The organism is Stenotrophomonas sp. CFBP 13718, assembly GCF_014842145.1.
Taxonomy (GTDB): Bacteria; Pseudomonadota; Gammaproteobacteria; order Xanthomonadales; family Xanthomonadaceae; genus Stenotrophomonas.
In genome coordinates, this window is sequence record NZ_JACYVC010000004.1 from 1 (window position 1) to 112,917 (window position 112,917).

Sequence of the window (112,917 nt, forward strand, 5' to 3'; positions counted from 1 at the left end):
TCCGTAGCGCCGACCCATGGTCGGCGGAATGTTCCCGCCAACGGCCCGCTCCGCTCGCCGACCATGGGTCGGCGCTACCGCTTTTCTTTTTTTATTACGCGGGCTGGCGGCCACGGAACCTGTCAGGGGGCGGGCGGGGGGGCTGGGGCGGGGGCGTTGAGCGCCATGGATGGCGCGAAACGAGCGCTACATGGACGTACTTGTGCGCGTCCCCCGACCAGCCCCACCGCCCGGCCCCAAGCTCGTAGGCTGGCCGTCAGAGCCAACCGCGAGGGGGTCACCCGTTCGACCGACTCACTGCGCGGGACGCGCGACCACCGGTGCCGCTGGCTCCACCGACGTATCCACTTTCGCTATCACCGACATCCCCGGCCGCAGGCGCACCGCCAGCGGTTGATCGGCGTCGATCGCGATCCGCACCGGCAGACGCTGCACCACCTTGGTGAAGTTGCCGCTGGCGTTGTCCGGCCGCAGCACGCTGAACTCCGAACCGGTCGCCGGGGCGATTTCTTCGATATGGCCGCGCAGCACCTCGCCCTGGAACGCATCCACCGCGAAGGTGGCCGGCTGGCCGATGCGCATCGGCCAGGTCTGGCCTTCCTTGAAATTGGCCACCACCCACAACGTGTCCGGCACCAGGAACAGCAGCTGTGAACCGGCTGCAACGTATTGCCCGGCGCGCGCGCTGGCCTCGCTGACTTGTCCGTTGCGCGGTGCGTGGATGACCGTGTTGGCCAGGTCGATGCGCGCCAGTTCCAGGGCAGCCTCGGCGCTTTCCACCTGCGCTTCCAGTCCCTTGCGCGCCACCCGGGTGGAGACCAGGGTCTCTTCGGCGATCTGGATCTGTGCCTGCGACTGCTGCACACCGGCCTGCGCCGAGGCTTGGCTGGTGCGGAACTTGTCGCGGTCGTTCAGGGCGACGAGCCGCTGCGCGGCGAGCTGCTCATACCGGGCCAGTTCCGCACGCGAACGCTGCAGCTCGGATTGTCCGGCCGACAGCGTGGCTTTGGCCGAGGCGATCTGCGCGCGGTTCTGTGCCTGCGACTGATCGGAGTTGGCCAAGGCCGCCTTCGCACTGTCCAACGCGGCTTCCGCCTGGGCGACACGCTGGTGGTAGATGCGGTCGTCGATGCGCAGCAGCACCTCCCCCTGTTTCACATGCTGGAAGTCCTTGACCAGCACCTCGGTGATGTAGCCGTTGACCTGCGGGGCCAGCACCGTCACCTGTCCGCGCACGTAGGCGTTGTCGGTGGTCGCGATGGCCGTGGTGAACGGCCACAGCTGCCATGCACGCAGGATCAACGCGATGCCGATCAGGGCGATCACCACCGCCAGGATCACCGCGCGGTTGCTGGGCGTAAGGTACTTCGGCGCACCGTCGCCGGTGGCCGTGCGGGTCACCGGTGGCGGTGGCGCGGGTGCAGGCGCGGCATCGGTAGGCGGCGGCGGGTTGACGTTGTCCGCTGCTTCGTCATCGCGGGGAGGCTGTTGTGGGGACATGGAATCGACTCAGCGTGGTGCAGCGGCCGGAGGCGGCGCCACAGGAGGGAAAGAAGAGGAACGGCGCTTGCGCCACTGCTTCATCAGCGCGGTCCACGTGGACAGCAGCAACAGCCATCCAAGGAACCCCAGCGCGATCCAGCCGGTGACCGTGAATACATCGTTGAAGCCGCGCACGTTGGCCTCGCGTCGGGCGATCTGCGCCAGTTGCGCTGTGCCTTGTGCGCTGCGCAGCATCGGATCGGTGATCTGTGCGGCGTAGATCTGCTGCTGCAGCCGCAGCCGCTGCGCCACCACCGGATCGGCGGGGTCGAGCTGGCTGACCAGGGCGCTGGAATAGATCTGTTCGCGGTGCAGCTGCACGGTGCCCAGTACGGCCGACCCGGCCAGTCCGCCGAGGGTCTGGGTGATCGACAGGGTGACCAGGAAGGTGATCATGTGGTCCACGCCCTGTTTCAGCACGGCGGTGATGCCGAGCATGATCAGCGGGCCCATGAACATGCCCGATCCCACGGCGGCCAGGAACTGGCTGGCGAAGAAATCATGCGGGCGGTCCAGGCTGGTGCGGTGCTGGTCCAGCAGCGCGGCGCTGCCGAGCAGCAGGATGGCCATCAGCAACTGGGGGATCAGCCGCTTCGGCCCGAAAGTGAGCGAGCTGGCGGCGATGCCGGTGACCACGCCGGCCAGGATCACCGCGAACAACGGCCGCATCTGGTCCGGCCCCATGCCGAGGATGCGCATCAGCCCGACCACGCCGTAGGACTGCTCGGTGGTCAGGAAACGCAGCAGGAACGCGCCGACGATGAAATGCATCACAGGCAGGCTGAAAAGCCAGCGCGTCTGCAGCAGCGGATTGCGCCGATGGTGTTCGATGACGAACGCAGTGGTGGCCAGCGCGATCGAGGCCACCAGGGCCCAGCCCAGCCACGGCGTATCCAGCCACCAGCGCACATAGCCCTGCGCCAGCACCACGACCAGCAGGCCGACGGCCGGTGCCATCAGGGCGAAGGTGAGGAAGTCCATCGGCTCGAAGGCTTTGATCTGCACGCCCGGCGGCAGCTTCAACAGGACCACCGCCGCGAACGCGCACAGGGCAAGGCCGGCTTCGAAGAAGTACAGCAGGTGCCATTGGCCGGTGCCGACCAGACTGGGGGAAATCACCCACGCCAAGGGCACCGCCAACTGCGAAAGCCCCACCCCGATGACCAGCAGGTTGCCGGTATAGCGGCGCGGCAGCGACTGCAGCATGTACAGCGTGCCGAGCGTCGAACAGGCGGCACCGGCAAAGCCACTGGCCGCGCGCAGCAGCACCGTGGTTTCGAACGTGCCGACCACCAGGTGCAGCAGCGCAAGTGCGGCGTACAGGCCGAGCCCGATCTCCGCGAACAGGCGGATGCCATATTGCTGGCGGAACTTGAACGCCAGCAGGTTGGCGGTGACGTTGACCATCACGTAGGACGCCACCAGCCAGCTGCCCTGGGCCGGGGTCAGGCCCAGCTGACCCTGCAGGAAGGGCAGGTTGGCAGTGACCAGCGCGGTGCCGAGACCGCCGGTGATTGCCACCAGCACCGATACCATCGCATAGGCCATGCGCCGGTGCGGCGGGTGCCACGGCATTGAAGCGGACCCGGGCAGGGTCGGCTTTTCGTGTTCTTCCCAGTCCGGGATGGGCTTGAGGTACTGCGACATCAGGCCTCCGCGGCGTCGGTTCCCTGCAGGCCCGCGCGCAGCAGCTGCAGCGCACGTCGTGCCAGTTCAGTGCGCTCGGCGCGGTCTTTGCCGCGCAGCGCGGCCCCCAGCATGCCTGAAATCAGTGAAATGTCCGTGGAGGTCAGGTCGGGCCGGCACAGGCCCGCCGCGATGGCGCGCTGTATCGGCGCTTCCATCAGGGTGCGGACGGTTTCGCGGGCGATGGTGACGGTCGGATCGTCCGGATGCACCGCGCGCCAGTAATCGGCCAATGCGGGCGAGTCGACGATACGGCGACCCATGCCGTCCAGGAGTTCGAACAGCGCATCATCCCGATCACCCAGTTCGACCACCTGTCGCCGGATACGCTCGACGGTGCGTTGCAGCAGTGCCTCGATCAACGCCGCGCGGTCCGGGAAGTTGCGGTACAGCGTGGCCCGCCCAACCTGCGCGCGCTCGACGACCAGGTCCAAGGGCGCGGTGACGCCGTGGTTGCCGAACACATGGTCGGCGGCATCCAGGATCTGTGCGCGGCGTGCTGCCGCGTCGGCACGTAAAGAGGTCATGACGCTATTTTCGGACAAAAGTGTCCGAAATGCGATGGCCGTTTGCGTCATCGGGCGCCCGCGTTGGCGTCCGGTGGGCTTCGTGAGAGGGCAGTGATCCCGAGAGAAACAGGCGGGGCCCGGCTGCATGCCGGACCCCGCCTTGTCACGCGTGCATCAGAAGTAGGCGCGGATGCCGAACGCCACGCCGCGTCCCGGCAGCGGCGAGTAATCGCGGAGCAGGGACGTGTGCGGGCGTACTTCGCGGTTGGTCAGGTTGTTGCCGTCCAGGAACACCTCGTAGCTGTTGCTGTCGCTGCGGTCCCAGCGGTAGGCCACGTGCGCGTCGACCAGGGTATAGCCGTCGCTGGCCTGTTCGTTCTGCGCGGTGTCCTTCTGGCTGCTGTAGCGCACGGCGCCCAGCGATGCACGCCAGCCGTCCTTTGCCCAGCGCAGGTCCGCACCCACGCGTGCCGGCGAAATGCGCGGCAGGTAACCGCCGTTGGCCAGTTCCACGGTGTAGTTGTGGTTGTGGTCGCCATGCGGCACCGCGATATCCACGTTGCGGCTGCCGCTGCCATCCAGCTCGGCCTTGACGTAGTCACCGAACACCCGCAGGTCCCAATCGCCGGCGCCGCCTTCGAACAGATGGACCAGTGCCTCCGCTTCGGCGCCCTTGAAGGTGGCGTCCTGCTGCGCCCACAGACGTACCGGCAGGTCTTCCACCACGCCGGTGTCGGCCAGATAGATGAAGTCCTTGAACTTCGTCTGGTACACCGAAGCCGAGAAGTCCACGCGTTCGCTGTGCGTATGGATACCCAGTTCGATGCGCTGGCCGCGCTCGGTCTTCATGTCAGGGTTGCCCAGCTCGATGGAGCGCGTGGCGATATGCGCGCCGGCGGCGTAGAGCTCTTCATTGGTCGGGGCGCGCTCGGAGCTGTCCACGCCGAAGCGCAGGTCCACTGCGTCGGTGAGCTTCCAGATACCGGCGGCAGACAGATTGGTGGCATCGAATTTGCGCTGCTGGTAATCGCCGGTGGGGTCCAGCTTGACCTGATCGTGGCGTGCGCCCAGCTCCAGCTTGAACGGGCCGAACTGCTTTTCCTGCAGCACGAACAGGCCGGCGTTTTCGGTGCGGGTATCCGGCACGAATGCTTCTTCGCCCTTCGCGCCGAAATCGCTGTTGCCGAACTGCAGGCCGAAGGCGCCGTTCCAACCGGCGATTTCATTCTGCACCGCTTCCAAGCGACCTTCGATGCCCTGGTTGGTGAAGCGGGTGGCCGGGGTACCGGCTTCCAGTTCGACGTGTTCGTAGTCAGTGAACGCGGTGCGCAGGGTGACGCTCTTCAGGAACGAGGTCGGGTTGTACAGGCCGCCTTTGAACTCGAAGCGGTTCTGCACCATGTCGATGCGCACGTCGTGCTCGTCCCCTTCTTCTTCCTCGCTGCCATGATCGTGGTCGTGGTCGTGATCGTGGTCATCGCCGTCGGCATGCACGTGCGCGCCGTTGGGAATGCCGTAGTTGGTGCGGTAGGTGCTGGCAGACAGGCCGAAGAAGCCACCGTCGCCCAGCCACGTCGCGCCCACGCCGCCGGCGCGGGTACGGATGGAGCTGTTGTCCAGCGTGCCGCGCCGCGGCTCGGCGGCGTCGCCATCGTCATGCGCATGGTCGTGTTCTTCCAATGCATCGACCACGGCGTAGCCGGGGATGCGGTAATCGTCGCCATTGCGTACCAGGCCGTCCACGTGCAGCACCCAGTTGCCGTTGACGCCGTCCAGCCGGAACATGCCGCTGCGCTCGTCATTGACGCTGTTGCCACGTACTTCGGCGCGGCCACTCAGCGGGCGATCCGGGATCTCCCTGGCGATGCGGCCATCGACGACGTTCACCGCACCACCGATCGCGCCACTGCCGAACAGCAGGGTGGCCGGGCCCTTCAGTACTTCGATCTGATCGGCCAGGAACGGCTCGATGCTGGTGGCATGGTCGGCGCTGACCGTGGAGGCATCCATGTTACCCATGCCGTTGGACAGCACGGCCACGCGCGGTCCTTCCTGGCCGCGGATGATCGGGCGGCCGACGCCTGGGCCGAAGAAGGTGCTCTGCACGCCGGGCAGCTTGGCGACGGTGTCACCCAGGGTGCCGGCCTTGGCGTCGTCCAGGCGCTCGCCGGACAGCACCTCGACCGGACGCGCCAGTGATTCGGCGTCGCCCTGCAGTGGGGAGGCGGTGACCTTCACTTCGGACAGTTCGGTCAGGTGGCGATCGCGATCAGCGGGCGCGTCGGCCGCCATCGCCAACGCGGGAACAAGGGCAGCGGCCAGCGCCAACGCGAGGGCATGCGGGCGGGGCCGGGAACGCAGAGCAGTCATGGGGCTATCCAATGAAGTATTATAACGTATCAACAAGGGGGCGCACGAATCCCGTCGGGTGCAGCGGGAGAGAGAGACGCTGACGCAAACGGGCCGTGCGGGTTCAGAAGGGATGTTATATTATTCCATAACGCTTCGCCGACCCTGCTGGAAGTCATGCCCCTCATCCAACGCCTTCGCCATCTGCTCGACCGCTTCGGTGCCACCGGCTCGCTGCTGTGCGCCGTGCACTGTGCGGTGATTCCCATCGTGCTGGCCGCGGCGCCTTCGCTGGGCCTGTCGGTGTGGCTGGGTGACGGCGTGGAAGCGGCGCTGGTGGTGTTCGTGACGCTGCTGGGGCTGTTCAGCCTGGTGTGGGGTTATCGCCGCCATCGCGCATTGCGCGCGCTGGGGTTCCTGTTGCCTGGTCTGGTCGCGTTGTGGGCGGGATTGTTGTATTCCCCGCTGCACCACGACCCTGTTCCGCACGCGGTGGTGATGACCTTGGGCGGCCTGCTGGTAGGGGTGGCGCACCTGGTGAACCTGCGGCTGAACCACGGCCATGTGCATGACGCGAGCTGCGCGCACTGAGGCCGTCGTGGTAGGCTTTCCGATCGTGCGCGGGGGCGTCCAGCAAGACGGCCCCGCCAAACCCGTGTCAGCACGGGGTAATCAGAATCAACATAGCCAGGAGTTCAAGACATGGGTAAGGGTGACCGCAAGACCGCCAAGGGTAAGCGTTTCAACGCCAGCTACGGCAACGCCCGTTTGCACATCGTGAGCAAGGCCGCCGTCGGCGCCGCTGCTCCGGTAGCCAAGAAGACCGTGGCCAAGGCCCCGGCAAAGAAGGCCGTTGCCAAGAAGGCCGTCGCCAAGGCCAGCTGATCGCTGACCGGCAGAACACGAAAAAACGCGGCGCCCAGCGCCGCGTTTTTTTTATGCCTCACATTTCCTGCTCGGCGGTGTCGCTCGCGGCGTGCTGCCGTACACGCATCAGTCCCTGAGCAGGACTGTGCTCACACCACCGGCTCGCGCAATGCCGGATTGTCCCAGCCCGGTCGCGGCGAGAAACGATCGCCATGGCGCTGCTGCAGTACCTTCAGCCGCTCCACCAGCACGTCCGCGCCGGTGGCCCGGATGTACTGCACCGGACCGCCACGGAACGGGGCAAAGCCGGTGCCGAAGATCACGCCCGCATCCAACAGGTCTGCATCGGCCACCACGCCGTCGTGCAGGCAGGCCACCGCTTCGTTGAGCAACGGCAGGATCAGGCGATCCTCCAGGTCACCCGGTGCCTGGTAGTCCTTGGCCACTTCAGGCTTCTTGGCGCGGCCGTTTTCCCAGGTGTAGATCCCCTGGCCATCCTTCTTGCCGCGCTTGCCCTGTTCCACCGTCTGCAGCGCCGCAGGAATCTGCAGCCCCAGGAACGGGGCCAGTTCTTCGCCCACACCCGCGGCCACGTCCAGACCCACCGTATCGAGCAGCTCGATCGGACCCATCGGCATGCCGAACTTCACTGCGGCCTTGTCGATCACCGGGCCCGGGATGCCTTCGGCATAGGCGGTCGCCGCTTCCAGCATGTACGGGAACAGCACGCGGTTGACCAGGAAGCCGGGGGTGCCGGCCACCGGTACCGGGAACTTGCCCAGCGCCTTGCAGAATGCCGCCAGGCGGCGCTCGGTCTCCGGCGCCATGCCATCGTGATGGATGATCTCCACCAACGGCATCTGCGCCACCGGGTTGAAGTAGTGCAGGCCGGCAAACTGCGCCGGGCGCTGGATATGGTCGCGCAGTTCAATCAGGGGGATGGACGAGGTGTTGGTCGTCAACAGCGCGTCGGCCTTCATGTTCGGCTCCAGCGTCTGGTACAGGTCACGCTTGGCCTGCGGATTCTCGATGATCGCCTCGATCACCAGATCCGCCTGTGCGGCGCCGGCACCGGCCAGGTCGGCCTGCAGGCGTGCGGCCACGGCGGGGCGCTTGCTCTCGTCACGGACCTTCTTTTCGAACAGCGTCTGCGCACGCTGCATGGCCGGGTCGATGAAGCGCTGCTCGCGGTCCTGCAGGGTCACGTTGAAGCCCTTGTACGCTGACCAGGCGGCGATGTCGCCGCCCATCACCCCGGCGCCGACCACATGCACATGGTGGATGCCGTGGTCGCCGCCACCGAGGGCCTTCAGCCGCTCGGTCAGGAAGAAGATGCGGATCAGGTTGCGCGCGGTCGGCGTGCTGGCCAGCTTGACCACTGCGCGGCGCTCTGCATCCAAGCGGGCCTGCACCGGCTTGCCGCCGGTCCGTTCCCACGTGCTGATCAGCGCATACGGCGCGGGATAATGTTCCTTGCGGGCCTTGCGCGCGACCTGCTTGGCCATCTGCGGGGCCAACAGCTTGCGCGCCGGCCAGGTGTTGGTCGCCCACGCGGTGGCGCGCTGCTTGAACGGGCGCGTCGTGCCTTTCAGCGCCAACGCAACCGCGGTGTCGAGCAGCAGCGCCGGGGCCACGACCTTGTCGACCAGACCGATGTTGCGCGCTGCTGATGCCGACAGCGTGCGGCCGGTGAGCATCATGTCCATCGCCGCCGGTGCGCCGACCAGCTGCGGCAGGCGCGCGCTGCCACCCCAGCCGGGGAAGATGCCCAACTGGGTCTCCGGCAGGCCGATGCGGGTGCTGCTGTCGCTGGACGCCACGCGGTAACGGCAGGCCAGGGCCAGCTCGGTGCCGCCGCCCAGGCAGTGGCCGTGGATGGCCGCGACGGTGGGGCAGGGCAGCTCGGCCAGCTTCTGGTAGGTGACCTGGCCACGACGGATCGCATCGTTCACGGTGCCACGGCGGTCGAACTCCTGGAATTCCTTGAGGTCGGCCCCGGCAATGAAGCCGGCCTTCTTCACCGACTGGATCACCACGCCCTTGGGCGGATCGATCGCAATGCGTTCAATCAGGTCGCCCAGCTCGAGCAGGACGTCCTGGGACATCGCGTTGACGTTGGCGTCCTGGCGGTCGAGATTGAGCACCACGACACCGTCGTCGCGGATCTCCGGGTGCCAGTGCGCGAGGCGAAGCCCATCGAAGCCTGAGAGCATGGACGTTCCATCCGGTTGTGTATGGAGAAGGGGCTATGATCCAGAGGTTGTTTCCGTTCCGTCAAATCCCAATCAATTACGTGGGATATGGCAGGCTGGTTCATATCGTGAACGCATACGTTAACGGAACGTTGGTTAAAAGCTGGTGCGGTGCCCGCATGCGCGGCGCTGAACTTTTTCCGGGATTGGCAGTCTCATTGCCTGACGTCGGTTGGGCTGACAGGAGTGCGGTCCCGAATGGCCGAGGTTGAAACACCACAGGAGCTGGACCTGGAACTGGTCCGGCGCGTGCAGCGCGGCGAGAGCGCGGCATTCGATGTGCTGGTGCGCAAGCATCAACACCGTGTCGTGTCGCTCGTGGGGCGCTACATCGCCGACTGGAGTGAATGCCAGGACGTCGCCCAGGACACGTTCATCCGCGCCTACCGCGCGATCAACAGTTTTCGTGGCGATGCCCAATTCTCGACCTGGTTACACAGGATTGCCGTGAATACAGCCAAGAACCACTTAGCCGCAAGCAACCGCCGTCCGCCCACCGATGACATCGAAATCGGGGATGCCGAACAGTTCGACTCGGGCACCCGCCTGCGCGATAACGACACGCCCGAGCGCCAGCTGATGCGTCAGGAGCTGGAGAACACGGTCATGAAGGCGGTGTCCGGATTGCCGGAAGAACTGCGCCTGGCCATCACCCTGCGTGAGGTGGAGGGCCTGAGCTATGAAGACATCGCGCTGAAGATGGGGTGCCCGATCGGCACCGTACGTTCGCGGATATTCCGCGCCCGCGACGCCATCGATATCCAGCTCCGGCCGTTGCTGGACGTTGGCAGCGCCACACGGGAGAAAAGCCGCGCATGAACACGCATCAGCAACCGGTCGACAAGATCGACATGCATAACCGGCAGCAGTTGTCTGCGCTGGTGGACGGCGAGCTGTCCTCCGACGAGGCGCGTTTCCTGCTGCGCCGCCTGCAGCACGATCCGGAGCTGCAGGCCTGCCAGGAGCGCTGGGCGCTGCTGGGCGATGCGCTGCGGGGACAGGCCGTTGCGCCGGCACCTGCTGATTTCGCCGCACGGGTCAGTGCGGCGCTGGCCGCCGAGCCGGCACCGCAGGCCGAACCACGACGTGAGCTGCCGCGCAGCTGGATGCGCTGGGGTGGCGGTGCCGCACTGGCTGCCTCGGTGGCGGCCGTGGCGTTGTTCATGGGACGGCAGTCGCTGGATGCGCCGGAACCCCCCGTCGATGCGCCGACCCAGGTGATCGCCAGCCAGGCCGAGCTTGCACCGCCCGTGCAGGCGCCGTCGGGCGGCGATGCGACCGGTACGGGCAGCGAGGCCGCCGCGCTGGGGGCCAGCGTGCCGGTTGCCGCTGTCGCCGCAGCAAGCCGGCGCCAGGACGCGGCCGCCCGCCGCGCCAGTGCGACCCGCAGCCAGCAGGTCGCCCGTGCCGCGCAACGCGGCGACGTGCCGCAGACCGCCGTCGCCTCCCGCGAGCCGGCGTCGCTGCCGTCGTTGGCCGCAGCCAACCATCGCGACCTGCCCTTCGGCAATGTCGGGGCGTTGCAGGCACGGCCCTGGCCGCGCTCCAGCGTGGGCCCGGCAGCCGGTGGCGCACTCAATGCCAGCTACCCGGGCACCGCGCCCGGTGCCACCTTCTACCCCTTCGAACCGCGCCTGCAGGAAGAGCTGCAGGTGCCGGGACGGCGTGACTGATCGCGCCGTCCCCCTCGCGCCTGCCACCTCGGCAGGTGCGTTTCCCCGTATTCCGTTGATCTGACCGGAGGTTTTAATCCGATGATGCCGCTCACCCGTTCGTTCCGTACCCAGGCACTGGGCCTGTTGGCCATGACCCTGCCGCTGGCCGCCTGCGCGCAGTCGCCGTCGCCGCTGGCGCAGGAGGCCGCTGCGCAGACTGCCGCCGCCGCGCCGCGCGCACCGGCGCAGCCGCTGGTGACCGGACTGCCTGACTTCACCAACCTGGTGGAGCAGGTCGGGCCGGGTGTGGTCAACATCGAAACCACCATCGTGCGCAGCAACCGCCAGGCCCGTGGCGGCGGTGCCGGCCCGAGCCAGGACGAAATTCCGGAAATCTTCCGCCGCTTCTTCGGGCCGGAGTTCGGCATGCCCGGTCCGGGCGGCCCCGGTGGTGATCAGGACGGCGGTCCCAGCATCAAGGGCCGCGGCATGGGTTCGGGCTTCATCATTTCCGCTGACGGCTACGTGCTGACCAACCATCACGTGGTGGCCGATGCGGCCGAGGTGAAGGTCAAGCTGGGCGACAGCCGTGAGTTCACCGCCAAGGTGGTGGGCAGCGACCAGCAGTACGACGTGGCCTTGCTGAAGATCGACGCCAAGGGCCTGCCCACGGTGCGTGTGGGTGATTCCAATTCGCTCAAGCCCGGACAGTGGGTGGTCGCGATCGGCTCGCCGTTTGGTCTGGATCACTCGGTCACCGCCGGCGTGGTCAGCGCGGTCGGTCGCAGCACCGGCGGCGCCGAACAGCGCTACGTGCCGTTCATCCAGACCGATGTCGCGATCAACCAGGGTAATTCGGGCGGCCCTCTGCTCAATACCCGTGGCGAGGTCGTCGGCATCAACTCGCAGATCTTCTCCGCCTCCGGCGGCTACATGGGCATCAGCTTCGCGATCCCGATCGACCTGGCCATGGGGGCCGTCGAGCAGATCAAGAAGACCGGCCGGGTCAGCCGCGGTCAGCTGGGTGCGGTGGTACAGCAGATCGATTCGTTGAATGCGCAGGCCTTGGGGTTGCCGGACAGCCGGGGCGCGCTGGTCAACGAGATCGTGGTCGGCAGCGCAGCGGCCAAGGCCGGTGTCCAGGTCGGTGACGTGATCCGCTCGGTGAATGGCAGTGCCGTCAACTCGTTCAGTGACCTGCCGCCGCTGATCGGTGCGCTGCCCCCGGGCAGCAAGGTACGCATCGGGCTGGTCCGCGATGGCAAGGAGCGTGAGCTCAGTGCCACCCTGACCGAGCTGGCGGAAGATGCGCAGGCGGCGGCCGATCGGCCGTCTGCCGCCAATGACGCCGCCGCACCGCAGGCCGGTGCCAATGCCCTGCTGGGCCTGGACGTGGCCGACCTGACCGCCCCGCAGCGCACGCAGTTGGGCCTGGAAGCAGGCGAGGGCGTGCGCGTGACCCGGGTCAACGGGCAGGCAGCGCGCGATGCGCGGCTGTCGCCGGGGATGGTGATCCTGCAGGTCGGGCGCACCTCGGTGGGCAGTGTGGATGCCTTGAACCGCGCGCTGGCGGGGTACAAGAAAGGTGACGTGGTCATGCTGCTGGTGCGCAGCGGCGGCAACAGCGCCTTCGTGGCCGTGAAGACCGGCAGCTGACCCGCTCACGGGTCACAAGTGCTGGGTAGCGCCGAGCCATGCTCGGCGAGCGCAGCGGCATGACGCGTCACGCACCACGGGCGGTCACCATCCACCGGGGACCCCCTTCCCGTGCGATAATCCAACGTTACCCTGACGACGCCCGGCGCCGCCGCCACCTCTATGTCCTCTGATTCGATGCGGAACATCCGCAATTTCTCCATCATCGCCCACGTCGACCATGGCAAGTCCACGCTGGCGGACCGCATCATCCAGCTGTGTGGCGGCCTGCAGGCCCGCGAGATGGAAGCGCAGGTGCTCGATTCGAATCCGATCGAGCGCGAGCGCGGCATCACCATCAAGGCGCAATCGGTATCCTTGCCGTACGTAGCCGTGGATGGACAGACCTACCATCTGAACTTCATCGATACGCCCGGGCACGTGGACTTCTCCTATGAAGTCAGCCGTTCGCTGGCGGCATGCGAAGGCGCGTTGCTGGTCGTGGATGCGGCCCAGGGCGTGGAAGCACAGTCCGTCGCCAACTGCTACACCGCGGTGGAGCAGGGCCTGGAAGTGGTGCCGGTGATCAACAAGATCGACCTGCCCACCGCAGACATCGAGCGCGCCAAGGCCGAAATCGAAGCGGTGATCGGCATCGACGCGGAAGACGCCGTGGCGGTCAGCGCCAAGACCGGGTTGAACGTGCGCGACGTGCTGGAGGCGATCGTCAAGCGCATTCCGCCGCCGGTGCCGCGCGATACCGACAAGCTGCAGGCGCTGATCATCGATTCCTGGTTCGACAACTACCTGGGCGTGGTATCGCTGGTACGCGTCATGCAGGGCGAGATCAAAGCCGGTGACAAGCTGCAGGTGATGTCCACCGGCCGTAACCACCAGGTCGACAACGTCGGCGTGTTCACCCCCAAGCGCAAAGTGCTGGCCAAGCTCGGCGCGGGCGAAGTGGGCTGGGTAACGGCGAGCATCAAGGACGTGCACGGTGCACCGGTGGGTGACACCCTGACGCTGGCGTCGGATCCGGCGGCCAAACCGCTGCCAGGCTTCCAGGAAATGCAGCCGCGCGTGTTCGCCGGCCTGTTCCCGGTGGATGCCGAAGATTATCCGGACCTGCGCGAAGCGCTGGACAAGCTGCGCCTGAACGATGCCGCGCTGCGCTTCGAGCCGGAAAGCTCCGAAGCCATGGGCTTCGGCTTCCGCTGCGGCTTCCTCGGCATGCTGCACATGGAAATCGTGCAGGAGCGCCTGGAGCGCGAATACAACCTGGACCTGATCAGCACCGCGCCGACCGTGGTGTACGAAGTCCTGAAGACCGATGGCAGCATCGTCAACATGGACAATCCGGCAAAGCTGCCGCCGGTGAACCAGGTGATGGAAGTGCGCGAGCCGATCATCCGCGCGAACATCCTCACCCCCGAGGAATACATCGGCAGCATCATCAAGCTGTGCGAAGAAAAGCGCGGCAGCCAGTTGGGCATCAATTACCTCGGCAGCCAGGTGCAGATCAGCTATGAGCTGCCGATGGCCGAAGTGGTGCTGGACTTCTTCGACAAGTTGAAATCCGTCAGCCGTGGCTACGCGTCGCTGGACTATGCCTTCGTGCGCTTCGACGCCGGCCCGTTCGTGCGCGTGGATGTGTTGATCAACGGCGACAAGGTCGATGCCCTGTCGCTTATCGTCCACCGGTCGCACTCCGATCGCCGTGGCCGCGAACTGTGCGACAAGATGAAAGAGCTGATTCCCCGGCAGATGTTCGACGTGGCCATCCAGGCCGCGATCGGCGCGCAGGTGATTGCCCGCACCACCGTCAAGGCCATGCGCAAGAACGTTCTTGCCAAGTGCTACGGCGGTGACGTGTCGCGCAAGAAGAAGCTGCTGGAGAAGCAGAAGGAAGGCAAGAAGCGCATGAAGCAGGTCGGCCGCGTGGAGATTCCGCAGGAAGCCTTCCTCGCCGTGCTGCAGATGGACAAGTAAGGTAGCGTTCGGCCCCCCCTGGCCCGGGGTAGGGCCGCCCTGCCTTCGATACGTTGCTAAGGACCCTGAATGAAAGCGTTTGAGTTCCTCCTGGTTGCCCTGACCCTGGCCTCCGGCTTGATCCTGCTGGCTGACAAGCTGTACTTCGCCCGTCGTCGCGCCCGTCGCGCCGGCCTGCTGGACAGCGAGCCGGCGCTGGTGGACTACTCGCGGGCCTTCTTCCCGGTGCTGGCCATCGTGCTGGTGGTGCGCAGCTTCATCGCCGAGCCGTACAAGATCCCGTCCAGCTCGATGATGCCCAACCTGCTGATCGGCGATTTCATCCTGGTCAACAAATTCGCCTATGGCCTGCGCCTGCCGCTGACCAACACCAAGTTCATCCCGGTGGGTGAGCCGTCGCGCGGTGATGTCGTGGTGTTCCATTTCCCCGGCCACAACGACCAGGATCCGGCGAAGGGCGAGAACTTCATCAAGCGTGTCATCGGTGTTCCGGGCGACGAAATCCGCTTCGAAGGCAACGCGCTGACCCTCAATGGCCAGCCGGTGAAGTACGAAGACAAGGGCCTGTACGCCGGCCATCGCGGCCACGGCGAAGGCGCCAGCCTGCTGGTGGAAGAGTTGCCGGGCCGCACCCATACCGTGCTGGAGACGGCGTATCCTGCCGGGCAGGGGGAATGGACCGTTCCGGCGGGCCAGTACCTGGTGATGGGCGACAACCGTGACAACAGTGACGACGGCCGCTTCTGGGGCCTGCTGCCTGAGCAGAACCTGCGCGGCAAGGCATTCCTGATCTGGCTGAACTGCTCGGGCTGGTTCTGCAAGGACGGTTTCGAGCCGTCGCGGATCGGTTCGGGCGTCAATTGATTCATCCACGCGTATCTGGGGAGAACGCAATGAACAACATGAAAGCGCAGCGCGGCCTGACCTTGACCTCCTTCCTGGTGGTCCTGATCGTGGTGGGGTTCTTCTTGTACGTGGGGATGAAGCTGTTCCCGATGTACCAGGAAAACTATGCCGTGCGCTCGGCGATGAAGAGCCTGGCCAAGGAGCCGGGCATCGGGACGATGCAGCCGGCCAACATCCAGTCGCTGTTCTTCAAGCGCCTGTACATCAATTACTCCGACAACGTGAAGCCCGCCAACGTGAAGTTCGACCGCAAGAACAACGGTTGGACCCTGCGTGTGAACTATGAAGTGCGGCGCCCGTTGATCGGCAACCTCGACGTCGTCGGCAAGTTCGACGCCAGCCAGGACCTTACCCGTAGCGGTGTCGAATAAAACTTTCCAACGCGGTGATCTGATCGGTCACCCTTTTGCCACGCCGGACCTGCTCGTGCAGGCCCTGCGGCACCGCTCTGCGGGTGTGCCACACAACGAACGGCTGGAGTTCCTCGGCGACAGCATCGTCAACATGCTGGTGGCCCAGGCCCTGTACGAACGCTGGCCGAAGGCCGACGAAGGGGCGCTGACACGCGGCCGTGCCGAGCTGGTGCGCGAAGGCGCGCTGGCCGAACGCGCGCGCGAACTGATGCTGGGCGACCGGCTGACGCTGGGCGCCGGCGAAATGAAGACCGGTGGTCATCGCCGGGATTCGATCCTTGCCGATGCGTTTGAAGCCGTGGTGGCCGCGATTTACCTGGATGCCGGCTTCGACGCCTGCCGTGCCCGCGTGCTGCCCTGGTTCGACGCCGCCATGGATGCGCTGCCGGCGACCGGAAAGCCCGGCAAAGATCCCAAGACCCGCCTGCAGGAATGGCTGCAGGGCCGACAGAAGGCGCTGCCGCAGTACGAACTGGTGTCAGAATCCGGTGACGACCACGCCAAGACCTTCCAGGTACGCTGCATCTTGACCGAACCAACCGTCAGCACCGAGGGCGAAGGCTCCTCGCGGCGATTGGCAGAACAACAGGCGGCCGCGGCCGCGTTAGACCTATTGGTGGATTCAAAGTGAGCGAACAAACGCCCCATCGTTGCGGCAGCGTTGCCGTCATCGGCCGCCCCAACGTGGGCAAATCGACCCTGACCAATGCGTTGGTCGGGGCCAAGGTGAGTATCGTCTCGAACCGGCCGCAGACCACGCGGCACCGGCTGCTGGGCATCGCCACGTATCCGCAGGGCCAGCTGGTGCTGGTGGATACCCCCGGCCTGCACAAGGTGCAGAAGCGGGCGATGAACCGGGTCATGAACCGTGCCGCGCGCGGTTCGCTGGAGGGCGTGGACGCCGGGCTGCTGGTGATCGAAGCCGGTCGCTGGGACGAAGAAGACGCCATGGCCTTCAAGGTGCTGCGTGATTCGGGCATCCCGGTGGTGCTGGTGGTGAACAAGGTCGACCGCCTGAAGGAAAAGGCGGCGCTGCTGCCGTTCCTGCAGCAGGTGACCGAGGGGCGCGAGTTTTCCTCCGTCCATCCGATTTCCGCGCAGAAGCGCAACGGGCTGGAAGCGCTGGTGCACGACGTGCTCGCGCTGATGCCGGAAGCCCCGCCGATGTTTGGCGAGGATGAAATCACCGACCGCAGCCAGCGCTTCCTGGCCGGCGAACTGGTGCGTGAGCAGCTGATGCGCCAGCTGGGCGAAGAGCTGCCCTATGCCACCACGGTGGAAATCGAACGCTTCACCGAAGACGGCAACCTGCTGCGCATCGGTGCGGTGATCTGGGTCGAGCGCGAAGGCCAGAAGGCCATCGTGATCGGCAAGGGCGGTACCCGCCTGAAAGAGATCGGTGCCAAGTCGCGCCTGCAGATGGAGCGCTTGTTCGGTGCCAAGGTATTCCTGGAGACCTGGGTACGCGTGCGCGAGGGCTGGTCGGACGACGAGGCCGCGTTGAAGGCCTTCGGTTACGAGTAAGCGGCGGAGCGCCCGGGTCGATGCTCATCGCAGCCGAGCCGGGCTTTGTCCTGCATGCGCGGGCTTACCGCGAGACCAGCCTGCTGGTGGATGTACTGACCGTCACGCATGGTCGGCTGGGGCTGTTGGCACGTGGCGTGTCGAGTGCGAAAGGGCAGGTGCTGCGCGCCGCCCTGCAGCCGCTGCAGTGGATACGCTTCGATGCCGTGCAACGGGGTGAGCTGGCGCAGCTGCGCGCAGCGGAAGCGCTGGATGCCGCACCTCGCCTGGCCGGGCACACCATGCTGGCCGGCTTCTATGTGAGTGAACTGGTGATGCGGCTGGCGCCCCGCAACGATGCCGTGCCCGATCTGTACCGGGCCTACGGCGAAGTGCGGGCGAGACTCGGATTGGAGCTCTCGCTGGCATGGAGCCTGCGCCGGTTCGAGCGTGATCTGCTGGAGTCGTTGGGTGTTGGATTCGACCTGGCCTGCGCGGACGACGGTGTCGCGCTGGATCCTGCGGCGCGCTATGAGCTGGATCCGCAGGACGGGCCGCGTCGGCTGCTCAGCGAGCGCGACGGGCAGGGGCGGCGGGGTACCGCGACCGGAGCGGCGCTGCTGGCGCTGGGCCACGACAAAGAACCCGCGGCTGACGACCTGGCCAGCCTGCGGCTGCCGATGCGCACCGTGCTGGCCCACCACCTGGGCGGTCGCGGGCTGAAATCCTGGGAGATGCTGGACGACCTGGCGCGCCGGCGCTAGGCCCCCCGTTCAGTGCAGCAATGCCGCGACCGCGTCGCGGAACCCCGCCTGCGCCTGGTGCGAGGCCGGCATCTGGTGCAGGGTGCGTACCGCACGGCTCAGCCGCGCCGCGCCGACAAAGCCGCAGCTGGCCTGCAGACGATGCAGCTGATTGCGCAGCGCCGGCTCGTCATGACGGTCCACGGCCATGTCCACCGCATCGCGCACACTGGGAAGTTCGGCCAGGAACAGCTCGCGCAGGGCAACCAGATGGGTCCGCTGGCCGTTCAGCGCGGCCAGAGCCGTGATTTCATCCCAGTCCTGCGCCTCGTTGAGCACCAGGCCCGTCGACACCATCGGTGTCGTTCGATACGCGGCGCCGCGCCCCAGGCTGCGGCGCACCACCTTCAGCAGGTCTTCGCGACCCAGCGGCTTGACCAGCACCTCGCTGAAGCCCGCTTCGCGCAGGCGCACATGCAGGCGGGAGTCACGGTCTGCGGTGTGGGCCAGCGCCGGTGTATCGGGGTGCAGCGGATGCAGGCGCTGCAGCAGCTCGCTGCCGTGCCCATCGGGCAGGTTGGCATCGATCAGCCACAGGTCATACCGGCATTGCTGCACGCAGGCCGTCGCCGCGCGCAGCGAATCGGCGGTGTCCACGTCGGCCGGCAGGGTTTCCAATGCGGCTTTCAGGAACCCGCAGGTAATGATGTCGTCCTCGACCAGCAGGAAACGGGGGCGCGGTGACCGCGACGGGCTCGTCTGCATAAGTGCTGCCTCCATGTCAGCTATGCGCATATTAAACGCCGCGGGCCACCATGCAAGCGCGAAGAGGCGGTTGCGTGCCCTATCTGAGACAATACGCGCCCTTTTTCTCACGCAGCCCTCCGCCACGTGGCCCGTCACCGTTCCCGCATCGACCGTACCCCTTTCGAAACCGACATCCTCGACCTCAGCCACGATGGCCGCGGCGTTGCCCGCCGTGAAGGCGAGGGCGGCAAGGTCACCTTCATCACCGGCGCCCTGCCCGGCGAGGTGGTGAAAGCCGAGCCGACCGCGCGCAGCAAGCATTTCGACCAGGCACGCACGGTCGAGGTCGTGCAGGCGTCGCCGCTGCGCGTGCAGCCGAAATGCCCGCATTTCGGGGTGTGCTCCGGCTGCGTGCTGCAGCACCTGGAGGAAAGCGAGCAGATCGTGGCCAAGCAGCGTGTGCTGATGGACAACCTGCAGCGCATCGGCCATGTGCAGCCGCAACAGGTGCTGCCGCCGCTGGTCGGTGAGAGCTGGGGCTACCGCCGCAAGGGCCGGTTCTCGGTGCGTCGCGTAGAGAAGAAAGACAAGACGCTGGTCGGTTTCCGCGAGCTGGATCCACGGTTCGTGGCGGACCTGTCGCAGTGCCTGACGGTGATCCCGGAGATCGGTCTGAAGGTCTCGGTGATCTCGGCGTTCGTCGAGTCGCTGGACGGCAAGCGCGACATCCCACAGATCGAATTCATCGCAGGTGACGACGCCATCGTACTCACCATCCGCCACATGCAGCCACTCAGCGCAGCCGATCGTGCAGCGTGGATCGCGTTCGGGCAGGAGCACGGGTTTGCGATCTTCCTGCAGCCTGATGGCGTGGATTCGGTCCATCCGCTGTGGCCGCAGGAAGTGCCGCTGTCGTTCCGGCTGGCGCCGTGGGACATCGAGCTGGCGTTCCGCCCGCTGGACTTCATCCAGGTCAATGCAAACCTGAATGTGAAGATGATCGAGCATGCGTTGGCATTGCTGGACGCCGGTCCGGATGAGCGGGTCCTGGACCTGTTCTGCGGCCTGGGCAACTTCACCCTGCCGCTGGCGCGCGGGGTGCGCGAAGTGGTGGGGGTGGAGGGCGATGCCGGGTTGGTGGCGCGGGCGAAGGACAATGCACAGCGCAACGGGCTGGGCAACGCCAGCTTCCACGCCGCCGACCTCACCCAGGACCAGACCCAGGCGCCATGGATGCTGGAAGGCTTCGACAAACTGCTGCTGGATCCGCCGCGCTCCGGCGCGATCGAAGTCCTGCAGCAGCTGCCGCTCGAGCAGTTCAAGCGCATCGTCTACGTCAGCTGCCACCCGGGTTCGCTGGCGCGCGATGCCGGCTATCTGGTCAAGGAGCGCGGCTTCACCCTGGTCAGTGCGGGGGCGATGGACATGTTCCCGCACACCGCGCACGTGGAAAGCATCGCGGTGTTCGAACGCCGGTGACCGGGCAGGGGCGTGACGCGCATCTGTCGTCACGCCGTTGCTTCATAATCGCCGCATGGGCATTGAAATCGAACGCAAATTCCTGGTGACCGGTGAGGGCTGGCGCGCTGCCGCGCACGCCGTCATCCCGATGGCGCAGGGCTACATCAACGACATGGGCGCGCTGGATCGCGGTGACCAGAACGCGTCGGTGCGGGTGCGCATCGAAGGCGATGTTGCCGCGCTCAACCTGAAATCCCGCACGCTGGGCCGCAGCCGGCAGGAGTTCGAGTACCCGATCCCCCTCGACGACGCACGGGCGCTGCTGGCGCTGTGCGTGGGTGGCCTGATCGACAAGCGCCGCCATCTGGTTCACCACGAAGGCCTGTTGTGGGAAGTGGATGAGTTCCTGGGCGACAACGCCGGCCTGGTGGTTGCCGAAGTCGAACTCGACGATCCCGACCAGCCCGTACCGCTGCCCCCCTGGGCCGGCAAAGACGTGACCGACCAGGCCCGCTACTACAACGTCGCCCTGGCCTCCCACCCCTACACCCGATGGCAAAAAGGGGACGGAGGGGATTAAGTCGTTTCTGGCTGTCGGACCGCGGGCGGGGTGAATGCGACTTAATCCCCTCCGTCCCCTTTTTTGAGTGGCTCTGAGACAATGCGGCGCCCGGAGTGGAGACCTGACCATGCTGCTGATCGGCGTTGCCGGAACTGAACTGACTGCGCAGGAGCGTGACTGGCTGCAGCACGATGCGGTGGCCGGCGTGGTGTTGTTCAAGCGGAATTTCCAGGACCGGCAGCAGGTGGCAGCGTTATCCGCTGCGATCCGTGACGCTGCGCCGCGCCCGCAGTTGATCTGCGTGGACCAGGAGGGGGGGCGCGTGCAGCGCTTCCGCGAGGGCTACAGTGCGCTGCCGCCGCTGCAGCAGCTCGGCGCCGGTTATGCGGACGATCCGCAGGCGGCGCTGGCCCGGGCCGAACAGCACGCCTGGCTGATGGCCAGCGAGATACGTGCCAGTGGCGTGGACCTCAGCTTTGCACCCGTCGTGGACCTCGGCCATGGCAACCGTGCGATCGGCGATCGTGCCTTCAGCGATGATCCGCAGACCGTCGCGGCGTTCACCGCGGCGTATGTCCGTGGCATGCACAGCGCCGGCATGGCCGCCACGCTCAAGCATTTCCCGGGACACGGCACGGTCATCGAGGACACCCACGTGGACACCGCGATCGATCCCCGTGGGCTGGACGAACTGCGCGCGCGCGACCTGGTCCCCTTCGTCGCGGGCATCGACGCGGGCGCCGATGCGGTGATGATGGCGCATGTGGTCTACCCCCGTGTCGCGCCCGAGCCGGCAGGCTACTCGCGGCGCTGGATCGAGGAGATCCTCCGCGGCGAAATGGGCTTCCGTGGCGTCGTGTTCTCCGACGACATCGGCATGGCGGCTTCGTTCAGCGCCGGTGGAGTGAAGGCGCGCGTGGACGCGCACCTCGACGCGGGGTGCGATGTCGTGCTGGTATGCCATCCTGAACTGGTGGAAGAATCCCTGCGTGCGGTGGAACACCGCACCTGCAACACCGCCGCGCTGCTGGGCCTGATCGGCCGCGGCGCGCTTGGCTGGGACGGCCTGTTGGCCGACGCCCGCCATGGCGATACACGAACCCATCTGCTTGAACTTTCTGGAAGAACCGTCTGATGCCCAACCTCACCATCTCCCAGGCGCTGGAACAGGCCGACCTGCTGGTCGACCGCGCCACCATCGACCAGGCCATCGGCCGCATTGCCGACGCCATCGCGGCGGACTACAAGGGCGAAGTGCCGCTGTTCCTGTCGATCATGCACGGTGCGCTGCCGTTCGCCGGCCAGCTCGCACTGGAGCTGGGTGCCCGTGGCCAGGACGTGCAGTTCGATTACCTGCATGCCACGCGCTACCGGGGTGAAACCACTGGCGGCGACCTGGTGTGGAAGCACAAGCCGGCCACCGCACTGTTCGGTCGGCGGGTGCTGCTCGTCGATGACATCCTCGATGAGGGCTATACCCTGCAGGGCGTGCGCACGTGGTGCCTGGAACAGGGCGCCACCGACGTGCGCATCGCCGCGCTGACGGTCAAGCAGCACGACCGCGCGCTGCCGGACGTGCACGCCGATTACGCGGGCGTGGACCTGCCGGACCGCTATGTGTTCGGCTTCGGCATGGACGTGAACGAGACGCTGCGCTGCCTGCCGGCCATCTATGCGATGAAGGAAGGCTGATGCAGCAGATCGCATTGGCGGTCATCGGCGGGACGGGCGTGTATTCGCTCGCCCAGCTGGACGACGTGCAGACGCACCAGGTCGATACCCGCTACGGCACCCCTTCCGGCCCGATCCGCGTCGGCACGCTGCTGGGCCATCGCGTGGCGTTCCTCGCCCGGCACGGCGAGGGGCACTCGCTGCCGCCGCACAAGATCAATTACCGGGCCAACCTGGCGGCCCTGCAGCAGATCGGCGCGCAGCGCGTGCTGGCGCTGAATACGGTCGGCGGCATCGGCGATGCCTTCGGTCCGCGCGTGCTGGCCTGTCCGGACCAGCTGATCGACTACACGTGGGGGCGTATTTCCACCCTGTGTGAAGAACCGGGCAGCGAGGTGCTGCACGTGGATTTCGGCCACCCCTACACGCCGATGCTGCGGAGCAAAATTCTTGCCGCCGCAAAAGTGACTGGTGTCACAGTCCACGACGGCGGCTGTTACGGCGCGACCCAGGGTCCACGACTGGAAACCAGCGCGGAAATCGCGCGCATGCGGCGGGATGGGTGCGATCTGGTCGGCATGACCGGAATGCCCGAAGCAGCCCTCGCCCGCGAGCTCGGACTGGACTATGCCTGCCTCGCGATTGTGGCCAATTGGGCCGCTGGGTGTGGGTCCGGAGAGGAAATCACCATGGCCGAAGTGCTCGCCAATGTGCAGGCTGCGTCCAACGGATTGCCCGAATTGATTGGTGAATTGGCACGGGGGTGATTGTCATCCTCGGGCAAGGTTTGCATACTCGCCCGGTGCGCAGGGTTTTTGCGCACACCACCCATTCATTGCAAAGGTCTCGCATCAACATGGCAACAGGTACCGTTAAGTGGTTCAACGACGCCAAAGGATTTGGCTTTATTACTCCGGACGACGGCGGCGCTGATCTGTTCGCGCACTTCTCCGCCATCTCTGGCAGCGGCTTCAAGTCCCTGCAGGAAGGCCAGAAAGTGACCTTCGAAAAGACCCAGGGCCCGAAGGGCGACCAGGCTTCCAACATCCAGGCTGCCTGATTTCCGCGTCTGCGTGTTGAAAAACCCCGCCTCGGCGGGGTTTTTTTTGCCCGCTGCGCAGATCAGGCACACTCTCCGAATGGACTCCCGCATGCGCATCGCCGTCATCGGCTACGGAACCGCCGGCCAGGCATTGGCCATCCTGCTGGGGCGTGACGACCATCACGTCGATATCTTCGAACGGGCACCCGCGCCCGGCCCGGTGGGCGCCGGGTTCCTGCTCCAGCCCAGTGGCCTGCAGGTGCTGTGGCGCATGGGGCTGCTGGATGCGGTGCGCGCGCACGCGGCCCCGGTGCACCGCCTGCACGGCGACACGCCCTGCGGGCGGGCGGTGATGGACATGGGCTACGACGGGCTGGATCCACGCCTGCACGGGCTGGGCATGCAGCGCGGCGCGCTGTTCCAGCTGCTGGACCAGGCGCGTGAAGGCACCGGTGTCCTGCACGCGGGAACCGCCATTACCGCGGTGGACAGCGAACGCGGCCTGCTGCGTGACGCGCAGGGGCGGCAGCATGGCCCCTATGACCTGGTCATCGCCGCCGACGGCTCCGCCTCGGCGCTGCGCGCGCAGGTGGGCGGCACCACCCTGGACCGGGTGTATCCCTGGGGCGCCCTGTGGTGCCTGCTGCCTGCCGAAGACTGGCCCCACGTGAATGAGCTCAGGCAGCGCTACGTCGCCGCGCGCAAGATGATCGGGCTGCTGCCGGTGGGCACCCGGCCCGGCGATGACACGCCGCGGCTGAGCTTCTTCTGGAGCCTGCCGTGCCACGACTTCGCGCGCTGGGAGCAGGACGGCCTGCAGCCGTGGCTGGATGAACTCCACGCGTTGTGGCCCGAAGCGGGGGCCCGCTTTGCCCACCTGCAGGACGCCGGCCAGCTTGCCCGCGCCAGTTACCGCGATGCCGTGGTGCACCGCTGGCACACGGGGCGGCTGGTGCTGGCCGGCGATGCAGCGCATTCGATGAGCCCGCAATTGGGGCAGGGGGTCAACATGGCCCTGATGGATGCGCTGGTGCTGCGTGACGCGCTGCGGGTGCACGGGCGCGGCGAGGCGGCCTTGCAGGCCTATCAGGCCCAGCGGCGTGCCCACGTGGCCGTGTACCAGCGCTGGAGCCGCTGGCTGACGCCGCTGTTCCAGTCTGACCGCGATGCCTGGGCAAAGGCCCGTGACGTCCTGCTGGGGCCGATGGGGCGCATGCCGGGAGGGCGCGGCCACATGCTGCGCGTGCTCAGCGGCACCCAGCAGGGGTGGCTGGGTACGTTGCCGTTGGAGGCCGCATTCATCGATGCGCTGGAAAGGCGCCCTGCGGCGTCTGTGAACACGCCCCTGCCGCCTGATGTTAATGCCGCACTGCAATAAGTTGACAGCCGGCTCACCTGCCTCGTGGCACAAGTAGGGGGTACGCACACGCGTGTGGCCCCTGTGATACGTGATCCTGCATCGCGCACCGCCTGCGGCCCGGCGCTGCTGCCCCAGTTGGCTCGGGTGAGCCGAATGCAAAGGAGTCTGTCATGTTGTTCTCGGCCGAAGCGCTGGAATCGGAAATCTGCAAGCTGCGCGGACTGTTGCAGATGCTGCACGAAGACCAGCCGGACGTGCTCGAAGACGTGTTCGAGTTCCATGTCGGTAGTCTGATCAGCCATTCTTCGCCAGAGCACCACGGGTATGTCCGTACCTGCGCGCAGGAGATGCTCGCGACCATCCGCGCATTGCCCCGGCGGGTAGAAGGGCGTGACGTGGATTTTCGGTTGATGCCTGAGATGCTCGCCGTCGCCTGAAGCACCACGCCCCACCGGTAGGATCCCGTGAGCGATGCGCGCGGGGTCCCACCCCGGGCGCAGGACCTGCTAAACGCGCTTTGGCAGCAGAAACACCGCCCCATCCCCACAGGCCGCCATCTGCTCGCCCGTCTGCAGGCGCGGCACTACGCCAGCGGTGAAGGCCGAGAAGGCCGGCAGCACCGTCATGTGTCCACGCAGCCAGAATGCCGGTAGTCGTCGCGGCAGGCCAGGCAGCGCAGCCTGCGGGTGCAGGTGGCCCGCAATCACATGCGCGCCGTCCTCGGCCGGTTCCGGCTCATGCTGCAGCACGAAAGGCCCGAGCATCGCCTGGCGCTCATGCACGTCCACCGCCAGCGTCGCCTTGGACAGGGCGCGATCGTGATTGCCACGCACCACATGGACCTGCAGGCGGGGCTGCTGCTCGCGCCAGCCCAGCCATTGCGCATGCCATGGGGCGCGATGCACCGGGCCGTGCAGCACGTCCCCCAGGATCCAAAGCTGACTGCAGTCAGTGCGCTCTACCAGCTGCTGCAGACGCTGCAGGTCGCTGTGGGTGCCGCCCACCGGCAAGGCAATGCCGGCGCGGCGGAAGATGTCCGCCTTGCCCAGGTGCAGGTCGGCGATCAGCACCGCGCCGCGCTGGGGAAGCCACAGCGCACGCTCGCCCAACAGCACCGCTTCTTCGTCCCCCAGCTGTACGCGTACGTCATCGTCCATGCCGCTTCTCCAGTTGCTGCGACGCACGCAGCACCCGCGTGCGCCAGTCTTCGTTGCTCAGCTGGCCGCGCAGGCGCTCGGCCCACAGCGGGAAGCCCAGTGGCGTGAGTGAGGTCGGCGCACGCAGGCACAGGGCCCGGGCACCCAGCCACTGCAACGTCGCGTGCAGTCCTTCGATGTCCAGGCTGTCATGCAGCACTTCGTGCTCGGCCAATCGCAGCAGCATGTGATCGGGGTCGTGCTCGCGCAGCACGTCATACAGCAGGCCTGACGATGCCTGCAGTTGGCGCAGCGAACGCGGCATGCCACCGGGCAGGCTGGGTACCAGCAGGCCGGCGACGCGCGCAATGCCGCGGAACTGGCGGCGTGCCAGTTCGCCCAGGTTGACCGCCGCGCGCAGGTCATCCAACAGGCCGTCGGCGGACAGCAGGGCGCGCCACTGCAGTTCGTCGAGCGCCTGCGGCAGCGCCGGGGCCAGCACCAGGCCATGGTCGTTCACCGCGTAGCCGATGCTGTTGCGCTGCAGCCGCGTGCAGCGCAATGCCAACAGGGCCGCCAGGGCCTCGTGCACATGGCGACCGGCAAAGGGATACAGGAACAGGAACTGGCCCTCGCGCCGACGCACGTCTTCGATCAGCACATGGGCCGGCGACGGACGCGCCGACAGCCGTTCCTGCAGGCCCAGCAGCGGGTGCAGCCACTGCGACTCGGGGCTGTCGTCGGCGCCGCCGAGCACGGCCTCCAGCTCGCGCCCCAGCGATGGGGACAGCGCCAACTGGCCACCCTGCCAGCGCGGTACCGCCCCCTCGCCGCCACGGGCAAGGCGCACATAGGCGGTCATGTCCTGCAGCTTCACCAGTTCCAGCAGTCGGCCCGCGAACTGGAAGCGGTCGCCGCGGCGCAGGCGGCTGGCGAACTGTTCCTCCACGGCGCCCAACCCGCCGCCGCGCATGAACTGCACGCGGACGCTGCCGTCACTGCTGATGGTGCCGATCGACAGCCGATGGCGCAGCGCCTGGCGGCGGTCATGCACGCGGTACTGGCCATCGTCGTCGCGCACTACCTTGTGAAAGTCGGGGTACTGCGACAACGCGCGACCGCCCTGCACGATGAACTCGAGTACGGCCTGCCAGTGCGCATCGGTCACCTCGGCGAAGGCATGGGTGCGGCGCACCTGCGCCAACAGCGCGTCGGCCTCGAAGCCGCCGGCCAGGGCGCGGCTGATGCAGTGTTGCGCCAGCACGTCCAGCGACAACTGCAACGGCCGCCGCGCTTCCACCACGCCGTCGTCCAGCGCGCGGCGGACGGCGGCATATTCGGCAAGCTCCAACGCGTGGCTGGGAATGCACACGATCTCGCCACTGGCACCGGGGCGGTGGCGGGCGCGACCGGCGCGTTGCCGCAGGCGCGCCACGCCCTTCGGGCTGCCCAGTTGCAGCACCTGATCGACTTCGGGAAAGTCCACGCCCAGGTCAAGGCTGGAGGTGGCCACCACGCAGCGCAGCGTGCCGCTACGCAGGCCATCTTCCACCTGCTGGCGCAGGGCCGGGTCCAGCGAGCCGTGGTGCAGGGCCAGGGTGTGCAGGTCTTCCGGCCACACGGCAGCCAATGCCTGATGCCACAGCTCGGCCTGCGCTCGGGTGTTGGTGAACAGCAGGCTGCTGCGTGCAGCCATCACCGTCTGCAGCACACGCGGCAGCTGGCGCAGCCCGAGATGGCCGGCCCAGGGAAAGCGTTCGCCGGGTTCGGGCAGCAGGCTGCGCACGCGTACCGGGCGCGGCCGCGCGCCTTCCACGCTCAGGGCATCGTGACGATCAGGCAGCAGCACCGCACGGGCCTGATCAAGGTTGCCGAGGGTGGCCGACAGCCCCCAAAGCTGCACCGCGGGAGCTGCATCGCGCAGCAGTGCCAGGTTGAGCTGCAGCAGCACACCGCGTTTGCTGCCCAGCAGCTCGTGCCATTCGTCGACGACGATGCAGCGCAGCTGGCGCATGCGGGCCAGCGTATCGGGGTAGCTCAGCAACAGCGCCAGCGATTCCGGCGTGGTCACCAGCACGTCCAGCCGTCCTTCGCGCGCCAGGCGTTTGTCACGGCTGCTGGCGTCGCCGCTGCGCAGGCCTACCTGCCAGTCGAGGCCGATGGCCTTCAGCGGCTCCTGGAGCGCGCGTGCGGTGTCGGTGGCCAGCGCGCGCAGGGGCGTCACCCACAGCACCTGCAACGGCCGTACGGCGCTGCGACGGGCTGGTGTGGGCAATGGGTCCAGCAGGGCCTGCAGCAGCGGTCCGCCGAACATCGCCAGCGTCTTGCCGCTGCCGGTGGGCGTGTGCAGCAGGCCGGAGGCGCCGTCCAGGTAGTGCCGCCACATCGTGCGCTGGAACGGCAGTGGGCGCCATCCACGTTCGCTGAAGAATCCCGTCAAGCGGGCCAGCGCCTCGCTTCGGGTCATCGAGCGAGGGCCTGCAGCTGTGCCAGCTGGTCGGCTTCGCTGGCCGGCTTGTCGTGGCGCCAGCGCAGGATGCGCGGGAAGCGCACGGCGATGCCGGACTTGTGCCGCTTGCTGATGTTCACTGCTTCAAAGCCCAGTTCGAACACCTGTTCGGCGCGGACGCTGCGCACTGGCCCGAAGCGTTCGCGGGTGTTGGCCCGTATCCAGCGGTCGAGGGCGAGGATTTCCTTGTCGTCCAGGCCGGAGTAGGCCTTGGCCACCGGTACCAGTTCTTCGCCGTGCCAGACGCCAAAGGTGTAATCGGTGTACAGCGTGCTGCGCCGGCCATGGCCGGCCTGTGCATACAGCAGCACCGCATCGATGGTCAGCGGGTCGACCTTCCATTTCCACCAGTCACCGCGTCGGCGCCCGGCCTGATACACCGAGTCGCGCCGTTTCAGCATCAGGCCTTCCACGCCGCGCACGCGGGCCTCTTCGCGCAGCGTGGCCGCCTGCTGCCAGTCGTCGGCCTGCACCTGCGGGGACAGCTGGATGCGCGGGTCGGCCAAGCGCTCCAGCAGCGCGGCCAGACGCTCGCGTCGCTGCTGCAGGGGCACGCCGCGCAGGTCTTCGCCGTCCTGTTCCAGCAGGTCATAGGCCAGCACCCGCACGGGCGTGCTGCGCAGGGTGGCCGGCCCCGGTTTGCGCCGCTGGATACGGGTCTGCAGGGCGGTGAAGGCGCGCGGCAGGTCGTCGTCGGCGTCCCACGCCAGCAGTTCGCCGTCGATCACGCAGCCATCGGGCAGGGCGGCGGCGGCCTGTTCTATCTCCGGGAAGCGCCCGTCCAGCCGTTCTTCGCCGCGCGACCACAGGGCGACTTCGCCTTTGCGGCGCAGCAGCTGCAGGCGGATGCCATCCCATTTCCATTCCAGCACCCAGTCCTGCACCGGGCCCAGCGTCTGCGCCTCGGCTTCCAGCGGCGAGGCCAGGTAGAACGGATAGGGCTGCTGCCGATCCAAGGGCAGTTCTTCGTGCGTCAGCAGGGTGCCCAGCAGATCCGGTGAGGGCACCCACTCACCCAGCATGCGCTGGGCGATGCGCGCGATATCCAGCCCCGACAGTTCCGCCAGGGCCTGTTGCACCAGGCGCTGCGAAACACCGACCCGCAGCGCCCCGGTCAGCAGTTTGTTGAAGACCAGTCGCTGCGGTGCCGGCAGCGACTGCCAGCCGAGTTCGACGGCCGCGCGGCGCACGCTTTCATCCCTGTTCGCCACGGCGAGCAGGTGGCCTTCGATCCACTCCACCAGTGAGCGGTCCGCCGCGGCCTGCGCGGGTTCATCGATCAGCAGGGTAAGTGTCTCGGCAAGATCGCCCACCTGTTCGTAGCTGTCCTCCACCAGCCAGGCGGGCAGGCCAGTGGCTTCGACCAACCACGCGCGCAGCTCGCCACTGGCGGCGATCTTCCTGCGTGCACCGCCCACCTTGCCGCCGCTGAGCAGGTACAGCGCCCAGGCCGCATCGTGTGGCGGGGCGGCACGGAAATAGTCGACCAGCGCGGCGCGCTTGTCGCCGGTCGCGGTGCTGCGGTCAAGGCGCTGGTAGAGCGCGGCGAAGGCCTTCATTCTTCGCTCCCGTAATCGGTACGGAAGGCCTCGGCAGCGGTGCCGTTCTCGCGCAGGTAGCGGATCAGCGCATCGGTGTTGCCATGGGTGGCGATGATGCGCGACGCGCCGGTCTGCGCGATGGTCTGCAGCAGCGCCGGCCAATCGGCGTGGTCGGACACCACGAAGCCGCGGTCGACGTTGCGGCGGCGCCGGTTGCCACGCAGGTGCATCCAGCCGGAGGCGAAGGCCAGTTGATGGCGACCGAAACGCCGCACCCACGGCGTGCCGGCCGCCGACGGCGGTGCCAGTACCAGGCGACCCGCGGAGTCCGGCTGGCGTCCCTGTTCGGCGACGGCTTCGGTGGCCAGCATCGGGATGCCGGCCTGCCGATAGACCTGCACGCCGTTGTCGATGGCGCCGTGCAACCAGGCAGGCTGATCGTCGAGTGGCAGCAGTTCGCCCAGTAACCGTTGCGCCTTGCCCAGCGAGTAACAGAGCAGGATCGCCGCCTCGCCGCGCTCACCGCATTCGCGGCGCCACGCCACGATGTCGGCGGCCACCTCGGTGGTATCGGGCCAGCGGTAGATCGGCGAGGCGAAGGTCGCTTCGGTGATGAAGGTATCGCAGGGCACGACCTCGAAGGGGTCGCAGGTAGGATCGGGCTGCCGCTTGTAATCGCCCGAGGCCACCCAGACCTGCTCGCCGTCGTCGATGCGTACTTGGGCCGAGCCCAGCACGTGGCCGGCCGAATGCAGCGACACCTCGACCGCGCCCATGCGGAAGGGCACGCCCCAGCCGTGGGTGTGGATGCGGACATCACCCAGTCGCCAGCGCAGGATCGCCGCGCTGGACAGGCTGCAGAAGTACTCGCCCATGCCGCCCCGGGCGTGGTCGCCATGGCCGTGGGTGATCACCGCGCGCGGCACCGGCCGCCAAGGGTCGATGTGGAAGTCGCCAGCGGGGCAATACAGTCCTTCGGGCCGCAGTACCACCAGATCGTCGCGTCTGCTCATGCCCGCACTGTGCCGATGCATTCGTGCAGGAGGTGAGAATCCGCCTGAACAGCAGCGACCACGGCAGTGCGGCAGAATCGTGCTTTGCTGCTGCCAAGGAGGCCTCCGCCATGCGCACCGATCCTGCCGCGTTCCAGACCCACGGGGTTCAGAACCAGCCCCCACCCTTTGCCGGGCGGCATCTGTGGTCGGACGACGCAGCACTGGTGGAGGCGGTGGATCGTGCCGGCGCGTCGTCGTTCGTGCCGCGGCTGGCGGCGTACGGCGTGTTGGCCGGTGACACGCTGTATCGGTTGGGCTTCGAAGCGAATCGTGACCGGCCACGGCTGCGCACCCACGATGCACAGGGCCATCGCATCGACACCGTCGAGTTCACGCCGGCCTACCACCAGTTGCTGCAACTGGGAAAGGAACATGGCGTTGCCGGCCTGTCCTGGCATGAGCCACGGCCGGGGGCGCACGTGGCGCGCGCGGCCTTGAGCTATCTGCACCACCAGGCAGAGGCCGGCACCAGCTGCCCCTTGACCATGACCCACGCGGCGGTCGCCGTACTGGCCGACCACCCGGTGCTGTCCGACTGGGCGCGCAAGGCGGCCGCGCCGGTATACGACCCGCGCGATGTGCCGGTGGCCGACAAAGCCGGCATCACGCTGGGCATGGGCATGACGGAGAAGCAGGGCGGCTCGGACGTACGTGCCAACCAGACCCATGCCGAGCCCTGCGCGGATGGCAGCTATCGGCTCGTCGGGCATAAATGGTTTTTCTCTGCGCCGATGTCCGATGGCTTCCTGGTACTCGCGCAGGCACCGGCGGGCCTGACCTGCCTGCTGATGCCGCGGCGGCTCGCCGATGGCGATCGCAATGCGTTCCAGTTGATGCGGTTGAAAGACAAGCTGGGTGACTGGGCGAACGCATCCAGCGAAGTGGAGTTCACCGGCGCCCAGGCGTGGCGCGTGGGCGAAGAAGGGCGCGGTGTAGCGACCATCATCCACATGGTGATGATGACCCGGCTGGACTGCATGCTCGGTGCGGCGGCAGAGATGCGCATGGCGCTGGCCCAGGCCCTGCACCACGCGCGCCATCGCCGCACCTTCGGTGAGCGCCTGTGCGACCACCCGCTGATGGCCAACGTGCTGGCCGATCTGGCGCTGGAGTCCGAGGCCGCTACGGCGCTGGCCCTGCACGTCGCCGCGGCGGTGGATGCTGCATCGCGCGATCCGCAGCGCGCGCTGGTGGCCCGGGTGGGCACGGCACTGGGCAAGTACTGGGTCTGCAAGCGCGCCGCGGTGTTCGTCAACGAGGCGCAGGAATGCCTGGGCGGGGCAGGCTACGTGGAAGAGTCGATGCTGCCCCGGCTGTACCGGCAGGCGCCGCTCAACTCGATATGGGAAGGCAGCGGCAACATCCAATGCCTGGACCTGCTGCGTACGCTGCAGCGCGAGCCGCAGGCGCGCCAGGCCCTGTACGAGGAACTGCTGTCCGCCACGGGCCTGGACAGCCACTTCGACGAGGCGCTCTCACGGTGCTGGCACGACGTGCCGGTCGCACCGGTCATGGCGCGCCTGCATTGCGAGCGGCTTGCGCTGCTGTTGCAGGCTGCGATCCTGCTGCGCGCGGGTAGTCCGTTCGCGGCGGCCTTCGTGCGCAGCCGTCTATGCGCGCAGCACGGCCTGGCGTTCGGTACCTTGCCCGCCGATCTCGATTTCGGCGCGATGTTGGCGCGCGCGCTGCCCTGAGCGGCGGCATGAAAAAGGCGCCGGATGCCTCCGGCGCCTGCCACGTGGAAGGGCTGCGTGATTCAGTGCTTGCCGTGGTCGGCGGTGTCCTTGGCATCGTCGGCGACATCGCGTGCTTTGTCGGCCACGTTCTGCGCGGCGGTGGCGGTCGCTTCGCTGGCATGGGCGGCAGCATCCTTGGCGGCGACCTTGGCTTCTGCTGCTGCATTGGCCGTGGCATCCGCCGCGCGGTCCAGCGCCTGCTGGGTATCGGCAGCGGCCGTCGCCGAGGCAGCGGAGGCATCATCGGCGGCGTTGCGGGTAGCGGCAGCGGCGCGGTCAACGGCATCGCGCGCGGCCACGCCGGCGCTGTCGGCGGCCTGTGCGGCGTCCTGGCGCGCCTGCTCGGCTTCCGGGCCCTTGCAGGCAGCAAGGCCGAAGACGAGGGAAGCGGCCAGCAGGGAGGTGGTGAGGGTGCGGATGGTCATGGCGCGCTCCAGGTCAGGGTTTCAGTGAGCGCCAGCCTATTCATGTGCGGGTCGATGGCGGGTGAAGTCTGTTTGCGCGTGCGCGCGGCTTGAAGGCAAGAGCAAGGGCAACGGCAACGGCAACGGCTGCAGGGCCGCGTGATGGCGGGGCGGGGTGGGTTGGCGGGGGACGGCAGAAGCCGCTCCTGCGTGCCTTGTTTCGCGCCATCCATGGCGCTCAACACCCCCGCCAACCCACCCCGCCCCACCTTCGACAGGTCCATGGCGGCCCTCGAATCGGTAGCGCCGACCCATGGTCGGCGGATTCGTGGGGAATGGGGTTTGATGGATTCCGCCGACCATGGGTCGGCGCTACCGCTTTTCTTTTTTTCATACGCGGCGGGCGGGCACGGGACCTGTCAGGGGGGCCGGGCGGTGGGGCGGGGCGGGGGCGTTGAGCGCAGGGGCTCCCTCCACCCGACGGGTCAACGAGGCTTGCGGTAGCGCCGAGCCGTGCTCGGCGGAATGTTTCCGCCAACGGCCCGCTGCGCTCGCCGACCATGGGTCGGCGCTACCGCTTTTCTTTTTTTTCATACGCGGCGGGCGGCCACGGAACCTGTCAGGGGGCCGGGCGGTGGGGCGGGGCGGGGGCGTTGAGTGCCATGGATGGCGGGTCCACGTCATCGCATTCGCGCTGCCGCTCCCACGCTTTGCTTCGCAAACCGCGGGCCCCGTCTCACCAGCACCCACACCCCGCCGCTTCGCGGCCGCCCCTGACTCAGGGGCTCCTCCACCCGACGGATTATCGCAATCTGTAGCGCCGAGCCGTGCTCGGCGGAATGTTCCCGCCAACGGCCCGCTGCGCCCGCCGACCATGGGTCGGCGCTACCGCTTTTATTTTTTTTCCATGCGCGGCGGGCGGCCACGGAACCTGTCAGGGGCCGGGCGGTGGGGCTGGGCGGGGGCGTTGAGCGCCATGGATGGCGCGAAACGAGGCACGCATGGACGCAGTTTTTGCCGTCCCCCGACCAGCCCCACCGCCCGGCCTATCCCACGTACTGCTTCACCGCAGACAGCCGCGAGGGGGTCTCACCCGTTCGATCACCCGAACGACGGGCAAAGAAAAAGCCGCTGGCGAACCAGCGGCTTCTTCAGAACAGCGTGAAGAAAGAAGTTATTACTTCTTGGCTTCTTCAGCAGCGTCCTTGGCCTGCTCGGCGGTGCCTTCGGCAGCCTTGGCAGCGTCGGCAGCGGCGTCAGCAGCAGCGTCGGTGGCAGCGCCAGCAGCCTGACCAGCAGCGTCGGCCGAAGCGTCAGCAGCGGTAGCGGCGGTGTCAGCAGCCTGCTGAGCAGCGTCAGCGGTCTGCGAGCCAGCAGCAGCAGCCTGGTCAGCAGCGGCCTGCGCTTCGGTGGCAGCTTCGTTGGCCGAAGCGGCGGCGTCCTGGGCAGCTTCCTGCTTCGAGCAGGCAGCCAGGGCCAGGGCCAGGGACATAGCAACCAGCAGCTTGTTGATGCTCATTTGGTGAATCCTCGTCGTCGTTAGATAGGCAACGCGCAGTTGCGCGCCGTCAACATGATGACAAGCCAAGATTGGCTGTCAAGCGATCCCGCATTCAGTTTTGCGAAACGGGCGTTAAACTCAATCAAATCAATTCGATGGCAATGGCCGTTGCTTCGCCACCGCCGATGCACAGCGTAGCGATGCCGCGCTTGCCACCGCGGCTGCGCAATGCGTGCACCAAGGTGACCACCAGTCGCGCGCCCGAGGCACCGATCGGATGGCCCAGTGCGCAGGCGCCGCCGTTGACGTTCAACTTGTCGTGGGCGATGCCCAGTTCGCGCATCGGCGCCATGGCCACCACGGCGAACGCTTCGTTGATTTCGAACAGGTCCACATCCTCCAGCGCCCAGCCCGCTTTTTCAAGCAGCGTATGGATCGCACCGATCGGCGCGGTGGTGAACCACTCCGGTTCCTGCGAGTGGGTAGCGTGGGCCACGATGCGCGCCAGCGGCTGCAGGCCGCGCGCCTTGGCATCGTCTTCCGACAGCAGCACGACCGCAGCCGCACCGTCGGAGATGCTGGACGAGCTGGCGGCCGTGACCGTCCCGTCCTTCTTGAACGCCGGACGCAGGGTCGGGATCTTGCCGATGTCGGCGCGTGTCGGCTGTTCGTCGAGGGAAATCTCGACGTCGCCCTTGCGGGTGGTGACCTTCACCGCGACGATCTCGTCAGCGAATGCGCCGTTGGCCTGCGCGGCCTGCGCGCGCTTTACCGACTCGATCGCGTAGGCGTCCTGTTCCTCGCGGGTGAACTGGTACTTGTCCACCGTACATTCGGCGAACTCCCCCATTGCCTTGCCGTCGTAGGCGTTGACCAGACCATCGTGGGCCATGTGGTCGACAGCCTGGAAGTTGCCAAAGCGGTTGCCGGTGCGCGAATTGGGCAGCAGGTGCGGCGCATTGGTCATCGATTCCATGCCACCGGCCACCACGATGCGGGCCGAGCCGGCCTTGATCAGATCGTGCCCCAGCATGATCGCCTTCATGCCCGAACCGCAGACTTTGTTGAGCGTGGTGGCGCCGGTGGACAGCGGCAGTCCGCCGGCGATGGCCGCCTGGCGGGCAGGGGCTTGGCCCAGGTTGGCCGGCAGCACGCAGCCCATGATGACTTCGGAAACATCCGCAGCAGGGACACCGGACTGTTCCAGCGCGGCGGCGATGGCCGCTGCGCCGAGGGTCGGGGTGGGCACGCCGGTGAACTGGCCGAGGAAGGAACCGATGGCGGTGCGCTTGGCGGCGGCGATGACGATGTTGGACATGGCAATCTCGTTGTTGCGTGAGCAAATTCGGAAAAGGAGACGCGAGGCGTTGGATAGCGACGCAAATCCCGGCAGACTGCGTGGGGGACGCCCAGTATAGGCGGTGCCCCTGACCGCTGCTGTCCACGTAGGCTCACACGTAGCGGCGACGGCACTACTCGACACCATCGACGGGGATGCAGGGATGACGCACGTTCACGAGTCGTATCGCGGGGCCGTCCGGTCCGCACTGGCCGTTGCACTGGTGGCTGCATTGACGGCCTGTGGCGGAGGTGGCGGGGGCGGCAATGTCCGCGTGGATCCCCCTGTGCCGCCGCCGGTCACACCGCCTGTCACGCCGCCGCCGACCACGCCGCCGCCGGTGACGCCTGATCCACCGCCGCCGCCGCAACCCAGCCTGCAACGCCACCTGACGGCGGTGAATGCGCTCGGCACCGGCTTGACCGGCCAGGGCGTGCGCATTGGTGTCGTCGACTCCGGGGTCAATCGCAGCCATCCCGCGCTGGCGGGACGTGTCGCGGCCAGTTACAGCTACGTCGACCCACGGGCCAACGACCTGACGCGTGACGATGTGGTCGGGCACGGCACCACCGTTGCCATGCTGGCCGCCGGTGGCTCTTACGCCGGTGCGCAGGTGGGCGTGGCGCCCGGCGCCGAGGTGGTGTCGGCACGGATCATCGCCGACACGCGGCCGGTGGATGATGGGTCAGGCTCCGGTAACCAGGTCGACGGCCCGATCGGCTTGGCCGGTGTTCACCGCGACCTGATCGCGGCCGGTGTGAAAGTGATGAACAACTCCTGGGGCGGCCTGTACTGGACCAGCCCCGCGACCACCGCGCAGATCGCCGACGAGTACCGGTCCTTCATCATCGGCAACGATGGGCTGGTGGTGTTCGCCACCGGCAACGACGGCAGGAACACGCCCTCCAACATGGCGGCCCTGCCCAGCCGCCCCGGCAGCGGCGGCACGTTGCCCGCTGCGGATCTGGCACGCGGCTGGCTGGCGGTGACCGCCGTGGACACGGTGAATCCGACCGAGCTGGCGAACTACGCCAATGCGTGCGGCGAGGCGGCCAGCTACTGCCTGGCCGCGCCTGGCACGGCGGTATATCCGGATCCGCAGGCGACCACGCAGGCCGCTACGTTTTATTACGGCTGGGGCACGTCGTATGCCGCCCCGCTGGTCTCCGGCGCAGCCGCACTGGTCTGGCAGCGCTTTCCTTATTTCAGCAACGACCTGGTCCGGCAGACCCTGCTCGGCACTGCCACCGATCTCGGCGCGGCCGGCGTCGATCCGGTGTTCGGCAATGGGCTGCTCAACGTCGGCAAGGCGGTGGACGGTCCCGGCCGCCTCGACTGGGGCGACGTCACCGTCAACGTCGATCGGCTCGGACTGGATTCGGTGTGGCGCAACGATATGAGTGGCACGGGTGGCCTGATCAAACAGGGTGCAGGCGCGCTGGGGCTGGCGGGACGCAATACCTATTCCGGCAGCACGCGCATCGAGCAGGGCACGCTGGCCCTGCGGGATGGGGCCTCGATCAGTTCCAGCGTCAGCATCCTGCCGCAGTCCGGCAATGCCAGTGGCGCGGGGCTGCAGTTCATGAACGGCAGTACCCGTGTGATCGGCAACGTGGACAACGGGGCCAGCGTGATCCTGACCAGTGCGAACGCCGACGCCACGATCGAGGGCAATTACGTGCAGCGTGACGGGGCCCAGCTGATGGTGGCGCTGGGCGTGAATCCACTGCAGGTGACCGGCACGGCCACGCTGCAGGGCGGGGGGGTGCTGGTCAACGGCGTCATCGCCGGTTACGTCCCGGCCGATGGCCGCCGGCAGGCGCTGCTGCGCGCACAGGGGGGACTGTCCGGGCAGTTCAACACGGCCGCGAGTGGGCAGAACGGGGTTTCGCTTCTGGAATCGCGCTACGGCTATGACAGTACGTCGGCATGGCTGGAGCTGACGCGGGTGAGCGTGGTGGCGGCCGCAGGCGCGGCGTCATTGGACGCGCAGGCGATGGCTTCCGCGCAGCGGGTGGAGCGGGCTTTTGAGCAGCTCGATGGTAATGGCGCTGCGCAGGCCAGTGCGTTTGCCGGTGCGGCTGCCGACCTGCAGCGCGTGAACGGCGGCGCTAGCGGGCTGGCGCAGAGCCTGGACAGCCTGTCCGGCAAGGCGCACGCGGTGGCGGCCCAGGCGACGTTCGACAGCATCGACATGAGCCGGCGCGCGATCGCCAGCCGCTTCGGCCAGGTGCAGGCCGCGCCTGCGGTGCGCGGTGCGTGGCAGAGCGCGTTGGGTGAAGCGGGGCAGGGCCACTTCGCCGGCAACGCGACGCAGAGTGATGGCTGGATGGTCGGCCAGGAAACGGCGCTGGCAGGCAACGGTGTGCTGGGCGTGGCCTTCGGCGAACTACGCAGTGCGGCCGGTGGCACGGACAACGGCGGCACCGGGCGTGATCGGCAGGCGCAGGGGCAGCTCTACGCAGGATGGACGGCGGGACGCGGCTATGCCCTGGCGCAACTGGGGGTCGGCCAGTTCCAGCGGCAGGTGGATCGGCAGCTGCTGCTGGGCAGTACGGCGTTGGCGGCGGGTGCGCGCTACGGCGGCCGTTTCGGCAGCGCGAGCGTCGAATCCGGCCTGCGGTTCGGCACCGCGCGTGCTGCGCTGACCCCTTATCTTGCGGCAAGCGTGGTGCAGGTCCGCTCGGACGGTTTCAGCGAGCAGGGCGGTCTGGGCTTCGGCCTGCGCACGCAGGACAATACGGCCCGTCGCAGCCTGGCGATGCTGGGCCTGCGTGCAGAGCGCCAGTGGCATGCATGGACGCTGCGCGGTTATACCGAATGGCAGCAGGAATTGTCCCGCGATGGATTCGATCCGCAGGCCAGCTTTACCGGCATTGATGCGTTCGCGCCGTTGACGGCGGGTGGCTTGCCGCGCGCATCCGGGTTGGCAGGCATTGCGCTGGAAACCTGGCTCGGTCGCCAGGGGCGGCTGACCTTTGGGTATGACCAGCGCTTTGGCGGCGGGTTGGATGTATCGCAGGTGGCCATGCGCTACGCCGCCGGGTTCTGACCGGCGACAAGCGGGTAGAGCCGACTTCAATCGGCTGCACCTGCCACGGCGACAACAAACGCCAGCCGACGGGTAGAGCCGACTTCAGTCGGCTGCACCTGCCGCGGCGACAACAAACGGCAGCCGACGGGTAGAGCCGACTTCAGTCGGCTGCACCTGCCGCGGCGACAACAAACGACAGCCGACTGAAGTCGGCTCTACCGGTCGGTTTTAGCTGCCGGGGTGGCGGCGAAGGGCAGCCGACTGAAGTCGGCTCTACCGGTCGGCTCTACCGTCGGCGTCACCGGCGCGGGAGGCTCAGCCGGCGCGCAGGTCACCCAGGCGCGGCGTGGCGCGGCCCAGCGGCATCTTGAGCTTGCCGATGGACTGGATGCGCGCTTCTGCGATGCGATCAGCGGCGCGCGGTGGGGCGATGTTCTCGCGCTGCGACAGCTCGAAGACGCGCCCGAGGTTGTGGTAGATGCTGCGGATGAGGCGCATGGCGCGCTCGCGGTTGTAGCCGTCGATTTCCAGCGAGACGTTCATGACGCCGCCGGCATTCACGGCGTAGTCGGGTGCGTACAGGATGCCGCGCGCATGCAGTTCGTCGCCCACGTCGGGGCTGGCCAGCTGGCTGTTGGCGGTGCCACAGATGATGCGGGCCTTGAGACGCGGCAGCACATCCAGGCTGATCGCGCCTTCCAGCGCACACGGTGCGAACACGTCCGCGTTCACCTCGTGGATTTCATCGGGTTTGACCGCCTCCGCGCCGTACTCGGTCACGGCGCGCTCGACCAGCGCAGGGTTGAGATCGGTGACGAACAGCTTCGCCCCCCGGTCACGCAGCAGCTTCACGAACTCCATGCCGATGTGGCCCAGGCCCTGCACGGCGATGCTGGTCTTGCCCACTTCTTCATGGCCCAGCTTGGTCTGCAGCGAGGCCATCAGGGCCTGCAGCGCGCCGTAGGCCGTGAACGGCGCCGGATCACCGGATCCGCCGTGCACCTGGTGCACGCCGGTGACGAACTGGCTTTCCAGGTAGATGTTTTCCATGTCGTTGACATCGGTGCCGACGTCTTCGGCGGTGATGTAACGACCGCCCAGCGCATCGACCTGGCGGCCGAACGCGCGCAGCAGCACTTCGGTCTTGTCCGTGCGCGGGTCGCCGATGATCACCGCCTTGCCGCCACCGACATTGAGGCCGGCCAGCGCGTTCTTGTACGTCATCGTCCGGCTGAGCCGCAGCACGTCGGCCAGCGCCTCGTCGGTGCTGGCGTACGGGCGCATGCGCACACCGCCCAGGGCGGGGCCCAGCGTGGTGTTGTGCAGGGCGATGATGGCCCGCAGACCGGCGTCCGGGTTGTGGCAGAACACCACCTGTTCATGACCGGTGGTTGCGAGGGTTTCGAATAACATGGCGACTCCGTTGACGTGATCAGCGGCGAACCACTTCGAACACGCCGGCAACGATGAGGGTGCAGAAACAAAAAAAGCGACTTCGTCAGTTCTGGAGACGGGTCGCGCGGCGCCATTCTAGTCCATTCCCTGCCGCCCCGCTGTTCACATCCCGGCGCTGGCACGTGCCGGCCTAAAGAAGCCGCCCGTGGGGCCGATGCTGGAGACACGGCGATGTCCGCCATGCGAAAGGATGGGTGCAGTGGCAGGTGTGGTGACCAATATGGGGTGGGTCGGCTGCTGCGGCACGGAACGCGTCCGCCTGCTACCCGGCGGGGCCGGTCGATGACGGGGTTTGCGCGCTGGTGGTGGGCCCTGTTCGGGCGCCCGCCCGGGCGGACCTCATCGCGGCTGCATCAGCGCGCTGACTATGCAGAGCAGGTCCAGCGCGTCGCCGACTCCCTTGCACCGGTCGCGCAGGACGATGCGGAGGCGCGACTGCATGCGGGCCTGTACGCGCTGGCCCTGCACCCGGCGCTCGACGGCGGCTGCCCGCCGAACCAGGCCCTGCTGGAGGCGACACGGCAGGCCCTGCAGCGCAGTGACTGGAATGCCCGCCAGCTGCCGCGACGGCCGCAACTGCTGCCGCAGCTGATCCAGACGGTCAACGATCCGGATGGTTCGGCGCGTGCCACGGCCGCCATCATCGGCCAGGATCCGGTGTTGACCGGCAACCTGCTGCGGATCGCCAACAGTCCCGCGTTCCGCATGCAGGAGCGACCGGTCGACAGCCTGCAGCGCGCGATCACCCTGGTAGGCACCGAAGGCATCCGGCAGATCATCAGCGCGGTGCTGGTACAGCCGGTGATGCACATCCAGTGCCAGGCGTTTCCGCAGTTCAGCACCATCATCTGGGAGCACGCGCTGCTGTCATCGCGCGCGGCCGCTGACCATGCCCGTACGGTCAGCCAGTGCGATCCGTTTGCGGCCCAGTGGTTGGGGCTGACCCAAGGGCTGGGCGCGGCGCTGGTCATGAAGGCGCTGGTGCAGGAAGCGGAGACGCTGCAGGTGGCCGTGGACTATCCCAGTGCAGAAGCACTGCTGCGCCAATGGACGTTGCCGGTGGCGCAGCGTATCGCCGCCGCCTGGGAGCTGCCCCTGCCGGTGCACCAGGCGCTGGAACCCGAGCATGCCGGCAGTGGCCTGGCACAGAGCCTGCGCTTCGCACGGGCGGCGGCAGCGGCCAGCCTGTTGGCACGACATGGGCATATGGGTCAGAGCCAGGGCCTGGCCTGGCTGGAGCAACTGCCGGGTACCCCGGCGCATGCCCTGTTGTGGATCTGGCGCCGCCTGCATGGACGATCAGTGGAAACCCTGGCGGACGAGCACGCCGACGCCTGACACATCCGCCGAGCACGGCTCGGCGCTACAGGCACTCCGCACGGCCGCAGCGACGCACCGTCCGGCCCGGTAGCGCCGAGCCACGCTCGGCGAGCGCAGCGGCAGCCCGCCCGGCCCGGTAGCGCCGAGCCACGCTCGGCGAGCGCAGCGGCGCGCCGCGGTCTAGAGCTGCGACTCCAGCGGCAACCAACTGATCACGCGCGCACTCGCGCGCATGCGCGGGCTGCTGTCCGGCTCGGTGGTGACCCAGTGCGGCGACTTGTCGCGTTCCAGCCAGCGCACGTCGCCGGCCGGATCCAGGCCCAGCCACCAGCTCTGCTGCGGGCTGGACAGGCGCAGGTACTCCTGCGTCAGCTGCGCGGCCAACACCGGGTCATCGAAGATCACGCCCATTTCCGTATTGAGGTAGGCCGATCGGGGATCCAGGTTGAACGAGCCCACGAAACCATGCCGGTCATCGAGCACGAAGGCCTTGGTGTGCAGGCTGGCGCCACTGCTGCCAAACAGGCCCGAGCTGGTTGCCTTGCCATGCGCTTTCAGTTCGTAAAGCTGCACGCCGGCCTGCAGCAGCGGTACCCGGTAGGTCATGTATCCCCCGTGCACGGCCACTACGTCATTGGCCGCCAGCGAGTTGGTGACCACGCCCACCTGTGCGCCGCGCTCGCTCATCATCGACAGGCCGTCCAGCCCCTCGTTGCCGGGCACGAAATAGGGCGAGATCAGCAGCGCCTTGTGCTGGGCGCTTGTCATCATGCGCACCAGATCGGTGACCAGCCAGTTGTGCTGGTCGTCGCGCTTGTGCTTCATCGGCGGATCGGACGCGATGCGGACGTTGGCACTCCAGTGCAGCGGTGCCGCACTGGCGCGGACACGCTGCCGCGATGCGGCCACTTCCTTCAGGTAGGGCGTGGCGGCATCCCGCTTGGCCTCGTTGTCGGACTCGCGCAGCAGCAGGCGCAGCTCGGCCGGCGTGTGGAAGGCCAGCGCGCCGATCGGCACGGCGGCCTCGCTGTTCCAGTAGTCGTCGAACACCCGGTTGGCGCCGTCCACGGCCTCGCCGGCGACCAGTAGATCCAGATCACGGAAATTGACGTCCGGACGCGCGCTGAAATACTCCTCACCGATGTTGCGGCCGCCGACGATGGCCACGCGGCCATCTGCGATCCAGCTCTTGTTGTGCATGCGATGGTTCACCGAGAAAAACCGCTGCACCATTTCGACCAGCCGCCACAGCCCGGCGCGGTTGCGGAACGGGTTGTACAGGCGGATCTCGATATTGGGATGCCGGTCGAGCGCCATCATCAGCGCGTCCTTGTCCTGCGCGTTCATGTCGTCAAGCAGGATGCGCACGCGCACGCCGCGCGCGGCGGCATCGTGCAGGGCACGCGCCATCAGGTGGCCGATCAGGTCGTCCTGCCAGATGTAGTACTGCAGGTCCAGGCTGCGCTCGGCGCGCTCGGTGATGACCGCTCGGGCCGCGAAGGCATCCAGGCCATCGGACAGGAACGCCACACCGGACTGGCCCGGATGGGCAGCCTGCAGTGCACTGATTTCGCGATCGATGCGGGTCTGCGCCGGTTGCACCGGCAGCACGCTCGACGGTGTGCCACGGGCCTGCGGTGTCAGCCGGTCCGCCAGCAGCAGGCCCGACAGCACCAGCAGCACCAACAGGCAGATCAGGATGGCCACTACACGCAGCAGCCGGCGCCACAGGGGCAAGGGTTCAGTCATCCCCTGACTGTAACCGGCACCGCAGTGCAGAGGGAGTGCAGCCGTCAGAAGCGCTCGTCAGAGCCGAGATAGCGCCACTGGCCCGGTGCCAGCTTGCCCAGTGATACGCGGCCGATGCGCAGCCGGCGGATCGCAACCACCTCCATCGAGGCGATGGCGCAGGCTTCGCGCAGCATGCGCGGATGCAGACCCTTGCCGGCGAAGCGCAGGCGCTGTTCGCTCTGCCAGCTGATCTTGCAGCCAGGAATCGTTCGGCCGTTTTCCTTCAGCCCGGTCTGCAGGCGCGCCACGTCCCACATGGCCCGCTCGCCCTGCACATCGACCAGGAACTCCTGTTCGGTGCGGGACAGCTGCTGCTGCAGGTGGGTGATGATCAAGGGATCCTGGCTGACGACCACCAGCCCGCTGTCCGACGCCGGCAGCGAGGCCGCCAACTGCAGGCCGTGGAAGTGCCGCTGCAGCGGGCGGATGCTGCCCAGGTCCAGCGGACTCTGCGATTCGGGCGTGATCAGCGCGCTCAGCGTGTGCGCAGCCGCATCGATCGGCTTGGCGAGCAGCATCGTCACGCGCTCGGATTTCTCGTCGCGCGCAGCCGGATCCAGCTCCACCGTTTCCGTGGTCACCTGCGCCTGCGGCTGCTCGACCACCTGCCCATCCACGCGCACCCAGCCGCCTTCGATGTAGCGGCGGGCTTCGCCACGGGGGCAACCGAGCAGTTCAGCGAGGCGTTTGTCCAGACGGGTCGGGAGCATGGGGCAGGGATCTCCAAGGGGCGCGCAGTGTACCTGTCGCGGCGCGCGGCTGCTTCAGCCGCGGCGGTTGACGAGTTCGGTGAGGTACAGCCGGGTATCGAATTCCAGCTGCAGGTAATCCGGTTCCATGTGTTGGCACAGCTGGTAGAACGCCTTGTTGTGGTCGGCCTCCTTCAGGTGGGCCAGCTCGTGCACCACGATCATGCGCAGGAACGCCGCCGGTGCCTCCCGGAACACGCTGGCCACGCGGATCTCCCGGCTGGCCTTGAGGCGCCCGCCATGTACGCGCGAGATCGCGGTGTGGGTACCGAGGGCATGCTTCACCACCTCCAGCTTGCTGTCGTAGCAGACCTTGTTGAGGTGCACCGATTTGCGCAGGTAGCGGTCTTTCAGCTCCTGGGTGTAGTCGTACAGCTGGCGGTCGTTGCGCACCTCGTGCAGCTCCGGATAGCGGCGCTGCAGCACGGCACCCAGCTTGTCTTCGGCCAACAGGGTGCGGACCTGGTCGAGCAGGGCATCGGGGTAGCCGGTCAGGTATTTCAGCGAAGGCATGGGGCCGCCGGGGCTCCGGTATCATGGGGGCCTCCTACGATAGAACAGTTGCAGGCACGATCATGGCAAAGCCCAACGCGCTGCAGGAACAATTGCTCAAGGCCGGGCTGGCGAAGAAGTCGCAGGCCAGTGCCGCCGCCCGTGACCAGGCCAAGGCCCGGCAGGGCAAGGCACCGGATGCATCGGCCGAGGTCCAGCGTGAGGCCGAGCGGGTCCGGCTGGAGAAGGTCGAGCGTGACCGCGCCATCGCCGCCGAGCGCAACGCGCAGCTGCGGGCGACCGAGCAGAAGGCGCAGGCACGGCAGATCGTGAAGACCCACGCGGTGCCGCATGCAGGCGAGAGCGAGTATCGCTTCAGCGACGGCGATGCGATCCGCACCTTGTGGATCGATGCCAAGCTGCGCAAGGCGCTTTCCGCCGGTGCGCTGGTCATCGTGGCCAACGGTGAGGGCCATGCCCTGCTGCCGCGCGCTGCGGCGGAGAAGGTGCGCGAGCGTGCGCCGGAGCTGGTGGTGGTCGATCATGGCCAGGCCGGCCAGAGCACGGTGGCTTCGACCGGCAACGCCGAAGATGACGCCTACTACGCGCAGTTCCAGATTCCCGACGACCTCGTCTGGTAACCGCCGCCGGGGCCGCCCTCAGCGCAGCTGGCTGTCCTTGCTGCCCCGCCGGTTGTAACCGGACTGGGCATGCTCGTCTTCATCGTGTGCCTGCTGGCAGGACACGCACAGGCGCACGCCGGGCACTGCCTGGCGCCTGGCCAGCGGAATCGGTGCATCACATGCTTCGCAGTGTTCCAGCCCAGGCCCTTGCTTGAGCTGGCTGCGCGCGCGTGCGATGGCGTCATCGACGGTGGCGTCGATCTGGTCCTGTACTGCGCCGTCCTGTGCCCATCCGGTGGCCATGGCCTGTCCTCCACGTGTTTGCCAGCAGACAGCGTAGGCCTGGGAAGGTGTAGGGCAGGTTGAGGTAGGGCGGCTCGGGGGCGGACGGGCTCAGCCGTCGCCCTGGATGCCGCCAGGCGCGGTGGACGGATCCCGCCAACGCCGTACCGTACGCTGGAAGAACAGATTGTTGGGCAGCTGCAGCACCGTGCCCTCATGGCCGTCTCCGGTTTCCTGCAGCGTGGTGTAGATCAGGTTGACGTCGATCACGCGCCCCTTCAGGCCCGGCTTCTCGCCGTTCTCCAGGACTTCGATGTAGTCATGCAGGCGGAATGGTCGCGTGGTGAAGATCAGCAGGGTGCAGAATATGTTCGACAGCACGCTCCACGCGGCGAAGAAGGCCACCGCGCCGACCGCTGCAAAGCCGGTGAAGGCGGTCCACAGCACGGACGCCGACGTGCCCAGGATGTGCAGGATGACCAGCAGCGCGCCGAAGTAGACGATGAAGCTGGTCAAGCGCCGCGCGCCCATCACCATTTCCAGCGGCAGCGTGTAATGGGCGGCGAAGCGGCGGATCAGCCGCCGGGCGATGAAGCGCAGCAGCCACGCCGCCAGCAGGGTCAACAGGACCATGCCGATCAGCTCGGCCTGTTCAAGCCAGGCATGGGTCCACGGCGGCAGGTACTTCTCCATGCAACAACATCCAATCAGACACGGGGGGAGCACGATGTTACGCGCGCACAGCCCGTGATTCGACCTTCGGCCACGTTGCGGGTAGGCCGGTGCAGGCCAGCGTGTCGGCGCCACGCAGCAGGCAGGCCTGCTGCGCCTGCAGGCTGATCCGCAGATGCAGGGGATTGCCCTGCAGCAGCGCGCAGACGAGGATGGCCAGCAGGCCACTGACTGCAGGGGTGGACATCATGTCGCTCCGTGGCCATGGCGGGCCGGTGGGGTGTACGGCTTGGATGCCCTGACCGGCAGAAAGGTTTGAATCCGGCGGCTTTAAACCTTTTCTTTCGTGGCGGCATCCAAGGGTCATGTTCGATACGCTGACGCCAGAACGCGACACCGCTTCCCCCGCCGCCTACGACGAGCACGCCGTGGTACGCGCGGCGGTTGCCGGCGATGTGGCGGCCTACGAGCAGCTGTATCGCCAGCATGCCCCGCGTCTGTTCGCGGTGCTGTGGCGACTGTGCGGTGGGCAGCAGGCGCGCGCCGAAGATGCGCTGCAGGAGGCCTTCCTGCAGGCGTGGAAAGCACTGCCCGCGTTCCGCATGGAGAGCAGCCTGGGCACCTGGTTGCATCGGCTCGGCGTCAATGCCGCCCTGATGGACCTGCGTGCGCAGGGGCGCCACGACCATGACAGCCTGGAGGACAGGGACCGGGAGCTGCCCGGGATGGGCGTCGATGATCCCTGCGCCGGTACCGAACGTGACCTGGAACGTGCCCTGGCCCACTTGCCACCACGTGCACGTGCGGTGCTGGTGCTGCATGACATCGAGGGCTGGAAACACCACGAGATCGCCGAACAGCTGCAGATGGCGGTGGGTACTTCAAAAGCGCAGCTGCACCGTGCGCGCGGCCTGCTGCGTGCGCGACTGGGAGACATGACATGACGCACCACGATGACCTTGACCACGCGCGGGACACGGCGCTGCTACGTCAACTGCGGGACCTGCCGCGCGAGATGCGCGTGCCTGCCGACGGTTGGACCCGCTTGCAGGCCGTGCTGCCGGTGCGCGCTGCGGAGGAACAGCCCGGGGCGAAGGTGATTCCGTTGCGGCGCCTGCGCCATGCACGCTGGTCGCTGCCCGCAGGCGCTGCGCTGGCCGCCAGCCTGGCGCTGTACTGGGTGTTGCCCTTGCCACTGCAACCCGCCGCGCCGCCGGCGCCCACGGTGTTGCAGCAGCAGGCGGCCGTCATGACCGACGCGTACCGCCAGGCCATGGCGGCCCTGCCGCCGGTGGATGCGCCGGAGTGGCGGCCGGCGCTGGTGGAACTCGACCACGGCGCCGACCAGATCCGCGACGCGTTGCAGCAGAGCCCGCGCTCGCGCCATCTTCTTGAACAGCTGCAGCGCACCTACGCACTGCGGTTGGAACTGACCCGGCAGGCAACACGCGCTGCCTCCGGCCTGCCCACCTGATCCTGTTTCCCGAGGTAACGACCATGCGCCCTTTTCTCCTGTTGTCTGCGTTCGCGCTGCTTGCTTCACCGGCATGGGCCGATACGCGTGTCGATGAGCGCCATGCCATCGCGCCCGGCGGACGGATCGAAATCAGCAACATCGCCGGCAAGGTCACCGTGCGCGGCTGGGATCGCCGCGACGTGCAGCTGACCGGCACGTTGTCCGACGGGCTGACGCTGAAGCCGGAAAAGAGTGCCAGCCGCGTGCGTTGGGAAGTGGTCTACCCCCGCCGCAGCAACAGCGGTGGGGCCACGCTCGAGGTCTTCGTGCCGCGCGGGGTAGAGCTGCAGCTGGGGACGGTCAGCGCGGATATCGATATCGCCGGCATCGATGTCAAGCGGGTGCAGGCCAACACGGTCAGTGGCGATGTGCGAGCGGCCGGACGCAGTGCGGAAGGCACCCTCAACTCTGTCAGCGGTGACGTGGACACCGAGTTGCAGACCACTCGCATGGAGGCGCGTACGGTCAGCGGCAGCATCCGTGCCGGTGGCGGACTGTCGGGGGAGATCGGCGCGACCACGGTGTCGGGTCAGGTCGGCGTAGAGGCGGGCCGCACGCAGCGGCTGGTGGTGGAAACGGTGTCCGGCCGCATCGATCTGTCAGCGGCAGCGCTGGCGCCGGGCGGACGGATCAGCGCGCAATCGGTCAGTGCGCCCATATCCCTGCGGGTGCCGGCCACCGTGTCGGCCCAGCTGTCGATCGACAGCTTCAGTGGGAACATCCAGAGTGATGCCGGAAACGTGGAGCGGCCCCGGCATGGTCCCGGCAGCACGCTGGACACGCGGCTGGGGAGCGGCGACGGCGATATCAGCCTGCAGTCACATTCGGGCGGGGTACGCGTGCGCCTGGACCGCTGAGCGGCAGGGCATGCAGGCCGGCCGCGGCGGTGCAGCCGCCGCGGTCGCCGACACGGTCAGCTGGCTTTCTTCAGCGACCAGGTGTTGCCAAGTACTTCGATCTTGCCACCCGCTTTGCGGAACGCGGCCAGGTCGGCGGCGATGCTGTTGCTGCTGGGCGTAGAGCTGGACGAACCGCTCTTGCGCTCATTGCGGATGGTGTTGCTGGCCTTCGCGGGGGTCTTTGCCTTGCGGGGCATGGTTGCTCCTGTCAGGGTGAAGGGTGGGGGGAGGTCCAGGCATCTGCCTGGTGCTGGTAATCCTGCCGTTCGCGCTGGCAGTCATCGCCGCCCATCTTGAACTGGCGACAGATCGCGGGGCGCTGCGTATAGATGCTGCAACGCAGGTGGTACGGGTCGATGGCTGCGCACCAGCCTTCTTCGTTCTGCGCCATGCGACGGCCGCCCCGGCCGTCACTTTCCACGAACCAGATGGGGACGTCATCGCCCGGCATCAACCACACCGGCAGCCGGCAACAGACGGCATCGCATCGACGGCAGTCGATGGGGGCGGGCGCCTGCTCAGGTTGTACGGCCTCGTGGGCCTTCGTAATGCCCAAGGATGGTCTCGATCGCGGCTCGGAAGCGTGGCCATGGCAGAGCCAGGAGCCATGGCCGGAAGGCCCGCGGACGGGCCGTTGCACGCAGTGACACATCGCGCACGCAGGTAGAACGTGCGCCGACGGAATATGCGGATGGTTGTCAAGCCGGTCGAGTTTAACGCGGATCGCTTCGGGATATGTTAAGGGGTGCCGGCTGCCGCCAATGCCAGCCCCTGCACCACGCCGAACGAGGCATCGCCGTGGACCTGCCGGGCATCCGGGAAGGCCGCTGCCGCGACCTGCCGCAGATACCCAGCGCGGGACATGCCCCCGGTCAGGAAAACCGCATCCGGGTCATGCCCGATGTCCTGCCGGACCTGGGCCAGCAGCGCCTGCAGCTGCCCCAGGTAGGCATGTGCGGCCTGTCCCAGGCCGTCGGCCGAGGTGTCAGCCTGCAGCCCCTTTTCGATGAACGGCAGCGGACTGGCATGGGCGGGCGTGCTGCTCAGGCTGATCTTGGCCCGCTCCACTTCACGGTACAGCCGTGCGGTATTGCCGGTGTCCTGCAGGGCCTGCAGGCGGCTGCCGTACGGGTTTTCAACGTGATCGTAGGCGTGCTGGCGGAAGTCGCGCTGGCGCGTCATGTCCTGCACCGTGGCCGCCTCCACATAGTGGTGGGTTGGCACGCGGGTGATGCCGCGGCCGAACAACGGCATGTACGCCGCCAGGCTCAGCGCCAGATCGATATCGGTGCCGCCGCGGGCGATGCCCCAGGCCCGGTGGATGCGCGGGGCTTCACCGCCGCCCACCCGCGCATGGGCGATGTCGGTGGTGCCGCCGCCGATGTCCACGATCACGGCGTCATGGGCATCGCTGCTGGTGGCGTGGTAATGCATTGCCGCCGCTGCGGGTTCTTCCAGGAAGTCGACCTGGTCGAAGCCGGCCGCGACCGCTGCCTCGCGCAGGATGTCCAGCGCCTGGTCGTTGCCGGCATCGCCGATCGAGCTGCGGAACTGCACCGGGCGGCCCAGCAGCGCCTCGCGCACGGGCACGCCAAGTTGGGCGCTGGCGGTGAGCCGGATGTGCTCGAGGATGTGCGTGGCGATGCCGGTGATGGTCTGGCGAGCACGCGGATGCAGGTTGTAGCCCAGCATCGACTTCGGGCTCTGCACCAGGTTGCCCTCGTTCTCTTCGAAGTAGGCTTCCAGCGCCTCATCGCCATACACCGCGTTCTGCAGCAGTTGGCTGGAGCTGCGTGGTTCGGCCATGCGGCGCTCCATCCACCGCCGGCGCAGGGTGCGCAGGGCCTCGCGACGGAGGGCTTCCAGCGGACGCGGATGGCCGGCGGCACGGGCTTCGCGCGCGGCGGTGTCGATCAGCTCCTGCAGCTCATGCTCCTGCCCTGGCTCAAGGGTGAACTCACCGGGGTCCTGCATGATGCCGGGAAAGTACACCGTGGTCCGGAACTGGTCGGCGTCGCCGAAGCGGATCGGCTCCACCCGCCCATCGCGGACGATGGCCGCGGCGGAGTTGCTGGTGCCGAAGTCGATGCCCAGGCGCATGTTGGGGCTTCCGTGATTGCAAGGGCCGCGCACTGTAGCGCGCCGGCCGGCGCAGCGGTAGGGCAGGGCGCGGGGGCCGCCCGGTTACAATGGGGGCTGTCGAAATTCTGCAAGGTCCCGCCCGATGTCCGCCACCCCTCCCTGCCCGCAATGCACCCTGGAAAACACCTACGCCGATGGCGCGCTGATGATCTGCGCCGACTGTGGCTTCGAGTGGACGGCTGAAGAGAGTGTCGGCTCCAGCGTGGTGGTGCGGGACAGCAACGGCAACGTGCTGGCGGCCGGGGACACGGTCACCGTGATCAAGGACCTGAAGGTCAAGGGCTCGTCGATTCCGCTGAAGCAGGGCACGGTGATCCGCAACATCCGCCTGGTGGAAGACGATGCCGAACACATCGAAGGCAACTCGGAGAAGATCAAGGGCCTGGTGCTGAAGGTCTGCTTCCTCAAGAAAGCCTGATGCGCGCGCCGCCGGGCAGGGCTCGGCGCTACAACGCCGCATGGGCGGCCTGCTGGTGCCGCCAGCGCTGCAGGCTGTCCAGTTTGCTCTGGTAACGCGACTGTTGCGCTGCTCCACCCAGCTGCTGCGCGCGCTGCAGTTCGCGCCCCGCGCGCGGCAGGTCACCGGCCATCACGTAGACACGTGCCAGCGCGAAGTGGAACTGGTGGGCGCTGTCGTACAGCCGCAACGCCCTGCGATAGAAATGGATGGCGCGATCACTGTCGCCCGCGCGTTCGGCTTGCGTCCCCAGCAGGTACTGCACGAAGGGATCACGTTGCCGCACGTGCTGCAGGCGCTGCTGCAGGCGCGCTGCTCCCGCGCGGTCGCCCATGCGGGCCAACAGGCTGCTCGCGTTGATCAGGCTGGGGGTGTGGCGGGGCGAAATGCGCAGCGCTTCCATGTAATGCGCTCGCGCCAACGGCAGGTTTCCCTGGCGGCCTTCCAGCACGGCGAGGTTGTTCAGGGCTGCACTGAAGCCTGCCGATTGCCGCAGGGCAGCGTCGAACCATGCGCGCGCGGCGACCACGTTGCCCGCCTCCAGCTGCACTGCGCCGCGATTGTTGTAGAAATGGGCGAGGGCCCGCGCATCGTCGATCGGGCGCGGTCCCTTTCGGTCATAAAGGACGTTGCGGTCAAGGTCCACTGTGCCGCTTCGTCCGTTGACCTCGATCCCCGCGTTGACGTGGCCGACGTTGTAGATCACGCCTTCTTCCTGATACCACGACACCACCTGGTCCACTTCCTGCACGCGGGCCTGGATGCCAGCGCTGCGCGCGAGGGCAACGAACAACAGGGTGAAGGACAGGCAGTTCGCGCGTCGCTGCTGCCAGGTCTCGCTGACGGTGAGCGTTGCAGCGGCGTCGTACTGAAGATCCATGCCGTCGCGGGCGAAGATCATCTCGACCAGTTGCTGCAGGCGCGCTTCGCGGTCGGGTCCGGCGGAGATCACCCGTTGCCGCAGCAGCGCTTGCAGGCCGGGCGGCACCGCGACGATCTGCGACGCCGATGGTGGGGTGTCCGCAGCCAACGCCTGCACCGGAGCGCCCTGCGTCACGGGCAGCGCGAAGGCGGACACGCTGAAGAAAGCGAGCAGCAGCACCGGCCAGCGCGTCATGGCGGTTCTCCGTGGGCACGCGGGTGCCTCTTCGGGCGAGTCTAGCGCCGGCGCGTGCCCCCGCAAGACCGCCCGTCGGCCGGTTGCGCTTCATCCACAGCGGGTGTGGACGAGCACTCGATAAAGCTGTGCATAAGTGCTCCCGCCCCAAGCGCAGCAAGCATCGTGAAGGGTGGTGAAAAACTAGCCAGCGCTTGCGTGCGCAGGGACTGGCGGGCCATGCTGCGGTCATGGAATTCCAGCCTATCGTTCTGCCTGCCGCGCAATGGACCGAGCTCGAAGCGTGTTACGCCTCGCCGCCGCGTGCGTATCACCATTTCGGCCATGTGCGCGCGCTGCTGCAGCACTGCCAGTGGGTTGCCGATGGCCCCGGCTGGGCACAGCCACGCGAGGTGTATCTCGCCGTGCTGTACCACGATGCCGTCTATGAAAGCGGTCGCAAGGACAACGAGGCGCGCTCTGCCGCCCTGGCGGTGGAGGCGATCACCCGCTGGTTGCCGGACGAAGGTATCGACGCGGGCAGAGTGAGCGAGCTCATCCTGCTGACGGCGCAGCATGGTGGGCTGCAGCCGGCCGATGTGGATGCGGACGCCGCGCTCTTCCTGGACTGCGACATGGCCATCCTCGGCGCGCCCGCCGAGGTCTTCGATGCCTATGATCGGGGCGTGGCGGAGGAATATGCCGGGACGGTTCCCGGCTTCCTGTACCGGGCGGGACGGCGGCGCTTCCTGCGCGGCGTGCTGCGGCAGCCGCGCATTTTCCTCAGTGACACCTTCCACCAGCGTTTCGATGCGCCTGCGCGGGACAACCTGCAGCGGGTGGCGGGCCGCTGAATCGGCTCGTTACACTGACCGCCCCTTTGTTGTCGGCGTGCCTGCGTGGCTGATCCTGATTCCGATCCGCGTCCTGTTCCCCCAGAAGCGCCCGGCCCGAACGAGTGCTGCGGGAGCGGCTGCCCCCTGTGCGTGCTGGATCTGTATAGCGACGAACTGCAGCGTTACCGGCAGGCCTTGGCCGAGTGGCAGGCGCGGCACCCTGAGGATGCCGCCAGGTGAGTCGCCAGGATGGGCTGCGCACGGCGAGCGGGGTTGCACTGTTCGCTTTGGCGGGTTTCATCGCCATTGCACTGTCCACGCAGTTTCTTCGTGATGACCTGGATTGGATGCAGGCGACGTTGAGCCTCTACCTGCGTGGGCCATGGGGGCTCTTGTTGCGGCTGGCCTATGCGCTGCTGGCGCTGGCGCTCGTGCTGCTCGGCACCGCCCTGTTCCGGTATGCCCGCGGTCCTCGCCGCAGTGGGGCGGCGGCGCTGCTGTTCGCCATGGCGGCCCTGGGACTGGTCGGCGTGGCGGTCGGGGACAGTTGGCTGCCCACCCATGCGCCGCTGGTGTGGCCCTTGGCCCACGGCGTGGCGGCCAACACCGCGTTCCTGTGCGCCAGCGTGGCGATGCTGCTGCAGGCGTGGTATCTGCGTTGCGAACCCGGCTGGGAACGCAGAGCCGCCCGGTTGTGGTGGTGGGCCTGGCTGGCCTTCGGGCTGCTGTGGATGCACGTCCTGTGGCGTGCACCGCCCCGCGGTGCGGGACAGAAGCTGGTGATCGCGGTCATCGTCGCGTGGCTGGTGGCAGTGGCATGGGCCGGGTGGCGGCGCGGGGCCCTGCCGGTGGATGACCACGACAGGATCGGCATCGCCTAGCGCACGCGCGCAGGCGTATCGTTGCGGCATTGTCCGATGTCGGGAGCAGTGCATGCGGTTTGCGGGGACGTGCAGCGGGATGCTGCTGATGTTGACGATGCTGGGGGCGCTGCCGGCCGATGCCGGCACGTTGCAGGTCAGCCATGGCCGCTTCCAGCAGGTGCCGGTGCAGCAGCCGGAAACGGCGCCGCAGCGGGTGGTGATCTGGTTCCATGCAGCCGGCAAAGCGGCGCTTGCGCAGCGGGAACGTGCTGCGCTCGCCGACGATGGTGCGCTGGTGGTGGCGGTCGACCTGGGCCAGTTGCAGGCCGCACTGCGCCGAGAGCACGCGGGCGACTGTGCGTTCGGCTCTGGTGATGTCGAGAATTTTTCCCGCTGGCTGCAGGCCTACCTGCGGCTGCCCGGTTATCGGCTGCCCCTGCTGGCGGGTGACGGCGAGGGCGCGGCCTTCGCGTATGCGCTGGCGGCCCAGGCCGATGCGGGCGTGTTCGCCGGACTGCTGACCACGCAGCTACCGGAGGCGCCTGTAGGGCAGCGGATGACCTGCGGCGCCGGTACTGCAGCAGGACGTCTGCAGGCCAGCGCTTTGTCGCTGCCCTGGTTGGACGCACGCGATGCGCAAGGACACGCAGAGCACGCACTGCTGCGCGACGTGGCACGTGCCCGGTCCTTCCGGCGAACCGCGGACGGTGACGCGGTGCCGGGGCTGCGTGCCGCAGCGCGGGTGATCGGTGCGGCACCGGGGGTCAGCGTTGCGCCGCCACCGGCCGGGCTCGACGACCTGCCGGTGGTGGAAGTGCCTGCGGTGGGCGCAGGTGACACGATGGCGATCTTCGTCTCCGGCGATGGGGGCTGGGCCGGGCTGGACAAGGACGTTGCCGCCGCACTGGCCGCGCGCGGGGTCGCCGTAGCCGGGGTGGACTCACTGCGCTATTTCTGGAGTGCACGTACACCGGCGGGATTCGCTGCTGATCTTGCCCGCATCGCGACACACTATCAGCAGCGCTGGCAGCGCCCCAATCTGCTGCTGGTCGGCTTCTCGCAAGGCGCGGATGTACTGCCCGCGAGCATCAACAAGTTGGACCCGGCGCTGCGGGCACGGGTCGATCTGATTGCGCTGATGTCAGTGGGGCGCACGGCGGACTTCGAGTTCCACGTAAGCAACTGGCTGGGCAGCAACGACGATGGCCTGCCGATTGCCCCCGAAGTGGCGAAGCTGCCTGCTGCGAAAACGCTGTGCATCTATGGGGCCAAGGATACGGATGCCCTCTGCCCCGACCTGCCGCCGGGCAGCGTGCGGGTGCTGCAGCTACCGGGTGATCATCATTTCAACGGCGACCACGACCGTCTGGCCGCCGAGATCCTGAAAGCGGCAGGCCGCTGATCGTCAACCCCAACGTGAAGCACAAGCAGCCGCCGGTAGTGCCGACTTCAGTCGGCACCGCGAAGCAGGAGCAGCCGACTGAAGTCGGCTCTACCCGTGATGGTGCACGCGATGCAGCAGCCGCCCGCTAGTGCCGACTTCAGTCGGCACCGTGAAGCAGGAGCAGCCGACTGAAGTCGGCTCTACCCGTGACGGTGCACGCGATGCAGCCGCCGCCCGGTAGTGCCGACTTCAGTCGGCACCGTGGTGCAGGAGCAGCCGACTGAAGTCGGCTCTACCCGTGATGGTGCACGCGACGCAGCAGCCGCCAGGTAGTGCCGACTTCAGTCGGCACCGCGAAGCAGGAGCAGCCGACTGAAGTCGGCTCTACCGTCGCGGTTCCAGCGAGATCAATCGGGTGGCATCCAGCAGGGCAGCGGGTAGATGGACGCCACCCGGTGCGGCCAGGTAGCGCGGTCGCCACTGCGGCGCGAACTTGGACTTGAAACGGCGCAGCCCGCTGAACCCGTAGAAGCGTTCACCATGGCGCGCCACCAGCGAAGCGACGCGGTTCCACCGGCCCGCAAGGCGATGGGTGGCCAGCCCGGACAAGGGCGCCATGCCCAGCGAGAACCGTGTATCGCCCTGTGCGCGGGCCCACAGGAACAGCTCGATGAAAAGAAAGTCCATCGTGCCTTTCGGTGCATCGGGCAAATGGCGCATCAGATCAACCGACAGCTCATGCCCCGCTGGTGCGTGCCATAGGTTGGCGAACGCCACGATGCGCCCCTCTGCCTCGACCAGCGCGATCGGAAAGCGGGCCAAGTAGGTGGGATCGAAACTGCCCAGCGAAAAGCCTTTCTCTTCGCCCGCCTTGTCGTCCAGCCACGCGGTGGAGATCAGCGAGAGCGCCGGAATCAATGCAGGAACTTCGTCGGCGGCGGCGACGCGGAACGTCAGTCCACTGCGCTTGCCCCGGTTCCAGGCCTGCCGCAGATCAGCACGGTCGCGGCCCTCCAGGGTGAAATCCTGCAACGGCACCATGGCTTCCTCGCCCAGCTTCACCAGCCCAAGGCCCAGATCCAGGTAGGTCTGCCAGTACGCTTCGCCGACCTGGTAGAACACCGGCCGCAGCCCCAGCCGGTCCGCTTCTTCGCGGAACTGCCAGATCAGGGCGCGCGCGATGTCCGGCGGGCCCACCGGATCCCCCATGGCGATCAACGAGCCGCCATGGCGCTGCATCATCACGAAGCCCAGGCCCTGCGCATCGCGCAGTACCGCTTTGTCCGCGGTGAGAACCAGACAGGCCTGGGTATCCATCGCCTGTGCCAGCACCGGCGCGAGCGCCTGCAGTGTCGCGTCGTCTGCCGGGGGCAACGGGCCCCGCGTGCTGTGCAGCAGCCGGCCCAGGCCGAAGATGGCCACGGCCATCGCCACCACCAGCAGCGCACGCAGCGCGCGGGGGGCGTTGCCGGACAGGGCGAACTGCCACCAGAGTTCATTCTGGTACTCGACGTGGCTGTAGACGAAGAACAGCAGCCACACTACCGCGACCAGCACCAGACCCAGGTTGCGGATCCACGGCCACGACCACGCCTGGTCAAGCAACGCGCCCTCGCGGTAGAACTCGCGTCGCGCGCTCCACAGCGCCACCGCGACCACCAGTGCGGCCAGCGCGATCAGTACCTGGCCGCCGCGCAGCCAGATCGGGAGCGGCGACGCGACGCAGATCGCCACTGCCAACATCCAGGCGGCATGGCTGCGTCGCGCCAAGCCTTGGGCGATCAATAACAGGACCACGCCCGCCAGGCTGCCCAGCAGGTGCGAGGTCTCCAGCAGCGGCAGCGACGCGGTACGCAGGTAGCGATGTGTGGCCGGCAGGGTGCCGTCCACGATCAATGCCGCACCCACGCTGAAAACCGCCAGCGCGATGATGTTCGGTAGCCAGGGGCGCAGGGTCTTCCAGCCTGCGCGGGTCACGCCGGCGCTGGCACGCAAGGGACGACGCAACGTGGGCGCTGCGGCCAGCACGGTGGCCAGCAGCAGCGGCAGCACGTAGTAGGTGATGCGATAGACCAGGGCGGCGGCCAGTACCGCGCCGGGGGCAACCTGCGGCAGCAGTTTCAGCAGGCTCCACTCGAACACGCCGAGCCCGGCGGGTACCGTGGATACCAGGCCCGCCAGCACGGCGACCAGGTACAGGCCGACGAAGCCGGGCAGGCCGGTCGGTGCGGAGTCGGGCAACAGGACATAGAACGCCGCAGCGGCCAGGACCAGTTCCACGATGCTGAGCGCGGTGACGGCCAGCATCGTGCGGCGGTCCGGTAGCCACAGGCCGTGGCCGAGCAGCGAGAAGGTGCGCCCCTGACGGCCGACCAGCAACGCCGCGCTGGCATACGCCAACAGCAGCAGCACGCCGAGTGCCTGCAGCGCGCCGCTGTGCAGGGGAAGCGCCAGCGCGGCCGCGGCCGGTTCCAGGCTCAGGGCGACACCGAGCAGCACCCAGGCACCAAAGACGAAACCGAGCGTGCTCATCAGCACCACCTGGCCGATCTGTGCCAGGTCCAGGCCAGCGCTGCGGTAGCCCCGCAGGCGAACGGCGCCGCCGGTCAACGCGGCGAATCCCACGGTCTGGCCAAGCGCATGGGCGAGGAACGCGGTAATGCCGATGCGCGCGGGGTGCACGCGGACGCCACTGCGATGCAGACCGATCGCATCGAAGCCGATCAGGCAGGCATAGCTGGCCAGACCCAACAGCACGGCCAGCAGCAGTTGGCCTGCACTGAAATCGTGGAAGGCCTGGCGCACGGCACGGTACCCATGCGCATCGAAGGCGCCTGCCAGCCCATGCAGGGCCAAGGCCAGCACCGCAAGCGGAAACAGCACGGCGAACACACGTTTGACGCGCAGTGACGTCGTGGAAGAAGGCGCGGTCGTGTCGGTCATGGGGGGAAGGTGGGCCAAGGATGGCGACGGAGGCGTCAATGCGTCGAAGCTGCGCACTTTGCGCCGGGTTGGATGATTTTGCCAGCGGAATGGCGTGCAGAGGATGAGCGCACGTTGATGTCCATGTACTGCCCACAGTCGCGCCGTGGTGGAGGACAATGGGGGTCCGTTTCGTCCAAAGAGGAGCCACGCCCATGTTGGAGCGTTTCGATGTTGGTCCGCGCATGTCCGAGATGACCGTGCACAACAAGGTCGCTTACCTGTCCGGACAGATTCCCGAGGACACCAGCCAAGACATCACCGGGCAGACCCGCCAGGTGCTGGAAGAGATCGACAAGTTGCTCGGTCAGGCGGCCAGTGACAAGCAGCACGTGCTGCGCGCGGAGATTTTCCTCGCCGACATGGCGGATTTCGATGGCATGAACGCGGCGTGGGACGAATGGGTCGTGGCAGGGATGACGCCCGCCCGTGCGACCGTGGAAGCCAAGCTGGCGCACGCCGAGTGGAAGGTCGAGATCGTGGTGACGGCCGCCGTCCCGTAAGGGCGGTTGCCCGGGCCCCGCTGTCAACGCGAGGGCCGGAGCTGCAGGGCTGCCTGCAGGTGGGGCGGGGTGGGTTGGCGGCGGGCATGCGCTGACCTGTCGCGCCGACCCATGGTCGGCGGCATGTCCACGCCAAGGGCCCGTTGCGCTCGCCGACCATGGGTCGGCGCTACCGTCCTGCGGCGACTGGAAATGGGGGGCGTCGCAGGGGTTCAGTCCCTTCGACCGGGCACCAGCACGATGCAGTCCACCGGGCACGGGGGAATGCACAGCTCGCAGCCGGTGCACAGGTCGGCAATCACCGTGTGCATGTACTTGGCGCCACCGACAATGGCATCCACCGGACAGGCCTGGATGCACTTGGTGCAGCCGATGCAGTCTGCTTCCACCACCAGCGCGACCTGCGCTGGCTTGTGCGCGCCGCGGGTGCGATCGAAGGGCACGGCCGGCACGCCCAGCACCTGCGCCAGTGCGCGCGCGCCGGCGTCGCCACCGGGCGGGCAGCGCTCCACGCCAGCGACGCGGCGGGCCATCGCATCGGCGTACGGGCGGCAGCCCTCGAAGCCGCACTGGCCGCACTGGGTCTGCGGCAACAGGCGGTCAAGGCGCTCGACCAATGGAGGAAGCATCGTGCTCATGCGGGGCGAAGGCTGCGCAGGGGACTCATGGGGTCAGGGGTTTTCCGCGGTACCAGCGGTCATGGGCGAGGGCCAGCATCGGCCGGTCTTCGCTGCTGTCACCGTAGGCGTGGATGCGTGCGTAGCGGTCCAGGTCGAACCGTTGACGGATCTGCTGCGCCTTGCGTGGGCCACAATCCGTGCCGGCGTAGCAGCCGGTCAGACGACCATCGCGGCTTTCCAGCCGGTTGCAGATCAACTGCAGGCCCAGCGCCGTGCACCAGGGCTGAAGGTACAGGTCCACCGACGCCGACACCACGGCCACGGTATGCCCCTGCGACTGGTGCCATCGGATCTGCTCCAGCATCTCCGGCCGCACCATGTCCGGCAGCAGGTCGCGCGCATAGCCGGCGGCCAGCGCGGCGATATCGTCTGCGTGGCGGTCCCGCATCACCAGCGCGGTGACCCGTGCGCGGATACGCGCGGCAGAGATCAGCCGTAGCCGGTACGCGGCCAGCCACGGGCCCACCGTCCACCACGCGCGTGCGCGCTGTTCCGGCGTCGCGACACGGCGCAGGAAACGGCTGTAGGTATCGCGCGTGGTGATGGTGTGGTCGAAGTCGAACAGCGCCAGTTCCATCGCACCCTCCGTGGCGACCATGCCGGGCTTCAGCGGACCGGCATGCCCGGCAGCGCGGCACTGTCGGCGTCCAGCAGGGCCAGGGCACCGCCGTCGAAACCGGCCGAGAGGATCATGCCTTCGCTCAGGCCGAAGCGCATCTTGCGCGGTGCCAGGTTGGCGATGAACACCACGCTGCGGCCAACCAGCTTTTCCGGCTCGCCGTAGCTGGCGCGGATGCCGGAGAAGATCTGCCGCGTGCCCAGCTCGCCGGCATCCAGTTCAAAGCGCAGCAGCTTGTCCGAGCCTTCCACGAATTCGCACGCGACGACCTTGCCGATGCGCAGGTCGAGCTTGGCGAAATCATCGATGCCGATGTAGGCCGGCGCGCCGTCGTCCTTCGTCGGCGTGGGGGCAGCGGCAACTGCGGCAGCCGGCTTGGCTACGGCATTCGCAGCAGCAGCGGGCGCGGCCGGGGTCGGCTGCAGGGTGTCTTTGGAGGCGTCGGTCATGGCGTCGATTTTCTTCGGGTCGATACGGGTGAAAAGCGGAACGTACTCGTTGATGCGGTGGGCCAGCAGCGGCTGCGACAGCGCGGTCCAATCGGTCACCGGCGCGGCGAGGAAGGCTTCGGCTTGTGCCGAGGTGGCCGGCAACACAGGCTTCAGCGCGGTCACCAGCACCCGGAACAGGTTCAAGCCCTGGCTGCACACCGACTGCAACTGCGCGTCGGCGCCTTCCTGCTTGGCGATCACCCACGGTTTGACGTCGTCGATGTAGCGGTTGGCTTCGTCCGCCAGTGCCATGGTCTGCCGGATCGCCGCCGCCGGGTCGTTGCGCTCGTAGGCTTCGCGGATCGGCGCGAGCGCTTCGACGAAGCGTTCGTACTGCGCCGGGTCAGGCAGCTGCGCGGCCAGTTGGCCATCGAAGCGCTTGGCGATGAAGCCGGCGCAGCGGCTGGCCAGGTTGACGAACTTGCCGACCAGGTCGGCGTTGACGCGGGCGATGAAGTCGCCGAGGTTCAGATCCAGGTCGTCCACGCCGCCAGAGGACTTCGCAGCGTAGTAGTAACGCAGCGCCTCCGGTTCCAACCCGGCATCGAGGAACGTGCGCGCCATGATGAAGGTGCCGCGCGACTTGCTCATCTTCGCCCCGTCCACCGTCAGGTAGCCGTTGACGTGCAGGCGGGTCGGCGCGCGGTGGCCGGTGCCATGCAGCACCGCCGGCCAGAACAGGCCATGGAAATTGACGATGTCCTTGCCGATGAAGTGATGCAGCTCGGTCGACGTGCCGGCGCGCAGGTGTGATTCGAAATCCACGCCGGTCTTCGCACACAGCGTCTGGAAGCTGGACAGGTAGCCGATCGGCGCGTCCAGCCACACGTAGAAATACTTGCCCGGGTGGCCGGGGATCTGGAAGCCGAAATACGGCGCGTCGCGCGAGATGTCCCACGCACGCAGGCCACCGTCGGCATCCAGCCATTCCATCAGCTTGGCCTTGACGCCGGGCAGGGCGACATCGCCGGACAGCCACTCGCGCAGGAAGCCCTCGAAACGGCCGACTTCAAAGAAGAAATGCTCCGAATCGCGGATTTCCGGCGTCGCTCCGGAGATCACCGACTTCGGTTCCTTCAGGTCCGTCGGGCTGTACGTCGCGCCGCAGACTTCGCAGTTGTCACCGTACTGGTCAGCGCTGCCGCAGTTCGGGCAGATCCCCTTGATGTAGCGGTCCGGCAGGAACATGCCTTTGGCAGGGTCATAGAACTGCGCCACCGAGCGACGGCCGATGTGGCCCTGCGCTTCGAGCTTCAGATAGAAAGCTTCGGTCAGCGCCCGGTTGGCATCGGAATTGGTCGAATCGTAGTGATCGAAGGCGACGTCGAACGCGGCGAAGTCGCGTTCGTGGCTGGCCTGCACGTTGGCGATGAAGGCCTCCGGGGTGACCCCGGCTTTCTCGGCCGCCAGCATGATCGGCGTGCCATGGGTGTCGTCGGCGCAGACGAACCAGGCGGTCCCGCCACTCATTCGTCGCGCGCGCACCCAGATGTCAGCCTGGATGTAGCCCACCAGATGGCCCAGGTGAAGGGGGCCGTTGGCATAGGGCAGGGCGGTGGTGACAAGCGCGGTACGGGTCATGGTCACGGGGTGCAGCGAGGGGAAGCGACGATTATCGCATGGCCCCCACGGATGGGGGTCGGATCCCGCTCGCAACGCGAACCCGATCCGACCCCGTCGGCCCCGTCGGGCTTATTCGCGCTGCCAGGTCTGCGCGCGGCAGATGAAGGCGACACAGCCGGACACATCCAGCTTGGTGCCGCCGGTCTGCAGCTTCATCTTGGATTTGTAGGTCTTCCCGTTGGCCGGGTCCAGGATGGTGCCGCCGGACCAGCTGCCCGCGCCATCGGACTTCAGGTTCCACAGGATCGTCATGCCCTTGACCGGTTTGTCCTTGTTGGCACCGCTGCAGTCGCTGCAGACCGGATTGGGGCCCTTGTCGGAATGCAGGATGTCCACCACCTTGCCGCTCAGCGTGCCATTGCTGGCCTGGGCGATTTCCACGATCGACTTCACCTTGCCGGTCTTGTCGTCGATGGTTTTCCAGCGGCCCACCGCAGAGTCGGCGGCGTTCGCCGACAGCGCAGCCAGGCAAAGCGGCAGCGCCAGCAGCAGGGTCTTGAAGGTCTTGCGCATGGTCCCCTCCCAGGGCATTGATTCGAGATCGGCATGGGTGCCGACGTGTGCTGACTGTATACCCATCCGGGTGGGTATGGTGCAAGGCTTCCCCTCATCGACCACACGCCCGCCTCAGGCTTCGTAGAGTTCCAGCGGAAGGTGATCCGGGTCGGCGAAGAACGTGAAGCGCCTGCCGGTGTACTCGTCCACGCGGATCGGCTCGCAGGCCACGCCGTGGTGGGCCAGATGGGCAATGAACGGCTCCAGTGCGTCCACTCGGAAGGCCAGGTGGCGCAGTCCCTGGGCCTCCGGGCGACTGGGGCGGGGCGGCGGCGTGGGGAAGGAGAACAGTTCCAGTTGGCCGCCGTCGGGCAGTGCCAGGTCCAGCTTCCAGGAGTCGCGTGCGGCACGGTGATGTTCGCCGAGGACGGTCAGTCCGAGCACGTCGACATAGAACGCGCGTGAGCGGGCGTAGTCGCTGCAGATGAGGGCGACATGGTGAATGCCTTGCAGACCGTGGGCCATGGGCGTGCACTGAGTAAGGGCGTGCCATGTTCGCAGAACAGGGCGTAGCGCGGGGCGATTGGCCAGTGTGCAAGGACGAAATGCGAAAGTACGCGCAGCGCGTCGCGGGCAGTCTGAGGCTTCCTCAATCCGCAAACGAGTAGCCCCGTGACAGCCACCGCGACACCCAACGCCGAACCGTTGTTCAGGCACACCGCCGCGTTCCTTGCCGGGCAAGTGACGATCAAGCCCACTGCGCCGCCGCCGTCGCCGCCGAGCGCGCTGATATCAGTTGCCAACCAGCCCTCGCCTGGCAGGGTGACGAGCCCTTCAGCCGCCCCCACCTGTGGCGGGGTGGCACTCCTCCCACCCCCGCGTGGCGGGTCAGACGCACCGCTCGTTACCGACCGCGGTGAATGGAGATGCTTCGTGGAGCATCTGCAGCGGCGAGGCGAAGTTCCCGGTGCCAGCGGCCATGATCCCGAGCGGGGTGTGGTCTCACCGCGCGCTGTCAGTGTCAGGCAGATGCTCGCGTTCCTTCGCACCCCGGCGCCCGTTGATCCGGCCTGCAGTGCGACGCCTGCGTCACTGCCCATGGCCGCACGCGTTGCACCGCCCAGCGATGGCGGCGGGACTGACGATCCGAAATCAGCGGGCCCCGTCGATGCTCCGCCGGAGCCGGCCACCCTGCTGCGACGGGTGGCGCAGCCGGAGATGCAGGACATCGCGTTCGACGTTGAAGGAAGCCCGCTGGACGAGGAGCTCGAACAGCGGGCCGAGATCTACCAGACCAACGATCAACCATCGGCCGCGTCGCATGAGGACGAGGATGAGGACGACGAGCCACACCAGTGCTTTGGGACGATGCCGCGGTTCGAGTTGGCGAAGTACCGGGCTGACCGCGTCAGGCAGGCCAACGCGGCGCTCCGACAGGATGCAGCCGAACGCCGCCGTCTCGGGTTCCACCTGCACGAAACCGTCCGCGCCTATGACCCGGACGACGCGCCTGGCGAGGTGGCGACTGCGCCCGATCAACGCGTTCGGACCAAGGACTTCGACGGAGCGTCACTGCCGGAGCAGGGGCCAAGTGTTGCTTCCCCGGACGTAGAGCGACGTGCCGGGAGCGGTTCAACGGCAGCAGACGCGCCCGGCCGGGGTGGCGATGGCATGGACGGCCCGGAACCGGAGCCCGCCCACCAGACGTCGCTGCCGCGTCAGAGTTCATGGCTGCATGGCGCGAACGCTCCACAGCGCGATGCCCGAAGCAGCGAGGCGTCCTCTCGCCACGACGACGCGAACGCACTCCTTGTGCATTCGCCGTCCCACCGGAACCGCCAAGACGAGGCCCCGCCGCACGCGGACGTTGCCGAAGGCAGCACGCTCTGGACCGACCTTGGGCGGGACGACGAGTGGCCCGTCCTGCACACTCGGTCAGACGAAACGGATGTCTCGCCGATGCAGGACCCGCAGATCCTGGATCACAGCGACCCCGCCGCCCGCGCCCTTCGCTGCGAACAGGAATTGGAGCGCGTGATGCAGGAGGTGGAGCAACTTGAGGACGAGATGAAGGCGCAGCTCCTCCTCAACCTTGGCGGGGAGGAAGGCACCGCACGCACCCTTCGCCGCCAGCAGGAACTGGAGCACCTGCTGCAGAAGGTGCAGCACCTGGAGGACGAGTGGAATGCGTGCGTCTTGCCCGACCAGGCCGAGGAGGACGACGTCGGCGTCTACTTCTGAGCCAAGCAGCGGTCAGGTCCCTTCCCCGGCAGGGAAGGGACCTGGTCCGTTCACCGCGCGGGCTGTCCCATCCAGCGGATCATCCGCTGTTCCAGGATGTCCAGCGGCATTGAACCATCCTTGAGCAGTTCGGCATGGAACGCGCGGATATCGAAGGCCGCTCCCTGCGCTTGCCGCGCACGATCGCGCAGTTCGACGATCTTCGCCTCACCCAGTACGTTCGACAAGGCCTGGCCCGGCTGCGCCATCATCCGCTCGACCTCGGCATTGGCGTCTTCGGTGGTCATCGCCGTGTTTTTTTCCAGATACTCCACGGCCTGCCTCTTGCTCCAGCCCTGCGCGTGGATGCCGGTATCGGCGACGACGCGCGCCGCGCGCGTCAGTGCCGCGTGCAGGTAGCCGATGTGGTCGTACGGATCGGTGTACAGGCCCAAGGGCTCGCCCAGCGACTCGGCATACAGCCCCCAGCCTTCAATGAAGGCCAGATCACCACCGAGGCGGCGAAACCGCGGCAGTTTTTCGATTTCCTGCTGCAGCCCCAGCTGCACGTGATGGCCGGGGACTGCCTCGTGCAGATACAGCATCGGCACGCTCCAGCGGCGTCGCGTGGGCAGGCTGCTGGTGTTCACGTACAACACGGCAGGGCGCGCACCGGGCACACCCTGCTGGTAAAAGGCGGCCGCTGCGGTGGCGGCACGTTCCTGCTCCACCGGCTGGATCTCCAGCGTCGCTTTGGGCAGGGTCTGCAGCACCGTAGGCAGTTTACCGGTGACCTGCTGCTGCACCTGGCGATAGCGGCCCAGCAACGCATTGGCGTCGTTGTACTGGAACTGTTTGTCGCTGCGCATGCTGCGCAACAGTTTGGCCTCGTTGCCACGCAGCTTGTTGTCTTTCATCACCGTGGCGATCTGCGCATGCAGGGCCTGCACCCGCTGCTCGCCCCAGGCATGCAGCTGCGCCGGATCCTGTGCCGTGGCGGTTGCTTGGCGCAGCGTGCCGGCATACCACGCCGCACCGTTGGGCAGTGCGCCGATACCGGCGCTGGCGCGGCAGGCGGGCAGGTATTCGGTGGCGATGAAACCGCGCAGCGCGCGATACGCCGGCATGATCCGGTACTCGATCATGCGCTTGTACTCCGCGCTGATACGGGCTTTTTCGTCGGCCGGAATGCTGTCGGGCATGGTCCGCACCGGCGTCCAGAAGATGCTCTCTTCGGCCGTGGGCTTGATCACTGCATCGAGCTGGGGCAGGACTTTTTCCATCAACTCGCGCGGCTGCACCACGCCGGCGGCCATGCCTTGGCGCATGTTGGCGATGGCCTGGTCGAACAGCTCGGGAATGCCGAGCGAGCGCTTGGACCAGTCATCGTAGTCTTTGACTGTGTTGAACGGCTGCGCGCCGGCACCGGCGCCCAGGATCGCCATGATGCTGCCGAGGTTGTAGTACTGGCTGATCGGCAGCATCCACGACGGGTACTGTTCGGCGGCCAGTGAGGCGCGTGCGTCGCGCACGAAGATGTCGTAGCTGAGCAGGTCCTGGCCCTGCAGGCCGGCGCTGCCGATCTTCTCCACCTTGCCCAACCATTGGGTGGTGAAGTCATGCGACTGCTGGCGCCAGGTGGCTGACAGGATGTTGGGCAGCTCGGCGTTGTAGCGCGTTTCGCCCTGGAAGGTCGCCTGCAGCGGATTGAACCGCATCGACGCATCCCAGTATTCCTCGTACAACCGCTCCAGCTGGGCGGCCTTGCTGGCTTGCGCGGCCGGTTGCCGGGCGGCAGCGGCAGCGGCGGGACGCGCACGCGGCTTTGCCTTGGGTTTTGCGGCCTGCCGCGTCTGCGCGGCAGCGGGGCGGGTGGCTTTCTTCTTCGCGGCATCGGCCGGCGGCGCAGCGCTGAACAACATCAGCGAGGCAAGAGCGACCGCCAGGGCGCGGGCAAGCTGGGGCATCGGTCATTTCCGTGGAACACAGATCGTGGAGCTTGCACGATCCAGACGCATACGGCCAGCGTTGAGAGCGCAGTCAGGAAGAGCCGTGTTGTCGCTCAGTCAGCTGCCGCGTCGGCCCGCAGCTGTTCCGCGCGCGCTGCGCCAAGGTACTGCGTGATTGCATGCCGTGCCAGGTACAGCAAGGGGATCAGCGCAATGGCGAAGCCCATTTTGTAGACATAATTCACGGTACTCACGGCCAAGAACAGCGAGGTCGGCCACTGTTGCGGCCCCAGCACGAAGGCGATCCAGACGACCACGAAGCTGTCGATCAGCTGGGACACTGCGGTCGATCCGGTGGCCCGCAGCCACACATGACGTTCGCCGGTGGCGCGGCGGATGCGGTGGAACACCGCCACGTCGATCAGCTGGCCGACCAGGAACGCGACCAGCGAGCCGGCGATGGTCCACATGCCCTGGCCGAACACCACGGCAAACGCGGCCTGGTAGTCCGGCACGCCCTGCGCGTTCATCGAGCCGATCCACCAACTGGCCGGTGCCAGCGAGATCGCCGCATAGGCGAACAAGAAGCCGTAGCAGATCAGGACTGCCGCCAGCCACGAAATGAAGCGCACGCCGCGCTTGCCGAAGAACTCGTTGATGATGTCGGTCATCACGAACACCACCGGCCACAGCAGGGTGCCGGCGGTGAAGCTGAGCGAGCCGGTCTGGCCGAACAGGTTCCAGTTCAGCGGTGCGATGCCGAGTGTGTCTTCCAGGGCGAAGATCTTCACCCCGATCAGCTCGGCCAGCACCGCATTGGCACAGAAGAACGCGGCCAGCCCGATGAAGAGCAGGACTGCACGGTCCTGTAGCGGCCGCACGCTCATCATCCGCGTTCGCCCGCGCGGGTGAACGGCACGGTGTCCGGTGCTACCGCGCCACCGGAGATGATGAAGCTCATGGCCTGGTCCACGGTCCAATCGGTTGGTGTGAGCAGTTCCACCGGCACGATCTCCAAATAACCGGAGGTCGGATTCGGCGTGGTTGGCACATACACGGCGGCCAGTTCGCGGCCCGTGCCCTGTTCGCGGATGACCCGCGTCACCAGCCCCACCGCCTTCATGTCACGGTGCGGAAAATCGATCAGCACTACGCGCTGGGTGGTGCCCGGCTCGGTCTGCAGCATATCGAGCAGCTTCTTGGCACTTTCATAGATGATGCTGGCCAGGGGAATGCGCTTGATCACCGCGCCGACCCAGCGCAGCAGGCGCTGTCCCACTACGCGGCGGCTCAGCACACCTACCGCCAGAATCACCAGCAGCGTGGCGACAAGGGCGACCACGTTCTGGATCCACTCGGCGTGCACCCAGCCCAGTGAATTGGGGAACCACGTAGCGATGCGCTCGGACATCGGCACCACCAGGGGGCTGGAAATCCCCGACAACAGCACGAAGACGAACTTCACCACGACCCACGTGAGCCAGATCGGCAGCAGGGTCAACAGGCCGGTCAGGAACAGGCGCTGCAGGGAAGGGCGGGGGACAAGTTCGGGGGCAGGGAGTGACATCGGCTTATTGTAGCGGTCGCTGCTGATTGGTCACGCGGTCTTGGTCGAACGACATCCAGCTGCTCAGGGGCTGTCGTGCCAACCGTGACGGTGACGTGGACGGCGCTGCGATGACGTCGCAGCACCCCGCAGTGTGCGTCAGATACCGGCCTAGCCGCTGGCCAGCACCACGGTCCATTCGCCGATCAGCGGAGCCGGGGCACCGGCAACGGCGTGACGCAGGTCCAAGGTGACCGTGTCCCGTTCTGCAGGTGTCAGCGCCTGATAGAGCCGGTCCGTATCGTTGAGTGGCTCGCCGGCGAAGTAGATCTGGGTCACCAGCCGATCGTGCTGGCCGCGGATGTCGAAGTGGATATGCCGCGTGCGCAGCCAGGGAGATTCGGGGTCGGGGACCGGATAGGCGCCCGGTATCACCGTCAGGAACCGGAAGCGGCCCTCCGTGTCGGTGCGTTGTCGCGCGAAGCCCTGGAATGCGGGGTCCAGCGGGGCCGTGACGTTCGTATCGCTGGCATGGGCATAGCGGCCATGCGTGTTGGCCTGCCACACTTCAATGCGGGCACCGGCGACGGGGTGACCCAGGGTATCGAGAACCCTGCCGCGCAGGTCCAGCACGCGTCCCTGTGCAACGCCGGGCTGGCCGGCCACGCGGGTGAGATCGGCATCCTCGTCCAGTGGGCGCACGATGGGGTAGAACGGCCCCATGATGTCGGCCACCGTGGGGCGGCGTTGCTGCTGTGCACGTGCGGAAGCGGAAGCGGTCAGCAGTGCAGCCGCCGCACAGGCTGCCGCTTTCAGCGCACCGCGCCGGGTTGTCATCGAGTCGGACATGCGGGATCTCCTTGATGTGTCGCCGGCCGCGCCGAAAAGTGCGACTCGTGGACATCATCACCGGCAAGGAAATGCGCGGTTGTGCGTTGCTTCCCGATATGCGAAAAGCCAATGTGGATCGGGAATTCGACTCAGCCCGCCCGCCTTGCCTGCGGCTTGAGCCGGATGTAGACCTGCTTGCGCACGCGTGCGACCACGTCGCCGTTGGCGTCGATCACATCGTTGCTGTACCAGCGCAACTGCTTGCTGCCATCGGCGGCGGCCTGGCGGATCTCGGCAAGCATGGCCTCGTCGATGTGGAACGTTGCGCTGACCGTGCCGCGGCCGGGTTTGAGGAACTCGATTGCGCCCGCGCGATCCCATACGTAGTAGTCGCGACCCAGGTTGTTCATCAGCCCCAGCATCCAGAACGGATCGGTCATCGCGAACAGGCTGCCGCCAAAATGGGTGCCGACATAATTACGGTTCCACGGGCGCATGCGCAGCTCGACGGTGATGTCGCGGTAATCGGCCGCAATGTGACGCACATGGATGCCGGCGAACAGGAAGGGGGGCCACAGGTTGATGCCGTGGCGGAACAGGCTGGCTTTCATCGAGACGCACACCGGGGCGGGGGGCGTCCAGTCTAACCATGCGCATGCGTATGGAAAAGGCCTGCCTGTCATCAGGGCTGCGGCGGGTGCGGCAGGCGCCAGGTGTACGTTCCGTTCTGCTGGGGGATCGCCTCCCCTTTGTCGGTGATCGCGTCCTGTATGAAGAAGCCCGCCGTGCCGCTGTCCTGGACGAAGGTGAGTTGATGGAACGCGGTGCGGTGTCCCCAGTCCGGAGAGGGCAATGAGATGTAGCGGACGGTGAACGTCTGGTCGTCGAACGCGCCCTGCAGCACGTAGACGCCCCAGTGGTCTTCACCCTCGGAGGTGATGCGGTACATGCCGTTGTCGTAATGGACGAGGCGTGCGTCCGGAAACGGCTTTTCCTCGTAGAGCTTGCGGTAATGCAGTTGGTGTATCGCGATCGCATGGCCTGGTTGGAGCGGATCCGCGGTGGGCAGAGAGACTGCGGAAGGGCTGGTGGCCTGCATCAACGCAAGGGTCAGCGGAAGACTGGAAAACGTCATGGGCAGCTCGCGGCGTCGGGGTGAGCCTCGACCGTCGGCATTTTCCCGCTGAGCGACAAGAGGCAGTCACGTCATCAGACGGTGCGTGGACGGACTCAGCCGGTGCTGGAGATGGCGCTGGGAAGGCGCGGATCCGCCTTGGCCTGCTGGAGTGCGTTCTGGGCGTCGGCGAGGACAGCGGGGGCGACCCCTTCCGCGCTGGGCACCCGGCAGTGGATGCCGATACGGACGATGCGCGACGCAGGGGTCATGCCGTGCTCGGGCTGCACGCCGTGCAGATCGCTGAGAAGTGCTTCCGCGACCTGCGTGGCGCCGCTGCAGGGCGTATCCGGCAGGATCAGGGCGAACGTGCCGGCGCCGAGGCGGGCGGCCGTGTCGCGCGGGCGCCGCGCATGGGCGCTGATGCCCCTCGCCAGGCACTCCAATTGGCGATCATTGGGCGGGTCGTCGACGCCTGCGACCTCCACCAGCATGAGCGAGAGCGGGCGCTGGGCGGCATGCGCCGCTGCGCAGGCGTGTCCCAGCGCCTGGTCGAATCGCGATCTTCCGGCGAGGCCGGTCGCCGGGTCCATGCCCGACGGGTGCCGCGCCACGATCCGCCACGCTGCCCATGCCACCCCTGCGACCGAGATGCACGCCAGCGCGGTCGCCGGTGCCCACCAGACGTGAGCTGCACGCAGCATCGCCGCTGCGATCAGCAGGGGTACCAGCGGCCCGGCTACCGCTGCCGTGCGGGCGATGGCACCGCCACTGGCCAAGGCGAGCACGCTGACCGCCACCAACAAGGCCGTCGCGGCACCATGCCAGCGCCTTGGCGGCACGAGCACGGTCTGCTGCTGCAGCAGCGCCGAAGCGAGGTTGCCCTGGAACTCGATCTCGCTCATGGCCGGTGGCAGTGGGCTGTGCATGCCTGGCCCGGCGGCCAGGGGCGGCGTTGTCAGTCCGATCAGTATCCTGCGGCCCTGCAGACGAGAGGGCGCGATGCGGCCGCTGAGCACATCATCATAGGAGACGCGTGCCAATGTGCCGGGCGGACCCACCAGTCGGGGGCGGACCGTGGCGGCATGCCGGTCGATGACACGGGGGTCCGGAGCGACCAGTGCCACGCCAAGCGCTGGCCAGTACGGTGCGCCGACGCCCTGCTGCAGTGACACATCACGCACTACGCTGTCGCGATCGGGGTGCGCCATGGCGTGGCCCAACGCCGCGGCGCCGGCGCTGAACACCGGAATCGGCCACTGATCTTCGCGCAGCGCGGCCGTATGGGGCCACGTGGTCAGTACCGGCAGTACGACATGGCCATTGCGCCGGATCGCGGCCGCAAGGTCGGCATCGGCACCCGGCTGCGGATCGGGCTCCTGCAGCGGCAGGTCAAGGACGATGCGACGTGCACCCGCGTCGGTAAGCCGGTCCAACAGCCGCGCGTGGACGGTCCGCGGCCATGGCCACGGACCGATCTTCCGCAGGCTGGCGGGATCGATCGCGATGAGCAGGACGCTCGCGTCCGCGCTGGCGCGCCAGTGGCGCGTCAGCCGGTCGTAGATCGCCGTGTCCAGTGGCTGCAACCAGGGACCGTAGCTTGCCGCCCCAGCCAGCAGTCCGGCCAGCACGACCAGCAGCAGGCGCAACGGCCACCGCAGCGCAGCCCGGTGGGCGACATCCGGTGCATCAGGTGCTTGGCCATCGACAGGTGCCACGCGATCCTCCCCCCGGAAGATCGGCGGAGCCGCCGCACGACCCGATGGTCGGTGGTCGTTCCCGCCGTGATCGCTGGCGTGCAGTCACCCCAGCGTCCGCAGTATCGCGCTACGTCCTGCGTCAGATTCTTAACGCATTCAGCATTAGAACAGCAGCGCCGCCATCTTCCGGCGGTACTGGCTGACCAGAGCGGGGTCTTCAATGACATTGAACGCGTCGATCAATGCCTTGCGCGGCAGTCCGTCATCGTAGGTACGATCGAGGCGCAGCATGGCCAGGAACTGGTCCAGCGCGGCCTGGTCCTCACCGGCCAACAGATGCTGCACGCCGCGCAGATGCCGCGCCGCCAGATCTGCATCGTCCGCGGCGATCCGCGCATCAAGTGTCTCGGCGGCGGGGGCGTCCTTCAGCGCGGTGGCGAATGTCAGGCGCGCGCGGGCGCGCACGGCACGGTCATCGGTAGCCAGGTTGGCGGGCAGGCCATCGATCAGGCCGCGTGCTTCGTCCACGCCGCCGATCTGCAGCAGGGCCACGGCAAGGTCCAGCTTCAGCGCTTCATTGCCGGGTTCAGCGGCAATCTGCGCGCGCAGCACATCGACCTGTGCCTGCGGATCCAGAGGTTCCGGCTCCGTTTCGGGCACGGGCTCGGCCGGGCTGATGCCATGCTGGGCCAGGAATTCGCGCAGCTGGCCTTCGGGCACCGCACCCGGGAAACCGTCAACCAGTTGCCCGCCCTTGACCAGGAAGACGGTCGGTACCGAGCGGATCTGGAACGCCGCTGCGATCTGCTGCTCCTTGTCCACGTCCACCTTGGCCAGCTGGAAGGCGCCGTTGTATTCGGCGGCCAGCTTCTCCAGCAGCGGGCCCAGCGTCTTGCAGGGTTCGCACCACGGTGCCCAGAAGTCGACCAGCACCGGCGTCTGCAGCGATTTCTGCAGTACTTCGGTTTCGAAGGTTTCGGTGATGGCGTCGAATACGTTCGGCAGTTCGCTCATGGAAGCTCTGGATCTACGGCGGGAAAACGATTCTATGGTGACGCCCCACGCCTGACGCAACCCGCCTGCGCCGCAATGGCCCACAATTGCGCATTGTCTTCTGGAGCCTGCATCAATGCCCCTGCACTCGCCGCGACGTATCGAAAACCCGCTGGGCGCCATCGCCGCCGCGATCTTCATCCTCGCCGTGGTCGGCTTCGGCGCAGCGCTGGACGGGTATGTGCAGGCCCGCCATCCGGTGGCCTTGCTCGGCGCTGGGGGAATGCCCCATGCACTGGCCTTCAACGTGCTTGGCTGGGCGGTGCCGGGCTTGCTGGCGGTGGCCGTAGCGGTTTACCTGCTGCTGCGTCTGCCGGTGGGCAGCCACTGGGTGCAGCGGGTTGCGGGCCAACTGCTGGTGCTGGCCGGCATGGCGTTTACCGGCATGGGCCTGCTGCCGCTGGATGTGGCGGACCTGGATGGACCGGCGAGCCAGGCCCATGCCAGTGCGTGGATGGTCTGGGCGCTGGCTTTCATCGCCGGCACGCTGATGCTGGGCATCGGCAGCTGGAAGACCCTGCCGCCGCTGGCGCGGCTGGCCCTGTCATGCGGCCTGGTCGCCGGTGTGAGTGCGTTTGCCCTGCAGGGCCTGGTGCCGGCGCCGATCGCACAACGCGTCACCTTCCTCGCTTGGGCGATATGGCTGGGCCTGGCCCTCCCGATGATGGGCAGGTCGTCGCCCCACCGATGAAGCGGTTGCTCGCCGCAGACGCGGATTTTCGTACTTGTCTGATGTCGTGAATGGGCCTGGGTGGCCATCCTGCCTGCATCACCGCAGGAGGGCGACCCATGAAGTTCCGTCATTCACTGCAGTTGCTGGTCATGGCCGTGGCCATCCCGCAACTGGTCCAGGTGGCCCATGCGGAGGCCTTCGTCTGCAGGGCCAACATCACCACCGGCGACGGGCGCCACAAAGCGGTCTCCGGCTGGATGCACGCTGACTCCGCCGCGCTGGCCGACCAGGCCTGGCGGGAGCGGGTGCATGGCCAGCACCGTCCGCGCCAGATCGCCTCCACCCGCTGCACCCCGGTCGCCGCACCCCCCCGCCGCTGAAGGCTTCCCGGGCAGGCGGCGGAGGCGCTGCGCCGCTGATTGGAGGCTTTTGCCGCACTGCGGTACCCTGTGCCGCTTTGCCGCCGCACTTGTGTGTTCCATGACCAGCGTCGAACCAAACGCCTACGATCCGCAGCAGGTTGAATCCGCCGCCCAGCAGTACTGGGACGGCACCCGTGCCTTCGAAGTCAACGAGACCTCGGAGAAGCCGAAGTACTTCTGCCTGTCTATGCTGCCGTACCCGTCCGGGGCGCTGCACATGGGCCATGTGCGCAACTACACCATCGGTGACGTGATCAGCCGCTACAAGCGGATGACCGGGCACAACGTGTTGCAGCCGATGGGCTGGGACGCTTTCGGCCTGCCGGCCGAGAACGCCGCGATCAAGAACAAGACCGCACCGGCCAAGTGGACCTACAAGAACATCGATCACATGCGCACCCAGCTGAAATCGCTGGGCTATGCGATCGACTGGTCGCGCGAGTTCGCCACCTGCCGCCCGGAGTACTACGTCCACGAGCAGCGCATGTTCACCCGCCTGATGCGCAAGGGCCTGGCGTACCGTCGCAACGCGGTGGTGAACTGGGATCCGGTGGATCACACCGTGCTGGCCAACGAGCAGGTCATCGATGGGCGCGGCTGGCGTTCCGGCGCGCTGGTTGAAAAGCGCGAGATCCCCCAGTGGTTCCTGCGCATCACCGATTACGCCCAGGAGCTGCTGGACGGCCTGGACGAGCTGCCGGGCTGGCCGGAATCGGTCAAGACCATGCAGCGCAACTGGATCGGCCGGTCCGAAGGTCTGGAAATCCAGTTCGCGGTGCGCGATGTGGACGGCAGCACGCTGGACCCGCTGCGGGTGTTCACCACCCGTCCGGACACGGTGATGGGCGTGACCTTTGTGTCGATCGCCGCCGAGCATCCGCTGGCCCTGCACGCGGCGAAGACCAATCCGGCGCTGGCCGAGCTGCTGGGCGGCCTGAAGCAGGGCGGTGTGTCCGAAGCGGAGCTGGAAACCCAGGAAAAGCGGGGCATGGACACGGGCCTGAAGGCTGTCCATCCGGTCACCGGTGAAGAGGTCCCGGTGTGGGTCGCCAACTTCGTGCTGATGGGCTACGGCACCGGTGCGGTGATGGCCGTCCCCGGCCATGACCAGCGCGACAATGAGTTCGCCAACAAGTACGCGCTGCCGATCCGCCAGGTCATCGCGCTGAAGGCACCGCGCAAGGACGAGGGCGCCTACGATTCCGCCCGCTGGCAGGACTGGTACAGCGACAAGACCCGTGAGACCGAGCTGGTCAACTCCGCCGAGTTCGATGGCCTGGATTTCCAGGGCGCGTTCGAGGCACTGGCCGAGCGTTTCGAGCGCAAGGCGCAGGGCCAGCGTCGGGTCAACTACCGCCTGCGCGACTGGGGCGTGAGCCGCCAGCGCTACTGGGGCTGCCCGATTCCGGTGATCTACTGCGAAAAGTGCGGTGCGGTACCGGTGCCGGAAGAACAGCTGCCGGTCGTGCTGCCTGAAAACGTCGCCTTCGCCGGCACCGGTTCGCCGATCAAGACCGATCCGGAATGGCGCAAGACCACCTGCCCGGAGTGCGGCGCCGCCGCCGAGCGCGAGACCGATACCTTCGATACCTTCATGGAATCGAGCTGGTACTACGCGCGTTACACCTCGCCCGGCGCGCGCGACGCGGTCGACAAGCGTGGCAATTACTGGTTGCCGGTGGACCAGTACATCGGCGGCATCGAGCACGCGATCCTGCACCTGATGTATTTCCGCTTCTATCACAAGCTGTTGCGTGACGCGCGGATGGTGGACAGCAACGAGCCGGCGCAGAACCTGCTGTGCCAGGGCATGGTCATCGCCGAGACCTACTTCCGCCCGAACCCGGACGGCAGCAAGGACTGGATCAACCCGGCGGACGTGGCGGTGGTGCGCGACGACCGCGGCCGCATCACCGGCGCCACGCTGATCGCCGACGGCTTGCCGGTGGAGATCGGCGGCACCGAAAAGATGTCCAAGTCGAAGAACAACGGCGTGGACCCGCAGACCATGGTCGGCAAGTACGGCGCCGATACGGTGCGTCTGTTCTCCATGTTCGCCGCGCCGCCGGAACAGTCGCTGGAGTGGAACGAGGCCGGCGTGGATGGCATGGCCCGCTTCCTGCGCCGTCTGTGGGTACAGGTGCACAAGCATGCCGGCGAAGGCGCTGCGGCCGCGCTGGACGTGGCGGCGCTGGACGCCGGGCAGAAAGCGCTGCGTCGCAAGACCCACGAGACCATCGGCAAGGTCGGTGACGACTACGGGCGCCGCCACAGCTTCAACACCGCGATTGCGGCGGTGATGGAGCTGATGAACGCCCTGGCGAAGTTCGACGACAGCAGCGTGCAGGGCCGTGCGGTACGCCACGAGGCGCTGCAGGCCATCGTGCTGATGCTCAATCCGATCACCCCGCATGCCAGCCATGCGCTGTGGCAGGTGCTGGGCCACGGTGAGACGCTGCTGGAAGACCAGGTCTTCCCGCAGGCCGATCCGGCGGCGCTGGTCCGCGACGCGCTGACCCTGGCGGTGCAGGTGAACGGCAAGCTGCGTGGCACGATCGAGGTGGCCGCCGAGGCGGCGCGTGAGCAGATCGAGGCACTGGCACTGGCCGAACCGAACGCGGCCAAGTTCATGGACGGCTTTACCGTGCGCAAGATCATCATCGTGCCCGGCAAGATCGTGAACATCGTGGTCGGCTGATCGCGGGACGGGCGGTGGCGGCCCTGGGTCGTCACCGCGCGTTCCGACGGCAGAATATCAATCCCCATTCACGCATCATCGGGCAGGCTATGTTGCCGCAACTGCCCGGCTACTACAGACTGTGCCCATGACCCGAATCCTGCTCGCGCTTCTCTTTGCCCTCGGCCTGGCCGGTTGCGGTTTCCACATGCGCAACAAGCTGATGCTGCCGGCCGATACGGCGGCGGTGAAGGTCGTCTCCAGCGCGCCCTACAGCGAACTGGCCAAGCTGCTGCGCCGCAGCCTGCTGGCATCGGGCGCCGAGCTGGCCGACGAGGATTCCAAGGCACCGGCTGCACAGCTGCAGGTCCTGTCCGAGCGCTGGGGCGACCTGCCCATCGCGATCGACGCGCAGGGCCGTGCCCAGGAGTACAGCCTGCGCTACGCGGTGATCTTCATCTTCCGCCGCGAAGATGGCAGCGAACTGGTGCCGCAGCAGGTGATCGAATTGTCGCGGGACTACGTGTCGCCGCCAACCGACGCCACCGGTACCACGACCGAGCGTGAGATCCTGGCTGACGAACTGCGCCGCGAGATGTCGGCGTCGATCATCCGCCGCATCGACAGCGTGGTGCGTAATGAACTGCGCGAAGGCCGCAGCCTGTCCGCGCCGGTGGATGGCGTGGTGGTTCCGGCCGGTCCCGCGTCGGCGGGCGTGCCGGCCATCCAGACCACCGTGCCGACGGCCAAGCCCGCACCCGAACCGGCCACCCGGCCGGTGCAGGACTGAGCCGGCCCCGGCATGGAACTGCGCCCGGAGCAGTTGGCCAGTGCCGCTGGCGGGCAGCCGCTGGCGCCGGTCTACCTGGTCGCCGGGCCGGAGACCCTGCGCGTGCTGGAAGCCGCCGACGCCGTACGCAGCCGCGCACGGGCCGAGGGCATCAGCGAACGTGAAGTGTTCGACGCCGATGGCCGCGATTTCGATTGGGGCAGGCTGGAGGCGGGCTTCAATGCGCCCAGCCTGTTCAGTGCGAGAAGGTTGATCGAAGTGCGCTTGCCCAACGGCAAGCCGGGCAAGGAGGGCGGGCAGGTCATCAGTGATTTCTGCGCGTCCCCACCGCCGGACGTGGTGCTGTTGATCACCACCAACGAGTGGAGCAAATCCCACCAGGGCAAGTGGGCCGATGCCGTGGGCCGTGCCGGGGTGATTTCCGTGGCATGGGCGATCAAGCCGCACGAGCTGCCCGACTGGATCGAGCGCCGGCTGCGCAGCAAGGGCCTGCGTGCGGATCCGCAGGCGGTGCAGCGACTGGCCGAGCGCGTGGAAGGCAACCTGTTGGCTGCGGCCCAGGAAATCGACAAGCTGGCGCTGCTGGTGGACGGTGGCGACGTGCTGGATGTTGAAAAGATGGATGCGCTGGTCGCCGACGCGGCCCGCTACGACGTGTTCCGGTTGGTGGAGTCCACGTTCTCCGGCCAGCCAAAGGCTGTGCTGCGCATGGTCGCTGGCCTGCGTGCGGAGGGTGAAGCGGTGGCGGCGCTGATGCCGATCGTCATCCGTGAGCTGCTGGCGGGGGCGGGCCTGGCACAGGTGCAGGCACGCGGTGGCAACCTGGCGGCGGAGATGAAATCCCGCGGAATCTGGGAATCGCGGCAGGCGCCCTACAAGCGTGCGCTCCAGCGCCATCCCGAGGCCAAGCGGTGGGAGCGGTTCGTGGCTGAAGCGGGCCTGGTCGACCGTATCGCAAAGGGGCGCGCCGACGGCGATGCCTGGCTCGCGCTGGAGCGTCTGCTGGTGGCCGTGTCCGAGGCGCGTGCGGTGCGTCTGCTCGCCCGGGCCTGACCGATGGCGAAGGGCCTGCGCCTTTATTACGGCGGCACGTTCGACCCGGTTCACCTGGGTCATCTGGCCATTGCCCGCGCTGCGCGCGACGAGTTACAGGTCACCGTACGCCTGCTGCCGTCCGCGGACCCTCCGCATCGCGCAGCGCCGGGCGCCACGGCCGTCCAGCGATGCGAGATGCTGCAATTGGCGCTGGCCGACGAACCCGGGTTGCAGCTGGACCGGTTGGAACTGGAGCGCGCCGCGCGCACGCCGGGCGTGCCCTCCTATACGTTCGATACGCTGTCCGGCCTGCGCGCCGAGGTCGGCCCGGAGTGCCCGCTGGCGTGGCTGCTGGGGGCCGACAGCCTGTTGTCGCTGGCCACGTGGCACCGATGGCGCGAGCTGCTGGACCTGGCCCATTTCATCGTGGCCGAACGCCCTGGCAGTCCGCTGCCGGAGGTGGTGGCCGGCGAGCTCGGCCAAGCGTTGCAGGGACGCTGGACCGATCGGGGCCAGGACTTGGCAGCTGCCGCAGCCGGTCGGGTACTGCGCCTGCGTCAGCCCCTGCGCGGCGAGTCGGCCAGCACGGTGCGGGCCCAGATTGCCCGTGGCGGGGCAGGGCGCGATCTGATGCCGCCGGCCGTGGCCGATTACATCGCCGCCAATGGCCTGTACCGTACTGCCGGCTGAACATCGCCATGAATGGCACGCTGCCGCTGTGGCCGTATAATCCCCCTTACGTTTATCGAGTCGACCCGCTTTGAGCAACCAGCCCGAAACCCAGTCCCAACCCCAGACCATCAAGGTCGATCTGCCCAGCCCGCCGCCCTCCGTGGAGCAGCTGCTGGCCTGTGTCATGGAAGCCACGGAAGAGCTGAAGGCCAAGGACGTGGTGACCATCGACGTGCGTGGCAAGTCCAGCGTCGCCGATTATTTCGTGATCGCGTCGGGCACGTCCTCGCGCCACGTCAAATCCATCGCCGAAGAAGTCGTGCGCTTCGCCAAGAAGATCGACCAGATGCCGCTGGGCACCGAGGGCGAGCGCGAAGCCGAATGGGTGCTGGTGGACCTGGGCGACGTCGTCGTCCACGTCATGCTGCCGCGCATGCGCGAGCTATATGCGCTCGAGCGCCTGTGGACGGTCGGTGACCAGCCGTCTTCGCGCGACGAGATTGAAGACGAAGTCTGAGCGGTCCTGCCGCGTTGACGTTGCACTCTGACGGCGCCGATGGCGCCGTTGGACGTTATGAGGAGCCAGGATGAAAGCACGCCTGATCGCGACCGGTGAACGTGCCCCCAGTTGGGTGGCGCAGGGCTTTGCCGAGTATCAGAAACGTCTGTCGCATTGGCTGCCGTTTGATCTCGTGGAGATCGAGCCGGGCCTGCGCGGCAAAGGGCGTGACGCGCGCCGCGCCACCGATGACGAGGGCAAGCGGGTGATTGCCGCGCTGCCAAAAAATGCCTATGTGGTTGCGCTGGATGTGCCGGGCAAGCAGCTCAGTTCAGAGCAGCTGGCGCAGCGCCTGGAGCACTGGCGCGGGCAGGGCAGGGACCTGGCGTTTCTTATCGGTGGGCCGGAAGGCCACTCTGCCGAAGTGTCCGCATTGGCCGATGAAAAATGGTCGATCGGACCGCTGACCTTGCCACACATGCTGGTCAGGCTGGTGGTGGCCGAACAGCTGTATCGCGCGGCCGCGATGTTGGCCAATCACCCCTACCATCGCGCGTGAAGAGTCGTTATACTGGTCGTCTGCCCGAATAGCTCAGCCGGTTAGAGCACTTGACTGTTAATCAGGGGGTCGTTGGTTCGAGTCCAACTTCGGGCGCCATTTTGAAAACCTGCATCGTGAGATGCAGGTTTTTTTTTGCCTGTTCGGATGCGCGAGGGAGCGCATGCCACTTTTTAACAATACTGTATGGCGATCGTGGGGCAGCATTGTTCTGATGAAGCACACCCTCCGAGAGGTAATGTCGATGACTCCTTCCATCGCTGTAGCTGCCACTGTTGCCCTTGTCGCCGCGTGCTCATCAGGCGTTCTCGCGGCCGAACCGGCGCCGGGCCACGACAACGCTTCCGCGCTGATGGCATGCCCACCGGCAGCCCGGGTACACGTGCAGGACGGTCGCTACCACGCACGCGAGACGCTGGACGGCTGGGAGGGCGAATGGGTGTCGCCGGCGCGGCCATCGGGCGCCGTATCCCGCCTGGAAAGCGCACTCCTGTATACACAGGGTGCGGGAACCGACGCCATCCTGGTCAACTGCACCTATGGCCTGATGTCGGGACAAGAAATCGACCTCGCTTACCAGCCGGACGGGTCGGAAGGGCAGCTCGGCAACCTTTACGTGCATGTGGAAGACAAGACCGAGTGGCTGCGTGATCCCGACGACGCGGCCGGAGACGCGTTCAGGGAGTGCTTCCCTTCTTCCGCATCGCGCGCCTGCCGTTTCTTCCCGTTACGCTACGGTCGCTAGCGATCCAGCGGCGGGTGCCTGAGGGCGCTTTCCCGGTCGACTCGTGGCATGCTCCGTCCATCCCTTGGCCGGAGCGTCACGATGGGCGAGATCATGACAGCGGTGGTCGTCTTTTCCTGCCTGTGCACTGCATCCATCGGCATGCTCTACCTGTACCCCAGGCTCTCTGCCCGGCATCGTGACGATGACACCAATACGGTGCTGAGGTTGGTGGCCAACATCTTCGTGGTGATGACCTCGCTGGTGTTCGGCCTGCTGATCAACTCCTCGAAAAACACCTTCGAGACCATCGACTCCAACGTCCATGCGTATTCCACCAGTCTGATCATGTTGGATCGATCACTGCGCACGTATGGCGTGGAAACCGATGAGACCCGTACGCGGCTGATCGAATACATCGAACTGGCGATTGCCGATCCCGCGCGTGGCGATGATGCGCTGTCGCATCGGCGGAGCCCGGCGGCGAACGCGCTGGATCAGGTCGGAGGAGCACTGGACCGCATCGCACCGTCTGACCGGTATCACGAAGGCCTGCTTGCAGACGCGCGTCAGCAGTTCCAGTCGGTCGTGCGGCAGCGCTGGAGCATCGTCGAGCAATCCGAAGCCAGCGTGCCGCGGTTGATCATCTGGATGCTGATGGCCTGGATGACGCTGATCTACGGCAGCTTCGGCTACCGCGCCCCACGCAATCCGATGGTGGTCGGCATGTTCGTGGTGTCTGCTGCCCTGATCGCCGTTTCCGTCTACTTCGTGCTGGACATGAGCGTGCCGTTCCACGGCCCGATCCAGGTATCGGACGCACCGCTGCGCAGGGCGCTGGCGCAGATCCAGTAGCGCCGAGCCACGCTCGGCGGAGCGCGTCACCGTTCACGCGCGTGCAGACGAAAAGCCGCCGAAGTGCATCACCGCGTTGTAGCGCCGCGCCACGCGCGGCGTTAACCTCGATGACCGGTTCAAACATGGAAGGAGCACGACATGGAAAAACAGCAGGCCGAGGCCGTCTCCAGTGCATTGTTCGCGCCCGAATTGCAGGCGCAGCAGCAGCGCAGCGCGCAGTTGGCTGTTGCTGCGGCGCGACGCGAAGGGCAGCGCCAACGGGGCGCCTTTGCATTGGCGGGCGTTCTGGTGGGCGGACCGCTCGCGTGGGTGACTGGCGCCTCTATCGGCTACGGTGCGTTGTTGGGCATGGCGGCCGGATGTGCGCTGCACGCAGCCAGCTCCTTCGCGCGCCGGTAGCGCCGAGCCATGCTCGGCGGAGCGCGTCACCGTTCGCGCGCGTGCAGACGCAAAGCCGCCGAGCACGGCTCGGCGCTACCGGAATGCACCACCGCGTTGTAGCGCCGAGCCACGCTCGGCGGAGCGTGTCACCGTTCGCGCACGTGCAGACGCAAATCCGCCGAAGTGCGTCACCGCGTTGTAGCGCCGAGCCACGCTCGGCGGAGCGCGTCACCGTTCGCGCGCGTGCGGACGCAGAGCCGCCGAAGTGCATCACCGCGTTGTAGCGCCGCGCCACGCTCGGCGGAGCGCGTCACCGTTCGCGTGCGTGCAGACGCAAAGCCGCCGAGCACGGCTCGGCGCTACCGTCACACATTAAAAAAGCCCGGGCGCGTGGCCCGGGCCTTTTCATTGAAGCGACAGCCTTCCCTCAATTGAACGTGTACTTCGCCCCCACGGTGAAGTAACGTCCGATCGCGCCGCTGAAGTGCAGCGGGTTGTAGTTGATACCGCCGTAGGTGGCCGGATCCAGCGGGGCGGTGCGGTCGAACACGTTGGCCACCGAACCGAAGATCTCCATGCTGTCCGCCACCTTCCAGTTGGCGGACAGATCGAAGGTGGTGAACGAGGCCAGCGAGCAGTTGCCCGGGGCCGGGCTGCCATCGGCACGGAAGTTCAAGCAGTCGTCTTCTTTGGTACCGCCGGTCTCAGCCAGGTTGTCGATCGCGCTGATGTAGTTGACGATGCCGCTGACCGACCAGTCGTGGTAGTTCCAGGTAGCGCCGAAGTTGATGCGGTCCTTCGGCGTGCCGATGCAGTTGGTCACATCGCAGTTGCCATGCGTGCCCGCGTACTCGTGCGTGGTGCCGCCCTCGGTCCGCTCGAACTTGCTGGTGTGGCTCCACTGCAGGTCCAGCCGCAGATCACCCGCGTTACCCAGCGGAATGTCCTGGCGGATGTCCGTATCGATACCTTCGACCTTCGACGCACTGGCATTTACGTAATTGGTGTTGATGGCCAGGATCGAGCCGGTCCCCGGCACGCCATTGAGCAGATCGGTATCGCGCAGCACGTTGCCCGATGCAATGGCGTCGGCCGTAGAGCCCTGTGCGATTTCGTTGCTGCGCTTGATCCGCCAGGCATCGACGGTGATCGAGGTGGTGCGGGTCGGCTGCAGCACGATCCCGACCGAGTAGCTCTTGGACTCTTCGGCTTCCAGGTCCGGGTTCGGCCGGGTGATGATCGCAACAGGCTGCTGGCCGCAGTCGTCCTGCGTGCCGCCCGGTGCCGGGTTGCCGCCGGGGCAGCGGACCGGATCGAGTGCGTTGGAGAACGCGGCCAGGCCGCCATCTCCGTTCTCGGCCGGGTTCGGCGCACGGAAGCCTTCAGCGTAGGTGCCGCGCAGGGCAAACCACTCGGCCGGGGTCCACTTGAAGCCGACCTTCGGGGTCACCGAGTCGTCACCGCTTTCGTATTTGTCGTAGCGTGCGGCGGCCGTCAACTCCAACGATTCCAGCACCGGCGCTGCAAGCTCCGCGTAGCCGGCGTATACGTTCTGGGTGCCGTCATAGGCGGAGTAGCCCAAGCCGATGATGTCGCCCACATCGGTGTAGGTCTGCGGCGTGAGGCTGTTGGTGGTGCGACGCCATTCGGTACCGATGGCCAGGCCGAGCGGGCCACCGGCCAGGTCCATCAGCGAGCGGTTCACCTTGAAATCGAACATGTCCAGGCTGCTCTTGGCGTTGGCCTGGATGGTCGGCGAGATGTAGTCGTACAGGCTCTGCGGATTCGCATCCGATCCGGCGCCAATGTTCCAGGTGCCGGCCGGGCAGGCCAGGTCACCGAGCACGCACTGGACCGCGCTGTAGCGCAGGAAACCATCGCGCTTGTTGACCAGGTTGGTCGACGAGTGCAGATAGCCGGTGTCGTAGCTCCACTCGCCCCAGGTGCCCTTGACCCCGGCCAGGAAGCGGATGAACTCGTTCTTGTTGTTGGTCACCCGTGGACCGACGTCGAAGGCGTTGTAGCGCACGCGCACCGGCGTGGCATACGGGTTGTCCGGGTGGCCAACAGCGAGCACGGTGGCGCCGGGGCCGCTGTTCGCGTTGACGGGGCCTCCCTGGAACCCCCAGGCGCCGGAGACGTTGGAGGGCGTGTTGTTGAAGGTGGTTTCCTTGCTCGAGTAGCCCATCTCCACGTACGCCTCGGCGCTGTCGTTGAAGGCGAAGGTCGCGCGGCTGAAGACGTTGACGTACTTCTCTTCCGGGCTGAGATCACGGAAGTTGGCCATGTCCCACAGGCAGCCGCCACCCGGATCCTGCGGGCTGACATCGGAGAACTGGGCGCAGCCAGGCAGTGATTCCAGCAGCCCGGTGGTCGGGTTGAAGATGCTGCCGGCCGGCGAGTTGCCGCCGCCGCTGCCGTTGCCGGTGATCGCGCCGCCGAGGAACTGGCTGCCGCCGGCACTGTAGCCCCAGCGACGCAGGTCGCCGGTGCCGATCCAGTCACGGTTGCGGCGGTCGCTGACCCGGATGCCATCGGTCTTGCCGACGTCCAGGCTGAAGAACGCATTCCACCCGTCGGTGGACAGGTTGCCGGTACCGGCCGTCAGCGTCGCCTTCTTCGCATCGCCGTCGCTGTCGCCGGACAGACCGTAAGACCCACGCAGGATCACGCCCTCGAAGTCACTGCGCAGGATGATGTTGACCACGCCGGCAATCGCATCGGACCCGTAGGTAGCGGACGCGCCGTCTTTCAGCACCTCCACGCGCTCCACCGCATCCAGCGGAATGGTGCTCAGGTCGGTGAATACCTTCTGGCCGTCATCGGCCAGGCCGTAGGTGGCCATGCGGCGGCCATTGAGCAGCACCAGGGTGGAGCCGGCGCCGAGACCGCGCAGCGAGATGCCTGCGCCGCCGCCAGCGAAGCCATTGCCGAAGGTCTTGGGGATGGAACCAGAGCCATCCGAGGTGAGGGTCTGCAGGTACTCCGCAACGGTGGTCTTGCCGGTGCGATCGATTTCCTGGCGGGTGACCACCTGGACCGGCGATGGGGTTTCGGTGTCGGTACGGGGGATGTTCGAGCCGGTGACCGTGACACGGTCCAGGTTGGTGGCCTGCTCCTGCGCGAAGGCGCTGGGGGAGACGGCTGCGGCCAGCAGCAGGGCGCCGCCGGTCAGAATGTGGGTGATGGAGGCGGCAAGCGGGGTGCAGCGGGTGGCGGGGCAACGGGTCGGATGATTCACAGCTCTCTCCTGACTGGGAAACCTTGATGGCGTCGTTCGATCGCGGGCCCCCTTGCCCCGCGATGGCGTCAATCTAGGTTCGTATCAGGTGATGCAAGAGTGAAATTTTGCTTAATTCGCACCGCTCTGTGATCTGCGTCAAACGGTGCGGCCGGGGCAGGGCACGCCTGCCCCGGCGGTCGGCTTACTGCGGCAGCGAGAAATCAATGGGGACCAGGCCCACGGACGCGGTCGCCACGCCATCGCGCATCGACGGTTCGAACGTCCAGCGACGCAGCACCTGCTGGCGCGCCGCAGTGTCCAGCGCGCGCGAGCCACTGCTGCGCTCGATCGTCACGCGTGTGGGCTGACCCTTCGCATCCACCTCCACACGCAGCAGTACCGTGCCCTGCTCCTGGTTACGCAGGGCAGCGATCGGATACGACGGCGGCGGCGCGCTGCGATAGCTCAGGTAGGCGCCTGCACCGCCCATGGCGGGCGCCTCGGTCGGTGACGGGACGGCCTGCGGCGCAGCGACTGCAGACGCAGGCAGCGCAAGCACCGGTGCCGGGTCGATGACCGCAGGGGGCAAGGCCAACGGCGTCGGTAGCGGCTGCACACTCGTCTGCGGCGGCACCACCGCCACCGGATCTGCAGGTGGCACGGGCGCGGGCGGCAGCGGCTTTTCCGGCGTGATCCAGCGGATCTGTGGCGCCTCGCGCGGAAGCGGCAGGGCGACGTAGGCGGCGGGGATGATCAGCAGCAGAAAGGCCAGCAGATGCAGTGCGATTGCCGCACTCCAGGCGGTGATCCTGACCGGATCGACGTGTTGCGGTACAGCCGGATATGCACGAACCATGATCCACCTCCATGCGGGACAGCGAGGGAACATCGTCTTGCCGGCCGGTGCCGGTGATGCAGGAATAGCGCGCTGAGCAGCGTGTGCCCAGTGGGCGCGCAGGCAGCGTTTGGCTACGGGTCAGGCAGCAGACCGGTGTGGTGTCCGGGCAGGTCCTCTTCGCGGGGGCGACGAGGACCCGCCTGGATCACGGCATCAGCGTCCGAGTTCGAACACGACGTCCAGGTTCACCGAGACGGTGGTCTCACCTGCGGCTACCGGCGTGCTCATGTCGGCGGCCATCGGGGCGGCCTGTGCGCGCATCATCACCGGGCGGAAACCGCCGCCACTGCTTTCGGAAATGCTGACGATGCGACGGACCTGCAGCCCCAATGACTTGGCATAGGTCTGCGCGCGAGCCTGCGCCTTTTTCAGCGCGGCCAGGCGGGCTTCGTCATAGACCGGTTCCGGCTGGTCGATCTCGAAGCTCGGCCCGTTGATCTGGTTGGCGCCCTGCGCCGCCAGTCCGTCGAGCACCTTGCCCAGCTTGGCAATGTCACGCACCTTCAGGCTGACCGTGTTGCTGGCCTGGTAGCCGGTGATCTTCGGCGCTTCGTTTTCGGCATAGCGGTACTGGGGGCTCAGGTTCACGCCGCTGGTCTGCACGTCGCGCTCGGCGATACCGGCCGCTTTGATCGCAGCAAGCACTTTGTCCATCTTCTGCGCGTTCTCGCGCATGGCACTGTTGCCGTCGACGGCTTGGGTGACGACGCCGGCCGACAGGGTGGCCACGTCAGGTACCCGGCTGGCTTCGGCATTGGCGGACACGTTGAGCAGGGTGCCTTCCACCGGCGCGATGGCAGGGGCCGGTACGGCGGCGTTTGCGGTCACGGAAGCTCCCAGGGCGAGGGACAGGGCGAGCAGAAGCGGGGAAAGAGCAGGGCGACGCATGGTGATCTCCTTGAAGGCCATCGAGGTTGCTGGCGTAGGGATGAACGCGTTGTGAGCCGGAACGGGGTTGCCGGTTTTCCCGCCGTGTTGCCGACGATTCAGGCGCTGCGCGCAGGGTATGCTGTGTGGATGCTCTATCTTGCCTCCCGCTCCCCCCGCCGCAGTGAATTGCTTGCCCGCCTTGGCCGCCCGTTCCAGTCTCTGGACCTGGACGTGCCTGAAGTGCGCCTGGCCGGCGAAAGCCCACGTGATTACGTGCTGCGGGTGGCCACCGACAAGGCCCGCGCGGGACTGCTCGCGGTAGCCGGGACGGATCCGCGCGCCCAGGTGCTGGGATCAGACACCGAAGTCGTGTTGGGCGAGCGGGTGTTCGGCAAGCCGACCGATGCCGACGATGCCGCCGCGATGCTGCGTGCGTTGTCCGGCCGCAGCCACCAGGTGATGACCGCCGTGGTGCTGGTCGACGCGCAGGGCGTGCACGCTGACGTGGTGGTGTCGGAGGTTCGCTTCGCCACGCTGGACGATGTCTCCATCGCAGCCTATGTGGCCACCGGCGAGCCGATCGGCAAGGCCGGTGCCTACGCCATCCAGGGGGAAGCAGAGCGCTTCATCACCCATCTGGCCGGGAGCTATTCCGGCGTGATGGGATTACCGCTGTACCAGACCGACCGGTTGCTTGCCGGTGCCGGCTTGCCTTCCCAACCTGTTGCCGCCACGGAGGCTGCCGTACATGTCTGAAGAAATACTGGTCAACGTAACTCCCCGCGAAACCCGGGTAGCGGTGATCGAGAACGGCATGCTGCAGGAGCTGCATATCGAGCGCGGCTGGCGGCGCGGCGTGGTCGGCAACATCTACAAGGGCAAGGTGCAGCGGGTCATGCCCGGCATGCAGGCTGCCTTCGTCGAAGTGGGCCTGGACCGCGCTGCGTTCCTGCATGCCAACGACGTGGTGCGGCCGGCGCCCGTGGCCAGCCCGGATACCGATGGCACCACGCTGCCGCCGCCCTCGTCCGTGCCGATCGTCGAGCTGCTGCGCGACGGCCAGGACATCGTGGTCCAGGTGGTGAAGGATCCCATCGGCACCAAGGGCGCGCGCCTGACCACGCAGATCAGCATTCCATCGCGTTACATGGTGCTGCTGCCGCAGTCCAAGGTGGTCGGTGTCTCGGCGCGGATCGAAGACGAAACCGAGCGGGCGCGGTTGAAGACGCTGGTGACCGAGCTGTCAGCGCAGCACGGCGGCTACGGCTATATCGTGCGCACCAATGCCGAAGGCCAGCCTGCCGAGGCCATCGCCGAGGACGTGGCCTACCTGTCGCGCGTCTGGAACGTGGTCGAGCGCCGTGGCCGCGAGGCCGCGTCGTGCAGCGTGATCTATGAAGACCTGAGCCTGCCGTTGCGCTCGGTACGCGACCTGATCCGCAAGGACGTGGACAAGGTCAAGGTCGATTCCAAGGAAACCTTCGTCCAGCTGCAGGCCTTCGTCGCCAAGTACATGCCGGTGCTGGCTGAAAAGCTGGAGCTGTATGCCGGCGACCGTCCGATCTTCGACATGTTCGGGGTGGAGGACGAGATCGGCCGCGCGCTGGACAAGCAGGTGCCGCTGAAGTCCGGGGGCTACCTGGTGATCGACCAGACCGAGGCGATGACCACCATCGACGTCAACACCGGTTCGTTCGTCGGCCAGCGCAACCTGGAAGAAACCGTCTACCGCACCAACCTGGAGGCGGCCCAGGCCGTGGCCAGGCAGCTGCGGCTGCGCAACCTGGGCGGCATCATCATCATCGACTTCATCGACATGGTGGATGCCGAGCACCGCCGTCAGGTGCTGCGTACGCTGGAAAAGGCGTTGGCGCGCGACCACGCCAAGACCACCGTCTATGATTTCTCGCCGTTGGGCCTGGTGGAGATGACCCGCAAGCGCACCGTGGAGAGCCTGGAGCGCCAGCTTTCCGAGACGTGCCCGCAGTGCAGTGGCCGCGGCAGCATCAAGACCACCGAAACGGTGACCTACGAGATCTTCCGCGAGATCACCCGCGCGGTGCGTCAGTTCGAAGCGGCGCGCCTGCTGGTGATTGCTTCTTCGAAGGTCGTGGCGCGGATCACCGATGAAGAATCCACGGCAGTCGCCGAGCTGGAGGAATTTCTCGGCAAGAGCATCAGCTTCCAGGCTGACGACCAGTACCTGCAGGAACAGTTCGATGTGGTCCTGCTCTGATCCAATCCGGCCGGTTGCCGGCCAAGGCCGATGAGCGCACCGCCGCGCCAGCGACTGCGAAGGATCCGCCGTCTTGCCCTGTACGCGCTCGCTATCACCCTGGTGGTGGTGGCGTTGCTGGTGGGTACCCTCAGCCAGCTGTTGCCGCTGGTTGAGCGCAATCCCGACAAAGTTTCTGCGTGGTTGAGCACGCGTGCCGGGCAGCCGGTGCGCTTCGATGCGTTGAAAGCGCAGTGGACCCGCCGCGGGCCGCTGCTGCAGCTGGATGGACTGCGTATCGGCGCCGGCGAAGGCCTGCGCATCGGCCAGGCCGAGGTGCAGGTGGCGATGTATGCCGGCCTGTTGCCGGGCCGATCGTTGACCGAGCTGCGCCTGCGTGGCCTGGCGCTGACCCTGCAGCGGGCCGATGACGGGCGCTGGAGCGTGCGTGGATTGCCGGCGGCGAAAACCGGCGACCCGCTGGACGGCCTGCGTCGGCTGGGCGAACTGCAGGTGGAGCAGGGTCGCCTGACCATCGAGGCACCGTCGATAGGCCTGCAGACGACCTTGCCGCGCCTGGATCTGCGCCTTCGGGTGGACGCTGATCGGTTGCGCGTTGGCGTGCGGGCCTGGGCACAAGCCGATGCGCTGCCATTGGCGGCAGTACTGGATGTAGATCGTCGCGCCGGCAATGGCGAGGCGTGGCTGGGCGGCGATCCCGTAGACCTGCAGGCCTGGTCGCCGCTGCTGTCCGGTGCCGGCGTACAGCTGTTGCAGGGCCGCGGCGAGCTCAACGCCTGGGTGGCCCTGCGTGATTTCCGCCCGGTGATGGTCACCACGGACTCGGATCTGTCCGGACTACGGCTTGTCGGCACGCCGACGGCGCACGTGGCCAAGCCCACATTGGACATCGAGCGCCTGCAGGTACGTGCGCGCTGGCGTTACAGCGCCGGTGGCTGGCGGGCGGAAGCCCCACGCCTGCGGGTGCGGGCGGAAGATCGTGAGCAGGTACTGGATGGACTGCTGATCGGTGCAGGACAGCACACCGCGCTGGTGGCCAACAACATAGACGGCAACGTGCTGCTGCGGGGCCTGGCGCTGACCGACCGGGTGGATGCCGGCCTGCGCGACTGGCTGTACCGCGCCCATCCCCAGCTGCGCGTGCGCAAACTGCAGGCACGCGGTGAGCGCAACGGTCCGTTGTGGGTGCAGGGCGACCTCGACACATTGGCGTTTTCCAGCGTGGATGGGGGCCCCGGCCTGGTCGGTATCGGCGGCCGGTTCCAAGGCGATGCCGAAGGGTTCTCGTTGCAGCTGCAGTCCCGACAGCAGATGCAGCTGGACTGGCCAAAGGGATTCGGCGTGCGCCACGACGTGCGACTCGCCGGTGAGATCGTCGGTTGGCATGACGAAGCGGGCGGTTGGCGGGTCGGCACGCCGGCGCTGCGTGTGCAGGGCACCGACTACGCTGCCGATGTCCGTGGGGGACTGTGGTTCCAGGGCGACGGCACGCGGCCGTGGATGCAGCTGGCAGCGAAGATCGACGATGTCCCGATGACCGCTGCCAAGCGCTTCTGGATCCGTTCGAGGATGAGCGAGCATGCCCGTGACTGGCTGGATACCGCGTTGCAGGCGGGCCGCGTGCGCAACGGCATCGGCCTGGTGGCCGGCGACCTGGACGACTGGCCGTTCGACCGTAACAACGGGCGCTTCGAAGCGACCGGACATATTGAAGACGGCACCATCCGCTTCCAGAAAACCTGGCCCGACATGACCGCCGTGGAGGCGGACATCGCGTTCATTGGCCCCGGCTTCTCGCTGACGGGACGTGGCGATCTGGCGGGCGTGAACGTGGATGCGATGCAGGCAGGCATTGAAGATTTCGGTGAGACGCCGCTGTACGTGCGCGCGCAGAGCCGCAGTGAGTCCAGCAAGCTGCTGGCGATGCTGCGTCGCAGCCCGCTGCACGCACAGTACGGTGACACGCTCGATGCGCTGAGCGTGAGTGGCCCCGCTGCGGTGGACTTCGATCTGCTGCAGCCGTTGCGTGCGGGTCAGCCGGGGCACCTGAAGGGCAGCGTGACGCTGGAGGGCGTGAAGCTGGCCGACAAGCGCTATGCGCTGGATTTCGACGACGTGCGCGGGGTGGCCCAGTACGCCGGCGGCGGTTTCGGTGCCGACAACCTGGCGGTTCGTCACCTGGGCGCAGCGGGCACGCTGAGCCTGCGCGCAGGCGGCTTCGTGCGCGATCCGCAATTGGCCTTCGAATCGCAGCTGGACGCCAACCTGGATGCCGGCGTGCTGCTGGATAGGGCGCCGGAGATGGCCTGGCTGAAGCCGTACATCACCGGCCGCTCGAACTGGACGATCGGCGTGGACATGCCGAAGGCCGTCGCCGCTGCCGCCACTGGCGGTGCGCCGGCACCGGTGCCGCCCGCACGGTTGCACCTGCAGTCGGACCTGGTGGGCACGGTGCTGAGCTTCCCCGCGCCGCTGGACAAGCCCGCCGGTGAAGCGCTCGATACGCGCGTGGCTGCACAGCTGCCGATGGGCGATGGCCGCATCGAAGTGGCGTTCGGTGAGCGTCTCGCCTTGGCCGCGCGCACCCACCAGGGCCAGACCGGCGTGCAGGTCACGCTGGGCAGCGCACGGGTCGACCGGGATCCGCCCGCCAGCGGCTTGGCGGTGAACGGCCGCAGCGGGTCGCTGGACGCGTTGGAGTGGATCGGACTGGCACGGGGTTCGGCTGCAGACAGCAACGATGGGGCAGGCAATGACCCCATGCCGCTGCGTTCGGTGGATGTGCAGGTGGCGCAGTTGCTGCTGATCGGAGGGGTGTTCGAACAGACGCGACTGCAGTTGCGGCCGACCCCGCAATTCCTTGATGTGCGTCTGGATGGCCCTTCGCTGGCCGGCCAGTTGCAGGTGCCCACCGCCCGCGGCGGCACCATCAGTGGCGCCTTGCAGCGCGTGCATTGGAAATCGCTGCCGGGCCCGGTGCAGCCCCGTCCGCGCGACGGTGCGCCGATCGTGATGCCCGACGGGGAGGTGATGGCCGCGCGGGTACAGGCCACGGCCAACGACACCGATCCGGCCGGCATCCCGCCGTTGTCGCTGGACATCGCCGACCTGCAGTTCGGCAAGATCACGTTGGGCCAGGCGACACTGCGCACCCAGCCGGTGGTGAATGGACTGCGCGTGCAGCAGCTGGACTTCCGCTCACCCAAACAGGCCATCGACGTGCGCGGCGACTGGCTGGGTAAAGGGCCCGCAGCGCGTACCGCGCTGACCGCGCAGGTACGCAGCGAAGACCTCGGTGACCTGCTGCGTGACCTGGACTACGGCGGCCAGCTGCGCGGCGGCCAGGGCCGCATCGACCTGCAGGCCGGCTGGCAGGGCGGTCCCTCTGATTTCCAGCTGGGCAACCTGCAGGGCACGATGACCGTCGATGCGCGCAATGGCCAGCTGTTGGAACTGGAGCCCGGCGCCGGGCGCGTGCTGGGCCTGCTCAGCATCACCCAGCTGCCGCGGCGGCTGATGCTGGACTTCCGCGACTTCTTCTCCAAGGGCTTCGCCTTCAACCAGATCGGCGGCACGCTGGCCTTCGCGGACGGGTCGGCCACCACCGACAAGGTGATGATCGAAGGGCCGGCCGCGAACATCCGCATCCGCGGCCGTACCGACCTGCGCAACCAGCAGTTCGACCAGACCATCGATGTCAATCCGCGCTCGGGCAACCTGCTGACCGTCGTCGGTGCGGTGGCCGGCGGCCCGGTGGGCGCTGCGCTGGGCGCGGCCACCAATGCGGTGCTGTCCAAGCCGCTGGGCGAGATCGGTGCCAAGACCTACCGGGTAACCGGGCCCTGGAAAGAGCCCAAGGTGGACGTGGTGGAGCGTGATGCCGCCGCGCCTCCGCCGCCCAAGCCGAAAGCGCGCTGAGCGCCTTCCTCCCTCACAACGGCGGCGCGGTGGCTTGCCAATGCCGCCATCCGCCCCCAGATTGAACCCCATGACCGATAACGCCCTGACCCTCGCTACCGACCGCCTGCTGCAGCCCGCCGGGCTGGATGCCGGCCTCCTGGAAACCACCTTCGGCCACCTGCTGGGCCCGGGCATCGACTTTGGTGACCTGTATTTCCAGCACGCCCGCCGCGAAAGCTGGAGCGTGGAAGACGGCATCGTCAAGGACGGTGCGCATTCCATCGAGCAGGGCGTCGGCGTGCGCGCGATTTCCGGTGAGAAGACCGGCTTCGCCTACTCCGACGACATCCACCGTGACGCGCTGTCCAGCGCAGCGCAGTCCGCGCGCGCGATTTCGCGCGAGGGCGGGGCGCAGACCGGCAAGTCGCTGCTGCGCGGCGATGCGCGCGCGCTGTACCCCGCGCTGGATCCGGTGGACAGCCTGGGCAACGAAGCCAAGGTGGAGGTGCTGAAGCGGTTGGACAGCTACCTGCGCGCCGCCGACCCACGGGTGAAGCAGGTCACCGTGAGCCTGTCCGGCGGCGTGGACACCGTGCTGATCGCCCGCAGCGACGGCGTGCTGGGGGCGGATATCCGCCCGCTGGTCCGCTTGAACGTGCAGGTGATCGTGGAGCAGGGCGGTCGCCGCGAATCCGGTTATTCCGGCGGTGGCGGTCGCTACGACTACACCGAGCTGTTCGCCAATGGCCGCCCGGAAGCCTTTGCCCGCGAAGCGCTGCGGCAGGCCTTGGTGAACCTGGAGGCCGTACCGGCCCCGGCAGGCGTGATGCCGGTGGTGCTGGGTCCGGGCTGGCCCGGTGTGCTGCTGCACGAAGCCGTGGGTCACGGGCTGGAAGGTGACTTCAACCGCAAGGGCACCAGCGTGTACGCCGGTCGGCTTGGTGAGCGCGTTGCATCGCCCGGGGTGACCATCGTCGACGATGGCACGCTGGAAGGTCGCCGTGGCTCGCTCAACATCGACGATGAGGGCCAGCGGACGCAGTGCACCACGCTGATCGAAGACGGCATCCTGGTCGGCTACATGCAGGACTCGCTCAACGCGCGGTTGATGGGCATGGCGCCGACCGGCAACGGCCGCCGCGAGTCCTTCGCGCACCTGACGATGCCGCGCATGACCAATACCTACATGCGCGCCGGTCAGCACGACCCGCAGGAAATGATCCGTTCGGTGAAGAAGGGCCTTTACGCCGTCAATTTCGGCGGTGGCCAGGTTGATATCACCAGCGGCAAGTATGTGTTCACCGCGACCGAGGCTTACCTGATCGAAGACGGCCGCATCACCGCGCCGGTGAAGGGCGCCACGATCATCGGCAACGGTCCGGAAACCATGCAGAAGGTGCGGATGATCGGCAACGATCTGGCACTGGATGCAGGCGTCGGCATCTGCGGCAAGGACGGCCAGAGTGTCCCGGTAGGCGTGGGCCAGCCCTCGCTGCTGATCGACGGACTCACTGTGGGTGGCACCCAGGCGTGATGCCTGCGGTGCTGAGCCTGGGTAGCGCCGAGCCAGGCTCGGCGGCTTTCCCGCCCCGGCGGACCTCAGTCCTGGGCGTCTTCGGTCGCGTCGCTGCTTTCGTCAGCGTCCACGTCTTCGTCGCTGTCGGTCACGATCAACCCCAGCGCCGCCGGCAGCATGAGCGTACGCAGCACCTGGAAGATCTCGCGGTACGCACGCGGCGGCTTGTTCTTCGCCTTTTCGGCCTGGGCATTGCGCACCAGCGTGCGCAGCTCCTGCCGGTCCGCCTGCGGGTATTCGCCCAGCAGCTTGGACAGCGCCGCGTCACCGTCGTTCATCAGCTTCTCGCGCCAATCTTCGGCACGATGCATCATCGCCACTTCGCGGCGACCGGTATCACTGTTGGCGTCCAGCGCCTCGCGGATCGCATCCAGCGCCGATTCTTCCTCGCGCCGCATGTGCTTGGCCAGGAACGCCAGCTGCCGCTTGTGCGCGATGTGCGCGGTGATGCGCTTGCATTCGGCGATGTGCGGCAGCAGATCCTCCGGCACCGGCAGGCGCGCCAGCTGCGCCGGTGTCAGCGAAACCAGCTTTTCGCCCAGCGCAAGCACGTCCAGCGCATCGTTGCGCTTCTGCTTGCGGCTTTTATCGTGGAATTCACCGGTTTCTTCGTCGCGTCCGCGCATCGTCTTTCCTACTTTCGTAAATACGTCGCCCGGCGCCGTGCCGGGCCCAACCTGTACAGGATAAAGCATTGAACGTCATCGCCCCTGAAGCGGCCGTTGCCACTGGCCCCGAGGCCCGGCTGGAACAGCTGGCCGACATTTCCCAGCAGTTGCTGGACCATGCGCGCCGACTGGGCGCCAGCCAGGCCGAGGTGTCCTGCAGCGAGGATCGCGGGCTGGATGTGAATGTCCGCCTGGGCGAAGTGGAGACAGTGGAATCCACTGCCGACCGCGGCATCGCGGTCACGGTGTACTTCGGCAAGCGCAAGGGCAGCGCCAGCACCGCCGATCTGCAGCCGTCCAGCCTGGTGGCCACGGTAGAGCAGGCCTGCGCCATTGCCCGCCACACCGAAGATGACGTCGCGTCCGGTCTGGCGGATGCCGAGCTGATGGCCCGTGAATTCCCGGATCTGGATGGCTGGCACCCGTGGGCGCTGCAGGCCGAGCACGCCATCGATCTGGCGCTGGCCTGCGAAGCGGCTGGCCGCGAGAGCGATGCCCGCATCAGCAATACCGACGGCGCCTCGGTGTCCACCGGCCAGAGCCTGTCGGTGTATGCCAACTCGCACGGTTTCTTTGGCCGCGAGCGCGGCACCCATCATTCCATGAGCGTGGCCTTGATCGCCGGCCACGGCGATGGCATGCAGCGGGACGGCTGGTACACCAGTGCGCTGGCCCGTGAGGACCTCGAGGACGGCGCGTCCGTCGGGCGCAAGGCGGCCGAGCGCACCATCGCCCGATTGCAGCCGCGCTCGTTGGCGACGGCCAGCATGCCGGTACTGTTCGCCCCGGAAGTGGCGCGCAGTCTGATCGGCCACCTGCTGTCGGCGGTGTCCGGTGGGGCGCTGTACCGCGAAGCCAGCTTCCTGCTGGACAGCGTGGGCACGACGCTGTTCCCGTCCTGGATGCAGATCGACGAGCTGCCGCACCTGCGCCGTGGTCGCCGATCGGCCGCGTTCGATGGCGACGGTGTGGCCACCCGCACCTCGGCCATCGTGCGTGATGGCGTGCTGCAGCGTTACATCCTGGGCAGCTATTCGGCACGCAAGCTGGGCCTGCAGACCACCGCCAATGCCGGCGGCGTGCACAACCTGCAGATCGCGCCCAGCGAAGCGGGCCTGGATATGCGGTCGATCGCCCGGCAGATGGGCAATGGCCTGCTGGTGACCGAACTGATGGGGCAGGGCGTGAATGCCGTGACCGGCGACTACTCGCGCGGCGCCGGTGGCTTCCGCGTGGAGAACGGCGAGATTTTGTACCCGGTCGATGGCATCACCATTGCCGGCAACCTGCGGGAAATGTTCCAGTCCATCGAGGCGATCGGCAGTGACATCGACCCCCGCTCGCACGTTTCGATGGGCTCGCTGCTGGTCGGAAAAATGACGGTGGCCGGTAACGATTGATGTCGTGAATGGCGTACTCTTGCCGGGCTGTGACGGCCTGCGGGGAGCGGGCCGCGCTGACCCATTACCTTAAAAGGAGTTTTCCATGAGCGAATTCGACAACGTCACCGCCCCGCCGCCGCCGCCGACCAGCCTCGACCCGGCCCCGGCCGATCAGCGCACCATGGCACTGGCTGCCCACCTGCTGGGTATCTTCACCTGGTTCATCGGCGCGCTGGTCATCTGGCTGATCAACAAGGATGACGCCAGCAAGGCCTTCGTCACCGACCAGGCCAAGGAAGCGCTGAACTTCCAGATCACCATCGCCATCGCCATGGCGATCTGCGTAGTGCTGATGATCGTCTTCATCGGCGCGCTGTTGATGCCGGTGGTCGGCGTGCTGAACGTGGTGTTCTGCATCATCGCTGCAGTGAAGGCCAACAACGGCGAAGCGTACCGCTACCCGTTCACCCTGCGCCTGATCAAGTAATCCTGTTCCTGCGGAGCAGACGACGCCCGGCACTGCCGGGCGTTTTTTTGCCCGCAGCCCCAGCTACACGTGCCCCTGGCTACACGCAGCCCCGGTCACCCAGCCCCGGTCATGTACCCTCGGTCACGTACGCCCGTTCACGTACGCCCGGTCACGTATGCCCGGTAGAGCCGACTTCAGTCGGCTGCCGTAGCTGTCGTTGCGTCACCCCCAATGGGCGGCGCTGGTTAGGCGGTGATCTGCAATGAGCAAAGCCCCGCGCGTGCGCCGGGACAGCGCCGGCTTGCCGCAAGCGCCGGAGAGAACGCGCGCGGTCCCGACTCAGAATCCGCGCGAGAACCCCACGAACACGGACGCGGTGCCCTTGGTATCGCGCTCCAGCAAGGGACTGTTCTTTATGCTGCTGGGGAGACGGCTGTACTCTGCGCTGGCCCGCAGCGACCATGTGCGCCCGACGGGACGGAAGTAGCTCAGGCCGATCTGCGGCAGGGTGGCAGCACCCGGCCGGTAGTCGACCACGCCGCGGGCCACTTCGCTGTCCAGCGTGCCGTAATAGTAATTGGCGGTGTCCTTGGACATCCAGGTGATGCCCACGTTCGGCGACAGCGTGCCCTTGCCTACCGGGATGGGATAGCTGTACTGCAGCGTTGCCTGTTGGCCGCCGCTCTTGTCGGTGACGTCGGCCAAGAGCTCCAGTTCCAGCTCGCCCGCTGTACCGGCCCAGCTGACGCCTAGTCCCCCATCAAGTGCGATCTTGCGGTCTTCCAGCAGACGGTGGTCTATTCCATTGCGTCCCAACTCCGCGCGGCCCAGGTCCTTGACCTCGAAACCGTCAAAGCGTGCCTTCAGCAGCGCCGCGACTTCCCAACTGTCGTTCTGCACGAAGCGCCAGCCCGCGGCGATTCCCCGAAAGTAGAAACGCTCGCCCTCGTAGGTGACCAGGGGAACCGGTTGCACGCGTGTGCCCTCACCCGCGTACGGGCTGTCAGAGACGATCGCCGCCAGGCCCACGCTCCAGCGCGGTGGCTCTTGTTCGGCGGCTTCGACCGGGTCAGGGGTGTTCTGCGCAGCGGCGCTGAAGGAGAGGCCGGAAAGCAGAAGGGGCAGGTAGTATTTCGACATGGGGGAGCCTCATCAGGAGCGGGGTGTTCGCCTGCAGGGCCGGTGGATGCCTCCGGTTGCAGTGGTCCGATGCAGGATGGGCGGCGGATGTCGCGGAAATGTCGGGCACCGGCGGCGTTTGGCTCAGCGTTCTTCGATCACGCTGGCCCGCACGTCCAAAGCGGCACGGGTGCCGCCCATCGCGGTGCTGTCGATGGACAGTTTCCAGCCGAAGCGGTCGCAGATGCGTCCGATCAGGAACAGGCCGATGCCCTGTCCACGCGCCGGCGCGCCATGGCGCAGGCTCTCGCGGTAGCGTCGCGCGGCTTCAACCGGATCAAAGCCGCTGCCACTGTCGGTCACGCAGATGATGCCGTCGCGCAGGGACAGCTCCACATACCCGGTATCGGTGTTTTCGATGGCATTGCGGGTCAGGTTGCTCACCGCGATACGCACCATGGCTTCAGGTGCGGCCACGATGGTGGGGTCCAACTGCCCGATACGCAGGGCGGTCGTGGCCTGGCCAAGCAGATGCTGGTGGTCTTCCACGACGCGAGGCAACAGCTCGTGCAGGACTGATACCTCTTCCGGTCCGCTGCCCGCTTCTGACTCACGTGCCAGGAAAAGCAGGGCAACCATGGTTTCAGACAGATCCGAGACGGCCAGTTCCATGCGCTCCAGTACCGCCTGAGCGGGCGTGGGAAGGGATTGCTGCTTCAATACGTCCACGGCGCCGGCAATGACCGCGATGGGAGTGCGGAACTCATGACTGGCCTGATCGAGCAGGCTGCGTTCGCGCTCGACGAAGCGCTCCACTCGTTCCAGGTGCGCATTGCTGGCGTGCGCGATGACCTGGATCTCGGCGTGGCGGTAATTGGTGGGTATCCGGGCGCCACGGGACTGGGGGTCGATCAGCCGCATGTGCGCGGCCAACTCCCGTATCGGTCGAACCAGATTGGCGTGCAGCCAAGCAATCACGCCTGCGATGAGCAGCGCCAGCAGTACGCCGAACAGGGCGGTGATGACCGAATCCCGATTCTGTTGGTCCTCCAGATCGTTGATGTTGATCATCGTGATGACCCGCCCCGGTGGGGCATCCGCTACCAGGGCGTGGTAGCTGTCGCGTGTCGACAAGTGGCCGTGGTCGCCTTCGGATGAGTAGTAGCCAGGGGGAACAGTGCGCAGGTGGGGCGGCACCTGCGATGTGTCCGTGCCCGGTCCCACGTACCACGAACGGATGATGCCGCTGGCCGGCAACGACGTGCCACGGTCGGCTTGCAGACGCGCGACATGATCGGCCGATACTGCCTGCAGAATGCTCTGCCACGTGCTGTGTTCGACCAGGTCCTGGCTGCGGAAGGCCTGGATGGTCATTGCCATGAGGATCAAGCTGCCGAAGGCAACAAGCGCGATGCTGGTCAGCCAGTGGATGCTCCGCGAGTGCGGTACGGGTGTGCCCGTCATGTCGGCTCACACAGGCGGTAGCCGGCGCCGGACACCGTCTGCAGCAGGGGTTGCTCACCGTCGACCTCGATGGCACGTCGAAGCAGGTACATATGCGAACGCAGCAGGTCAGTTCCGGGGACGCTGTCACCCCACGCCGCGCGCTCCAGCCGTGCACGGCTCACCACCTTCGGGGTCTCGCGCATCAGCAGTTCCAGCAGGCGCCGACCAGTTCGCGTCAAGGGCACGCGGCGACCCCCGCGATAGGCCTCCAGATTGCCCAGATGAAAGCGCAGGTCACCGATGCGCAGCTGTTCGTCCGGCGCGCCGGCATCGCGCAGGCGCCGTACCAGCGACCGCAGTCGTGCCTCGATCTCGGGCAACGCGACCGGCTTCACCAGATAGTCATCGACGCCGGATTCGAAGCCATCCATCTTGTCTGCAAGCTGATCACGTGCCGTCAGCATGATGACGGGCACTTTCTTCTGCGATTCGCCCCGCAGGCGCCGCAGCACAGTCAGGCCGTCAAGACGGGGCAGGTTCCAGTCGAGCACGATGGCGTCGTAATCATTGGCCGTTGCCAGGTGCAGGCCGGACAGTCCATCCGGTGCAGCATCCAGCCGATGGCCGCAGCCCTCCAGGTAGTCGTAGAGGTTCGCTGCAAGCTGGGCATTGTCTTCAACGATGAGGATGCACAACGATTCTCTGTTCATGGGCCCTCAGTTCAACCCGCCCAGAACCGACTGGCCTGCACGTTCGGCGGACTGTAGCACGAGGTACAGAAGACCAAAGGCGGCAGACAGGATGGCGGCATTGAGCAGGTATTTGAGCAGCAGGTAGAGGCGGCGGCGTTGCGCCTTGAGCTTCAGCGCGGTGATCCGCCACGGCGCGACAAGGGCATACAGTGCATTGAGCGCCCCCCTGTTGTCTTCGTGGGTGTTGGGCACGCGCAGCGCACGAGGGAGCACGGAGTACAGCGCGTTGAACGCCCGCCCCAACCGGTTCATCGGTCGCTCCACGTCGCACATCAGGATCAGTCGCAGCGACCCGGTGTCATTTCGTGCGAAATGTGGATAGGTCTCATCGAAAACGAAATCCTGTCCGTCGTGCCACGAGAGAGGGACGCCGTCCACGTTGATGAAGCAGTCGTCCGAACCGGGCACCTGCAGGCCGAGGTGATAGCGCAGCGAGCACGCCATGGGGTCGGCGTGCAGGGTGAGTTCCGCACCGGGTGGAAGAATGGAGAACATCGCGCCGCGAATGGCAGGAACCTGGCCCAGCAGCTGGACCGTGCGCGGGCATGCACGTTGCGCAGAGACATGCGCAGGGCCATACCAGCTCAGGTAGAACTTCCGCCAACCGCGCTTGTAGAACGTACGGAACCCTGCATCGTGGTAGCCGGGAGATCCCGGGATCGCGGTGGCCTCGATCTCGCCCGCATGGTGCAGCGCCAGCGCCTCATCGCGTATTTCCTGCCAGTGCGAGCGGATGAGCGCGATATCGCGCAGGTAATCAGCGCTGATCACGGCCGTGCGTGCAGACGGACGCGTGGTCATGTACAGCACGCAGTTCAGCGGAGCGAATACCGGCCAGCTTTTGCGCAGGTACTGCGAGAAGCGTCGGTAACGTACCCGCCCGCGCAAGCGGTAGACATACAGCACCGAAGCGCTGATGTAGACCAGGGCGAGCAGGAGCATCCACAGGCTCGCGCTCATCGCGTCTGCTCCCCCGCACGGCGGAAGGGCGTCATCGCTGAAGGATCCACTCGCGGACTGCGCCAGCGCCGTAGTGCGTCCATCACATCATCCACCATGCTGTAGGCAACGGGCACGGCAAGCAGGCAGAGCAGGGTCGAGGTCATCAGGCCCCCGATCACCACGATCGCCATCGGTGCACGGAAACTCGCATCGGCACCGAGTCCCAGCGCGATGGGCAGCATGCCCGCGGCCATTGCCAGGGTGGTCATCACGATGGGACGGGCGCGTTTGCGGCAGGCATCCGCGATCGCCTGCTGGCGTGTCAGCCCGTGTACGTTGCGCGCGATGAGGATGTAGTCCACCAGCAGGATCGAGTTCTTGGTGGTGATGCCCATCAGCATGATCAAACCGATCATCGAGGGCATGGAGAGGCTGGCGCCTGTTACCCACAGGGCCAGGAACGCACCTGGAATGGACAACGCCAGTGCCACCAGTACGGTCAATGGCTGGGCGAAATCCTTCAGCAGCAGCACCAGCATCATGTACACACACAGCACGCCGGTGAGCATGGCCAGGCCGAAGCCGGTCGCCAGTTCGCCCATGGCCTCTGCATCGCCGCCAGTGCTCTGGATTACCCCGCCGGGGAGGTTGCGCAGACTGGGCAGTGCGGCAGCCGCACGCTCCACGCTGCCCAATGGCTGGGTATTGAGCTCCACCGTCAGGCTGACGTTGCGCATGCGGTCATGGCGGGTCAGCTCGGTGGGGCCGCTCAGCATCTGCAGGTCGGCCACGCTCTCCAGCGGCACCGGGCCCCGCGCACCGGGGACAGGCAAGCGTCGCAGAAACTCCAGGTCGTCGCGTGCACTGTCGGCCAGACGTACCATCACCGGCACCTGGCGATCGCTCAGGTTCAATTTTGCCAACGCTTCGCTGTAGTCGCCTGCCGTGGCCACCCGCAGCGTTTCGGCGATGTCAGCCGAGGTGACACCGAGATCGGCGGCACGGGTGAAGTCCGGCCGCACCACCAGCTCGGGTCGTACCAGTGCGGCGGACGAGGTAACCGCACCGATGCCCGGGAGTGTGCGCAGGTCCTGCTCGATCAGTCGGGCGTGCTGTGCAAGCAACGTCGGATCATCCGACGCAAGCACCAGCGCGTAGCCCTCGCTGTCGCCGCCCATGCCCACGCGAATGCGGGCGCCGGGCAGTACGCCTAGTGCGTCGCGCAGGTCGTGTTCGATGTCCTGCCGGGAGACGCCGTTGCGTTCGTTGCGTGGCACCAGGTTGGCCGTCATCACCGCAGTCGTGACACTGGCCGCTGCCGCACCTCCTTCGTCGGGGTCGCCGCCGCCACTGGAGGTTCCGATCGACGTGTACACCGACACCACATGGGGCGCGGAACTGATCAGTACACGGGCCCGCTCTGCAAGTGCAGCGGTGTCCTGCAGCCTGCTGCCCGGTGGCAGGGTAAGAGTGACCTGGGTCTGGTTGCCATCATCGGCGGGAATGAACTCGCCTGGAAGCAGCGTCGCGATGCCGAGGCCTCCCAGGACCAGTGACAAGGTGCCCGCGGCAGTCAGCAGGCGATGGCGCAGGCACAGCCGGGCAATACGCAGGTACCGCAGTATCCAGCGTGGGGTACGCTGCTGCTGCGTCGATGTCTTGAGCAGATAGGCCGCCATGGTGGGAGTGAGCATGCGTGCCACCAACAGCGAGAAGAACACCGCCACAGCGGCGGTCCAGCCGAACTGCACGAAGTACTTTCCCACCACGCCGCCCATCAGGGAGGTGGGGAGGAACACCGCGATCAGGGTGAAGGTCGTCGCCACGACCGCCATCCCGATCTCTGCAGACGCATCGTTGGCCGCCTGCAGGGGCGTCTTGCCCATCAGCAGGTGGCGTTCGATGTTCTCGATTTCGACGATGGCGTCATCGACCAGTACACCGATCACCAGTGACAGCGACAGCAGCGACACCGTGTTGAGGGAAAAGCCCATCACCTGCATCACCGCGAAGGTCGGAATGGCCGACAGCGGAAGCGCAACGGCCGCAATCAGCGTCGCGCGCCAGTCGCGCAGGAACAGGAACACCACCAGCACGGCGAGGGCAGCACCTTCGTACAGCAGCATCATCGAGCCGTCGTAGTTGTCCTGGATGGGATCAACGAAGTTGACTGCCTGTTGGAAGTGCACATGCGGATGCGCCTCTGCCAGCGCCTGGATCGCTGCCTGGGCAGCCGCGGCGACCTCGATCTCGCCGGCACCGCGTGCGCGCATGATGTCGAATGCCACCACGGGCACACCATCCACCAGCGCCATCGAGCGCTGTTCGGCAGTGGTGTCCCGCACGCTGGCAATCTGGTCCAGGCGTGTCCTGCGCCCGTCGCCGAGCGATATATCCAAGCCTGCGATATCTTCTGCAGAAGCGACCGTGGCCAATGTTCGAATGGACTGCTCGGCGCCCCCCATGTCCACGCGGCCCCCCGGTGCTTCCTGCTGCGACAGGCGCAGCTGACGTGAGATATCGGCAGCCGTTGCGTGCATGGCCAGCAGGCTGCCTGGGTCCAACGCCACCCGGATCTCCCGATCGACCCCGCCGACCCGTGTTACCGCGCCGACGCCACGCACCCCCAACAACTGCTTGCCGACCTGGTTGTCGACGAACCACGACAGGGCTTCTTCATCCAGCCGCAGCGAAGACACGGTGTAGGTCAGGAACGGCGTACCTGCCAGCTCCGCTTGGGTGATCACCGGATCACGCAGCTCCGCAGGAAGGGTGTCACGAATACGCGATACCGCATCCCGCACATCGTCCATCGCCTCCTGTACCGGTTTGTCGACTTCGAAGTCGGCGACGATGGTCGCCATGCCGTCGGTGATCGAGGTGTTCAAGTGGCGGATGCCCTGGATGTTGGCCAGTGAATCCTCTATCCGCCGCGCCACATCGCTTTCCAGCTGGGGGGGCGATGCGCCGGGCAACTCCGCCGCCACGGTGATGGTGGGCAGGTCGATATCCGGAAAATTCTGCACCTTCATCGCGCGGAAGCCAGCCAGTCCGGCCAAGGTCAGCAGGATGAAAAGCAGCGAGACGGCGACCGGGTTGTCGATCGACCACGCGGAGATGTTGCGACTCACGATCCAGCCCCGCGTGTGACTGAGGGGTGTGGGGCAACCACCCTGACCCGGTCACCGTCACTGAGGAAGCCGACACCGGAGGCGATCACGGCATCGGTCAGTGCCAGCCCCTGCAGGATCTCCACGCGATCGCCGATGCGGCGACCGACGCTTACCTTGTCCACGCGCACGCTGGCGTCGGTGCCCACGCGCAGTACGTGGCTGAACCCATCGCGCAGCAATACGGCGCCTTGCGGCAGGGTCAGTGTGGCCACCTCGCCTACCTGCACGTGACCGCGGGCGAAGCTGCCTGCCCGCAGTGCGCTGGCAGCGGGCAGGTCTACGTAGACCATGCCATCGTGGGTGGCGGTGTCGATGGCGGGAGAAATGATGCGCAGCGTGCCCGACATCGGCGCATGGCCCTGCACGTTCACGCTGACGCTCTGGCCTGGTGCCAGCTTGCCGAGATCCGCGACCGCGACTGTCGCGCGCCATTCCAGTCGCCCATCCTTGATGATGCGGAACAACTCCTGCCCGGCCGGTACCACTGCGCCAACGGTCGCCGCACGTGCGGTGACCACCCCGCTGTCGGGCGCCAGCAGGCGGGTCTGTGCCAGACGAAGTCGCTGGCGGTTCTCCACGGCGCGCGCGGCATCCAGACGGGCGCGGGCAGTGCGCGCTCCGACCACGTACTGGTCCACCTGCTGGGCCGACATCACTCTGGAGCGGTCGAGTTCCTGCGCGCGCCGCGCGTTGAGCTCCGCCTCGGCGACCTCCGCCTCGACCTGCGCGGTGAACGCGCGTGCTTCGGCATGCTCCGCGCCGACAATACCGGCATCGAACACGGCGAGCACTTGCCCTCGGCGGACCGTGTCGCCCACGTTGACGTTCACCTCCGTGAGGCGCAGACCGTCCCCCTCCGCGCCGATGATGGCTTCCTGCCAGGGAGCGATGTTGCCGGAAGCCGGAACACGAAGGGGGAAGAGCGATTCGGTGGGACGTACCAGCTCCACGGTGAGCACGGCCGGCGGCTGCATGTCCACCGTATCGGACTCGCGTCCCGGCACGACGACGAGCAGGACGATCGTCAGTACGCAGACCGACGCGCCGATCAGAGCGATCTGACCCTGTTTCATGTTGGAACTTCCTTCAGCCGTGCGTGCAACGCTGCCGTGGAGCGGAATCATCGGATCGGCATGTCGCGGAAATGTCGCGCGCCCAAGGAAATCGAGGGGGAAAGATCGTCCCTTGCGAGCGCAACCTAACACTGTTAGATTCGCCCCTAACAACGTTAGGTAAGGCTGTCCATGCGCCAGGCAATCGCCCGGGAACACATCGTCGAGGCCGCCTTCCTGATCCTCGACGAGGCGGGGCTGGAAGGCCTTACCCTGCGCAAAGTGGCCTGCTCGCTGGGCATCCGCGCGCCGTCGCTGTATTGGCACTTCAAGAGCAAGCAGGCGCTGATCGACGCCATGGCCGACGCGATGATCGCCGACGTGGCGCGGGTGATCCCTGACGGCCAGCCCTGGCGACAGACCCTGCTGCAGATCGCCCGCGAGTTCCGTCTGGCCTTCAAAGCGCGCCGCGATGGTGCGCGCGTCTATGTGGGGACCTTCCTCGCCACTGAGAACATGCTGCGGGTGGCCGAGGCAAGCATTGCCGCGCTGGTCGGCGCGGGCGCGCCGGTGCCTTTCGCTGCAACCACCGGGATGGATCTCGTTTACTACACGATGGGCTTCGTCATCGAAGAACAATCGTGGCCGGGCGACGGCAGCATGGAAGCGCTGGGCGCGACCTTCATGGCATTGGCCGAAGCCCGTTTCCCACGCTGCTGGCAGGCCCGCGACATCTGGCGTGAAGTCGATTTCGACGCCCGCTTTGAACAAGGGCTGGGCCTGATGCTGGATGGCATCGAACTGCGCCTTGCCCGCGCCTCCTGACTGCATCCCTCTCTGCTGCTCTGACCCGGAAATCCCCTCATGCGTGCACCCTTCGTGCGTGTTACCCCTCTGCTCCTGATCGCGATCCTGCTCAGCGCATGCGCTGGCAAGGAGGACACGACTGCCGAGGCCGCGGCGGAAACCTCGGCGCTGCCGGTTTCGCTGGCTGCGGCGGAGCAGCAGGTGATGGCGCGCACCGTGCTGGTATCCGGCCCGGTCACCGCGTATGAGGAAATGCAGCTGGGCGTGGAGATCAGCGGCCAGCGCGTTACCGCGTTGCCGGTGGATGTCGGCCAGTGGGTAAAGAAGGGGCAGGTGTTGCTGCAACTGGACCATCGCACGCTGGACAGCGAACTGGCGCAGGCCGACGCATCGCTCAAGCAGGCACAGGCCGCGCAGGAACTGGCCCGCCTGAACTTCGATCGCAGCGAGAAGCTGGCTGCCCAGCAACTCATCAGTGCCAGCAGCCTGGATGACCTGCGGGCCAGCCGCATCAATGCCGAAGCGCAGACCGCGACGGCGCGCGCCGCACGCGATGCGGCCCGCCTGCGCCGCGAGTTCGCCGACCTGCGTGCCCCGGCCGATGGACTGATCTCCAAGCGGCTGGTGCAGCCGGGCCAGGTGGTGTCGGCCGGCACCGAACTGCTGCGCCTGATCCGTGATGGTCGGTTGGAGTGGCGTGCCGAGCTGCCGGAAAACCAGCGCGCCGATGTGGCGGTCGGCAATGCGATCGAGCTGCCTTACGCAGGGCAGGTGGTCACCGGCCGCATCCGTGCGGTCACTCCGGGGGTGGATGCTCAGACGCGCACCGGCACGTTGTACGCCGACCTGCCCACGCCCGGTCCCCTCAAGCCCGGCGTCTTCGTCGAAGGCCGCATCGTCACCGGCGACGGCGAGGTGCTGACCATTCCGACCGCCGCGATCGTGCAGCGTGATGGCCACAGCTATGTCTTCAGCGTGAGCGACACGCAGCAGGCAGCGCGCCTGCGGGTACGTACAGGACAGGCCGTGGAAGGCCGCACCGCGATCCTCGACGGCCTGAAGGCGGGTGACAAGGTGGTGGTGGAGGGCGCTGGTTTCCTCGGCGAGGGGGATCGCGTGCGCGTGGTCAGCGCGGCGAAGGCGGCCGCACGATGAACTTCTCTGCATGGGCGATCAAGCGCCCGCTGCCTGCGCTGCTGATCTTCTTCGTGTTGTGTGTGGCGGGTCTGTGGGGCTTCTACCAGTTGCCGGTGGCGCGCTTCCCGGACATCGCCTTCCCGATGACCACCGTGACGGTGACCCAGCCCGGTGCGTCGCCGAGCCAGCTGGAAGCCGAAGTCACCCGCAAAGTGGAAGACTCGGTCGCCACGGTGAACAACGTGAAGCGGGTGATGTCGTCGGTCAGCGAAGGCGTCAGCACCACCACCATCGAGTTCCAGCTTGAGGCCGACCTGGCCACCGCGCTGGACGATACTCGTGATGCCGTCACCCGCATCCGCACGGATCTGCCGCAGGACATCCAGGAACCGGTGATCTCCAAGGTCGACATCGGCGGTTCGCTGATGACCTATGCGCTGGTCGCTCCGCACATGACGCCGGATGAGGCGAGCTGGTTCGTCGACCGCGACATCGCCCGCGCCATGTACGGCGTACCCGGCGTGGCACAGGTGACCCGCGTGGGCGGCGTACAGCGGCAGGTGCGCGTGGACCTGGATCCCAATGCGCTGATCGCGATGGGCATCACCGCCGGCGATGTATCGCAGCAGTTGGCCCGGATCCAGGTAGAGCGTGCGGGCGGGAAGGCGGAAATCGCCGGGGCACAGCAGACCATCCGCACCCTGGGCACGGTAGGCGATGCGCAGGCCCTGCGCGATTACTCCATCGCCTTGCCGGATGGCCGTGCGGTACGTCTGTCGACGTTGGCCACGATCACCGATGCGGCAGCGGATCCGACCGAGGCGGCGCTGCTGGATGGCGGTGAGGTCGTGGCGTTTTCGATGTCGCGAACGCGCGGCTCCAGCGAGGTCAAGGTAGAGGCCGGCGTCCATGCAGCATTGGACCAGATCAAGGCAGCGCATCCAGGGATCGATTTCCGACTGGTCACCACGGCCATCGACGAGACCCACCGCTCCTACGATTCGTCGATGACCATGCTGTGGGAAGGCGCGCTGCTGGCCCTGCTGGTGGTCTGGTTGTTCCTGCGCGACTGGCGTGCGACGTGGGTGGCGGCACTCGCGTTGCCGCTGTCCATCATTCCCACCTTCGCGGTCATGCACTTCTTCGGCTTCACGTTGAACATGATCACGCTGCTGGCGCTGTCAGTGGTGGTCGGCATCCTGGTGGACGATGCGATCGTGGAAATCGAGAACATCGTGCGCCACCTGCGCATGGGCAAGCCGCCGCTGGAGGCGGCGCGCGAGGCCGCGGGTGAAATCGGCAACGCGGTCATTGCGACCTCGCTGACCTTGGCCGCGGTGTTCGTGCCCGTGGCGTTCATGCCCGGCATCGCCGGCAAGTTCTTCCGCGAGTTCGGCTGGACGGCCGCCACGGCGGTGCTGTTTTCCTTGCTGGTGGCGCGCCTGCTGACGCCGATGATGGCCGCCTACCTGCTCAAGCCGCACGGCGAAGAGAAGCCCGACTCCCGTTTGATGGTCTGGTACCTCGGCTGGGTGGACGCCGCGTTGCGTCATCGCGGCCGCACGTTGTGGCTGGCCACCGGGCTGTTCGTGGCATCGCTTGCGCTGGTGCCTTTCATCCCGGCGACCTTCATCCCGCAATCCGATCTGGGCCGCAGCAACCTCAACCTGGAACTGCCGCCGGGCACGCGGCTGCAGGACACCGTCGCGGTGGCCGAGCGCGCCCGCGCGCTGCTGACCGGGATGCCGGAACTCAAGCAGGTGTACACCGCGGTAGGCAGCGTGCTCGACCTCGGCGACCCGAGTGCGACGGGCGTGGGTGAGCCGCGCAAGGCCACCCTCGTGCTGGACTGGGGCACCGCCGATACGCGCGACCGTGGTCAGCAGGAACTCGAACGTGACGCACGCCAGCGGCTGGCCAACCTGCCGGGCGTGCGCGTGAGCTATGTCAGCTCCGAGCCCGGCAACCTGCTGCAGTTGGTGCTGTCCGGCGACGACCCGCAGCGGCTGCAGGATGCGTCCACCGCACTGGAGCGTGACCTGCGGAGCCTGCAGGGCCTGGGCAGCGTGTCGTCCACCGCGTCGCTGCTGCGCCCGGAGCTGCAGATCGTGCCCAACGCGGCCCGCGCGGCCGATCTGGGCGTGGCGACCGCTGATATCGCCGAGGCCGCGCGCATCGCGACCGCCGGTGATTACGAACAGCGGCTGGCCAAGCTCAACCTGCCGGATAGGCAGGTCCCGATCCGGGTGGGCTTCGCTGAGGCCACGCTGGCCAATCCGGCGTTGATCGGACAGCTGCGGGTGCCTGGCCGCAACGGTCCGGTGCCGCTGGCGGCGGTGGCCGAGATCCAGCAGGGCAGTGGGCCGTCGCAGATCTCGCGCTACCAGCGCCAGCGTAACGTGACACTTACCGCCGAACTCAACGGTCGTCCGCTGGGCGAGGTGATGACCGAAGTGCAGGCGCTGCCCAGCGTCAAGCAGCTGCCGCCGGGCGTGAGTTTCCTCAACACCGGCGATGCGGAAGTCTTCGTCGAGCTGTTCATCGGCTTCATGCTGGCGATGGCGGCTGGCCTGGTCTGCATCTACATGGTGCTGTTGCTGCTGTTCAACCATGCGCTGATGCCGATCACCATCCTGGCGGCGGTGCCGCTGTGCGCGGGCGGTGCCTTCGGTGCGCTGTTGATCACCCAGAACATGCTGTCCCTGCCAGCGCTGATCGGGCTGTTGATGCTGATCGGCATCGCCACCAAGAACTCCATCCTTCTGGTGGATTACGCGGTGATCGCCGAGGACGAGCACGGCATGAGCCAGCACGACGCCTTGGTGGATGCCTGCCGCAAGCGTGCGCAGCCGATCATCATGACCACCTTGGCGATGGGCGCGGGCATGATGCCCATCGCGCTGGGGTTTGCCGGTGACTCCAGTTTCCGCGCACCGATGGCGATCGCCGTGATCGGTGGACTGATCACCTCCACGCTGCTCAGCCTGATCGTCATCCCGGCCGCGTTCACCGTGGTCGACGACCTGGGTGAATGGTTGTCGCGGAAGTTCCGCCACCAATCCTCGCATCCGGCTGCGTAACGCGGTAGAGCCGACAGGTAGAGCCGACAGGTAGAGCCGACTTCAGTCGGCTTCCCCTCCCGTCGGCTCCCCTCCGTGTCTCACCGCTCCCCACGCATCGACACCAGCCTCATGAACGCCTCGTTCTGATAACGGCTCATGCGCAGCTGCTGCCCGGTATCCAGCGTCACCACGTGGTGGCCGTTGAACCACGGGTGGATGGACTTCACCCGCCGTACGTTGACGATGGCAGAGCGGTGCACGCGCGCGAAGTGCCGCGGATCCAGCCGGGCGGCGAGGGCGGTCATGGTCTCGCGCAGTTCATGGATGCGGTCGGCCACGTGGATCTGCACGACGTTGCGGTCCGCCTTGATCCAGACGATGTCATCCACCGGCACCAGCACCACGTGCTCGTCCACGCGTAGCGGAATCCGCTCCAGGTAATCCTCACGCGGACGCAGCGCATCGAGTGCCTGCAGGATGCGGGCCGACGCCTCGGGTCCCATGCCCGTACGTGCGGAAAGGCGGTCCTTCGCGCGCTGCAGCGTGGCGGCAAAGCGTTCGCGGCTGAAAGGCTTGACCAGATAGTCCACCGCGTTCGCCTCGAACGCCTTCACCGCGTACTGCTCGTAGGCGGTTACGAACACCGTAGCGGGCATGCGCTCCGCGCCGATGGTGGCGACCACGTCCAGCCCGGTGATGGCAGGCATCTGGATGTCGAGGAAGACCAGGTCCGGCGAGTGCTCGCGGATCGCTTTCACTGCGGACACGCCGTCGCCGCACTCACCCACGATCTCGGTCTGCGGATCATCGCGCAACAACCGGACGATCGCATGCCGCGCGATGGGTTCATCGTCCACCACCAGCGTGGCGATGCTCATGCGGGGGCGAGCCCGGCGCTGAACTCGGGTCCCTCATCCGGCCCTTCGAGCTCGCGGAAGGGCACGCGGATGCGGCAGACCACGCCCTCTGGCCAGATCATGTCCAAGCGCACATCGGCGGCAGCGCCGTAGAGCTCCTTCAGGCGCAGGCGCGTGTTGGACAGGCCGATACCGTGGCCGGCGCACGGTTCCGGTTCGGTGGAAAGGGTGCTGTTGCGGTTACGTACTTCGATGCACAGCGTGTCCCCCTCGCGGCGGCTCTCGATCTCGATGGTGTCGCTGCCCACACGGTTGCCGATGCCATGCCGCACGGCGTTCTCCACGATGGGCTGCAACAACAGGCTGGGCACGGCGCAGTCCAGCGTTTCAGGTGCGATGTAGATGCGGCTCTGCAACCGGTCCTTGAACCGCGTGCGCTGGATGCCGAGATACAGCTCGATCAGCTCCAGCTCCTGGCGCAGGGTGATTTCCTGGCCGTCGTAGTCCTCCAGGAAGGCGCGCAGCAGC

At 67.0% G+C, this 112,917-nt stretch carries 103 protein-coding genes and 1 tRNA gene (1 of these 104 only partly in view); 54 read left to right on the forward strand and 50 right to left on the reverse strand.

All coding sequences use genetic code 11. The features are described from left to right. Positions 1-294: 294 nt before the first annotated feature. The 4 genes from IFT58_RS08025 to IFT58_RS08040 all read right to left on the reverse strand — a co-directional run bounded on the left by IFT58_RS08025 (position 295) and on the right by IFT58_RS08040 (position 6,107). Positions 295-1,500 carry an HlyD family secretion protein gene (locus IFT58_RS08025; RefSeq protein ID WP_192094425.1) on the reverse strand — a complete coding sequence of 402 codons (1,206 nt, stop codon included), beginning with the start codon at positions 1,498-1,500 and terminating at the stop codon, positions 295-297. 9 nt (positions 1,501-1,509) lie between these two features. Further along, positions 1,510-3,192, reverse strand: coding sequence for an MFS transporter (locus IFT58_RS08030; RefSeq protein WP_192081790.1), 1,683 nt, complete (start codon positions 3,190-3,192; stop codon positions 1,510-1,512). Beyond that, positions 3,189-3,755: a TetR/AcrR family transcriptional regulator gene (locus IFT58_RS08035; RefSeq protein WP_192094426.1), complete on the reverse strand. Its 567-nt coding sequence runs from the start codon at positions 3,753-3,755 to the stop codon at positions 3,189-3,191. Before IFT58_RS08035 ends, IFT58_RS08030 begins: the two co-directional genes overlap by 4 nt. Before the next feature lie 156 nt (positions 3,756-3,911). Then, positions 3,912-6,107, reverse strand: coding sequence for a TonB-dependent receptor (locus IFT58_RS08040; protein ID WP_192094427.1), 2,196 nt, complete (start codon positions 6,105-6,107; stop codon positions 3,912-3,914). A gap of 156 nt (positions 6,108-6,263) precedes the next feature. On the opposite strand from IFT58_RS08040, the gene IFT58_RS08045 reads away from it, so the two are divergent. Next, the gene (locus tag IFT58_RS08045) at positions 6,264-6,677 is read left to right on the forward strand and encodes a MerC domain-containing protein (RefSeq protein ID WP_192081755.1); all 414 of its coding nucleotides are present in this window, start codon (positions 6,264-6,266) and stop codon (positions 6,675-6,677) included. Positions 6,678-6,788: 111 nt separating this feature from the next. After that, entirely contained in the window at positions 6,789-6,971 is a 183-nt protein-coding gene (locus tag IFT58_RS08050; protein ID WP_188326588.1) for a 30S ribosomal protein THX, read from the forward strand. Positions 6,972-7,102: 131 nt separating this feature from the next. Here the strand turns inward: IFT58_RS08050 and IFT58_RS08055 are convergent, their stop codons facing one another. Then, positions 7,103-9,166 carry a 3-hydroxyacyl-CoA dehydrogenase NAD-binding domain-containing protein gene (locus IFT58_RS08055; protein WP_192094428.1) on the reverse strand — a complete coding sequence of 688 codons (2,064 nt, stop codon included), beginning with the start codon at positions 9,164-9,166 and terminating at the stop codon, positions 7,103-7,105. A 237-nt stretch (positions 9,167-9,403) separates the two neighbouring features. Here IFT58_RS08055 and rpoE point away from each other — a divergent pair, with 237 nt between their 5' ends. The 9 genes from rpoE (at position 9,404) to recO (ending at position 18,070) form a co-directional block, all read left to right on the forward strand. Further along, positions 9,404-10,024, forward strand: a complete 621-nt coding sequence (rpoE, locus tag IFT58_RS08060; protein WP_192081757.1) for an RNA polymerase sigma factor RpoE — start codon at positions 9,404-9,406, stop codon at positions 10,022-10,024. Further along, complete coding sequence (locus IFT58_RS08065; protein WP_192094429.1) at positions 10,021-10,878, forward strand: RseA family anti-sigma factor; 858 nt, start codon at positions 10,021-10,023, stop codon at positions 10,876-10,878. Before rpoE ends, IFT58_RS08065 begins: the two co-directional genes overlap by 4 nt. A gap of 84 nt (positions 10,879-10,962) precedes the next feature. Next, on the forward strand, positions 10,963-12,516 hold the full coding sequence (locus IFT58_RS08070; RefSeq protein WP_192094558.1) for a DegQ family serine endoprotease: 1,554 nt from the start codon (positions 10,963-10,965) through the stop codon (positions 12,514-12,516). A gap of 177 nt (positions 12,517-12,693) precedes the next feature. Next, positions 12,694-14,484: a translation elongation factor 4 gene (gene lepA, locus IFT58_RS08075; RefSeq protein ID WP_188327218.1), complete on the forward strand. Its 1,791-nt coding sequence runs from the start codon at positions 12,694-12,696 to the stop codon at positions 14,482-14,484. Between the two features lie 69 nt (positions 14,485-14,553). After that, on the forward strand, positions 14,554-15,348 hold the full coding sequence (gene lepB / locus IFT58_RS08080) for a signal peptidase I (RefSeq protein ID WP_188326591.1): 795 nt from the start codon (positions 14,554-14,556) through the stop codon (positions 15,346-15,348). 38 nt (positions 15,349-15,386) lie between these two features. Further along, positions 15,387-15,761 (forward strand): DUF4845 domain-containing protein, encoded by a 375-nt coding sequence (locus IFT58_RS08085; RefSeq protein ID WP_188327219.1) that lies wholly within the window; start codon positions 15,387-15,389, stop codon positions 15,759-15,761. After that, positions 15,751-16,434, forward strand: coding sequence for a ribonuclease III (gene rnc / locus IFT58_RS08090; protein ID WP_188326592.1), 684 nt, complete (start codon positions 15,751-15,753; stop codon positions 16,432-16,434). Before IFT58_RS08085 ends, rnc begins: the two co-directional genes overlap by 11 nt. Next, positions 16,431-17,327, forward strand: coding sequence for a GTPase Era (gene era / locus IFT58_RS08095; protein ID WP_188326593.1), 897 nt, complete (start codon positions 16,431-16,433; stop codon positions 17,325-17,327). The genes rnc and era overlap by 4 nt, the downstream gene beginning before the upstream one ends. Before the next feature lie 20 nt (positions 17,328-17,347). Then, positions 17,348-18,070 (forward strand): DNA repair protein RecO, encoded by a 723-nt coding sequence (gene recO, locus IFT58_RS08100; protein WP_192094430.1) that lies wholly within the window; start codon positions 17,348-17,350, stop codon positions 18,068-18,070. A 9-nt stretch (positions 18,071-18,079) separates the two neighbouring features. On the opposite strand, the gene IFT58_RS08105 is transcribed toward recO, so the two are convergent. Next, complete coding sequence (locus IFT58_RS08105) at positions 18,080-18,814, reverse strand: response regulator (protein ID WP_188326595.1); 735 nt, start codon at positions 18,812-18,814, stop codon at positions 18,080-18,082. A gap of 126 nt (positions 18,815-18,940) precedes the next feature. Here IFT58_RS08105 and rlmD point away from each other — a divergent pair, with 126 nt between their 5' ends. From rlmD to IFT58_RS08145, 8 genes are all read left to right on the forward strand, one after another. After that, positions 18,941-20,275, forward strand: coding sequence for a 23S rRNA (uracil(1939)-C(5))-methyltransferase RlmD (gene rlmD / locus IFT58_RS08110; protein WP_192081761.1), 1,335 nt, complete (start codon positions 18,941-18,943; stop codon positions 20,273-20,275). Positions 20,276-20,330: 55 nt separating this feature from the next. Further along, on the forward strand, positions 20,331-20,837 hold the full coding sequence (locus tag IFT58_RS08115; protein ID WP_192081762.1) for a CYTH domain-containing protein: 507 nt from the start codon (positions 20,331-20,333) through the stop codon (positions 20,835-20,837). Between the two features lie 109 nt (positions 20,838-20,946). After that, the gene (nagZ, locus tag IFT58_RS08120) at positions 20,947-21,954 is read left to right on the forward strand and encodes a beta-N-acetylhexosaminidase (protein ID WP_192081763.1); all 1,008 of its coding nucleotides are present in this window, start codon (positions 20,947-20,949) and stop codon (positions 21,952-21,954) included. Continuing rightward, positions 21,954-22,511, forward strand: a complete 558-nt coding sequence (locus IFT58_RS08125) for a hypoxanthine-guanine phosphoribosyltransferase (protein ID WP_188326599.1) — start codon at positions 21,954-21,956, stop codon at positions 22,509-22,511. Before nagZ ends, IFT58_RS08125 begins: the two co-directional genes overlap by 1 nt. Continuing rightward, positions 22,511-23,257 carry an S-methyl-5'-thioinosine phosphorylase gene (locus tag IFT58_RS08130; protein WP_188326600.1) on the forward strand — a complete coding sequence of 249 codons (747 nt, stop codon included), beginning with the start codon at positions 22,511-22,513 and terminating at the stop codon, positions 23,255-23,257. Before IFT58_RS08125 ends, IFT58_RS08130 begins: the two co-directional genes overlap by 1 nt. Before the next feature lie 89 nt (positions 23,258-23,346). Further along, positions 23,347-23,550: a cold-shock protein gene (locus IFT58_RS08135; RefSeq protein ID WP_188326601.1), complete on the forward strand. Its 204-nt coding sequence runs from the start codon at positions 23,347-23,349 to the stop codon at positions 23,548-23,550. A 79-nt stretch (positions 23,551-23,629) separates the two neighbouring features. Next, entirely contained in the window at positions 23,630-24,910 is a 1,281-nt protein-coding gene (locus IFT58_RS08140) for an NAD(P)/FAD-dependent oxidoreductase (protein WP_192081764.1), read from the forward strand. A 152-nt stretch (positions 24,911-25,062) separates the two neighbouring features. Beyond that, a complete protein-coding gene (locus IFT58_RS08145; protein ID WP_192081765.1) occupies positions 25,063-25,329 on the forward strand; it encodes a hypothetical protein in 267 nt (88 codons plus the stop codon). 69 nt (positions 25,330-25,398) lie between these two features. Here the strand turns inward: IFT58_RS08145 and pdeM are convergent, their stop codons facing one another. From pdeM to IFT58_RS08165, 4 genes are read right to left on the reverse strand one after another with little or no spacing between them, the layout of a single operon-like run. Continuing rightward, positions 25,399-26,049: a ligase-associated DNA damage response endonuclease PdeM gene (gene pdeM / locus IFT58_RS08150; protein ID WP_192094431.1), complete on the reverse strand. Its 651-nt coding sequence runs from the start codon at positions 26,047-26,049 to the stop codon at positions 25,399-25,401. Further along, a complete protein-coding gene (locus IFT58_RS08155; RefSeq protein ID WP_192094432.1) occupies positions 26,039-28,495 on the reverse strand; it encodes a ligase-associated DNA damage response DEXH box helicase in 2,457 nt (818 codons plus the stop codon). The genes pdeM and IFT58_RS08155 overlap by 11 nt, the downstream gene beginning before the upstream one ends. Further along, on the reverse strand, positions 28,492-30,096 hold the full coding sequence (locus tag IFT58_RS08160; RefSeq protein ID WP_192081768.1) for an ATP-dependent DNA ligase: 1,605 nt from the start codon (positions 30,094-30,096) through the stop codon (positions 28,492-28,494). The genes IFT58_RS08155 and IFT58_RS08160 overlap by 4 nt, the downstream gene beginning before the upstream one ends. Beyond that, positions 30,093-31,091: a ligase-associated DNA damage response exonuclease gene (locus IFT58_RS08165; protein ID WP_192081769.1), complete on the reverse strand. Its 999-nt coding sequence runs from the start codon at positions 31,089-31,091 to the stop codon at positions 30,093-30,095. The genes IFT58_RS08160 and IFT58_RS08165 overlap by 4 nt, the downstream gene beginning before the upstream one ends. 110 nt (positions 31,092-31,201) lie before the next feature. Between IFT58_RS08165 and IFT58_RS08170 the strand changes: the two genes are divergently transcribed. Next, entirely contained in the window at positions 31,202-32,827 is a 1,626-nt protein-coding gene (locus IFT58_RS08170) for an acyl-CoA dehydrogenase family protein (protein ID WP_192094433.1), read from the forward strand. A gap of 62 nt (positions 32,828-32,889) precedes the next feature. Here IFT58_RS08170 and IFT58_RS08175 read toward each other — a convergent pair whose 3' ends face one another. The 3 genes from IFT58_RS08175 to IFT58_RS08185 form a co-directional block, all read right to left on the reverse strand. Next, positions 32,890-33,294, reverse strand: coding sequence for a hypothetical protein (locus tag IFT58_RS08175; RefSeq protein ID WP_188326609.1), 405 nt, complete (start codon positions 33,292-33,294; stop codon positions 32,890-32,892). 1,156 nt (positions 33,295-34,450) lie between these two features. After that, entirely contained in the window at positions 34,451-34,792 is a 342-nt protein-coding gene (locus tag IFT58_RS08180; RefSeq protein WP_188326610.1) for a hypothetical protein, read from the reverse strand. Between the two features lie 124 nt (positions 34,793-34,916). After that, positions 34,917-36,092 carry an acetyl-CoA C-acyltransferase gene (locus IFT58_RS08185; protein WP_192081910.1) on the reverse strand — a complete coding sequence of 392 codons (1,176 nt, stop codon included), beginning with the start codon at positions 36,090-36,092 and terminating at the stop codon, positions 34,917-34,919. Between the two features lie 184 nt (positions 36,093-36,276). On the opposite strand from IFT58_RS08185, the gene IFT58_RS08190 reads away from it, so the two are divergent. Further along, on the forward strand, positions 36,277-39,165 hold the full coding sequence (locus IFT58_RS08190) for an autotransporter serine protease (protein WP_192094434.1): 2,889 nt from the start codon (positions 36,277-36,279) through the stop codon (positions 39,163-39,165). A gap of 297 nt (positions 39,166-39,462) precedes the next feature. Here the strand turns inward: IFT58_RS08190 and IFT58_RS08195 are convergent, their stop codons facing one another. Then, the gene (locus IFT58_RS08195; protein ID WP_188326613.1) at positions 39,463-40,560 is read right to left on the reverse strand and encodes a Glu/Leu/Phe/Val dehydrogenase; all 1,098 of its coding nucleotides are present in this window, start codon (positions 40,558-40,560) and stop codon (positions 39,463-39,465) included. A gap of 324 nt (positions 40,561-40,884) precedes the next feature. On the opposite strand from IFT58_RS08195, the gene IFT58_RS08200 reads away from it, so the two are divergent. Continuing rightward, positions 40,885-41,940 carry an HDOD domain-containing protein gene (locus IFT58_RS08200; protein WP_192094435.1) on the forward strand — a complete coding sequence of 352 codons (1,056 nt, stop codon included), beginning with the start codon at positions 40,885-40,887 and terminating at the stop codon, positions 41,938-41,940. 162 nt (positions 41,941-42,102) lie between these two features. Here the strand turns inward: IFT58_RS08200 and IFT58_RS08205 are convergent, their stop codons facing one another. Genes IFT58_RS08205 through IFT58_RS08215 form a run of 3 tightly spaced genes read right to left on the reverse strand, consistent with a single transcriptional unit; the run spans position 42,103 to position 44,975 of the window. Further along, entirely contained in the window at positions 42,103-43,671 is a 1,569-nt protein-coding gene (locus IFT58_RS08205) for a phospholipase D family protein (RefSeq protein WP_192094436.1), read from the reverse strand. Positions 43,672-43,715: 44 nt separating this feature from the next. Then, complete coding sequence (locus tag IFT58_RS08210) at positions 43,716-44,423, reverse strand: RNA pseudouridine synthase (protein WP_188326616.1); 708 nt, start codon at positions 44,421-44,423, stop codon at positions 43,716-43,718. 54 nt (positions 44,424-44,477) lie between these two features. Further along, complete coding sequence (locus tag IFT58_RS08215) at positions 44,478-44,975, reverse strand: M48 family metallopeptidase (protein ID WP_192094437.1); 498 nt, start codon at positions 44,973-44,975, stop codon at positions 44,478-44,480. Between the two features lie 62 nt (positions 44,976-45,037). Between IFT58_RS08215 and IFT58_RS08220 the strand changes: the two genes are divergently transcribed. After that, positions 45,038-45,595 carry a DUF2058 domain-containing protein gene (locus IFT58_RS08220; RefSeq protein ID WP_192081905.1) on the forward strand — a complete coding sequence of 186 codons (558 nt, stop codon included), beginning with the start codon at positions 45,038-45,040 and terminating at the stop codon, positions 45,593-45,595. 18 nt (positions 45,596-45,613) lie between these two features. On the opposite strand, the gene IFT58_RS08225 is transcribed toward IFT58_RS08220, so the two are convergent. The 3 genes from IFT58_RS08225 to IFT58_RS08235 form a co-directional block, all read right to left on the reverse strand. Further along, complete coding sequence (locus IFT58_RS08225) at positions 45,614-45,880, reverse strand: DksA/TraR family C4-type zinc finger protein (RefSeq protein WP_192081904.1); 267 nt, start codon at positions 45,878-45,880, stop codon at positions 45,614-45,616. A gap of 90 nt (positions 45,881-45,970) precedes the next feature. After that, a complete protein-coding gene (locus tag IFT58_RS08230; RefSeq protein WP_223203042.1) occupies positions 45,971-46,492 on the reverse strand; it encodes a mechanosensitive ion channel family protein in 522 nt (173 codons plus the stop codon). A gap of 97 nt (positions 46,493-46,589) precedes the next feature. Next, positions 46,590-46,778 carry a hypothetical protein gene (locus IFT58_RS08235; RefSeq protein WP_192094438.1) on the reverse strand — a complete coding sequence of 63 codons (189 nt, stop codon included), beginning with the start codon at positions 46,776-46,778 and terminating at the stop codon, positions 46,590-46,592. A 118-nt stretch (positions 46,779-46,896) separates the two neighbouring features. On the opposite strand from IFT58_RS08235, the gene IFT58_RS08240 reads away from it, so the two are divergent. The 3 genes from IFT58_RS08240 to IFT58_RS08250 are packed head-to-tail and all read left to right on the forward strand — an operon-like array spanning position 46,897 to position 48,904. Further along, positions 46,897-47,475: a sigma-70 family RNA polymerase sigma factor gene (locus tag IFT58_RS08240; RefSeq protein ID WP_192094439.1), complete on the forward strand. Its 579-nt coding sequence runs from the start codon at positions 46,897-46,899 to the stop codon at positions 47,473-47,475. After that, on the forward strand, positions 47,472-48,005 hold the full coding sequence (locus IFT58_RS08245; protein WP_192094440.1) for a hypothetical protein: 534 nt from the start codon (positions 47,472-47,474) through the stop codon (positions 48,003-48,005). Before IFT58_RS08240 ends, IFT58_RS08245 begins: the two co-directional genes overlap by 4 nt. A 23-nt stretch (positions 48,006-48,028) precedes the next feature. Continuing rightward, a complete protein-coding gene (locus tag IFT58_RS08250; RefSeq protein WP_188326624.1) occupies positions 48,029-48,904 on the forward strand; it encodes a DUF4097 family beta strand repeat-containing protein in 876 nt (291 codons plus the stop codon). Between the two features lie 56 nt (positions 48,905-48,960). Here the strand turns inward: IFT58_RS08250 and IFT58_RS08255 are convergent, their stop codons facing one another. The 3 genes from IFT58_RS08255 to IFT58_RS08265 form a co-directional block, all read right to left on the reverse strand. Further along, positions 48,961-49,143 carry a hypothetical protein gene (locus IFT58_RS08255; protein WP_188326625.1) on the reverse strand — a complete coding sequence of 61 codons (183 nt, stop codon included), beginning with the start codon at positions 49,141-49,143 and terminating at the stop codon, positions 48,961-48,963. Between the two features lie 11 nt (positions 49,144-49,154). Continuing rightward, entirely contained in the window at positions 49,155-49,448 is a 294-nt protein-coding gene (locus IFT58_RS18785) for a YkgJ family cysteine cluster protein (protein WP_188327220.1), read from the reverse strand. Between the two features lie 236 nt (positions 49,449-49,684). Next, complete coding sequence (locus tag IFT58_RS08265; RefSeq protein ID WP_192094441.1) at positions 49,685-51,046, reverse strand: Hsp70 family protein; 1,362 nt, start codon at positions 51,044-51,046, stop codon at positions 49,685-49,687. A 124-nt stretch (positions 51,047-51,170) separates the two neighbouring features. Between IFT58_RS08265 and IFT58_RS08270 the strand changes: the two genes are divergently transcribed. After that, on the forward strand, positions 51,171-51,506 hold the full coding sequence (locus IFT58_RS08270) for a zinc ribbon domain-containing protein YjdM (RefSeq protein WP_188326627.1): 336 nt from the start codon (positions 51,171-51,173) through the stop codon (positions 51,504-51,506). 28 nt (positions 51,507-51,534) lie between these two features. On the opposite strand, the gene IFT58_RS08275 is transcribed toward IFT58_RS08270, so the two are convergent. After that, the gene (locus tag IFT58_RS08275) at positions 51,535-52,662 is read right to left on the reverse strand and encodes a transglutaminase-like domain-containing protein (RefSeq protein WP_192094442.1); all 1,128 of its coding nucleotides are present in this window, start codon (positions 52,660-52,662) and stop codon (positions 51,535-51,537) included. A 230-nt stretch (positions 52,663-52,892) separates the two neighbouring features. Between IFT58_RS08275 and IFT58_RS08280 the strand changes: the two genes are divergently transcribed. Genes IFT58_RS08280 through IFT58_RS08295 form a run of 4 tightly spaced genes read left to right on the forward strand, consistent with a single transcriptional unit; the run spans position 52,893 to position 55,742 of the window. Further along, positions 52,893-53,495, forward strand: a complete 603-nt coding sequence (locus IFT58_RS08280) for a hypothetical protein (RefSeq protein WP_188326629.1) — start codon at positions 52,893-52,895, stop codon at positions 53,493-53,495. Positions 53,496-53,540: 45 nt separating this feature from the next. Beyond that, a complete protein-coding gene (locus IFT58_RS08285) occupies positions 53,541-53,717 on the forward strand; it encodes an oxidoreductase-like domain-containing protein (RefSeq protein WP_192081896.1) in 177 nt (58 codons plus the stop codon). After that, positions 53,714-54,358 carry a DUF998 domain-containing protein gene (locus tag IFT58_RS08290; protein WP_342029543.1) on the forward strand — a complete coding sequence of 215 codons (645 nt, stop codon included), beginning with the start codon at positions 53,714-53,716 and terminating at the stop codon, positions 54,356-54,358. Before IFT58_RS08285 ends, IFT58_RS08290 begins: the two co-directional genes overlap by 4 nt. A 52-nt stretch (positions 54,359-54,410) precedes the next feature. Beyond that, positions 54,411-55,742 (forward strand): virulence factor family protein, encoded by a 1,332-nt coding sequence (locus IFT58_RS08295; RefSeq protein WP_192094443.1) that lies wholly within the window; start codon positions 54,411-54,413, stop codon positions 55,740-55,742. 366 nt (positions 55,743-56,108) lie between these two features. Here the strand turns inward: IFT58_RS08295 and mprF are convergent, their stop codons facing one another. Beyond that, positions 56,109-58,667: a bifunctional lysylphosphatidylglycerol flippase/synthetase MprF gene (gene mprF / locus IFT58_RS08300; RefSeq protein WP_192094444.1), complete on the reverse strand. Its 2,559-nt coding sequence runs from the start codon at positions 58,665-58,667 to the stop codon at positions 56,109-56,111. Between the two features lie 194 nt (positions 58,668-58,861). Between mprF and IFT58_RS08305 the strand changes: the two genes are divergently transcribed. Further along, positions 58,862-59,209 (forward strand): RidA family protein, encoded by a 348-nt coding sequence (locus IFT58_RS08305; RefSeq protein ID WP_188326633.1) that lies wholly within the window; start codon positions 58,862-58,864, stop codon positions 59,207-59,209. A gap of 212 nt (positions 59,210-59,421) precedes the next feature. Here the strand turns inward: IFT58_RS08305 and rnfB are convergent, their stop codons facing one another. From rnfB to IFT58_RS08330, 5 genes are all read right to left on the reverse strand, one after another. After that, positions 59,422-59,847, reverse strand: a complete 426-nt coding sequence (gene rnfB, locus IFT58_RS08310) for an Rnf electron transport complex subunit RnfB (protein WP_192094445.1) — start codon at positions 59,845-59,847, stop codon at positions 59,422-59,424. Positions 59,848-59,872: 25 nt separating this feature from the next. Beyond that, a complete protein-coding gene (locus IFT58_RS08315; protein ID WP_192081915.1) occupies positions 59,873-60,466 on the reverse strand; it encodes an HAD family hydrolase in 594 nt (197 codons plus the stop codon). Positions 60,467-60,495: 29 nt separating this feature from the next. Continuing rightward, positions 60,496-62,580, reverse strand: coding sequence for a methionine--tRNA ligase (gene metG, locus IFT58_RS08320; RefSeq protein ID WP_192081892.1), 2,085 nt, complete (start codon positions 62,578-62,580; stop codon positions 60,496-60,498). 111 nt (positions 62,581-62,691) lie between these two features. Continuing rightward, a complete protein-coding gene (locus IFT58_RS08325) occupies positions 62,692-63,135 on the reverse strand; it encodes a DUF2147 domain-containing protein (protein WP_192081891.1) in 444 nt (147 codons plus the stop codon). Positions 63,136-63,249: 114 nt separating this feature from the next. Then, a complete protein-coding gene (locus IFT58_RS08330; protein WP_192081890.1) occupies positions 63,250-63,642 on the reverse strand; it encodes a VOC family protein in 393 nt (130 codons plus the stop codon). Between the two features lie 408 nt (positions 63,643-64,050). On the opposite strand from IFT58_RS08330, the gene IFT58_RS08335 reads away from it, so the two are divergent. Then, positions 64,051-65,358 carry a hypothetical protein gene (locus tag IFT58_RS08335; protein WP_192094446.1) on the forward strand — a complete coding sequence of 436 codons (1,308 nt, stop codon included), beginning with the start codon at positions 64,051-64,053 and terminating at the stop codon, positions 65,356-65,358. Positions 65,359-65,408: 50 nt separating this feature from the next. Here the strand turns inward: IFT58_RS08335 and IFT58_RS08340 are convergent, their stop codons facing one another. The 8 genes from IFT58_RS08340 to trxA form a co-directional block, all read right to left on the reverse strand. Beyond that, complete coding sequence (locus tag IFT58_RS08340; protein WP_192094447.1) at positions 65,409-67,304, reverse strand: DUF885 family protein; 1,896 nt, start codon at positions 67,302-67,304, stop codon at positions 65,409-65,411. 95 nt (positions 67,305-67,399) lie between these two features. Then, positions 67,400-68,176 carry a queuosine precursor transporter gene (locus IFT58_RS08345; RefSeq protein ID WP_192094448.1) on the reverse strand — a complete coding sequence of 259 codons (777 nt, stop codon included), beginning with the start codon at positions 68,174-68,176 and terminating at the stop codon, positions 67,400-67,402. Next, positions 68,173-68,853, reverse strand: a complete 681-nt coding sequence (locus IFT58_RS08350; protein ID WP_192094449.1) for a DUF502 domain-containing protein — start codon at positions 68,851-68,853, stop codon at positions 68,173-68,175. Before IFT58_RS08350 ends, IFT58_RS08345 begins: the two co-directional genes overlap by 4 nt. 150 nt (positions 68,854-69,003) lie before the next feature. Beyond that, a complete protein-coding gene (locus IFT58_RS08355) occupies positions 69,004-69,681 on the reverse strand; it encodes a twin-arginine translocation signal domain-containing protein (RefSeq protein ID WP_192094450.1) in 678 nt (225 codons plus the stop codon). A 131-nt stretch (positions 69,682-69,812) separates the two neighbouring features. After that, positions 69,813-70,274 (reverse strand): DUF4442 domain-containing protein, encoded by a 462-nt coding sequence (locus tag IFT58_RS08360; protein ID WP_192094451.1) that lies wholly within the window; start codon positions 70,272-70,274, stop codon positions 69,813-69,815. Positions 70,275-70,345: 71 nt separating this feature from the next. Next, positions 70,346-70,798, reverse strand: a complete 453-nt coding sequence (locus IFT58_RS08365; RefSeq protein ID WP_192094452.1) for a hypothetical protein — start codon at positions 70,796-70,798, stop codon at positions 70,346-70,348. Between the two features lie 95 nt (positions 70,799-70,893). After that, the gene (locus IFT58_RS08370) at positions 70,894-72,495 is read right to left on the reverse strand and encodes a CHASE2 domain-containing protein (protein ID WP_192094453.1); all 1,602 of its coding nucleotides are present in this window, start codon (positions 72,493-72,495) and stop codon (positions 70,894-70,896) included. 144 nt (positions 72,496-72,639) lie between these two features. Then, positions 72,640-73,491: a thioredoxin gene (trxA, locus tag IFT58_RS08375; protein ID WP_192081881.1), complete on the reverse strand. Its 852-nt coding sequence runs from the start codon at positions 73,489-73,491 to the stop codon at positions 72,640-72,642. Positions 73,492-73,606: 115 nt separating this feature from the next. On the opposite strand from trxA, the gene IFT58_RS08380 reads away from it, so the two are divergent. From IFT58_RS08380 to IFT58_RS08435, 12 genes are all read left to right on the forward strand, one after another. Continuing rightward, positions 73,607-74,221 carry a DUF998 domain-containing protein gene (locus IFT58_RS08380; protein ID WP_192081880.1) on the forward strand — a complete coding sequence of 205 codons (615 nt, stop codon included), beginning with the start codon at positions 73,607-73,609 and terminating at the stop codon, positions 74,219-74,221. A gap of 98 nt (positions 74,222-74,319) precedes the next feature. Further along, positions 74,320-74,583: a hypothetical protein gene (locus tag IFT58_RS08385; protein WP_192094454.1), complete on the forward strand. Its 264-nt coding sequence runs from the start codon at positions 74,320-74,322 to the stop codon at positions 74,581-74,583. A gap of 100 nt (positions 74,584-74,683) precedes the next feature. Continuing rightward, positions 74,684-77,323 carry a leucine--tRNA ligase gene (leuS, locus tag IFT58_RS08390; protein WP_192094455.1) on the forward strand — a complete coding sequence of 880 codons (2,640 nt, stop codon included), beginning with the start codon at positions 74,684-74,686 and terminating at the stop codon, positions 77,321-77,323. A gap of 127 nt (positions 77,324-77,450) precedes the next feature. Next, entirely contained in the window at positions 77,451-78,092 is a 642-nt protein-coding gene (lptE, locus tag IFT58_RS08395) for an LPS assembly lipoprotein LptE (RefSeq protein ID WP_192094456.1), read from the forward strand. Positions 78,093-78,104: 12 nt separating this feature from the next. Continuing rightward, the gene (holA, locus tag IFT58_RS08400; protein WP_192081876.1) at positions 78,105-79,145 is read left to right on the forward strand and encodes a DNA polymerase III subunit delta; all 1,041 of its coding nucleotides are present in this window, start codon (positions 78,105-78,107) and stop codon (positions 79,143-79,145) included. Between the two features lie 3 nt (positions 79,146-79,148). Beyond that, positions 79,149-79,817 (forward strand): nicotinate-nucleotide adenylyltransferase, encoded by a 669-nt coding sequence (nadD, locus tag IFT58_RS08405; protein ID WP_192094457.1) that lies wholly within the window; start codon positions 79,149-79,151, stop codon positions 79,815-79,817. A gap of 70 nt (positions 79,818-79,887) precedes the next feature. Next, positions 79,888-80,316, forward strand: a complete 429-nt coding sequence (rsfS, locus tag IFT58_RS08410; protein WP_188326652.1) for a ribosome silencing factor — start codon at positions 79,888-79,890, stop codon at positions 80,314-80,316. Between the two features lie 70 nt (positions 80,317-80,386). Then, the gene (rlmH, locus tag IFT58_RS08415) at positions 80,387-80,857 is read left to right on the forward strand and encodes a 23S rRNA (pseudouridine(1915)-N(3))-methyltransferase RlmH (RefSeq protein WP_192081874.1); all 471 of its coding nucleotides are present in this window, start codon (positions 80,387-80,389) and stop codon (positions 80,855-80,857) included. Between the two features lie 22 nt (positions 80,858-80,879). Further along, positions 80,880-80,956: transfer RNA gene (locus IFT58_RS08420), tRNA-Asn, on the forward strand. Between the two features lie 115 nt (positions 80,957-81,071). Further along, on the forward strand, positions 81,072-81,602 hold the full coding sequence (locus IFT58_RS08425; RefSeq protein WP_192094458.1) for a DUF3757 domain-containing protein: 531 nt from the start codon (positions 81,072-81,074) through the stop codon (positions 81,600-81,602). An 81-nt stretch (positions 81,603-81,683) separates the two neighbouring features. Beyond that, positions 81,684-82,436 (forward strand): hypothetical protein, encoded by a 753-nt coding sequence (locus IFT58_RS08430; RefSeq protein ID WP_192094459.1) that lies wholly within the window; start codon positions 81,684-81,686, stop codon positions 82,434-82,436. A gap of 141 nt (positions 82,437-82,577) precedes the next feature. Then, positions 82,578-82,838 carry a hypothetical protein gene (locus IFT58_RS08435; RefSeq protein ID WP_192094460.1) on the forward strand — a complete coding sequence of 87 codons (261 nt, stop codon included), beginning with the start codon at positions 82,578-82,580 and terminating at the stop codon, positions 82,836-82,838. Positions 82,839-83,247: 409 nt separating this feature from the next. Here the strand turns inward: IFT58_RS08435 and IFT58_RS08440 are convergent, their stop codons facing one another. From IFT58_RS08440 to IFT58_RS08450, 3 genes are all read right to left on the reverse strand, one after another. Next, on the reverse strand, positions 83,248-86,061 hold the full coding sequence (locus tag IFT58_RS08440; protein ID WP_192094461.1) for a TonB-dependent receptor: 2,814 nt from the start codon (positions 86,059-86,061) through the stop codon (positions 83,248-83,250). Positions 86,062-86,245: 184 nt separating this feature from the next. Further along, a complete protein-coding gene (locus IFT58_RS08445) occupies positions 86,246-86,899 on the reverse strand; it encodes an energy transducer TonB (RefSeq protein ID WP_192094462.1) in 654 nt (217 codons plus the stop codon). Positions 86,900-87,094: 195 nt separating this feature from the next. Continuing rightward, positions 87,095-87,829: an SIMPL domain-containing protein gene (locus IFT58_RS08450; RefSeq protein ID WP_188326658.1), complete on the reverse strand. Its 735-nt coding sequence runs from the start codon at positions 87,827-87,829 to the stop codon at positions 87,095-87,097. Positions 87,830-87,958: 129 nt separating this feature from the next. Here IFT58_RS08450 and IFT58_RS08455 point away from each other — a divergent pair, with 129 nt between their 5' ends. The 4 genes from IFT58_RS08455 (at position 87,959) to tldD (ending at position 95,481) form a co-directional block, all read left to right on the forward strand. Further along, positions 87,959-88,567: a Maf family nucleotide pyrophosphatase gene (locus IFT58_RS08455; RefSeq protein WP_192094463.1), complete on the forward strand. Its 609-nt coding sequence runs from the start codon at positions 87,959-87,961 to the stop codon at positions 88,565-88,567. After that, positions 88,560-90,047: a ribonuclease G gene (rng, locus tag IFT58_RS08460; RefSeq protein ID WP_188326659.1), complete on the forward strand. Its 1,488-nt coding sequence runs from the start codon at positions 88,560-88,562 to the stop codon at positions 90,045-90,047. Before IFT58_RS08455 ends, rng begins: the two co-directional genes overlap by 8 nt. 30 nt (positions 90,048-90,077) lie before the next feature. Further along, positions 90,078-93,965: a YhdP family protein gene (locus tag IFT58_RS08465; RefSeq protein WP_192094464.1), complete on the forward strand. Its 3,888-nt coding sequence runs from the start codon at positions 90,078-90,080 to the stop codon at positions 93,963-93,965. A 70-nt stretch (positions 93,966-94,035) separates the two neighbouring features. Continuing rightward, a complete protein-coding gene (gene tldD, locus IFT58_RS08470; protein ID WP_192081867.1) occupies positions 94,036-95,481 on the forward strand; it encodes a metalloprotease TldD in 1,446 nt (481 codons plus the stop codon). Positions 95,482-95,546: 65 nt separating this feature from the next. Here tldD and yjgA read toward each other — a convergent pair whose 3' ends face one another. Next, entirely contained in the window at positions 95,547-96,149 is a 603-nt protein-coding gene (gene yjgA, locus IFT58_RS08475; RefSeq protein WP_192081866.1) for a ribosome biogenesis factor YjgA, read from the reverse strand. A 68-nt stretch (positions 96,150-96,217) separates the two neighbouring features. On the opposite strand from yjgA, the gene pmbA reads away from it, so the two are divergent. Beyond that, a complete protein-coding gene (pmbA, locus tag IFT58_RS08480; RefSeq protein WP_192094465.1) occupies positions 96,218-97,591 on the forward strand; it encodes a metalloprotease PmbA in 1,374 nt (457 codons plus the stop codon). An 85-nt stretch (positions 97,592-97,676) separates the two neighbouring features. Continuing rightward, complete coding sequence (locus tag IFT58_RS08485) at positions 97,677-98,060, forward strand: DUF4870 domain-containing protein (RefSeq protein WP_188326664.1); 384 nt, start codon at positions 97,677-97,679, stop codon at positions 98,058-98,060. Between the two features lie 321 nt (positions 98,061-98,381). On the opposite strand, the gene IFT58_RS08490 is transcribed toward IFT58_RS08485, so the two are convergent. From IFT58_RS08490 to IFT58_RS08515, 6 genes are all read right to left on the reverse strand, one after another. Next, on the reverse strand, positions 98,382-99,182 hold the full coding sequence (locus IFT58_RS08490) for a MipA/OmpV family protein (RefSeq protein ID WP_192094466.1): 801 nt from the start codon (positions 99,180-99,182) through the stop codon (positions 98,382-98,384). Between the two features lie 123 nt (positions 99,183-99,305). Continuing rightward, entirely contained in the window at positions 99,306-100,625 is a 1,320-nt protein-coding gene (locus IFT58_RS08495) for a HAMP domain-containing sensor histidine kinase (RefSeq protein WP_192094467.1), read from the reverse strand. Beyond that, the gene (locus IFT58_RS08500) at positions 100,622-101,317 is read right to left on the reverse strand and encodes a response regulator transcription factor (RefSeq protein WP_192094468.1); all 696 of its coding nucleotides are present in this window, start codon (positions 101,315-101,317) and stop codon (positions 100,622-100,624) included. Before IFT58_RS08500 ends, IFT58_RS08495 begins: the two co-directional genes overlap by 4 nt. Before the next feature lie 6 nt (positions 101,318-101,323). Beyond that, positions 101,324-102,319 (reverse strand): aspartyl/asparaginyl beta-hydroxylase domain-containing protein, encoded by a 996-nt coding sequence (locus IFT58_RS08505; protein WP_192081861.1) that lies wholly within the window; start codon positions 102,317-102,319, stop codon positions 101,324-101,326. Then, entirely contained in the window at positions 102,316-105,432 is a 3,117-nt protein-coding gene (locus IFT58_RS08510; RefSeq protein ID WP_192094469.1) for an efflux RND transporter permease subunit, read from the reverse strand. The genes IFT58_RS08505 and IFT58_RS08510 overlap by 4 nt, the downstream gene beginning before the upstream one ends. After that, positions 105,429-106,547: an efflux RND transporter periplasmic adaptor subunit gene (locus IFT58_RS08515; RefSeq protein WP_192094470.1), complete on the reverse strand. Its 1,119-nt coding sequence runs from the start codon at positions 106,545-106,547 to the stop codon at positions 105,429-105,431. Before IFT58_RS08515 ends, IFT58_RS08510 begins: the two co-directional genes overlap by 4 nt. 171 nt (positions 106,548-106,718) lie before the next feature. Here IFT58_RS08515 and IFT58_RS08520 point away from each other — a divergent pair, with 171 nt between their 5' ends. The 3 genes from IFT58_RS08520 to IFT58_RS08530 are packed head-to-tail and all read left to right on the forward strand — an operon-like array spanning position 106,719 to position 111,550. Then, positions 106,719-107,351 (forward strand): TetR/AcrR family transcriptional regulator C-terminal domain-containing protein, encoded by a 633-nt coding sequence (locus tag IFT58_RS08520; protein WP_188326667.1) that lies wholly within the window; start codon positions 106,719-106,721, stop codon positions 107,349-107,351. Positions 107,352-107,390: 39 nt separating this feature from the next. Continuing rightward, entirely contained in the window at positions 107,391-108,488 is a 1,098-nt protein-coding gene (locus tag IFT58_RS08525) for an efflux RND transporter periplasmic adaptor subunit (RefSeq protein WP_192094471.1), read from the forward strand. Further along, positions 108,485-111,550 (forward strand): efflux RND transporter permease subunit, encoded by a 3,066-nt coding sequence (locus IFT58_RS08530; RefSeq protein WP_192094472.1) that lies wholly within the window; start codon positions 108,485-108,487, stop codon positions 111,548-111,550. The genes IFT58_RS08525 and IFT58_RS08530 overlap by 4 nt, the downstream gene beginning before the upstream one ends. Positions 111,551-111,630: 80 nt before the next feature. Here IFT58_RS08530 and IFT58_RS08535 read toward each other — a convergent pair whose 3' ends face one another. Further along, entirely contained in the window at positions 111,631-112,410 is a 780-nt protein-coding gene (locus IFT58_RS08535) for a response regulator (protein WP_192094473.1), read from the reverse strand. Continuing rightward, a protein-coding gene (locus tag IFT58_RS08540) for a histidine kinase (protein WP_192094474.1) crosses the window boundary here: on the reverse strand, positions 112,407-112,917 show its 3' end. The gene runs 614 nt beyond the window's last position; only the last 511 of its 1,125 coding nucleotides appear in the window; the start codon falls outside the window, past its right edge — the gene reads right to left on this strand; the stop codon is at positions 112,407-112,409. The genes IFT58_RS08535 and IFT58_RS08540 overlap by 4 nt, the downstream gene beginning before the upstream one ends.

Excerpts from the sequence above, each read along its gene's own strand:
- rng (WP_188326659.1), top strand. The coding sequence starts at position 88,560 with ATGTCTGAAGAAATACTGGTCAACGTAACTCCCCGCGAAACCCGGGTA.
- IFT58_RS08295 (WP_192094443.1), top strand. The coding sequence starts at position 54,411 with ATGCGGTTTGCGGGGACGTGCAGCGGGATGCTGCTGATGTTGACGATG.
- IFT58_RS08490 (WP_192094466.1), bottom strand. The coding sequence starts at position 99,182 with ATGTCGAAATACTACCTGCCCCTTCTGCTTTCCGGCCTCTCCTTCAGC.
- IFT58_RS08185 (WP_192081910.1), bottom strand. The coding sequence starts at position 36,092 with ATGTCCAACATCGTCATCGCCGCCGCCAAGCGCACCGCCATCGGTTCC.
- IFT58_RS08155 (WP_192094432.1), bottom strand. The coding sequence starts at position 28,495 with ATGACCCGAAGCGAGGCGCTGGCCCGCTTGACGGGATTCTTCAGCGAA.
- IFT58_RS08235 (WP_192094438.1), bottom strand. The coding sequence starts at position 46,778 with ATGTCCACCCCTGCAGTCAGTGGCCTGCTGGCCATCCTCGTCTGCGCG.
- IFT58_RS08275 (WP_192094442.1), bottom strand. The coding sequence starts at position 52,662 with ATGACGCGCTGGCCGGTGCTGCTGCTCGCTTTCTTCAGCGTGTCCGCC.
- IFT58_RS08125 (WP_188326599.1), top strand. The coding sequence starts at position 21,954 with ATGCCCAACCTCACCATCTCCCAGGCGCTGGAACAGGCCGACCTGCTG.
- IFT58_RS08210 (WP_188326616.1), bottom strand. The coding sequence starts at position 44,423 with ATGCTCCCGACCCGTCTGGACAAACGCCTCGCTGAACTGCTCGGTTGC.
- IFT58_RS08450 (WP_188326658.1), bottom strand. The coding sequence starts at position 87,829 with ATGCGTCGCCCTGCTCTTTCCCCGCTTCTGCTCGCCCTGTCCCTCGCC.
- IFT58_RS08500 (WP_192094468.1), bottom strand. The coding sequence starts at position 101,317 with ATGAACAGAGAATCGTTGTGCATCCTCATCGTTGAAGACAATGCCCAG.
- IFT58_RS08270 (WP_188326627.1), top strand. The coding sequence starts at position 51,171 with ATGTCCGCCACCCCTCCCTGCCCGCAATGCACCCTGGAAAACACCTAC.
- rnfB (WP_192094445.1), bottom strand. The coding sequence starts at position 59,847 with ATGAGCACGATGCTTCCTCCATTGGTCGAGCGCCTTGACCGCCTGTTG.
- IFT58_RS08190 (WP_192094434.1), top strand. The coding sequence starts at position 36,277 with ATGACGCACGTTCACGAGTCGTATCGCGGGGCCGTCCGGTCCGCACTG.
- IFT58_RS08425 (WP_192094458.1), top strand. The coding sequence starts at position 81,072 with ATGAAGCACACCCTCCGAGAGGTAATGTCGATGACTCCTTCCATCGCT.
- IFT58_RS08070 (WP_192094558.1), top strand. The coding sequence starts at position 10,963 with ATGCCGCTCACCCGTTCGTTCCGTACCCAGGCACTGGGCCTGTTGGCC.
- lepA (WP_188327218.1), top strand. The coding sequence starts at position 12,694 with ATGCGGAACATCCGCAATTTCTCCATCATCGCCCACGTCGACCATGGC.
- IFT58_RS08160 (WP_192081768.1), bottom strand. The coding sequence starts at position 30,096 with ATGAAGGCCTTCGCCGCGCTCTACCAGCGCCTTGACCGCAGCACCGCG.
- IFT58_RS08045 (WP_192081755.1), top strand. The coding sequence starts at position 6,264 with ATGCCCCTCATCCAACGCCTTCGCCATCTGCTCGACCGCTTCGGTGCC.
- IFT58_RS08140 (WP_192081764.1), top strand. The coding sequence starts at position 23,630 with ATGGACTCCCGCATGCGCATCGCCGTCATCGGCTACGGAACCGCCGGC.
- IFT58_RS08130 (WP_188326600.1), top strand. The coding sequence starts at position 22,511 with ATGCAGCAGATCGCATTGGCGGTCATCGGCGGGACGGGCGTGTATTCG.
- IFT58_RS08350 (WP_192094449.1), bottom strand. The coding sequence starts at position 68,853 with ATGTCACTCCCTGCCCCCGAACTTGTCCCCCGCCCTTCCCTGCAGCGC.
- nadD (WP_192094457.1), top strand. The coding sequence starts at position 79,149 with ATGGCGAAGGGCCTGCGCCTTTATTACGGCGGCACGTTCGACCCGGTT.
- nagZ (WP_192081763.1), top strand. The coding sequence starts at position 20,947 with ATGCTGCTGATCGGCGTTGCCGGAACTGAACTGACTGCGCAGGAGCGT.
- IFT58_RS08175 (WP_188326609.1), bottom strand. The coding sequence starts at position 33,294 with ATGACCATCCGCACCCTCACCACCTCCCTGCTGGCCGCTTCCCTCGTC.
- IFT58_RS08115 (WP_192081762.1), top strand. The coding sequence starts at position 20,331 with ATGGGCATTGAAATCGAACGCAAATTCCTGGTGACCGGTGAGGGCTGG.
- IFT58_RS08065 (WP_192094429.1), top strand. The coding sequence starts at position 10,021 with ATGAACACGCATCAGCAACCGGTCGACAAGATCGACATGCATAACCGG.
- IFT58_RS08200 (WP_192094435.1), top strand. The coding sequence starts at position 40,885 with ATGACGGGGTTTGCGCGCTGGTGGTGGGCCCTGTTCGGGCGCCCGCCC.
- trxA (WP_192081881.1), bottom strand. The coding sequence starts at position 73,491 with ATGAGCGAACTGCCGAACGTATTCGACGCCATCACCGAAACCTTCGAA.
- IFT58_RS08380 (WP_192081880.1), top strand. The coding sequence starts at position 73,607 with ATGCCCCTGCACTCGCCGCGACGTATCGAAAACCCGCTGGGCGCCATC.
- metG (WP_192081892.1), bottom strand. The coding sequence starts at position 62,580 with ATGACCCGTACCGCGCTTGTCACCACCGCCCTGCCCTATGCCAACGGC.
- holA (WP_192081876.1), top strand. The coding sequence starts at position 78,105 with ATGGAACTGCGCCCGGAGCAGTTGGCCAGTGCCGCTGGCGGGCAGCCG.
- IFT58_RS08465 (WP_192094464.1), top strand. The coding sequence starts at position 90,078 with ATGAGCGCACCGCCGCGCCAGCGACTGCGAAGGATCCGCCGTCTTGCC.
- IFT58_RS08250 (WP_188326624.1), top strand. The coding sequence starts at position 48,029 with ATGCGCCCTTTTCTCCTGTTGTCTGCGTTCGCGCTGCTTGCTTCACCG.
- IFT58_RS08505 (WP_192081861.1), bottom strand. The coding sequence starts at position 102,319 with ATGAGCGCGAGCCTGTGGATGCTCCTGCTCGCCCTGGTCTACATCAGC.
- mprF (WP_192094444.1), bottom strand. The coding sequence starts at position 58,667 with ATGACCGACACGACCGCGCCTTCTTCCACGACGTCACTGCGCGTCAAA.
- IFT58_RS08435 (WP_192094460.1), top strand. The coding sequence starts at position 82,578 with ATGGAAAAACAGCAGGCCGAGGCCGTCTCCAGTGCATTGTTCGCGCCC.
- IFT58_RS08515 (WP_192094470.1), bottom strand. The coding sequence starts at position 106,547 with ATGAAACAGGGTCAGATCGCTCTGATCGGCGCGTCGGTCTGCGTACTG.
- IFT58_RS08245 (WP_192094440.1), top strand. The coding sequence starts at position 47,472 with ATGACGCACCACGATGACCTTGACCACGCGCGGGACACGGCGCTGCTA.
- recO (WP_192094430.1), top strand. The coding sequence starts at position 17,348 with ATGCTCATCGCAGCCGAGCCGGGCTTTGTCCTGCATGCGCGGGCTTAC.
- leuS (WP_192094455.1), top strand. The coding sequence starts at position 74,684 with ATGACCAGCGTCGAACCAAACGCCTACGATCCGCAGCAGGTTGAATCC.
- lepB (WP_188326591.1), top strand. The coding sequence starts at position 14,554 with ATGAAAGCGTTTGAGTTCCTCCTGGTTGCCCTGACCCTGGCCTCCGGC.
- IFT58_RS08025 (WP_192094425.1), bottom strand. The coding sequence starts at position 1,500 with ATGTCCCCACAACAGCCTCCCCGCGATGACGAAGCAGCGGACAACGTC.
- IFT58_RS08340 (WP_192094447.1), bottom strand. The coding sequence starts at position 67,304 with ATGCCCCAGCTTGCCCGCGCCCTGGCGGTCGCTCTTGCCTCGCTGATG.
- IFT58_RS08355 (WP_192094450.1), bottom strand. The coding sequence starts at position 69,681 with ATGTCCGACTCGATGACAACCCGGCGCGGTGCGCTGAAAGCGGCAGCC.
- IFT58_RS08360 (WP_192094451.1), bottom strand. The coding sequence starts at position 70,274 with ATGAAAGCCAGCCTGTTCCGCCACGGCATCAACCTGTGGCCCCCCTTC.
- IFT58_RS08495 (WP_192094467.1), bottom strand. The coding sequence starts at position 100,625 with ATGACGGGCACACCCGTACCGCACTCGCGGAGCATCCACTGGCTGACC.
- IFT58_RS08520 (WP_188326667.1), top strand. The coding sequence starts at position 106,719 with ATGCGCCAGGCAATCGCCCGGGAACACATCGTCGAGGCCGCCTTCCTG.
- IFT58_RS08055 (WP_192094428.1), bottom strand. The coding sequence starts at position 9,166 with ATGCTCTCAGGCTTCGATGGGCTTCGCCTCGCGCACTGGCACCCGGAG.
- IFT58_RS08525 (WP_192094471.1), top strand. The coding sequence starts at position 107,391 with ATGCGTGCACCCTTCGTGCGTGTTACCCCTCTGCTCCTGATCGCGATC.
- rlmH (WP_192081874.1), top strand. The coding sequence starts at position 80,387 with ATGAAAGCACGCCTGATCGCGACCGGTGAACGTGCCCCCAGTTGGGTG.
- IFT58_RS08240 (WP_192094439.1), top strand. The coding sequence starts at position 46,897 with ATGTTCGATACGCTGACGCCAGAACGCGACACCGCTTCCCCCGCCGCC.
- IFT58_RS08365 (WP_192094452.1), bottom strand. The coding sequence starts at position 70,798 with ATGACGTTTTCCAGTCTTCCGCTGACCCTTGCGTTGATGCAGGCCACC.
- IFT58_RS08205 (WP_192094436.1), bottom strand. The coding sequence starts at position 43,671 with ATGACTGAACCCTTGCCCCTGTGGCGCCGGCTGCTGCGTGTAGTGGCC.
- IFT58_RS08315 (WP_192081915.1), bottom strand. The coding sequence starts at position 60,466 with ATGGAACTGGCGCTGTTCGACTTCGACCACACCATCACCACGCGCGAT.
- IFT58_RS08430 (WP_192094459.1), top strand. The coding sequence starts at position 81,684 with ATGGGCGAGATCATGACAGCGGTGGTCGTCTTTTCCTGCCTGTGCACT.
- IFT58_RS08215 (WP_192094437.1), bottom strand. The coding sequence starts at position 44,975 with ATGCCTTCGCTGAAATACCTGACCGGCTACCCCGATGCCCTGCTCGAC.
- IFT58_RS08145 (WP_192081765.1), top strand. The coding sequence starts at position 25,063 with ATGTTGTTCTCGGCCGAAGCGCTGGAATCGGAAATCTGCAAGCTGCGC.
- lptE (WP_192094456.1), top strand. The coding sequence starts at position 77,451 with ATGACCCGAATCCTGCTCGCGCTTCTCTTTGCCCTCGGCCTGGCCGGT.
- IFT58_RS08180 (WP_188326610.1), bottom strand. The coding sequence starts at position 34,792 with ATGAGCATCAACAAGCTGCTGGTTGCTATGTCCCTGGCCCTGGCCCTG.
- IFT58_RS08530 (WP_192094472.1), top strand. The coding sequence starts at position 108,485 with ATGAACTTCTCTGCATGGGCGATCAAGCGCCCGCTGCCTGCGCTGCTG.
- IFT58_RS08255 (WP_188326625.1), bottom strand. The coding sequence starts at position 49,143 with ATGCCCCGCAAGGCAAAGACCCCCGCGAAGGCCAGCAACACCATCCGC.
- IFT58_RS08040 (WP_192094427.1), bottom strand. The coding sequence starts at position 6,107 with ATGACTGCTCTGCGTTCCCGGCCCCGCCCGCATGCCCTCGCGTTGGCG.
- rpoE (WP_192081757.1), top strand. The coding sequence starts at position 9,404 with ATGGCCGAGGTTGAAACACCACAGGAGCTGGACCTGGAACTGGTCCGG.
- IFT58_RS08135 (WP_188326601.1), top strand. The coding sequence starts at position 23,347 with ATGGCAACAGGTACCGTTAAGTGGTTCAACGACGCCAAAGGATTTGGC.
- pdeM (WP_192094431.1), bottom strand. The coding sequence starts at position 26,049 with ATGGACGATGACGTACGCGTACAGCTGGGGGACGAAGAAGCGGTGCTG.
- IFT58_RS08050 (WP_188326588.1), top strand. The coding sequence starts at position 6,789 with ATGGGTAAGGGTGACCGCAAGACCGCCAAGGGTAAGCGTTTCAACGCC.
- IFT58_RS08195 (WP_188326613.1), bottom strand. The coding sequence starts at position 40,560 with ATGTTATTCGAAACCCTCGCAACCACCGGTCATGAACAGGTGGTGTTC.
- IFT58_RS08535 (WP_192094473.1), bottom strand. The coding sequence starts at position 112,410 with ATGAGCATCGCCACGCTGGTGGTGGACGATGAACCCATCGCGCGGCAT.
- IFT58_RS08280 (WP_188326629.1), top strand. The coding sequence starts at position 52,893 with ATGGAATTCCAGCCTATCGTTCTGCCTGCCGCGCAATGGACCGAGCTC.
- IFT58_RS08035 (WP_192094426.1), bottom strand. The coding sequence starts at position 3,755 with ATGACCTCTTTACGTGCCGACGCGGCAGCACGCCGCGCACAGATCCTG.
- IFT58_RS08220 (WP_192081905.1), top strand. The coding sequence starts at position 45,038 with ATGGCAAAGCCCAACGCGCTGCAGGAACAATTGCTCAAGGCCGGGCTG.
- IFT58_RS08345 (WP_192094448.1), bottom strand. The coding sequence starts at position 68,176 with ATGATGAGCGTGCGGCCGCTACAGGACCGTGCAGTCCTGCTCTTCATC.
- IFT58_RS08330 (WP_192081890.1), bottom strand. The coding sequence starts at position 63,642 with ATGGCCCACGGTCTGCAAGGCATTCACCATGTCGCCCTCATCTGCAGC.
- IFT58_RS08165 (WP_192081769.1), bottom strand. The coding sequence starts at position 31,091 with ATGAGCAGACGCGACGATCTGGTGGTACTGCGGCCCGAAGGACTGTAT.
- IFT58_RS08105 (WP_188326595.1), bottom strand. The coding sequence starts at position 18,814 with ATGCAGACGAGCCCGTCGCGGTCACCGCGCCCCCGTTTCCTGCTGGTC.
- IFT58_RS08230 (WP_223203042.1), bottom strand. The coding sequence starts at position 46,492 with ATGGTCCTGTTGACCCTGCTGGCGGCGTGGCTGCTGCGCTTCATCGCC.
- IFT58_RS08170 (WP_192094433.1), top strand. The coding sequence starts at position 31,202 with ATGCGCACCGATCCTGCCGCGTTCCAGACCCACGGGGTTCAGAACCAG.
- IFT58_RS08325 (WP_192081891.1), bottom strand. The coding sequence starts at position 63,135 with ATGCGCAAGACCTTCAAGACCCTGCTGCTGGCGCTGCCGCTTTGCCTG.
- IFT58_RS08305 (WP_188326633.1), top strand. The coding sequence starts at position 58,862 with ATGTTGGAGCGTTTCGATGTTGGTCCGCGCATGTCCGAGATGACCGTG.
- tldD (WP_192081867.1), top strand. The coding sequence starts at position 94,036 with ATGACCGATAACGCCCTGACCCTCGCTACCGACCGCCTGCTGCAGCCC.
- IFT58_RS08225 (WP_192081904.1), bottom strand. The coding sequence starts at position 45,880 with ATGGCCACCGGATGGGCACAGGACGGCGCAGTACAGGACCAGATCGAC.
- IFT58_RS08265 (WP_192094441.1), bottom strand. The coding sequence starts at position 51,046 with ATGCGCCTGGGCATCGACTTCGGCACCAGCAACTCCGCCGCGGCCATC.
- IFT58_RS08385 (WP_192094454.1), top strand. The coding sequence starts at position 74,320 with ATGAAGTTCCGTCATTCACTGCAGTTGCTGGTCATGGCCGTGGCCATC.
- IFT58_RS08085 (WP_188327219.1), top strand. The coding sequence starts at position 15,387 with ATGAAAGCGCAGCGCGGCCTGACCTTGACCTCCTTCCTGGTGGTCCTG.
- IFT58_RS08485 (WP_188326664.1), top strand. The coding sequence starts at position 97,677 with ATGAGCGAATTCGACAACGTCACCGCCCCGCCGCCGCCGCCGACCAGC.
- IFT58_RS08455 (WP_192094463.1), top strand. The coding sequence starts at position 87,959 with ATGCTCTATCTTGCCTCCCGCTCCCCCCGCCGCAGTGAATTGCTTGCC.
- yjgA (WP_192081866.1), bottom strand. The coding sequence starts at position 96,149 with ATGCGCGGACGCGACGAAGAAACCGGTGAATTCCACGATAAAAGCCGC.
- IFT58_RS08445 (WP_192094462.1), bottom strand. The coding sequence starts at position 86,899 with ATGGTTCGTGCATATCCGGCTGTACCGCAACACGTCGATCCGGTCAGG.